We start from the raw sequence: 107,847 nt of genomic DNA, 5'->3' as shown, positions 1-107,847 counted from the left end.
TTCAGTAGGTGCGGGTTGCTTCTGGCGGGTTGTCTTGGTTGATGTCTTGAATATCAGCTTTTCCTCTAGCCTATCCCAGACTGATTTACGCCTTCGTGTCATCTAGTTTTCCTCAGCCGGTTTACCTGTCGAGTAATGCGTATCAGCCTTAGGCTTCTGACTAGCTGCCATTCAAAATAGAGACAAAGCACCCTCATGGCGGTACACATCCACACAAAAGCAAATAGTGCCGATGCAAAGATTCCAAGAACACAAAACACGTTGAACAAATATTCGACTGTCATCACGCCACCTTCCTTTTGTCGCTATATCGATTAGCCCACTCGATAGCGAGTCGGGATTCATCGCTGAACTTGACGCCATGCTCAGCACCAAACGCGTTTATAAGTTCGATGAGGTCGCGCATCTCGCCGACGGTCATCTTGCTTGTTGATTGCCCCAGAACGACGAAGCCGCCGTCTATGCCAGGAACCGTCTCTTGCTTCTTCAGCGCAGCGGTGAAAACACACTTCCAGCTCTCAGAGCCCATCTTTCGCCCATACCAAACGACCTGCTCGCTGATGTCGCGCAAGGTTGCCCATAAACGTGAATTTTGCTCTAGGCTTCTGGTTGGCTCTTGGATGGTTACTGCGAGGGGTTTATCTGGATTGAGTGCGAGGTTGTCGATGAAGTTTTTCAGGTTCTGGCGTATCTGTGGGCTTCTTAGGTAGAAGGCCTGTTTAGCCATTTCGCCCTCCTGCTCTGCTCCTCAACATTCTGTCCTGCTCGATTAATTTTCCAATCATGGCTAAGACAAATGCTATTTTTTGATCGGAACCGGATGTTTCATAGCGCTGCATGAGTGTAAACTCAGGCCTATCTGCTGACCGCAAAGTCTTTTGAATTTCATTTGATAAAAAGGATGTATTCATGGGTATCCTCACGTTAGATATAACATGCCCTCATTGCTTGAGAGATAGAGCCGTATTGACGGCATTCGGGGAGGTGGAAAAGAGCACTAGGGAATATTGTGTTAGTTTTCTATGTCGTAGCTGTGGAAATCCTATTTCTTCTAATGTATATACATCATCTGGAGAAAGCCCAATGGAATATACCCGGCGCAACGCTGACGCAACTCTGCCTAATTATCCAGAAGGTAGATTTAGGCTTCTTTCTTACTTCCCAAAAGCAGTTGCTCATGCAGCACCAAACGGTGCTCCACAAAGGGCTGCCGCGGCATTCGTAGAGTCAAAAGATAATTTACAGCGTGGCAATCATGAAACCTCTGTGATGCTATGTAGAAAAGTTTTAGACATTGCTACTAGGGTGCTTCTTGGTGATGAATCAAATAAAGAACAGTTATCTCAACGCATTTCAATGCTTCATGGAAAGGGAAAAATAACGGAGCAGATGAAAGACTGGGCTCACATCGTCCGCATCGACTCCAACGGTGCGGTGCATTCAGATGAGGAATTTACCCAAGAAGAAGCTGAAGAGATGATCGGCTTCACTGAAGTGTTCTTGATCTACTCATTCACTCTTCCCGAGATGGTGAGGGCTAAGCAACACAAGCCAGAAGAGTGATTAATGGGCTGGCGTGTGCTGGCCTTTTCTTCGTGTAGCTTATCCATGGTCATCTCCTTTTCTTGACAGGTCAGCGCCAGCCAGATGCTTCTTTGGTTTGTTGTTCGTTCTGCGCATAACGCATCGCAGCTTCTTCCTGGTCGATATTGACGAAATGACCATTCTTCCAGCCCATATAAAACGTCTTTGGCTGGCCGGATCGATATTTCCCGATGATGATTTCAGCAATGCCTTTCATATTGCTGTGCTCATCGTAAACTTCGTCGCGATACGGGAAGATAATCACGTCAGCGTCCTGCTCAATGGAGCTTGAGTCCTTCAGGTCTGCCATGCTTGGTCGTTTGTCTGCCCGGTTTTCTGGTCCGCGGTTAAGCTGCGCCAAAAGAATTACGGGAACCTTGCTGCGTAGACAGAACTGTTTCAGCTTGCGCGTCATTTCCCCGATGGCGATGTCGTTGCGCTCTGCTTTTGGCTTTGTGATAAGCCCGAGATAATCGATAGCGAGGAAGCTTAATCCGCCGTCCATGTTCATCCGCTCCGCGTGGGCAATGGCCGCGTCAACGGTGAAAGCTCCGTCGATGACGTAGTTGTTCTCGTCCATTAGCGTGCCGGTGGCGCCGGTTAGCTTCGTGTATTGCTCTTGAATCATATTGAGCGGGTTGCGTAGCGTGCTAATAGATAATCCCGCGCGATCCGCGACATGACGTTCTACCACCTGCATGTCAGACATCTCCATCGACACCAGCAAGCCCTTACCCTTCTGTCTACCAATCGAGTTAGCAATGTTGATTGCCAGCTCCGTCTTGCCCATGCCGGGGCGGCCAGCGATGATGATTAAGTCTGTGCGGTCGAATCCGCCATACTCATCATCCAGCGGGTCGATTCCCGTTTTCAGGTACATCCCGGAATCAGCGCCCTGCATTCGCTTTTCAAGCACGTCCATGTAGTCAGGCAGCAAATCACCGATGCGGCGAGGGAGCTTGTCGTTGGTCTCGAATTGCACCTTTGACAGAACGCTAGCCACTTCTGCAGTTCGCTCGTTGATATCATGAGCACCTACGCTTTGCAGGATTGAGATTGCTTGCTGCAGGTCGCTAATGCCCTTGCGGATCATCCAGCATTGACGGACGCGTTTTGCCCAGGCCCGGATGTTAGCTGCTGACTTACAGCGCGCCGCCACACTCAACACCAAGTCCTTGCTTGAATCGGAAAGGCTATCTTGAACGGTGAACTGGTCGATTGGTTCGGCCTGATTCAGGAGGGTGACGATTACTTGATACATCTGGCGGAGGTGGAAATTTTCAAAGGCTTCTGCAGGTAACTTCCCGGCGACTTCCCGGCAGTCAATATGGTCGCCCTTGATCATCATTGAGCCGACCAACTGCTCTTCAAACTCGTAGCTTTCCATCAGTCCTCCCGGGAAAGAATTTCGTCAATCTTCTCTTGGCGAAGTGCGGTCTCAATGCCGTATCGCTTGCCTTCTGGATTGTCGCCACAAGCCCATTTCGTTGGCGTGTAGCCATGGGCGAGATAGCCATTCAGGAACGTGTTGATCTCTGTTGGCTGGCTGCCAATCTCCTTGCACTGCTTCAGGTAGGACTGCCAGAGACGCTTCAATCCACTCTCGACTGTGGTCGATACATTGCGAATTTTTGGTAGCCCATGTTTATCGGCTTTGCAGTTCCAGGTGTCGCGCAGTCTTTCGCGATCGAAAGCTGGCATTGCAGAGCGAGGATTTGTTCCCCTGGCTCGCGGATTGGTGCCCTTCTGCCGTGGGGTTAATTTTTCTTCCAACGGCAATCCCACTGCGTGGGTTTGGGTAATGTTTCTTTCTTTCTTTTGAATAGTTTCTTTTGTGTTTAGCTGAGTTGGCGAATGCCCATTAGCTGACTTGGCTAAACTTTTGTTAGCCGTTTTAGCTAATGTTTCTCTGGCTTGGCTAATGTCGCAATTCCAGTCAGAAACTACCTTGTTTATCCCGATTTGCGCTCCGCTGGTTACGATGATGTTCATCATGATCATCTCGTTTTTTGCGGTGCAAACATGGGTGTGATGAATGCCGGTCAAACTGGCAATTTGTGTGTTTGTGATCCGGTCTGTTTTCTTTCCGAATCCATAGGTCTTACGGATAATCGCAAACGCAATCTTGAGCTGGCGAGCGGTTAAATTCGCTCTCAGGATGGCCTCTAGCAGCTCGTTAGCTATGCGGGTATACCCATCATCGGTATCGGCCACGCGTTGCTCCATGACCTCTTGATGAGGTTTACGGTAGTCGGATAATTTTCTAACGACGCCCATTCTTCTTCACCCCTGACAGTGCAATCCGATATTCACAAATGAACCGAGCGGCAAAGCTCCGGTTGTTGGCGGCTGCAACAACGATTCCTTCTGGTGAATCAGGATGCCGTCGTTCCTCTTCTGTCTTGTAAATTCGGCGATTTTTTGCCATAATTTCCTCCAGTGATTGGTCGTCAAAATCATCACTTAAGCCGAGAAAGTGTTAGCGCACTGCTCGGCTTTTTCATTTGTCAGAACGGCTGCTACTCGCCGCGCTAACTCAGACATTTCTTCGTCTGCTATCCCATAGTTCAGGACAGCCAGCGCCATGCTCATAGTCTCCAGCAAGCCTGATTTCCACCGGCTAACCTGGGACTCATGAACCCCCATAGCATCAGCAAACTTGCGCTGACCCATTACTGCGATTTTGTTCAGAAGCGACGAGTGAATCTTCATCGCCGTCTTGCGTGTGCTTGCAGTTTCCATGCGTCATACTTCCTTTGTGGTTTAAATAGTTACGTGCGGCATCCGTGGGGATTGCCACTTTGGTTTGTGCCCCACACTGGCGGAGCTTATCCGGGCAACGGCTGTTGCATGTTAAAGAGCGGCAAAACTAGATGCAGAAAATTTCTGGGTACAATTCTTCTTTGCTGAGCCCAGTGATCTGCAGTAAATCTTTCATGCGGCTTTTTGGTAACGTGCCGCCACGCTTTTTAAGCTGGGTTATTGCTTGTGCGGTAATGCCGAGTTTTTCGGCCAAAGTCTTCTGTTTGCCACCAACGGCATACACAGCTTTCTCCAATGGAGTTACCGAAGCATGTTCCTTGTTGATCATGGCCTACTCCAGTTAACAATAATCCACATAATGTTAATCTCTTTAAGAGAGTAAATCAACACAATGAAGATTGAAAAAATAAACAGGATGTTTACTCTGGCTGTATCGGAGGGTTATATGAACGGTATTGCTGAGAGAATTAGATACTTAATGGCATCAGAAGGGCTAAAGCAGAAATCATTGGCCGAAGCGATCAACGCATCACCTCAGACGGTGAATAACTGGTTAAAACGAGATGCCATTAGCCGTGAGGCAGCACAACAGATTTGCGAAAAATACGGGTATTCACTCGACTGGTTACTTAATGGAATTGGTCAGCCAAAGGCTGTCCAGGAAGGTCAAGTATCAACCATTAACCCGGTTCAGGAAGGGGTGGGTGTCGAGGTGTGGGATGATGATACTCCCATGGGTGAGGATGATGTTTATATTCCCTACTTCAAAAGCATAGAACTAGCCGCAGGAGCTGGTAGCGCGAACAATGAAGACTTCAACGATTACAAACTTCGGTTTTCAAAGGCGACCCTAAGGCGCTATGGTGCAGAGCCTTGCAACGTGGTCAGCTTCCCTGTTCATGGACCAAGTATGGATCCAGTAATTCCTCATAAATCTACGGTTACAGTGGATACTGGAAACAAAAAAATAGTCGATGGAGGTATTTATGCCATTGAACAAGATGATCTTTTTCGGGTTAAGCTCCTCTATCGCCTGCCTGGAAGGCGCTTAAGCATCAGGAGCTACAACAAGGAAGAGTTCCCTGACGAAGAAGATAGCTTGGATAACGTAAAAATTATTGGCCGCGTGATTAACTGGTCAGTTATGGCCTGGTAGCCAGTGGGCTGATGAGCTGGGTGAGGTCGCAGAGATGCGGCCTTTTTTACTGAAAGACGACATCAGATGCAAACCGTTAGAAAAGCTAAAAATCAGTGCTAATTTAAGAAATAGCTAAAAACATAAAAATAAATTTCATTTTGAAATCAACGATGTAACTGTGAATGATCACGCCATTAGCTTAATTTAAATTTAGCTAGTATTTACAGCATAAGCATTAATGAGCTACATTCTGTCCGTGCCCTACCAAAAAGGAAAAATGATGGACAGAAAAGAGAGATCCAAAAAAGCCGCTGCAATGTCTGCGGTTGTACGCTCAGCACCAAAGCCAACCCACTCTGGGTTAATGTCGATCGGCGTGTCTTGCGCGGTCTTGCCAGATGGCAGAAGGGTTGTTTCTATGCAGGGTAATAACGGTCTTGCAGAAACCTTCGGCGTGTCAGTTGGCTCAAGGATGCCAAGATGGATACCGGGGGGTGGTAATGGTCAGCTACCCTATGTTCTTCAAGCCGCCGAACTTCAACCATATATTTCTGAAGACCTGAGAATGGCTCTCTCTGAACCAATTGTTTACAAGAACACCTCGGGCGTTGGCGCTGCATATGGTATTGACGCCACACTACTCCCTGAACTCTGCGAGGTGTGGTTGGATGCAGAGAAAGATGGGGCATTACGCCAACGACATCATTTAAATACGGCAAAAAAAGCAGATGCTCTTTATAAGGCCTTGGCGCGTGTTGGCGCTGTAGCGCTTGTTGATGAGGCGACTGGTTATCAAAAAGAACGCCAGAGGGATGAGTTAGCCAAACTTTTAGAGCAATTTATAGCGAAGGAAATGCGCCCCTGGCTGAAAACTTACCCCCCTGAGTTTTTCGAGGAACTATGCAGGTTGAGAGGGGTTCCATTTAAAGCCAACATGCGGATGCCTCAGTATTTTGGTCATCTTGTAAACAACATCACCTACGACAGGATGGCTCCAGATCTAAGGGCAATCCTAAAAGAGGAAAAAGCAAAGGCCAATAAGCAGGGAGCAAAAATGCATCAGTTCCTTTCTGAAGGAACGGGAAATAGCATGCTGCAGAAAAGGTTCTCAGGAATAACAACCCTGATGAAAGCATGTGACGAGTACGATGAGTTTATCGGGTTGCTTGACCGAGTGCATCCATTGCTAAAATCAACTGATCAAGAAGATTAATTAAGGTTAGTTGCATCGCCAGACCAACCCGGCCACCGCGCCGGGTTTTTTGTGCCCTCTCCCTGCTCATTGACCATCCTGACTTACCACTGCCCCGGCACGCCACCCACTTCAGTGCCGCCCGACCACGACTCCGCGTTAACCCAAGAGCAACAATCCCCCAACTACAACCAGATTCCCCAATGGTAGCAATCCGGTTACAAAAATAAATACACAGCAAAATCATCATTATGTTTATTTTTAGGTAAAATAAATCCACATTGAGTTGACATAGAAATCCACATGATGTTTAATTATCCCATCGAAACAAAACATCGATGCGGCAACCGGAACAACCAGCCGCGCCAGACATGAAGTCAGGCTGCTTCTTTAACAATCTAACTTACGCCAGATAGGCAGCTAAGCAAGCTACATCATGCACAGCAAAAACGTTTTGCGTAAGTTAGGCCGGGATTTCTCCTGCCAATGTAGGAGACCAAAGCAAAGTGGCTTTGGGGTGTGGTGAATGCGTAGGCTGATGCGCGCTGAAGTGCACAGGTGTTGCAGGCAGCGATGATGCTGTAACTGTTTCAGGCCGGAGATCAGTGTCGGCCACCACACCACCAAAGCCACTTACGGGAGGTAGTTATGACAACAATCATCGTTAAGCCAGCGAAAGAAAACAGCAAGACACGTCGCTATCGCCAGCGTGGTGAAGTGATGGCAAAACGCCGCGAAGATGCGGAGACAGCGAAGAAGTTAAGCAAAGCCTGGGCGAAGTTAACCCGGGTTGAGTTACCGGCACAGAAGCCTGTTTATAGCGGCTCATGCTGCTTGCCAGAGGTGGCGATGTTCGCAGCTGGGCATCGGAAATCAAACAAAATCACAGCACGTTAACAGCAGAGGGTTACACGATGAACGCAGCACAACGCCGCAAGGCATATCGCAAGCATCCAAAAGCCGGCGAAACCGTAATTCTTCGTGGAGTTCCTCGCCTGGTGCTGGGGCCATGCACATTCAATAGCTACACCGGCGAAGAACGCGCCAAGCCGTCAGTAAGCCGTGTTCGCGTGCAGATGAGCGGCGGTTCAACGGCTGCGCCTCTGATTCGCAACTTAACGTTCTAACACCCACCGCGCCCTACGCGGCTCACCGAACACAGCCGCCTAGCGGCTTTTTTTACGCCTAAAAGTCGAGGTAAGCATGAGCTTCAGAGGAAAGGTTTGGTTTTGGATGTTGGTTTCATGCGCCCTCTTCTGGTGTGGCGTGGTTATTGGATTGATGGAGAGAATGTGATGAGTGGATTTAAAGGAACGCCGGGGCCGTGGGAATGGTTTACAAGCAACAGCCACATGAGACTTTCAAGTTTGACTACTGGTCGTGATGGTGACGTTGTAGGTGCATATAAGGCTGCTGATGGATTGGCTGTAGTTAGCGTTAAAAAATCTGACGCTGATTTAATAGCCGCTGCGCCAGAGCTTCTTGAAGCTCTTCATGAGTTCAGCCGCCTCTATGGAAGGTTGTGGGATACAACAAAGCCTGAAGGCGGTTTCCTCTCGCCTGAAAGCGTGAAGGAATACGACAGGATTCATGTAATGGCAGAGCAAGCAATCAAAAAAGCGCTAGGAAACTGACCATCACAAAGCTCATTTCACAGTGGGCTTGATGATGTTTAGAGAAGCCTCGAAACCCGTTAGGCCGCCATTGTGCGGCAATTTTTTACCCATCGCTAAGCCAATTCGTGGAGTTGGTTCAGCAATGAATACCTATCAATCAGGAGTTACCCATGCAGCAACTTGCTTACGCTGGGTGCCCGCTCATGGGCGCTCAATCTGAAACATTACTCGAAATCATCACCCGCCGTATGCGCTGCATTGGCCGGTGGTTGAAAGACACACTTAATCAACGAGGCGAGCCGTAATGAACAAGCCATTCAACACCGCTCAGTTCACAGCCAGAGCAGCTATACAGCTTCGCAGTCCAGTGTTATGGGCAATGGCTATGGTTCAGCTTAAACAAGCCTGGAGGTCGAAATGAAGATGGCATTCGTATGCACCGAGTATCACGCCAAGGCTGGACAGCGACAAGGTGAGGTTCGCATTGAGGCGGACGGCGTCGCTTTGTTCGGCTATGTCGATGAGAAGCAGATCATGAACCAACTCGACCTCAAACCTGTGTTCGAGTGGCTTGCAGAGAATGGATATACGGTCACAGAAAATAAGGCGGTTGCATGAGCAGCGTAGTGCTTGAGAGTGATGAGAAATTTATCTCTCACATGACGTCAGAACTGGAGAGGCAACTCACTGAATCACAGGCGCAGACAGACACTCGCTGGAATGGTTCGGAACGTCAAAGCCCATCCGTTACTTGGGATGAATTCGCAGGAAACTTTAGCTAAGAGGCGATTATGAAATTTGAAAAAGCCATGAGAAAGAAAGCCAAGCTACGGCTGGCACTTACCGGGCCGAGTGGTTCAGGGAAGACATATAGCGCGCTTCTTGTTGCCAAAGGAATTGGCGGAAAGATTGCCGTGCTCGATACCGAGAAAGGAAGCGCTTCGCTCTACTCTGACGTTGCTGATTTTGACGTGCTTGAGCTGGAGCCGCCTTTTGCGCCGGAGCGCTTCATAGAGGCGATTAACGCAGCTGAGCAATCCGGATATGACACGTTGGTTCTCGACAGTATTACGCATGAATGGAGTGGTGTGGGTGGGTGCCTGGAACTGGTAGACACAATAGCCAAAGCGAAGTTTCGCGGAAACTCCTGGTCAGCATGGAGTGAGATAAACCCACGCCATCGCCTCTTCCTTGATGCAATTCTGCGCTCGCCAATGCACATCATCGCAACTATGCGCAGCAAGACTGAAACGGCTCAGGTAGAAGAGAACGGTCGGAAAAAGGTCGCGAAGCTTGGCATGAAGTCAGAACAGCGAGATGGGGTCGAGTACGAATTCACAACCGTCCTAGATATAGGTCATGAAACGCATCATGCGATCGCCAGTAAGGACAGGACGAAGCTATTCAGCAATTCCGACCCAGTGGTTCTAAGCGAGCAGACAGGAAAGCAGCTTCTTAGCTGGCTTGAGTCAGGCGCGAACCCGGCTGAAGAGTCACTGAAGGCATTCACGCAAGCCGCCGCGAAAGCCGGAAATATTGATGAGCTGAAGTCTTTATTTGAAGAGGCGTGGCGCACGCTACGCGGGACAGAATATCAGGCGAAAGCCAAAGAAATATATGACATCCGCAAGGCGGAAATTGAGCAGAAGAGTGAGGCAGCATAATGGCAAGTCGTGGCGTTAACAAAATGATTTTACTTGGCAACCTTGGGAAAGACCCAGAGGTTCGCTACACGCAAAATGGCGGCGCGATTGCCAATCTAACGATTGCCACCTCTGAATCGTGGCGCGATAAACAATCTGGCGAGCAAAAGGAGAAGACTGAATGGCATCGCGTGGTGCTGTTTGGGAAGCTGGCTGAAGTCGCCGGTGAGTATCTTCGAAAAGGCTCTCAGGTTTATATCGAAGGCAAACTGACAACACGCAAGTGGGTAGATCAGTCTGGAGCCGAGCGCTATACGACAGAGATTCACGTCAACGTCGGCGGTGTGATGCAGATGATTGGTAGCAAGCAAGAAGCATCACAATCTGGCAAGCAGCAGTCACCACCTAAGCAGCAAAATAAGCCTCAAACGTCGAATGAGCCACCTATGGACTTCGACGACGATATTCCATTCTAGGCAACTTCAAAGCCGCAGGTAACCAATCATGAAAGATCAATACGCGGAAATAGTCGCGGGATGCCTTGCGGCTTTTGACGCCCTAAAGCGCGGAGAAACTCACGTGCGCGCCAACAAGATGATGACCAGGACAGCCGCGCGAGACGCGGCTTTTTTATTGCCTGAACTTAGGCCTACCAGGGGGAAAACGAAGATGGATAAAAACACCAAAACCACATCGGTAGTTCGCATCGTCGGAAGCTGCTGGGAGTTTCCAGACGGCCAGAGAATTCCTGACTTTTTGAAGGCTGACAAAAAAGCTAAGTCGCTCGGAATGGTGCTTGAACGTCACCAGAAATGGCGCTTTAGCGAAACAGAATAAGGATTACCTATGAAATTATACGAAATGGAAGGCTTCTTGCGTGGTAAGTGCCTGCCTGGTGACCTTTTGGTTGGCGAAAGCAACGCGGAATATCTGGTAAGAAAGCTAAATGAAGCAGCTAACCTGAAGGCTGAGCGCGATGCGCTGGCAGATCGAGTTAATGCTCTGGCAGAAGAGAACAAGGGACTGAAAATGAAAGCGGCTTTCGTTGAAGCGCGTGGCGTTGACAAGTTCGCCGATAGCCAAATGGCTTACGTACGCAAGCATCGCGCTGAGCTTGACCCGATGACCAGGGCTGCATATTGCGGAAGTGCGACAGATGCTCGCCGTTTCGCCGCCGAGCTGCGGGAGGCCAAATGAACAACGTAACCGTAACTCGTTCGATTATTCACAAATGCTATGCGCTCAAGCTATCCCAATCATTCGGTGAAAAAATGGCTGGGATAGCCCAAATAGTCCCGACATACAGCCTGCCTTTCGATAAGTGCGAGGAATTGGCAAGGCGGATTAATGCCAACGATAAAAGCTCTGGTTATTGGATTGACCGTCTGATCAATTACAAAGAGGCGTGTATTCCTCAGTTGACGCGTGAGCTTGAGGAGGCCAAATGAAAGAGCACCCAGTGATATTCAACGGCGAGATGGTTCGCGCCATTCTAGACGGCCGCAAGACCCAGACGCGGCGGGTTATAAAAAATCAACGCATGGGAGATAGCTGGAGCGTTAAGCCAGCTGAATCACCTCGCTATGAACGACACAGTCATGACTGGTGGCTACCGACAGGAACTAAACCATATTCTGCCCTTCCTGTGTGCCCATTCGGCCAGGTAGGCGATCGGCTGTGGGTCAGAGAGGCATATCAAGGCCCGTTGTTCAACTTCGACCAGATGGAGACTTATCTCGAAGACACCTCCAAATTTGAACGCCCGGAATTCTGCGAGTACCGCGCTGATGGCGGCAGGACGCCGGAATATTACGACGCTGACGATAACCTGCGCCATGGCTGGAAGCCATCAATCCACATGCCGCGCTGGGCCTCCCGCATCCTGCTGGAAATCACCGCCGTGCGTGTTGAACGGCTGAACGATATCAGCGACGGCGATGCGATACGCGAAGGCTGCAGCGCCGCCGACATGAAGAGTGGCGATTGTGTAGCTGACGTATTTGCGCGGCTGTGGTCATCAATCTACGGCGTTGATAGCTGGAACGCTAATCCCTGGGTGTGGGTTATCGAGTTTCGTCGCGTGGAAGGTGGAAAAGTGAACCCATCCGAAATAGACGACCGCCTCTACAGCGAGGCTGTTGAATTTGCTCGCCTGCACGCATCGATCGGCATCGTGGCTATTCAACGACATTTCAGCATCGGCTTCAACCGCGCAGCGTGGCTTATCGAACGCATGCAGGAAGAAGGCGTCGTAACCGCCCCAGCATGGAATGGCATTCGCACAGTGATTCATGGAGGTAGTGATGCCAGCAAATGAACTGAAGCCGTGCCCGTTCTGCGGTGGAGCTGCTCATATCACCAGTGAGGCGGGTGATCCTTGGGATGACATAGGGCGCTTTCATTACGTGCGTTGTGGAACTTGTCGCGCGCGATCTGGCGCGAAGTATGCGAGCAACGGTAACGACTGCCCAATCTTCTATCAGGAAGTGCGTGCAGAGTGGAATCAGCGTGCTGGTGACAGCGCTACGGAGGTGGAGCGTGGGTAAGCTGACCGATGCAGACAGCGATGCGCTGAGGGTTATGCCCGCGGACTGGTTTCGCCCACACAGCCTATACATCAACCGGCCTGAATATCGTTGCGAGCGCCTTCATGCGGCTGGTGTTCTGGATACTCGGGTTATCGGTGAATACCCAGACTTGGTCCGGCAGTACCGAAAGAAGGAGTCCCAGCATGGCTAAGCGTAAAAGCAACAGAGCGGCGCGTTGGCTGCTCGGCATGAAGGCAAAAGCAAGTAATCGACGCAAGGTGTGTAACTACTGCCGATTCGACATGTGGGATGACTCTGGAAGCTGGGTGATAGTTGGAACTGAACCAGTTAAGTCATCTGCACGCCAGAAAAGAAAGGCCAAAGAGATTGCCACATATAGAGCATGGCGCGCCGAGGCCCAGGAGAAAGCATTATGAGCAACCAACTGGTTGGTAAAACTGTTACTGAATTAAAAATAGCCAAAGACCAACAGGCGATACTGTTCGTGACTGACTCTGGCGAAAACCTGATCGCCAGAGTTGATGCTGACTGCTGCTCTAATACATGGATTGAGTCTATCGAGCTTCCGGCTCTGGGCATGCCTTTTTCTATCAGCGCAGTGGAAGACCTGGACATGGGCAAGGATCCAGATGAAACCGGCGGCGGCTATATCCAGTTTTATGGGGCGAAAATTGTCACCGACAAGGGCGACCTGGTGATCGATTACCGTAATAGCTCAAATGGATATTACGGCGGAAGCATGGCATGGCCTGGTGAGCAACATTATGGCGGCGTTTTCGGTCAGGCTGTATCGGATGATGAATGGCAGGACGTGGAGGATGCAGGCTGATGGACAATAAGCTGAGCGAACTGAGCAAGCCGGTGGCGTGGAAACTACATCACCACGATCGTTACTACTTCGAAGAGAACGCGGATGTAGTGGCTATCGCAGAAAGCATGGGGCAGGCAAAGGGCGACGCGGTCTACTCGCAAGAGTACGTCTCCGCCCTGCAACACGAATCCGCGGTTAACTGGGAGGCAGCGGCATCGCTGAATGTTGAAAATCAGGAGCTGAAAAAGCGCATCGCCGAGCTAGATTTCCTCAGGTTATCTGCCTGCGAGGTGTTCAAAGAAATCGGCAACGAGCTGGGCTGCAATCCCGACAACGAGTCGATCATGATGGCTATCGATGAACTGAAAAAGCGGCTGGCTACGCCGGTGCGGTTGCCGAACAAGAACGATGCCGAGTTTTGGTTCGATGGCGTGTTCCAAATTGCGAAGTTCGATCGTGCAGTTGAGCGAGCCATCAGCGCGGCAGGGCTCGAGTTTGTGGGGGATGAGTAGGATGACTATCGACACCCGAACAAATGCCGAAAAATCAGCAGCGGCAAAGGCTTTAAATGACCGTCAGCGCCACTATGACCGTCTTCACCACATGAGCATGCTTCTTTGGCTTGAGCAGGTTCCATGTCTGTATACGGACGGCGAAATAGTGCCTGAGCACTACCGCTTGACGCTATTACGAGTTCATACAGCGAGCTTGAGAAGAATAAATGAGCATGGCAGTAGCACAAACGCGGTTTCTTTGTACGATGCCAACCATCTGGCGGTGCTCGATGAATTTGAAAAGACAGGTGAATTAAGGGGGGATGCATGACACTACCGACTGAACGCATGGCGGAAATTGCAAATCTGGCTATTCGACTGCAACAAATCAGCAGCTGCGCGGCTGTTACCAGTAGCGGCGAAACCTTGCTGCATCATACGCATGTGGATGAGATTCTATCCGCGCTGCACGATGTTACTGCCGAATTGCTGGCTAACCGGGAGGCGCAGCCGGTGGCATGGGAAATGCGCTACTGGAACAGCGGTTACAACATGTGGGGAGAGTGGGAGCGCATCACAGCAGAACAGCACGCAGAGATGAGCGTGAAGCATGCGGCGGACAACGATTACGAGTTTCGTGTGCTGTACGATGCACCGCCAGCGCCAAAATCGAACGCGGCAGATTGGGGAATCAACATGCAAACAGGTACGCCGATCCTCGCCTACAAAAACTGCAGCGTGATTGAGTCCGAGCAGGCGCACTATGTGCTGTCGCTCATTAACTGTGCAGCCCCGCCAGCGCCAGCAGTGCCGGATGAATCTGTGAATAGGGATAATTTCGAAAAATGGGTGGCTGATTATACCGGCCATACGAAAGGGTTCGTCTCGCAATTCCGCAGCGGTGCCAGATACCAAGTCGGCTCTATGTGGAACAAGCACTGGGACACCTGGAGCGCCTGCCGCGCCGCAATGCTGGCTCAACCTGTAAGCCAGGGTTGCAAGTTGCCGGATGGCTGGATAGCGTGCAGCGAACAGGACCCTGTTGCCGACGGCGCTTATTAGTGCTGGTTCGGGAAAGAGAAACCTAGCGTTATTCAGCAGCGAGTTTGCATCTGGAACGATAGAAACCATGAGTGGTGTGACAGCGCTGTTACCCACTGGATGCCATTACCTGCAGCGCCGGAGGGTGGGAATTGACTAACATACAGCCATAATTATACTGTATGCATGAACAGTATTTTTATGGTGTGAGTTATGACTACGAAAAACGACAGCGGCTATCATGTCGTTTACCGCGGCGAGACGCTGGAGTATCCCAAAGAAGGTGGCTGGGTGTTCTTCCAGCGCCTAAAGGAATACGGCGGCGGGTACTGGCTAGGACGCACCTATCACGATCGCTTCGTTCTGGAGTATGATCGGCCCACTTCACTGCATGACGGCATCAAATTTATCCTCGAGATGCGCGCTGCAGAGCTAAACTTTGCAACGTTCGATGATGACTTTGAGCTTGTGTGACAATAGGAATTAAAATGAAAGTAGAGCTGACGGAAGACGGATACACGCTGGACCGCATGTGGAGACTGGTTCCAGTAGAACCTTCATCAGAACAGAGGCTGGCAAGCAAAAGATATCGATCAAAGAACAAGATTCCAACCGGCCCTGGTATATATAAAGCCATGATAGGCGCATCACCTAAGCCTGATTGATTCTAAGGTAATCATTCAGCAAGAAGTAAACCCAACCAACTGACATGAACCCGCTTCGGCGGGTTTTTTATTACCTCATCTCCAAGCGGAGTAACCACTATGGACACTATCAGCGTCAGGATTCCCCGCGCCTATTTCACTGACGGGCGCGTTAGCACGGATGCATTGCAGCAGAAACTTCATCAAGCACTATGGGAGCGCACCGGCGTTATGCCTGCTCCTGTTCGAGTATTCCTGCATGAAGGTCAAGCAATCATGGCATCCGGCTGTGGCGCTGATGATGTCGAGAACATTTTAGGATTAGGAGTTAAACATGGCTGACATCATCGACAACGCACAAGAACAAGAAGAGCTGATTATCCTCGCTGCCTTATCCAACCGGCCTAAACCGTCAATGGTGTTTACTGGCCGCTGTTATTGGTGTGGAGAGACTATCAGCAAAGGTAATTTCTGCCTTGGCGATAGCTGCGCCGAAGACTACGAACGCCGGATAAAAGCAGACAGGCAACGAGGTGTCGCATGAGAACAAAACAAAGCGCCCTACTCATCCTTGGTGGCCGCATGATCACCATCTATCTCGGCGCGGCTGATGATGAAGAGTATGCCGGTAAGATGGCGATTCTCGAGCAGATCGTTAAGCCAGGCGTGAAGCTGATCGCCGAACAGTCATCTCACGAATATAACACCCCTTCAAATATAACCATTCAATAATATTTCAGGAATAACAATGAGCGAAGTAATCAATCTGATGCCAAACAAATGGGTGTCTGAATCAGTTCTTATGGCTGTTACCGGACTGAAACATAACACTATAAAAACAGCAAGAGAAACCTCATGGATGGAGGGCAAGGAGTATCGGCACGTCGCACCAGACAGCCAGCCACGCGACAACAGCCCATGCTTCTATAACCGAGAAGAAGTGGATCGCTGGATAGAGAGGCAGCCTCCGGCGACCAAGAGACGCAAATCTGCTTAAATAGCCATCCGACAACAGAAAGGAGAATTCTATGGCTGCATATCCAACTGGCGTAGAGAACCACGGAGGGTTCTTGCGCATTTGGTTCATGTATAAAGGCGAGCGAGTTAGGGAGGCGCTTGGCGTTCCTGACACGGCAAAAAATAGGAGGATAGCGGGTGATCTAAGAGCGGCGATTTGTTACGACATAAAGACAGGGCGATTTGACTATGCAGATAGGTTTCCTAACTCGCGTAACTTGGCGAAGTTTGGAATAGAAAGGAATGAAATAACCTTAAACCAGCTTGCTGAAAAGTGGCTATCTATTAAGGAAATGGAATTAGCTGCAAGCACAAAGGGTAAGTATGAGTCGAAGATAGCAAATACTCTGCCATTCATCGGTGTCAACAGGCTGGCATCATCAGTCAGGCAAGAAGATATTTTGGTCGCCAGGAAAGAGATGCTTACCGGATTTCAAGCTATTGGGCATGGGCATAAGAGTGCCAAGAGAGGCCGTTCAGTGTCGACAGTTAACGGCTATATCGGTTGCCTTGTATCAATGTTCCGCTTTGCACTTGCCAATGGATATGTTTCTTCTGATCCAACCGCTAACATTTCACCGTTAACAAAGTCGAAGCCGCTACCTGACCCGCTTTCACGCGAAGAGTTTCTGCGCATGATGGATGCGATAAAGATAAGACAAACTCGCAACCTTTGGTCAATAGCTGTATACACAGGACTTCGTCATGGCGAACTATGCGCGCTGAGCTGGGAGGATATAGATCTTCATGTAGGAAGTATCACCGTTCGCAGAAACCTCATAAAGAATGGTCAGTTTAAGCTGCCTAAGACTGCAGCAGGAACCGATCGCGTAGTTCAGCTTGTTCAGCCAGCAATCGATGCCTTGCGTGATCAGGCTGAATTAACCCGGCTTGGTAGAGCGTATGACATCACTGTTTCTCTTCGCGAGTACGGTAAAACGGTTAGCCACAAATGCACGTTTGTTTTTAACCCAAGCATAACAGCTACCAATGGTAGGAGCGGGCATCATTATTCGGAAGGTTCCATCGGGCAGAGCTGGGATGCAGCACTCCGGCGAGCTGGCATCAGGCATAGAAAGGCCTACCAATCACGGCATACTTACGCATGCTGGTCACTGTCCGCTGGCGCAAACCCAAACTTTATTGCTCAGCAAATGGGGCATGCTTCTGCCCAGATGGTTTACCAGGTTTATGGCTCATGGATGGCGGAAAACAACCATGACCAGATAAACCTGTTGAACCAGAAATTAAAGGATTTTGCCCCACCAGTGCCCCATAATGCTATTAACGAGTAATATTTCCTTTTAATATCAGCACCTTTACACCATCACACCGGCATATTCATGATGTCCTGGTAGGCCGCGACCAGCTTGTTGCGCACCTGCACGCCCAACTGCAGCGAGACCGATGATTTCTGCAGATCGACCATCACATCGTTCAGGCTGATGCCCGGCACGCCCAGTTCGAAATCCTGCGCCTGCTTGCGCGCCGTTTGCTGGGTCTCGCTGATCTTGCCGAGCGCCGCAGTCAGTTCGCTGGCGAAGCTGACGCCCTGCGGCGCCGTATTCTGCCCCATCTTGCCGGCCTGAACCGCCATGGTCTGCATCTGCTGCAGCACCCCTTCAATGCCCTGAATCGCCATCTGGTCCTCAATCATCTCGTCTCGCCGGGTGACGTTTCACCCTGCACTTCTCCAATGATGCACACCCTAGCACAGCGTTTTCAGACCTAAAGCGGCTAATTAACTGCAAAAAACCCGGCTTATCGGGCAATCGGAATCGTCTGATAAGGCGAATAATGGCCTGCCCAGAAATGGGAGCGCCGCTATTTAGAAGATATGTGTATCAGGGAGTCTGTTTTGTCACACAACGCTAACCATACCGTTCATCAGCCTGGCAGGGAGCTGCTCAGCGGCCCATACGGGATCGTGAGCGCCATTGAAGGACGAGACCTAAAATGAGTGCTTCGATAACCGCCGGCGAAAGCCGCGACAACGGCCTGCAGGCCATCTGGAATCGTCTGCGCGCCAACCCGAAAATTCCGTTGCTGGTCGCCGCCTCCGCCGCGATCGCCATCGTTGTCGCGCTGCTGTTGTGGGTGAAAAGCCCTGACTACCGCGTGCTGTACAGCAATCTGAACGACCGCGACGGTGGCGCCATCGTCACCCAGCTGACGCAGATGAATATCCCTTACCGCTTCGCCGAGAATGGCGCAGCGCTGCTGATCCCGGCGGAAAAGGTGCATGAAACCCGCCTGCGCCTCGCGCAGCAAGGGCTGCCGAAGGGCGGCGCCGTCGGCTTCGAACTGCTGGATCAGGAAAAATTCGGCATCAGCCAATTCAGCGAACAGATCAACTATCAGCGCGCCCTTGAGGGCGAGCTGTCGCGCACTATCGAATCGCTGGGGCCGGTGCAAAACGCCCGCGTTCACCTGGCGCTGCCTAAACCTTCGCTGTTCGTGCGCGAACAGAAATCCCCTTCCGCGTCGGTGACGCTGACCCTGCAACCCGGCCGTGCGTTGGACGACGGCCAGATCAACGCCATCGTTTATATGGTGTCGAGCAGCGTCGCCGGCCTGCCGCCGGGCAACGTGACCGTAGTCGATCAGGCCGGGCGCCTGCTGACGCAGTCCGACGGCACCGGGCGCGATCTCAACGCCTCGCAGCTGAAATACGCCAACGAAGTGGAAAACGGCTTCCAGCGCCGCATCGAAGCGATCCTCGCCCCGGTGGTCGGCAGCGCCAACGTGCGTGCGCAGGTCACGGCACAGATCGACTTCGCCACTCGCGAACAAACCGATGAACAGTACCAGCCGAACCAGCAGCCGGACAAAGCCGCTATCCGCTCTCAGCAAACCAGCCTGAGCGAGCAGATCGGCGGGCCACAGGTGGGCGGCGTGCCGGGCGCGCTGTCCAATCAGCCGAGCGCGCCGGCCACCGCGCCGATTGAGACCGCCAAGCCGGCCACCGCAGCAGGCAACAATGCCAATGCCAACGCGACCGCGCAAAATGCCGCGACCACCCGCAGCGCGGCGGCCAACGGCGTGCCGCAAAATACCCGTCGCGACGCGACCACCAACTACGAGCTCGACCGCACCATTCGTCACACCCAGCAAAAAGCCGGCACCGTGCAGCGTCTGTCGGTCGCCGTGGTGGTCAACTATCTGGGCACCGATAAAGACGGCAAACCACAGCCGATGAGCAAAGAGCAGCTGGCGCAGATCGAAGCGCTGGTGCGTGAAGCGATGGGCTACTCCAGCAGCCGTGGCGATACCCTGAACGTGGTCAACACGCCGTTTACCGACACTCAGGTGACCGGTGGCGAACTGCCGTTCTGGCAAAGCCAGTCGTTTATCGATCGCCTGATCGACGCGGGCCGCTATCTGCTGGTGCTGCTGGTGGCCTGGCTGCTGTGGCGCAAACTGGTGCGGCCGCAGCTGCAACAGCGCCAGGCGGCGCAACAGGCCGCCGCCGCCGCCGCCAACGCCCCTGCCGCCAAAGCGGTCGACAGCAGCAAACCGAGCAACGAGGAGCTGGCGCAGCGTCGTAAATCGCAGCAGCGCGTCAGCGCAGAAGTCCAGAGCCAGCGGATCCGCGATCTGGCTGACAAAGACCCACGCGTGGTCGCTCTGGTAATCCGCCAATGGATGAGTAACGAGATATGAGCCTGACCGGAACCGACAAAAGCGCCATCCTGCTGATGACGCTGGGTGAAGATCGCGCGGCGGAGGTGTTCAAACACCTCTCCTCGCGCGAAGTACAGCTGCTGAGCGGCACCATGGCCGGCATGAGCCAGGTTTCACACAAACAGCTCGGCGAAATACTGACCGAGTTCGAAGACGACGCCGAGCAATACGCGGCGCTGAGCGTCAACGCCAGCGACTACCTGCGTTCGGTGCTGGTCAAGGCGCTGGGCGAAGAGCGCGCCGCCAGCCTGCTGGAAGACATTCTCGAATCGCGCGAGACCACCACCGGCATGGAAACGCTCAACTTTATGGAGCCGCAGAGCGCCGCCGATCTGATCCGCGACGAACACCCGCAGATCATCGCCACTATCCTGGTGCACCTCAAACGCGGCCAGGCGGCGGATATCCTGGCCCTGTTCGACGAACGCCTGCGCAACGACGTCATGCTGCGTATCGCCACCTTCGGCGGCGTGCAGCCGGCGGCGCTGGCGGAGCTGACCGAAGTGCTGAACAACCTGCTCGACGGCCAGAACCTCAAGCGCAGTAAAATGGGCGGGGTGCGCACCGCCGCCGAGATCATCAACCTGATGAAAACCCAGCAGGAAGAAGCGGTCATCGACGCGATGCGCGAATACGACGGCGAGCTGGCGCAGAAGATCATCGACGAGATGTTCCTGTTCGAAAACCTGGTGGAAGTCGACGATCGCAGTATCCAACGCCTGCTACAGGAAGTGGAAGGCGAGTCGCTGCTGATCGCCTTGAAAGGCGCCGAGCAGCCGCTGCGCGAGAAGTTCCTCAAGAACATGTCGCAACGCGCCGCCGACATCCTGCGCGACGATCTGGCCAACCGTGGGCCGGTGCGCATGTCGCAGGTGGAGAACGAGCAGAAAGCCATCCTGCTGGTGGTGAGACGCTTGGCGGAAAGCGGCGAAATGATCATCGGCGGCGGCGAGGACACCTATGTCTGATCGCATTAACACCCTGCCCTGGCAGCCCTGGTCGCTCAACGATCTGGGCGAACAGAAACCGGCGATCGAACTGCCGCAGTTGCCGGATCTCGAACTTGACGATCCGTCGCCGGACGCACAGGCCGAATTGCAGCAGCAGTTGGCGACGCTGCGCCTGCAGGCGGAGCAACAGGGCCAGCAGGTGGGCTATGCCGACGGCCAGCAAAAAGGCTATGAGGCCGGTTTTCAGTCCGGACTGGAGGAAGGCCGCCAGCAAGGGCTGCTGGAAGTGCAACAGCAGCAACAGCCGCTGACCGCCCACTGGCAGCAGCTGGTCACCGAATTCCAGCACACGCTGGACGCGCTCGACAGCGTGATCGCTTCGCGGCTGATGCAGCTGGCGCTGACCGCCGCCAAGCAGGTGCTGGGCCAGCCGCCGGTGTGCGACGGCACCGCCCTGCTGGCGCAGATCCAACAGCTGATCCAGCAGGAACCGATGTTCAACGGCAAGCCGCAGCTGCGGGTACACCCGGACGACTACTCGCGCGTCGAGCAGCAGCTGGGGGTCACCCTCAGCCTGCACGGCTGGCGCCTGCTGGCGGACGGCGAACTGCATCCGGGCGGCTGCAAGGTCAGCGCCGAAGAAGGCGATCTCGACGCCAGCCTGGCGACGCGCTGGCATGAACTGTGCCGCCTGGCGGCACCGGGAGAAGTCTGATGACCGCGCGTCTCGGCCGCTGGCTGAGCTCTCTGGATACGCTGGAAAAACGCATCGCGCGCGCGCCGATGGTGCGCCGCTACGGTCGCCTGACCCGCGCCACCGGATTGGTGTTGGAAGCCACCGGCCTGCAGCTGCCGCTCGGCGCGACCTGCCTCATCGAACGGCACGACGCCGGTGAGGTGCAGGAAGTGGAAAGCGAAGTGGTCGGCTTCAACGGCCAGCGGCTGTTCCTGATGCCGCTGGAAGAGGTGGAAGGCATCGTGCCGGGCGCGCGGGTTTACGCCCGCATCGCGCCGGAAGGCCAAAGCGCCGGCAAACAGCTGCCGCTCGGCCCGGCCCTGTTGGGGCGGGTGCTGGACGGCAGCGCCAAACCGCTCGACGGCCTGCCTTCACCGGAAACCGGTTACCGCGCGCCGCTGATCACCGCGCCGTTCAACCCCTTGCAGCGCACGCCGATCGAACAGGTGCTGGACGTGGGGGTGCGCACCATCAACGGCCTGCTGACCGTCGGCCGCGGCCAGCGCATGGGCCTGTTCGCCGGCTCCGGCGTCGGCAAGAGCGTGCTGCTTGGCATGATGGCCCGTTATACCCAAGCGGATGTGATCGTCGTTGGCCTGATCGGCGAGCGTGGCCGCGAGGTCAAAGACTTTATCGAGAACATTCTCGGCGCCGAAGGCCGAGCGCGATCGGTGGTGATCGCCGCGCCGGCGGACGTCTCGCCGCTGCTGCGCATGCAGGGGGCGGCCTACGCCACCCGCATCGCCGAAGATTTCCGCGATCGCGGGCAGCATGTGTTGCTGATCATGGATTCCCTCACCCGCTACGCCATGGCGCAGCGTGAGATCGCCCTGGCCATCGGCGAGCCGCCGGCGACCAAAGGCTACCCGCCGTCGGTCTTCGCCAAGCTGCCTGCGCTGGTGGAACGCGCGGGCAACGGCATCAGCGGCGGCGGTTCCATCACCGCCTTCTACACCGTGTTGACCGAAGGGGACGATCAGCAAGACCCGATCGCCGACTCGGCGCGCGCCATCCTCGATGGTCACGTGGTGCTGTCCCGGCGCCTGGCGGAAGCCGGCCACTACCCGGCGATCGACATCGAAGCGTCAATCAGCCGCGCCATGACGTCGCTGATCGACGAAGAGCATTACCGCCGGGTGCGCACCTTCAAACAGATGCTGGCCAGCTATCAGCGCAACCGCGATCTGATCAGCGTCGGCGCCTACGCGGCGGGCAGCGATCCGTTGCTGGACAAAGCGATGACGCTGTATCCGCAAATGGAAGCTTACCTGCAACAGGGCATCTTTGAACGCAGCGGCTACGATGAAGCCTGTCAACAGCTGCAGCAGTTGATTGTTTAACGTCACCAGAGGCGCACAGCGATGAAATCACAGTCACCCCTGATTACCCTGCGCGATCTGGCGCAGGATGCGGTGGAACAGGCCGCGCAACAGCTGGGCCAGGTACGGCAGGCGCAGCAGGCGGCGGAGCAACAGCTGTCGATGCTGCTCAACTATCAGGACGAATACCGCCAGAAGCTGAATCATACGCTCTGCGACGGCATGGACAGCTCACGCTGGCAAAACTACCAGCAGTTTATCGGCACGCTGGAACAGGCCATCGACCAGCACCGCCAGCAGCTGCTGCAGTGGGGGCAGAAAGTGGATCATGCGGTGAAGCAATGGCAAGACAAACAACAGCGGTTGAACGCTTTCGAGACCCTGCATACCCGCGCCATAACGGCGGAGCAGCAGCAGGAGAACAAACGGGATCAAAAACTGATGGATGAGTTCGCTCAACGCAGTGCACAAAGGAATATCAACCCATGAATCTGAACGCCCTGCCCGGCCTGGCCTTACCCGGCGACGCCGGCGGCCTGGCCGAACTGACCTCGGCGCTGGATGAAAGCCAGCTGTCGTCCGCTTTCGCCCAGCTGCTCGGCGCCCGTTTCGCACCCGCCGCCGACGGCAAACAGCCGCCGGTCGCGCTGAGCGCGGACGAAGAACGCGCCCCGGCCCTGAGCCGCAACCAGCTCAATCAGCTGCTGGCCACCTTCGGCGAGCGCGGCGGCCTGCTGCAGAACCCGACAACCGTAGCCAACGCGCTTTCGCCTGAGGGCGCCGAGGGCGAAGCGCCCGCCGCCGGCGACAAACCGGCGCAGCCGCCGATCGCCGCCGCCAAAGAGCTGGATGCCGCTACGCTGCAGGCGCTGTACGCCATGCTGCCGGCCGCGATCGTCGCCCAGACTCAGCCAGCCGAAGGCCAACGCTCGCTGCCGGTGGAAAGCGCTGACGAGGCGACTGCGTTGCAGCCCGGCAACGGCCTGCTGAACATCGCGGCGGCCGGTGATAAAACCGCCACACATTCATCGGCATCCCCTGCTCCGTCGCCGACGGGCGCGAAAACGCCTGCCGCCGACGGCGATAACGCCACGGCGGCGCTCCCGCAACCAGCCAACGGCGAACGCGCAAGCACCGCACAACCGCTACAGGCGGGCGATACGCCACAGCAGCCGCCGCTCAATCACGCCGTCGCCCTGACCGCCGCCAGCCCGACGCAAACCGCCGCCCCGGCCAGCGCACTGGTGACCGCGCCGCCTGCGCCGCAGCTCAACGCGCAGCTGGGCAGCCCGGAGTGGCAGCAGGCGTTGAGCCAACAGGTGCTGATGTTCCACCGCAACGGCCAGCAGAGCGCCGAGCTGCGCCTGCACCCGCAGGAACTGGGCGCCCTGCAGATCACGCTGAAGCTGGACGATCAGCAGGCGCAGCTGCACATCGCCTCCGCTCACGGCCAGGTGCGTGCGGCGGTGGAAGCGGCGATGCCGCAGCTGCGTCACGCGCTGGCGGAGAGCGGCATCAACCTGGGGCAAAGCAGCGTGGGCGGCGAGTCCACGCCGCAATGGCAGCAACAGGCGCACCAGCAGGCTTCCAACGGCCAGGGGCGTGCCAGCTATGCGGAACATCATGGCGGTGACACTGCGGCCGCCGAGGGCGTCAGCGCACCGGTGGCGCTGCAGCGCATGGCCAGTGCGGTCAACGGCGTCGATATTTTCGCCTGAGCCGCCGCAAACGCCCAAGCTGGCACCCATTTCCGCGTCTATTCAGGCTATTGCACGCCGCAATAGACGCGATAATACCTTTACCCGTCATACTTGAAGCTGCATCTTTGTTGGCTGCATTTGCGCGCCCCAGTCACATAGTTACCTATGCTCCTGGGGACTTACAAATTTGCCGCCGCGATGCAGCCCCAATTATTTTGGGTAAATTATGTCGTGCGTGCGGCTTTTATACGCGCTATGTACCCGATATCCGCGAGATACTCGGTTGCAGCTTGAAATATCAAGTATATATGCCCTATGGATTTCAAGTTGCAGCTAGGCGGCCAGCGCATGAGTCCCCAGGAGCTTACTCAAGTAAGTGACTGGGGTAAGTGCGTGCAGCCAACAACGCTGCGGCTTGAAAGACGACGGGTATAACAACAGGAATTAGATTTGGCTATGTCTCAGAACACCCTTCCCGCAGCACCGAAACGCTCCCTTCTGGTCATCCTGCTGGTGTTGATCAGCGTCGTCGCCTGTGGCGCCGCGGGCTACAGCTGGTGGCTGCTGCAACAGCATAAAAACGGCGCCGAACCGGCCGCCGCCAAACAGCAACCGCCGGCCGCGCCGGTGTTCATGCCGCTCGACACCTTTACCGTCAACCTGGTGACGCCGGACAACAACCCGGATCGCGTGCTGTACATCGGCCTCACGCTGCGTCTGCCGGACGAAAGTACCCGCCGTCAGCTGAACGATTTTCTGCCGGAAGTGCGCAGCCGTCTGCTGATGCTGCTCTCCCGCCAGGAAGCGAGCCAGCTGGCCAATGAACAAGGGAAGCAACGGTTGGTGGCGCAGATTAAGGACGTGCTCAGCCCGCCGCTGGTTAAGGGACAACCGAAGCAGGTGGTCAGCGATGTGCTGTTCACCGCCTTCATACTGCGGTAATCACTATGGGCGACAGCATTCTTTCACAGGCAGAGATCGACGCCTTGCTCAACGGCGACAGCGCGGGTGATGAACCCGAAGCGATAGTCGGCAAAGAGAGCGAGGTCAAGCCTTACGATCCGACCACCCAGCGCCGCGTGGTGCGCGAGCGTCTGCACGCGCTGGAAATCATCAACGAACGTTTTGCCCGGCAGTTCCGCATGGGGTTGTTCAACCTGCTGCGCCGCAGCCCGGACATTACCGTCGGCCCGATCAAAATCCAGCCGTATCACGAGTTCGCCCGCAACCTGCCGGTGCCGACCAACCTGAACCTGGTGCATCTGAACCCGCTGCGCGGCACCGCCCTGTTCGTGTTCGCGCCGAGCCTGGTGTTCATCGCCGTCGATAACCTGTTCGGCGGCGACGGCCGCTTCCCGACCAAGGTCGAAGGCCGCGAGTTCACCCCGACCGAACAGCGGGTGATCAAGCGCATGCTGCGCCTGGCGCTGGACGCCTACGGCGACGCCTGGAGCGCCATCTACAAGATCGACGTGGAGTACGTGCGCGCCGAAATGCAGGTGAAGTTCACCAACATCACCACTTCGCCGAACGATATCGTGGTCACCACGCCGTTCCAGGTGGAGATCGGCGCGCTGACCGGCGAGTTCAACATCTGCATTCCGTTCGCCATGATTGAGCCGCTGCGCGAGCTGTTGACCAACCCGCCGCTGGAAAACTCGCGGCAGGAAGACAGCCATTGGCGCGAAACCCTGGTGAAGCAGGTGCAACACTCCGAACTGGAGCTTATCGCCAACTTCGTCGATATCCCGATGCGGCTGTCGAAAGTCCTGAAGCTGCAGCCGGGCGATGTATTACCGATAGACAAGCCGGAACGCCTGATTGCCCATGTGGACGGCGTACCGGTGCTGACCAGCCAATACGGCACGTTGAACGGGCAATATGCCCTGCGTGTTGAACATTTGATTAACCCTATTTTGAATGCTCTGAGTGAGGAACAGCCCAATGAGTGATCCTAAGCAACCGTCTGGCGAAGGAAAGGAATCCGTAGACGATCTGTGGGCTGATGCGTTTAACGAGCAGCAGTCCTCAGAGAAATCCGGCGCGAGCACCGAAGGGGTGTTCAAGTCGCTGGAAGCTCAGGATGCGCTCGGCAGCCTGCAGGATATCGACCTGATCCTGGATATTCCGGTCAAGCTGACCGTGGAACTGGGGCGCACCAAGATGACCATCAAAGAGCTGCTGCGCCTGTCGCAAGGCTCGGTGGTAGCGCTGGACGGCCTGGCCGGCGAGCCGCTGGACATCCTGATCAACGGTTACCTGATCGCACAAGGTGAAGTGGTGGTGGTGGCCGACAAGTTCGGCGTGCGCATCACCGACATCATCACCCCGTCCGAACGCATGCGTCGACTGAGCCGCTGATGACCGTCGCGGCGCCCGTTACCGTCCAAAGCAGCCAACCACCCGCCGCGCCGGCCTTGCCGGCCGGTTCGGTGTTGATGCAGGTCAGCAGCGCGCTCGGCGGCATTCTGCTGCTGATCCTGCTGGCCGGTTGGCTGTTCCGCCGGCTGGGCTTCGCCCCGCAGGCGCGCAACAACAAGCTGCTCAACCTGCGCGCCAGTTGCCAGGTCGGGCAGCGCGAGCGCGTGGTGGTGGTGGAAGTCGACGACACCTTGCTGGTATTGGGCGTCACCGCCCAGCAGATCACCCCGCTGCACACCCTGCCCGCCCCGACGAAAGACGAAGGCGCGGCCGACGCGGCGACGCCGGCGGACTTCCGCCAACTGATGCAAAAAGTTCTGAAACGCCCGGAAAAATCGGCATGACCTCGACTCTTCATACCCTCGTCCGCCGTCCGGCGGTTTGGCTCCCTGCCGCCCTGCTGTTCATCAGCCCGGCAGCTTTGGCGCAACTGCCGGGGCTGATCAGCCAGCCGCTGGCCAACGGCGGCCAAAGCTGGTCGCTGCCGGTGCAGACGCTGGTGCTGTTGACCTCGCTGACCTTCCTGCCCGCCATGCTGCTGATGATGACCAGCTTCACCCGCATCATCATCGTGCTCGGCCTGCTGCGCAACGCGCTGGGCACCCCGTCGGCGCCGCCGAACCAGGTGATGCTGGGGCTGGCGCTGTTCCTGACCTTCTTCATCATGTCGCCGGTGTTCGACAAGGTCTATCAGGACGCCTACCTGCCGTTCAGCCAGGACAAGATCGGGCTGGAGGTCGCGCTGGATAAAGGCGCGCAGCCGCTGCGCGAATTCATGCTGCGCCAAACGCGCGAAACCGATCTCGCGTTGTACGCCAGATTGGCCAATCAGCCGCCGCTGGCCGGCCCGGAGGCGGTGCCGATGCGCATCCTGCTGCCCGCCTACGTCACCAGCGAACTGAAAACCGCCTTCCAGATCGGCTTTACGGTGTTCATTCCGTTCCTGATTATCGACCTGGTGGTCGCCAGCGTGCTAATGGCGCTGGGGATGATGATGGTGCCCCCGGCCACCATCTCGCTGCCGTTCAAGCTGATGCTGTTCGTGCTGGTCGATGGCTGGCAGCTGCTGCTCGGCTCGCTGGCGCAGAGCTTCTATTCGTAACCCCCGATCGGAGAACGCGAGATGACACCTGAATCGGTTATGGCGCTCGGCACCGAGGCGATGAAAGTGGCGCTGGCGCTGGCCGCCCCGCTGCTGCTGGCGGCGCTGATCAGCGGCCTGGTGGTCAGCCTGCTGCAGGCCGCCACCCAGATCAACGAAATGACGCTGTCGTTCATCCCCAAAATTCTGGCGGTGGTGGCCACCATCATCATCGCCGGCCCCTGGATGTTGAACCTGCTGCTGGACTACATGCGCACCCTGTTCAGCAACCTGCCCACCCTGATCGGCTGACCGTGCTCGCCTTCGACAGCGCCCAGCTCACCGTCTGGCTCAGCCACTATTTTTGGCCGCTGCTGCGCATTCTGGCGCTGATAAGCACCGCGCCGATATTCAGCGAAAAGCAAATCGGCAAAAAGGTCAAAATCGGCCTTGGCGGGCTGATCGTCATCCTGATCGCGCCGACGCTGCCCGCCAGCAATATCCCGATCTTCTCCGCCGCCGGCCTGTGGCTCGCAATTCAACAGATTCTGATCGGCGTGGCGCTGGGATTGACCATGCAGTTCGCCTTTGCGGCGGTGCGCCTGGCGGGCGAAGTGATCGGCATGCAGATGGGCCTGTCGTTCGCCACCTTCTTCGATCCCAGCGGCGGCCCGAACATGCCGGTGCTGGCGCGCCTGCTCAACCTGCTGGCGATGCTGCTGTTCCTCAGCTTCGACGGCCATCTGTGGCTGATTTCGCTGCTGGCGGACAGCTTCCACACCCTGCCTGTCCAAACGCAGCCGCTGAACGGCAACGGCTTCCTGGTGCTGACCCAGGTCGGCTCGCTGATCTTCATCAACGGCATGATGCTGGCGCTGCCGCTGATCTGCCTGCTGTTGACGCTGAACATGGCGCTCGGCTTGCTCAACCGCATGACGCCGCAGCTGTCGGTCTTCGTGATCGGCTTCCCGGTCACCATGACCTTCGGCATCATGACGCTGGGCATGATGATGCCGATGCTGGCGCCGTTCTGCGAGCATCTGTTCGGTGAAATCTTCGATCGGCTGGCGGCGGTGATCGGCGGCATGACCTTCTAAGTCCCTGCGCCGCCCCTTCCTTCCCCCGTTTTCGCCTGAGACAAAATGGCAATAAAAACGCTTTCTTGGGACAAAAGCCTGAGAAATGCCTTTTATCCGGATTAAGGTTCAAATGTCTCCGGCGGCTTGAATAAATAAAACCCCGGCCTAGAATAGACCCGGTAACAAAAAATATCGCCTTGCACCCCCTTATTTTTCGCAGCGATAAAGTACGTTTATCTCGAGTAAAAAATAAGAATAATGCAGTCACGTATTGTTAAATGCGCGGCAGATAACTGACACCCAGAATAAATGCGTCCGGCGCCCGCCGGCTGCAGGGCGCAGCATCGACCTTTGCTAACCACAGGAGCGAGATCATGATTAAAGCGAAAAGCAACCGCAAAGCACGCCGGTTATTCGGTTTGACCCACTGGAAAAGCAACAAGTTTAGAGTTTCGTTTTCCGAGACGGCCGACGGCGGCAAATGGAAAGTGGTGAAGAAAAAGAAATAATACCGTACGGTTTTTAGCAAAACACTCCGGGTTGCGCCCGTATCCGGCCTCTGCTGCGCCATTCGACGCTGCACCGGAACGGCAACCCGGCTCCTGCCGTAACCGGCATTGATCACCCGTCGGCAAGCCATGTCGACATCCTGTGCATTTCATTGTCAGGAATGAAATAATGCAGCACGTCGCCCTCGCTGCCACGCTAAATTTAGAGATAATGCATTAATAATTTGATTTACTCACACCTCTTATTTATCCGCTGACAAGAAAAATCGATTTCGCCCCTTATTCCCCCAGCGTTATATTGAGAACGACCTTGCAGACAGCACGCTGCAAACCTCACCAAAATATAATCGGTGTAAATATGAAGATACAATTTCAGCTGAGTGATTTATTTATCTCCGGCATTGCCCTCTTGATCATGAGCACCATTTTAAACACGTTGGGCTTTTCATGGGGTTTGTTTGTTCTGCCGCCTGGCGTCGATAGGTTTGTCATCATCCTGTTTACTTTGTTCGGGTCATTAAAACTGGCCGAGTATATCTGCAAACCCATACGGTGGCTGCTCAATGCAAGCCCCAAGCCTCAAATCAAAAACAACAACCCTAAAAATAGCGCGAAGTCGCGTTAACAGGAGATCGACCTATGTTGAAAGAACTGACCAGAGAAGAAATGCAACGGATGGGCGGCACCGGTGACGGCAATAACGGCGGCGACCGAGATCGCGACTATAGCCGAAGCTCCTACGGTGCGCAGGCGAACGGCTTCCAGCCTAATTGGGCGGCGAAAGGCTATGGGCTATTTCAGGATCCTTGTACCGGCGCTGTGGTTACCGGTGCCATTGCCATGGCCGACGCGCTGGCCAGCCGTAACGGCAGTGCGATTGGCACTGCGGCGGCCTCAGCCTTTGTCAACATAGGCAGTCAATGCACTAAAGGGTCCGGCAACGATCGCGGCGTGCCTTTCCGCTGACGCTTAAGGTGAATGGGAACACGCAGACAAAAAAAGGCGCGTCACTCAGTCAGTAGTGGGAGAACAAGCGACGCGCCAAACGAGTGCGCCCGGTTTCAAGAAGCCTCCCTCCCCGCGGGGCGGAGAGGGTATTTTCTAAGCGCACTAAAGGGAAACCCGTCGCGGTCAGGCAACGGGGTATTGCTCTTAACGATTCATCTGGAACAGCGACATGCCCTGCATATCGCTGAAGGTTTTATACGACGCCTGCAGCGCCGCCTGCTGCATAAAGTAAGACGAAATAGACTCGGCCAGATCGGCATCCGTCAACGCGCTCATCTGGACCTGGTTGGTCATGTCGCGCTCTTTGCCGATGCTGTCCAGCTGATCCATTTCCTGCAGCTGGCTGCCCAGCTCGGCGCGCACGCTCAGCACGTTGTTGTAAGAGTTGTCCAGGCCGCGGTTGGCTTTCGCCAGCGCATCGTTCACCTGCTGCCTGGTGGCCTCATCGGCGCCCTGCAGCGGGGTTTTCAGCGCGTTCAGCGCGGTATCGATGCTCTCGAACACGTTGCTGACCGGCGTGCTGCCGTCCGGCTCAGGCTTGGGATTGCTGGTCAACGACATGAACACCGCGTTGCCGGTATGGCCGATGGTCATGGTGCGGTTGGCGTCCACTTTCTGCTGAACCGTCTTGTCGCCGCCCTGATAGCTGACGGTGCCACCGTTGTCGACGAACGGCGCCTTGTCGTTCACGTATCCGCCGAACATATAGCGGCCGTTGCCGTCGGTGCTATTGGCCTGGTTCAGCAGCTGATCTTTCAGCCCCTGCAGCTGGGTGGCCAGCGACTGACGGTCGTTATCGCTTTCGGTGCCGCCGGCGCTGACGATCAGCGCCTTCATGTCCGCGATGGTGGACGTTGCGCCGGCCAAGACCGTTTCTTCCATCGACACACTTTGGCGAGCGAAAGTGCGCGCCAGCGTGTATTGGCTATTTTCCGCCTGCGACTGCGACAACATCACCGCGCGCGACGCCGCCAGCGGATCGTCGGACGGGTTGATCACCCGCTTGCCCGAGGAAAGCTGCTCGGCGGCCTTCATGAACAGCGACTGGTTGCCCGTGATGCCGTTCATGTTCTGTTGGTACATCATGCTGGTGCTCATGCGCATGCTGTGGGTTCCTTACTCTGAGCGGCCGGCGCCGTTATCGGCGCCGGTTAACAATAAAATCAACGAATATTCAGCAGCGCATCGAACAGCGAGCTGGCGGTCTGGATCACCTGCGCGTTGGCCATGTAGTACTGCTGGAAACGCAGCAGCTCACCGTACTCTTCGTCGAGGTTAACGCCAGACATCGACTGCTGTTGCGCGCCCAGCTGCGTCACGATCTTGGCCTGCGACGTGGCGATGGCCTTGGCGGCAGCGGTCTGGTTGCCGACGCCGCTGACGATGCCGGCGTAAGCGCCACTCAGGGTCGCCTTGCCGTCCACCAGGTTTTTGGTTTGCAGATCCAGCAGCTTCTTGGCGTTTTCGTTATCGCCGCGGCCGCTGTCGTCTTTACCGGCGGCGGCGATCTTGGATGAATCGGTGATGGCCACTTTCAGATTGCCCGCCACGTCGCTGACCGGCTTCACGGTGAAGCTGTCTTTGGCCTGCGCATTGCCGTCGATGCTCACTTCCAGCCCGTCGAAGTTCAGCGTCGGTTTGCCGTCGGCGCTGGTGCCCGGCGTGGCGTTGACTTTCACGTTGTCCGGCAGGCGGCTGACCTGCCAGTTGCTGCCGTCGAACTCGACGCGATAATCGTTGGCCTTCACCTTGCCGGTGTCGGTGTAAGCGACCGACAGCGACGCATCGCCGGTGTTGCGGGTGTTATCCACCACCCGGCCGCCGCTGAAGCTGAAGAAGTCGCCGCCTGCATCGCCGTTCAGGTCGAAACCGGCGCGATGCTGCTGGTTGAAGCTGTCCGCCATCGCCAACGCCAACTGGCCCAGCTGATTGCGCACGCCGTCCAGCGTCTCGCTGCGGAATTTCAGCACGCCGCTCAGCGTGCCGCTGGTGATCTGGCCTTCCGGCACTTCGCTGGCGCCGTTGCCGCGGTTATAACCGATGGTCAGACGGGAAGGATCGCTGCTGGAAGGCACGGCTTCCACCTGATAGGTGTTGCTGCCCTGCACCAGGGTCAAACCGTTGGCGAAGGAGACGGTATAGGCGTCGCCGTCCTGCTGCGTGACCTGTACGCCCACCAGCTGGTTCAACTCGGTAACCAGCTGATCGCGCTGATCCAGCAACGCATTCGGCTCGCCGCCGGCGCTGCCGCGCAAACGGGTGATCTCGTCGTTAAGCTTGGCAATCTGTTGGCTGTAGCTGTTGATCTGCTGCGCCGTATCGCTGATCTGCTGATTGACGCCGCTGTCCATGTCGCGCAGGAATTTGTCGGTGTTGTTGAACTGGTTCACCAGGCCGTTGGCCTTGCCCAGCACCGTCTGGCGCGCGGCGTCGTCACCGGCGTTGCTCACCAGGTTCTGCAGGTTGGTGAAGAAATCCTGCATGTTGGTCGACAGCGGGTTGGTTTTGCTCGCCAACAGGTTGTCGATCTGCGAAATCTTCTCGTAATAGGCGTTTTGCGCCCCGAACGAACTCTGTGCGCCGCGCAGCTGGTTGGTGATGAACTGGTTGTACTCGCGGTTGACGCTGGTGACGGTGACGCCGTTGCCGATAAAGCCGCTCATGGTGGCCATGCCGCCGTTCTGCGCCAGGATCGCGGTCTGGCGGTTATAGCCCGCCACGTTGTAGTTGGAGATGTTGTTGCTGACGGTACTGAGCGCCACCTGAGCCGCATTCAGCCCGCTCATCGCGGTATTGATTAAGCTATTGGACATCGGAATTCCTTATGCTGCGGCGCCGGTGGCCCACAGGGTTCAAATTGAGCTGCTGAGCCTGTTCGCTCAGCCTGTCTCGGTTATCGGCAAAAATGAGAAGAACTTGAGGAAAAAAAGCGGCAATGCGGTCAGCCTCCAGCCAGCCTTCATTACCGCCTATCCCCTCAATAATTGGCGCCGCAGCAAGGCGACAAGCATGACGGGGATTTAGAACAACTCTTTCAGATCGTGGGTATAGGCTTTGACCGCCTGTTCCCCCGCGCTCTTCATCTGCTGGATCACGCTGACCAGTTTGCTGGCGTACTGCGGGTCGGTGGCGTATCCGGCGCGCTGCAACGCATGCGCCGCCTGCTCCGGGCTGCGCGCGGCGGCCACGTCGGCGTAGCGCGGGTTGTTGGTCAGCAGTTTGACGTAATCGGCGATCGCTTCGACATACGAACCGTAAACGCGGAACTTCGCCTTCACCTTCTTCGCCGCACCCTGTTCGAACTCGGTGGTGGTGATCTCCGTCACCGGCCCATTCCAGCTGCCGCCGGCCTTGATGCCGAACAGGTTGTAGCTCGGCGTGCCGTCTGAGGTCGGGATCTCGCGCTGCCCCCAGCCGGACTCCAGCGCCGCCTGCGCGACGATCAGCTGATGCGGAATGCCGCTCTGCTGGCTGGCCACCTTCGCTGGTATCGACAGACGAGCGACGAAGTTGCCGTTGTTGAGCGACAGCGGCGCGGCGGCCGGCGGAGCTTTCGGCATCGCGCGGCGCACCATCTGCTCCAGCGCCTGGTTCGGCAGCGTTTGCAGCACCTCGTTGTCCAACGCCATCGGCGACAGGCCCGCCGTTTCACTCGGCACCGCGTTGGCATTGCTCATCTGCTTGACCATCATGTCCGCCAGCCCCAGCCCTTTTTGCGACATCTGCTGGGCGATTTGCTGGTCGTACATCGAGGTATAGAGCCGCGTTTGATCGCTGCTCAATACCCCGTCCTGCGGCAAGGCGGAACGCATGCTTTTCAGCATCATCTGCACGAACATGCCTTCCACCTGCTGGGCCACCTGCTTGAGGTTGCCCTGCGGGTCGGCCGCCGCGTCGCGCTTGAGGCCGTTCAGCGCCTGGGCGTCATAGGCCGCACCCGACATCGCCATCAGATCGCCGGCCATCAGATGATTTCCAGCTTGGCGCGCAGACAGCCGGCGCTCTGCATCGCCTGCAGGATCGACATCAGGTCGATCGGCGTGGCGCCCAGCGCGTTCAGCGCGCGGATCACGTTGTTCAGGTTGGCGCTGGCGTTCACTTTCTGCAGCGATCCGCCCTGTTGTTGCACCGAGATCTGGGTGTTTGGCGTCACCACCGTCTGGCCGCCGCCGAACGGCGTCGTCGGCTGGCTGACGGTGTTCTGCCGATCGACCACCACCGACAGATTACCCTGAGCGACGGCGCAAGAGTCGAGGATCACATCGCGGTTCATCACCACCGAACCGGTGCGCGAGTTGATGATCACTTTGGCGTCCATCGCGCCGACGTTGACGGTAATGTTTTGAATCTCCGCCAGGAAGCGCACCTGAGAGCTGTTGCCCTGCGGCACCAGCACCTGGATCGTGCGGGCGTCGAGCGGCGTCGCGGTGCCGCCGCCGCGTTGGCGGTTGATGGCGTCGCTGATCTGCTGCGCCAACGTGAAATCCTCGTCGTTCAGCTGCAGGTTGAGAACGCCGCCGCTGCCGAAGGTGGTCGGCAGCTCACGCTCGATGGTGGCGCCGTTGCTGATGCGCCCGCCCGCCAGCTGGTTGACCTGCACGCTGCTGCCGCCGGCCGCCGCGCCCGCGCCACCGACCAGCACGTTGCCCTGCGCCAGCGCATAAACCTGGTTATCCACGCCTTTGAGCGGCGTCATCAGCAGGGTGCCGCCACGCAGGCTCTTGGCGTTGCCCATCGAAGAAACCACTACGTCGATGTTCTGCCCGGCGCGCGAGAACGGCGGCAGTTTGGCGGTCACCATCACCGCCGCCACGTTTTTCAGCTGCATGTTGGTGCCCGGCGGCACGGTGATGCCCAGCTGCGACAGCATGTTGCTCAGGCTTTGGGTGGTGAACGGCGTCTGCATGGTCTGGTCGCCGGAGCCGTCCAGCCCCACCACCAGGCCGTAGCCGATCAGGGCGTTGTCTCGCACGCCCTGCACCGTCACCAGATCGCGGATGCGCTCCGCCGCCGCCGGCAAGCACACCAGCCCGACGCACAGCGCGATAAACCATTTTTTCAGCATCAGTCAATCCTTAGAACGGTGAAACATTTAAGAAGAAGCGCTGCAGCCAGCCCATGGTCTGCGCTTCGTTGATATAGCCATTGCCGACGTATTCGATACGCGCGTCCGCCACCTGCGTCGAGGTCACCGAGTTGTTGCCGCTGATGGTGCGCGGATTGACGACGCCGGAGAAGCGGATGAATTCGGTGCCCTGGTTGATGGCGATCTGCTTTTCCCCCACCACGTGCAGGTTGCCGTTGGCCAGCACCTGGTTGACCGTCACCGTAATGGTGCCGTTGAAGGTGTTGTTGGCGTTGGCACCGCCCTTGCCGCCGAAGGTGCTGTCGCCGGAAATGTCCATATCGGCGCGCGCATTGCCCAACAGGCCGTCGAGGTAACGCGGCGAGGTGGCGACGCCGAACTTGCTGGCGCCGTTGCGGCTGGCGTTGGCGGAGGAGCTTTTGCTGGCGCTGACGTTTTCCTGCAGCACGATGGTCAGGGTGTCGCCGACGTTGCGCGGACGGCGGTCTTCGAACAGCGGCTGGTAGCCGTAGTTCATCGGCTGCACCGTCTGGAAGATCGAGCCGTTCGGCATCGGCGCGCTGGCCGGCGCCGGTTGCGCCGTGGTCGCGCCGTCCACCAGCGGTTTGTGCGGGATATAGGCGCAGCCGCTCAGCGTCAGCATCACCATGCCCGCCAGCCAGCGTTGTCCCTGCCGCGGCAGGATTGCCATCGAATATGTGGTTACCACGGGTATCGCCTTTGTTTCACGAAAGAGAATGACGGGCGCGGCAAGCCGGACCCGTCAATGACAGATTACAGTTGCGTCAGCTTTTGCAGCATCTGATCGGAGGTCGATACCGCTTTGCTGTTGATCTCGTACGCGCGCTGAGTCTGGATCATGTTGACCAGCTCTTCCGCCACGTTGACGTTGGAGGTTTCCACGTAACCCTGATACAGCAAACCGGCGCCGTTCAGCCCCGGGGTGCTCTCGTTCGGCGCACCCGAGCTTTCGGTTTCCTGGTACAGATTCTCGCCCACGCTCTCCAGACCGCTGTCGTTGACGAACGTGGTCAGCGTCAGTTGGCCCACCTGCTGGGCGGCGGTTTGCCCCTGCTGGGTGACGCTGACGATGCCGTCGCGGCCGACGGTGATGGACAGCGCGTTAGCCGGAATGGTGATCGCCGGCTGCACCTGGAAACCGCTGGAGGTCACCAGTTGGCCGTTCTGATCGATCTGGAACGACCCGTCGCGGGTATAGGCCTGGGTGCCGTCCGGCAGCATCACCTGGAAGAAACCCTGCCCCTTGATGGCGACGTCTTTACTGTTGTTGGTCTGCGACAGGTTGCCCTGGCTGTGCAGACGCTCGGTCGCCACCGGGCGCACGCCGGTGCCGATCTGCAGGCCGGAAGGCAGCGTGGTCTGCTCGGAGGACTGCGCCCCCGGCTGACGCATGGTCTGGTACAGCAGATCTTCAAATACCGCACGCTGGCGTTTGAAGCCGTTGGTGCTGACGTTCGCCAGGTTGTTGGCGATCACGTCCATGTTGGTCTGCTGCGCGTCCAGACCGGTTTTGGCAATCCATAAGGATGGAATCATCGGTTATTTCCTTGCTGCTTAACTCAATGAGAGCAGTGAGTTGGCACGCTGTTCGTTTTCATCCACGCTGTGGATGACCTTCATTTGCATTTCAAAACGGCGGGCGTTGGCGATCATGTCGACCATGGTCTCCATCGGCTTGACGTTGCTGCCCTCCAGCACGCCCGGCATCACCCGCACCTGCGGATCGTTTTGCAACTGATTGCCGCGCTGCTGTTGGGTTTCCGGCGTCAGGCGGAACAGCCCGTCGTCACCGCGCATCACTTCGCGCGCATCGGCCTTCACCAGCTTCAGGCGGCCGATCTGCGCGATGGTGTTCGGCGGATCGCCGGCGTTCAGCGCCGAAATGGTGCCGTCGGCCGCAATGGTGATCTCCGCCGACGGCGGCACCTCGATCGGGCCGCCGTCGCCCATCACCGGCAGCCCCTGCACCGTCAACTGCCCGGTGGAGGAGATCTGAATGTTGCCGTTGCGGGTATAGGCCTCACCGCCGCCCGGCAGGCTCACCGCCAGGAAACCGTCCTGCTGCAGCGCCACGTCCAGCGGACGCGCGGTGTAGTTCAGCGCCCCCTGGCTCATGTCGGCGCCCGGCGTCGACGCGGTCACCAACGTGCGCGTCGCCAGGCTCGGCCCGTCGACCGGTACCGCGCGCAATGCGGCGAGCTGGGCGCGAAAGCCCGGCGTCGACGCGTTGGCCAGGTTGTTGGCGGTGATGGACTGCTGCTCCAGCGTTTGGCGCGCCGCGCCCATCGCGGTATAAATCGCGTGATCCATAACTCGGCCCTATTAGCGCAGGCTAACCAGCGTCTGCAGGATGGAGTCCTGCGTCTTGATGGTCTGGGCGTTGGACTGGTAGTTACGCTGCGCGACGATCATGTTCACCAGTTCCTGGCTCAGATCGACGTTGGAAGATTCCAGCGCGCCGCTGGTCAGCTTACCGAAGCCGCCACCGCCCGACAGACCGACGCGCGGCTGACCGGACGCGCCGGTTTCCTGCCAAACGTTATCGCCCTGCGACGCCAGCCCTTCCGGGTTGGAGAAGTTGGCCATGACGATCTGGCCCAGCACCTGGGTCTGCTGGTTGGAGTAGATGCCCACGACGGTGCCGTCGTTGTTGATTTGGAAGTTGGTGTATTCACCGGCGGCATAGCCGTCTTGCGCCACTTTGCTCACCGAGTCGCTGCCCACGTTCTGCTGCATGCTGCCGGCGAAGCTCAGGGTGAAGTTTTGCGCCGGTGCGCCGTCTTTGGCAGTCATCGGGATCACCATGCTGAACTCGCCCGGCGCGCCGTTGGTGCTGGTGGTTTTCACCAGGTTGCCGCTGGTGCTGAACTCCATGGTGCCGGCGTTCACTGGCGCGGCGCTGCCGTCCTGGGTATAGACCTGCCACTTGTTGTCATCGGTCTTGACGAAGTAGGCGTTGATGTTGTGCGCGTTGCCAAGCGAGTCGTAAGCGGTAATGGTGTTGACGTAGTTGTAGCTGTCCTGTTTGGTCGGATCGAAGGTCTTGTTCTCCGGTACCTTATGGGTGGACTTCAGGTTGGTCACCATCTCGCCGGAAGTGGATGCCTTGGCGTTCATCATGCCTTCAGGAATGCTCAGCGGCACTGGGTTGGCGCCCTGCTGGATGGTCGGCGGGGAACCGGCCGCCGGATAACCGGTCAGCTGCAGGCCCTGCATGTTGGTCAGGTTACGGTTCTCGTCCAGCTTGAACTGGCCGTTGCGGGTATAGAAGATGCCGCCGTCTTTATCCTGCATGCGGAAGAAGCCGTTGCCGTTGATGGCGATATCCAGCGCACGGCTGGTGCCGGTGGTGGTGCCGCCCTTGAAGTTCTGGGTGATGCCGGACACCTTGACGCCCAGCCCAACCTGCGAGCCGGCGAACATGTCGGCGAAGGAGACGCTGCCGGATTTGAAGCCCGCGGTCGCGGAGTTGGCGATGTTGTTACCGATCACGTCCAGATTGGTTGCTGCCGCGTTCAAGCCGCTGACTGCCTGAGAAAAGGCCATGTTATTCTCCGAATAGTGGTCAGGCTATCGTCCGATTGAGCCTGATGCTTAGGGTTATAAGATCTGTCGCACGTCTTCCAGGGTGGCGTTGCCCGCCAGGCCGAGATCCAATTTGGCGCCGTTGCCGTCGCGGATCACGCCGTTGACCAGCCCGAAGTGCAGGCTGCGCGCCACCAGCTGCTCGCCGTTGCCTTTGGCGTTAACCGCCACTTTGTAGGCGCCGTCAGGCGCGGTGGTGCCGTCATCCAGCGAACCGTCCCAGGTGAAGGCGTGTACGCCGGCGGTCAGGCCGCCGATTTCGATGGTGCGCACCACCTGCCCGCTGGCGTTGGTGATGGTGGCGGTCACCTGATCGGCGGCGCGCTCCAGTTCCACGCCGAACGGCGTGGTGCTGACCTTGCCGTCCTTGCTGCCGACCAGAATGTTGTTGCCCGGCACCATTACGCCGTGACCGATCAGCGCAGTCGCCTGCAGCGACTGATTGCTGTTGATCTGGCCGGAGATCGACCCCAGCGTGGTGTTGAGCTTTTCGATGCCCTGAACGGTGTTGATCTGCGCCAGCTGCGAAGTCAGTTCGTTGTTCTGCATCGGATTGGTCGGATCCTGGTTTTTCAACTGCGCCACCAGCAGCGTCAGGAAGCTGTTGTGCAGATCCTGGCTGTTGGTATTTTTGCTGTTGTTACCGATGACGGTGTTGTCCAACGACTCGTTGGTGGTTGCGGCGATAGCCATGGGAACCTCCGGTTACTGACCCAGCGTCAGGGTTTTCATCATCATCGACTTGGTGGTGTTGAGCACCTCGACGTTGGCCTGGTAGCTGCGGGAAGCGGAGATGGTGTTGACCATTTCCCCCACCACGTCGACGTTCGGCATGCGCACGTAGCCCTTGGCGTCCGCCAGCGGGTTGCCCGGCTGATACACCAGACGTTCGGGCGCCGGATCGTCCACCACCTGGGCGACGCGCACGCCGCCGGTCGGCTGCCCGGGCGCCGCCGCGACCTGGAACACCACCTGCTTGGCGCGGTAAGGCTCGCCGTCCGGGCCAGTCACGCTGTCGGCGTTGGCCATGTTGCTGGCGCTGACGTTCATGCGCTGGGATTGCGCCGATAGCGCCGAGCCGGAGATATCAAAAATGTTCAGTAAAGACATGCGCCTTATCCTTGTTGCAGCACGGACATCATCCCTTTGATCTGCCCGTTGAGCAGCGTCAGGTCGGTCTGATATTTCAGGCTGTTATCGGCAAAGTTGGTGCGTTCGCGATCCATGTCCACCGTGTTGCCGTCCATCGATGGCTGGTCCGGCACCCGGTACAACAGATCGAGCTGCGGCGGCTGCAGGGTCTGCGCCGGGATGTGGCGCGCCGCCGTCAGGTTCAGCGACATGCCGTTGCCGTTGACTCGCCCTTGTTCCAGCACTTTGTTCAATTGGCTGGCGAAATCGATATCCCGCGCCTGATAACCCGGCGTGTCTGCGTTGGCGATATTGGCGGCCAGAATTTCCTGCCGCTGGGCGCGCAAGTTCAGCGCCTCTTGGCCAAAGCGCAGAGCCGCGTCCAGTTTGTCGAGCATGCTCCCTCCGCGAGGTTAGAATTTGGAGTCGACAGCATAAACGCCCCCTGCGCCACCCTATCGCGGGAATAAACGCAAAATGGGGCGCTATTTATCTGCTTAGCCTGCGCGCGCTGCGGGTACACTTACGCGTATCCCGATGAGGCTTGAGAAGATGACGATGAAAGGTAAAATGCTGCTGCTTATCGGCCTGCTGTGCAGTCTGAACGCGCGCGCCGACGATCTGGCGACGCAAATCGAAAGCTTCATCCAAGGCAAGTTCAGCGGCGAACCGGTGCAGGTGAAAGTGCGGGTGCGCACGCCGCCGGCCCAATGGCCCGCCTGCGAACTGCCGCAGCTGTCGCTGCCGCCCAACGCGCGGATCGGCGGCAACGTCAGTATTTCGGCGCGCTGTGGCCAGGAGCGGCGTTTTATCCAGACGCAGGTGCAGGTGTTCGGCCGCTATCTGGTTTCGGCGCGCGGCATCAGCGCCGGCAGCCGGTTGACCGCGGCGGATCTGACGTTGAAAGAAGGCCGGCTCGATACCCTGCCGCCGCGCGCGCTGACCGAAGCGGGCAAGGCGTTGGGCGCCGTCAGCCTGCGCAACATCAGCCCCGGCCAACCGCTGACCCTCGCCATGCTGCGCCGAGCCTGGATTATCAAGGCCGGGCAATCGGTACAGGTCAACGCGCAGGGCGAAGGATTCAACATCAGCGGTTCGGGTAAGGCGATGAACAACGCCGCCGCCGAAGACAGCGTGCGGGTGCGCATGGCGTCCGGGCAGATCGTCAGCGGCGTGGTCGGGGACGACGGCGCGATCCGCATTACGTTATAAAAAAGTAAAGGTTCCGCAAACCTTGCCGATAAGACAAATCAAGCAGCATTTTATCGGCCACCAGGGCCGCAACACTTTCATTGCAGCGTCGTCGCCCCCGAGCGGTCACGGCGTAAACGGAGATGGACCATGAGTATCGATCGCACCCAGCGGTTACAGCCGGTTTCCACTGTGCAACCGCGTGAAACCCCGGCCGACAACCCGCTCCAACCGCGTAAGGCCGCCGTGGCCGAAACGGCCGTCAGCGGCACGCAGGTCAAGCTGAGCGAGGCGCAGGCGCGCCTGATGCAGCCGGGCACCCAAGATATCGATATGGGCCGGGTCGAGGCCATCAAGCAGGCGATCCGCAGCGGCGAACTGAAGATGGACGCCGGCAAAATCGCCGACGCGCTGCTGCAAGACGCGCAGAGCGACATTCAATGGATCGCCGGGCGCGACTGACGGCGCGGCGGCGAGTAGCGGTAAAGGATAAGTCATCACTATGGAAAACCTGGCACAACTGCTGGATAAACTGTTGGAAACGCTGCAGGCGCTCAATGGCGTGCTGGAGGAAGAGCACGACTTGCTGTGTTCCGGCCAGTTGCCCGGCGTGGCGCTGCAGCGCGTCACCGATGCCAAAAGCCAGCTGCTGGCGACGGTCGCCTACCTCGAGCAACAGCGCCTGGGGCAGGAAAAAGCCTGCGGGCAACGCGCGCCCTACGCCAGCCATGCGCCCTTGGCCGATCGCTGGCAACGCGTTCAACTGCTGAGCCAAACGCTGCGCGAAAAGAATCAGCACAATGGCCTGCTGCTCAATCAGCAGATCGACCATAACGCTCAGGCGCTGGCGATCCTGAGCAAGAACAATAAATCGCTGTATGGCCCGGACGGCCAGTCGCACGCCGGCAGCCTGCTCGGCAGAAAAATCGGCGTCTGACCTGACTCATTTCGCCCGGTGAACGCACCGCCGGGCGCGGGTTCCCCGGTTATGCGCAGCCTCTCGCAATTTCTTCTTACCGCTTTCTGAATTCCCTTAACGCTATGCACCAGGCTGCGCAGAACGGATATTTTCCTGTTCCCCATCACTCCCTATTTCGTCATCTTAGCTCGGTCGTTAAACATCTTGATCTGTACCCATCAAGGGTATATTTTCACACGGAGAGTGAATGACCGACATTTATCTCACAAAAGCCTTCCAGACATTTGCCGGCGACGAACGCATCAGTGACGCCACGATAGTGAAAGCGGCGCGAGAGATGCAAAATCAGTTGTACGACGCCAATCTCGGTGGTTGCGTTTACAAAAAACGCATCGCCCGGATGGGGAGTGGAAAACGGCGCGGGTATCGGGTCTTAATCGCAACGGCAGATGAAGGCAGGATCTTTTTCATGTATGGCTTTGCCAAAAACGAAAGAGACAACATCAATCAGGATGAGTTAATTTCCTGGCGGCATTTGGCGGCGCTGTATCTGGATTATTCACCATTCAGACTGTATCAGCTGGTCAACTGCGGGGAATTAATAAGGTTACAACTATGAGCAAGATGCTGAAATCGATCCACCAGGAAGTTCAGGGCCTGCACCGCGCCGGTTTCGTCGACGACGTGACCATGCGCACCTTCGACATGCTGTGCCTGCGGCCGGTAAAACAGTTCGGGCCGGCCGAGATCCGCGCATTGCGCGAACGCGAAAACGTCAGTCAGCCGGTGTTTGCGCTGTATCTCAACGTCAGCAAAAAGGCGGTGCAGAAATGGGAGCGCGGCGAAGCGCAACCTAACTCCGCCGCGATGAAGCTGTTGACGCTGGTGGAACGCAACGGCCTGGCGATCCTGGCCTGAGGCGCCCCTCCCGCCACTTCGCTCACCGGATGAGGTCGGCAGCCGTCGGCCAGACAATCGAAGTTGAAATCAGAACACATTCAACAGCCCTCGATACAACAAGGAACTATCCGATATATATTATCGATTCTATTAATTGCTTCATATCGAGAGCCAGCGAATCGGCCTATTGAATAAAACGCTTCAGGGTATTTATATTCATGCCATAAATGCCCGTAGCTTACATTTACCTTACCTGTTTTTGTTACTTAAACGGCGTCAATTTAGACGCTCGCAGCTTATAAAGCTCATTGTTTTTCGCTTTAAACTGCCCATCGATAATACCGCCATACCAATCTCCATACATCGGATTCGGGAAGATAATAAAACGCTTGCCAAATTCTTGCTGCACATCCTCCATCATTTTATTCCTTTCAGCCTGGCTTTTACCTTTTGAATCAATAAAGTCAGCCAGATTGTCGCCAAAATACAGCACGACGTCATACTGGCTTTCCAACCTGTCGCGACGACTCTGTTTACCCTGCATCTCCGGTGTTTTTAACAACAGATTTTCTTTTTTCGCCTGAGGCAAATTAATGCGGCGTAAATTTTTTAGCGTCACGTCAATCTGCGACTGCTTTCTGTCACTCAGGTAGAAAATGGTAACGCCGTTTTCATCGGCAAACCTCAGGAAATCGATAGCGCCGGGCACGGCTTCCGCCGCTGCCATGTCGACCCATTCATCCCAACCGTCAAGCAAAAACGACTGGTTCTTTATCAACCAGGCCTGGTGCGGGCTGTCATCCAGCACGGTCTCATCAAGATCCAGCACGACGGCACGCGGCTTCTCCGATTTATTCTTTAATTCCTGCTCAAGTCGGAGCTTGCCCAACTGATACCCTTGATAAAAAGCCGCCCGTGCCTCTGCCGCATTCTGATACCACAATACCGACATGGCGAATTGTTCCGTGAGGCAACTGGCGGGCAGTTCAGTCCGGGAAGGATCGCAGTGATTATTTGACGAAGCGGTGAAAGCCACGCATAAAAGTAATAATGGCATGTATGATTTTAAAATTTTCATAGATACTCCATATAAGTTTAATTTTATGAGAGTACGGCGAGGATTATTTATATAGTTAATACATTGCGCATAATTTACTGAGGGACGGGTAAATTAACGCCCTTCACGCACACTTAATCTTCATAAATTTGAAGATTAAGCGGAAATTACAATAAAACAAAGAGAGAAACAACGTATAAAAATAGGATTATGACTGTTGTCACACAAACAGGCTCCAGATTGTGCCGCGCGACAAAGGCGGCCGTGAGTCTTGAATTTCCAGGCTCATTTTATCGCTTAAGCATAACGCCGGTCGGCGCCAAACTACCCCACCGAACCGGGCGGCGATCTATTCGTAATTGACGATCACCTGATTGCCAATCACCCGCAGCGGCGGATTCAACCCGCCTTGCGACTGCACGTAATAGACAAAGCGCAATTCCGCATTGGCCGGTTCGCCCTGCAGACCGTTGCTGCTGCCGCTGCCGCCGCCGAGCGCAATGCAGCGGTTTACCGTGCAGAGCTGGGCCTGCAGCCCGGCCGGCTCCGGCCCCAGCAAACGGTAGCGCCAGCTGACGCGGGTGATGCGCGCATTGGCGTCCGGCAGCACGTTCGGCGGCCGCAAACCGGCGGACTCATCGCTCATGCCGCCCTGTTCCAACGTCACTCCCGCCCCTTCGGCCACCCAAGAGCCGGACACCGCGCCGGCAGTCAACGGGGCCAGCAAACACAGCACGAACAGACAGCGTTTCATCAAGCGGCTCCGATGGTCGAGGTCATGCGAATCTGGCGATCGTCGTTGATCTCGAGGTTGGACAGCACCACGAGCTGCGGCAGGCTGCGACGCAGGAAGCGCGCCAGTAAAGGCCGCAGCGCATGGTTAACCAACAGCACCGGCGGCGCGCTGAGCATCTCTTGCCGCTGCAGCGCCTGGCGCGCCTGTTCCAGCAGGCGATCGGCCAGCCCCGGCTCCAGCCCGCCGCCGCCCTGCAACGCCTGCAGCAACAGACGCTCCAGTTGGGTATCCAGACCGATGACCTGAATCTCGCCGTTGCCCGGGAACCACTGCTGCGTGATCGCCCGGCCCAGCGCCACTCGCACCACGGTGGTCAGTTCATAAGGATCGCTCTGCGCCGGAGCGTGCTCCGCCAACGTTTCGACAATGGTGCGCATATCGCGGATAGAGACGCGCTCGGCCAGCAGGTTTTGCAGCACCTTGTGCAGCGTGGTCAGTGATACCACGCCCGGTACAAAGTCTTCGGTCAGCTTCGGCATCTCCTGCGACACGCGATCCAACAACTGTTGGGTTTCCTGGCGGCCAAACAGCTCGCTGGCGAACTGACCGATCAGGTGATTAAGGTGCGTCGCCACTACGGTGCTGGCTTCCACCACGGTAAAGCCCTGGATCTGCGCCTGCTCGCGCAAAGCGCTGTCGATCCACACTGCCTCGAGCCCAAAGGCCGGATCGACGGTTTTGTCTCCCGCCAGCTCGCCCACGGCATTGCCGGGGTTGATCGCCAGCCAGCGGCCCGGCTGCGCTTCACCGCTGCCGATTTCGACGCCTTTCATCAGGATGCGGTAGCTGGCAGGCGGCAGTTCCAGGTTGTCGCGAATGTGTACTACCGGCGGCAGATAGCCCATGTCCTGAGCGAATTTCTTGCGGATCCCGCGGATACGCCCCAGCAGCTCGCCGTTTTGTTGAAAATCGACCATCGGAATCAGCCGGTAGCCCACCTCCATCCCCAGCGGATCTTCCAACTGCACGTCGGCCCAGCTGGCTTCGGCGGCCTGCGGGTTCTCCGGCATCACTGGCTCTTCAACCGCTCTCGGCGCCTGTTGTTCGCGGCCGCGCAGCCACCAGGCCAGGCCCAGCAAAGCGGCGGTAAACAGCAGGAACACCAGGTTCGGCATGCCCGGCACCAGGCCCAACAGCCCGAGCACCCCGGCGCTCAACAGCATCACGCGCGGATTGTTGAACAGCTGGCCCACCATCTGCTCGCCGACGTCCTGATCGGTCGCGACGCGGGTGACGATAACGCCGGCGGCGGTGGAGATCACCAGCGCCGGGATCTGCGCCACCAGGCCGTCGCCGATGGTCAGCAGCGTATAGCTTTCCGCCGCCGCTCCCAGCTCCATGCCGTGTTGCACCACGCCGACCAACAGGCCGCCGACCACGTTCAGCACCATGATCATCAGGCCAGCGATGGCGTCGCCACGCACGAATTTACTGGCGCCGTCCATCGAGCCGTAGAAATCGGCCTCCTGGGTGACTTCGGCGCGGCGTTTCTTCGCTTCGTCCTCGCCGATCAACCCGGCGTTCAGGTCTGCGTCGATCGCCATCTGCTTACCCGGCATGCCGTCCAGCACGAAGCGCGCGCCCACTTCGGCGATACGCCCCGCCCCCTTGGTGATCACCATAAAGTTGATCAACACCAGGATGATAAACACCACGATACCGATGGCGAAGTTGCCGCCCACCAGGAAGTGGCCGAAGGCCTCCACCACGCGGCCGGCGGCGGCGGAACCGGTGTGCCCTTCCAGCAAGATGATGCGCGTCGACGCGACGTTGAGCGACAAACGCAGCAACGTTGAGAACAGCAGAATGGTCGGGAAGGCGGCGAATTCGAGCGTGCGCTGGGTGAACATCGCCACCAGCAGCACCATGATCGACAGCGCGATGTTGAAGGTAAACAGCAGGTCGAGGATAAACGCCGGCAACGGCAGCACCATCATCGACAGGATCAGCAGGATCAACACCGGGCCGGCCAACACCTGCCACTGCGTATCTTTAAAATTGCCCGGCAAACGAAGCAGGGAGGCCAAATTAGCCATCAGAGTCACTCTCTTTTGCAAAATCCAGTGCTTCCGGCACCGGTAAACGTTCAGGTTTTTTCGGGATCAGGCCGCCCTCGCGCCGCCAGCGGCGTAGCTGGTACACCCAGGCCAGCACTTCGGCGACCGCGGCATACAGGGTGGCCGGAATATGTTGCCCAATCTCGCTGTGTCGATACAGCGCACGCGCCAGCGGCGGCGCTTCCAGCATCGGGATGCGGTGTTCCGCGCCGAGCTCGCGGATGCGCAAGGCGATTTCACCGGCGCCCTTGGCCAGCACTTTCGGCGCACTCATTTTTTTATCGTTGTACTGCAACGCGACGGCGTAGTGCGTCGGGTTGGTGACGATCACGTCCGCCTTGGGCACATCGGCCATCATGCGGCGCCGGGCGATCGCCCGCTGCTGCTGACGAATGCGCCCCTTGACGTGCGGGTCCCCCTCCTGATCCTTGAATTCGTCGCGAATATCCTGCTTGGTCATCTTCAGCTTTTTGAAGTGGCTCCACAGCTGGTAGAACACGTCGAACGCCACCATCGGCGTCAATCCCAGCACCACCAGAAAACCGCAGAACAGAATCATCTGCAGCGCATTGCCCAACGCGTCGAGCGGCTGCTGGGTCATCAGATGCAACATCGCCGCCCAGTTGTGCCACAGATAGAGGCCGGTCACCCAGCCGACCAGCGTCGCTTTCAGGATCCCTTTCAGCAGCTCGGCCAGCACCTGGCTGGAAAAAATACGCTTCAACCCGGACAACGGGTTCAGCCGTTTCAAGTCGAATTTGATCGACTTGCCGCTGAACAGGATGCCCCCCAACAGCATCGGCGCGGCGAGCGCCACCAGCACCAACCCCGCCATGATTGGCAACAGCGCCAGCACCGCCTGGCGCAGCAACATGCCCAGCTGGCGCAGCATCTGTTTATCGTTGCTGACCATGCCGTGGTCGAAGTTCAAGCCCTGCGTGAGCATCGCCGCCAGCTGTTGCGTCATGTTGCTGCCGGACATCAGGATGATTGCCAGACCCGAGAGCAGCATCAGTACCGAGGTCAGTTCGCGGGAACGTGGGATCTGGCCGTCTTCACGCGCCTTCTCCAGCCTGTGGGGCGTGGGGGCCTCGCTTTTTTCCAGATCGCTGTCTTCAGCCACGAAACGCCGTTCCTGTGTCGGGAGGGTAAAGAATGGCGGTCAGCATGCCAAAAAATTGGCGATGTCATTGACGGAACAACGGGGAAAAAGGCGGGTTATTTAGGGGATGAGACGAAAACTGCGCGGAATGTTGTCGGGGCGCGCCGCTGCGCGCCCCGATAAGCCTCAGAAACCGAGGCTGTCGAGCAGATCGTCGACCTGCGCCTGGTTGGCGATCACGCCGACGCCGTTCTGATCGAGCTGTGGGCCGTTCAGCAGGCTGTCGTTCGGCCGTTTTTCCTTCACCGGCTGCTCCGGCATGTTTTCCATCAGCACCATCAGCAGCTGCTTTTCGATCTCCTGCACCACGTCCATCATGCGCTTGATCACCTGACCGGTCAGATCCTGGAAGTCCTGCGCCATCATGATTTCCAGCAGCTGGGCGTTGGTGAAGGCCGTATGGCCCGGCACCTGATCCAGATACTGGCGCGTGTCGTTGACCAGAGAACGCGCGTCGTCCAGTTCGATAGGATTGGCGAACCACTCGTCCCAGCGCCCCTTCAACGCGTTCGCGCCGGATTCCAGCTCCGCCTGGCGCGGTTGCGCCGCCTCCACGCAGTTCAACGCCCGTTCCGCCGCCTGCGCCGTCATGGTTACGACATAGTCAAGACGGTCGCGCGCATCCGGGATCGCCTCTGCCGCCTGGGCGATCGCCTGATCGAGCCCCAGTTCGCGCATGCTGTCGCGCAGCATTCGGGTCAGTTGGCCGATGCGGGAGATGATCTCTCCCGCGGTCGCTGCATCGCTGGCAGGCATTGGAATGTCTCTCATCGCCCTCTCCTTACATGCCCAATTTTTCAAAAATCTTGTTGAGCTTTTCTTCCAGCGTCGCCGCCGTAAATGGTTTCACTACATAACCGCTGGCGCCGGCCTGCGCCGCCGCGATGATATTTTCTTTCTTGGCTTCCGCCGTCACCATCAGTACCGGCATCGCGGCCAGCGCGCTATCGGCGCGGATGGTTTGCAGCAGCTCCAGCCCGTCCATGTTCGGCATGTTCCAGTCGGACACCACGAAGTCGAAACCGCCGGCGCGCAGCTTGTTCAGCGCATCCGCGCCGTCTTCAGCTTCTTCGACGTTGTTGAAGCCCAGCTCTTTGAGCAGATTTCTGACGATGCGACGCATGGTGGAAAAGTCGTCCACAACCAGAAATCTGAGGTTCTTGTCTGCCATTGTTACTCCTGAAATAGTTAACCGTTTAATGATGCAAAACCGCAGGCCGCCACGCGGCGAACCTGGGTCATATCGCCGCCGGGTGAACCCTGCGGACTAAAATCAAATGCGCAATGCCTGGCCGCCGGCGATCTGCGCCAACATGCGCTGGCTCATCCTGTCCAGCTCGACCACTTCGCTGACGCCGCCGCCGGCGATCGCCTCGCGCGGCATGCCGAACACCACACAGCTCGCCTCGTTTTGCGCCAGGGTATAGGCCCCGGCGCGATGCATCTCCAGCATCCCCGCCGCCCCGTCGTTGCCCATCCCGGTGAGGATCACGCCCACCGCATTGCGGCCGGCATATTGCGCCACCGAGCGGAACAGCACGTCGACCGACGGACGATGGCGGTTGACCGCCGGGCCGTCATGCAGCTTCACCTGATAGTTGGCGCCGCTGCGCGCCAGCTCCAGGTGGCGATCCCCCGGCGCGATGTAGGCATGGCCCGGCAGCACGCGCTCACCGTCCTCCGCTTCTTTCACCGTGATCTGGCACAGCTTGTTCAGCCGCTCGGCGAACGAACGGGTGAAACCCGGCGGCATGTGCTGGGTGATCAGCAGCGCCGGGCTGGTGGCCGGCAGCGGCTGCAATACCTGGCGGATCGCTTCGGTGCCGCCGGTGGAAGCGCCGATGGCGATCAGTTTTTCACTGCTCAGCAGCGGCGCGTGGCTGAGGATCGTCGGCGCCGGGCTGTTGGAGCGCTGCGGCAGGCGCGCCCTGGCGGCGGTGCGGATCTTCTCGGCAATCAGCTCGCTGTAGGCCAACATGCCTTCGCGAATGCCGAGCTGCGGTTTGGTCACGAAGTCCACCGCACCCAGCTCCAGCGCGCGCAGCGTGATTTCCGAGCCTTTGCCGGTCAGCGAAGAGACCATCACCACCGGCATCGGCCGCAGGCGCATCAGCTTCTCGAGGAAATCCAGCCCGTCCATGCGCGGCATCTCGACGTCCAGCGTCAGCACCTGGGGATTAAATTTTTTGATCAGATCGCGTGCCACCAGCGGATCCGGCGCGGTCGCCACCATCTCCATGTCGGCGTGGCCGTTCACGATTTCCGTCATCAGCTGGCGCATCAATGCCGAATCGTCTACGCATAACACTCTGATTTTACTCATTACCTCTCCTTGGTCAGCCCATACACGGTCTGCCCACGCAAGTAGAAATCCCGGCTGATCTGGCTGAAATTCTCGGAGTGGCCGGCAAACATCAGCCCCCCCGGCTTAAGCAAGGGAACGAAGCGGCGCAGGATGCGCTCCTGCGTCGCCTTATCGAAATAGATCATGACGTTGCGGCAAAAAATGGCGTCGAACTGCCCCGGCAGCGCCCACTCCGGCGCCAGCAGGTTCAGCGGCTGAAAGTTCACCCGCGCCGCCAGCTCCGGCCGCACGCGCACCAGCCCCTGATGCGGCCCGGTGCCGCGCAGGAAATAGCGCTGCATTTGGGTCGGCGTCAGGGTGCGCAGATCTTCCTGGCGGTAAACGCCCGCTTCCGCTTTTTCCAGCACCTGCGTATCGATGTCGCTGGCCCAGACCTGGCAACTGCCGGCCCGCTGGCCCAATGCATCGCTCAGCGTGATGGCGATCGAATACGGCTCTTCGCCGGTCGAGGCCGCGGTGCTCCACACGCTGTAGCCGTTCGGCCGCGAGCGCGCGTGTTCCGCCAGGATCGGGAAGTGATGCGCCTCGCGGAAAAAGGCCGTCAGGTTGGTGGTCAGCGCGTTGATAAACGCCTGCCACTCCGCGCTGTTCGGATCGCTTTCCAGCAGCGCCAGGTAGTCGCCGAAATCGTGCAATCCCAACAGCCGCAGCCGGCGCACCAGACGGTTGTAAACCATCTCGCGCTTATGCTCCGCCAGCACGATGCCGGCGCGTTGATAAATCAACTGGCTGATACGGCGAAAATGCACGTCCGACAGCGGCAGGCGCTGCACCATTTGCGTCAACATCGACGCAGTACCCCGGTTAGAAGTTGACGGCGCCTGTTTCATGCCACCTCACCGGGGAAACACGTGCTGCTTATGCGGTTTAACAATCTTGGGCTTCCTTTACCACGGGTGAAACTGCGTTGTTGCTGTTACCTGGCGCGACGAAGTTATCGTCCGCCAGACGGAATACCGCGACCGCGTCAGCCAGGGTAATGGCCTGCTCTTCCAGCGCGGTGGCGGCAGAAGCGGACTCTTCCACCAGCGCGGCGTTCTGCTGGGTGACCTGATCCATCTGGGTCACCGCCTGCGTCACCTGCTCGATGCCGCGGCTCTGTTCATCCGAAGCCGACGCGATCTCGCCCATGATGTCGGTCACGCGGGTCACCGAACGCACGATGTCCTGCATGGTGGCGCCGGAGTTTTCCACCAGCACCGAGCCGTGTTTGACGCGGCTGACCGATTCATCGATCAGCACCTTGATCTCTTTCGCCGCCTGCGCGCTGCGGCTCGCCAGGTTGCGCACTTCGCCGGCGACCACGGCGAAACCGCGCCCCTGTTCACCGGCGCGCGCCGCTTCCACCGCCGCATTGAGCGCCAGAATGTTGGTCTGGAAAGCGATGCCGTCGATCACGCTGGTGATGGCGCCGATTTTCTGCGAACTGTTGGCGATATCGTGCATGGTGGTCACCACGTCGCCGGCCAGTTCGCCGCCCTTGGCCGCGGTGGCCGAGGCATCGCGCGCCAGCTGAGAAGCCTGCCGCGCATTGTCGGCATTCTGTTTCACCGTGGCGGTCAGCTGTTCCATGCTGGCGGCGGTTTCTTCCAGCGAAGCGGCCTGCTGCTCGGTGCGGGAAGAGAGATCGTTATTGCCTTCGGCGATCTCCTGCAGGCCGATCAGAATCGACTCCGCCCCGTCGCGCACCGCGCCGACGGTGCCGATCAGCGACTGCTGCGTGCGTTGCAGGCTGGCGAACAGCATGCTGATTTCATTGCGGCCATACACCTGAATCGGCGTCGCCAAATCGCCGGCGGCGATGCGTTCAAAGTGGCTGCGGATCTGGTTCAGCGGCTGTACCAGCATGGTGCGTAACCACCACATGGCGCTGCCGGTCACCACGATCAGCATCAAGACCGCCCCTGCCAGCATCAGGCCCGCCAGCGTGAAGGAGAACTGGTTGGCGTCTCTGGCTTCGCTGATGTCGCCGTTGACCAACTGCAGGTACTGCACGAAGTCGGCTTCGAACAGGTCCTGGGTTTTCTGCGTCGGCTGATCCATAAACGCCTGCAGCTCCCCTTTCTCCAGGAAGCCAATCAGCTCGCGCAGCGCACCGCGCAGCCGCTCGTAGCTGGCCTTGGTGGTTGCCGTCTGCTGACTCTGTTGCTCACTGCTGCGCTCAACCGCCATGAACTGATTGAAATAAAGATCGGCCTTCTGCAGCGAACTGCGGGCGCTGCTCATCAATTCGTTCACCTGCTCCTGCGGCAGTTTCAGCGCCGCACGGGTGCCGGCGCGGTTCAGCGTATTGCGCGCCTGCAACAGCGATACCCAGCTCAGGCTGAGCGAATCGCGCTGCTGGCTGCCGAGGGTGATGATGTCGAGGTTGTGGTTATCGGAGCGAAACGCGGAATACGACAGGCCGCTGCTGGCCAGCTGCAGAACGCAGAAGGTCATCAACAACAGGAACAAGCTGGTAGAGATACGGATTCGGTTAAACACTGTGAACCTCCTTGCAGCCGGCCGGCGACCGGCCTACGTAGGGAAAAGGGCCTCTGCGAGAGAGGCCCGATACCGGTCAGAACGTTTCCCAGTTATCCTGCAGATCGCTGGCGTTCATTTTCTTATGATTGATTACCGGTGTTACCGTCGCCTTGCTGGTGACAGGCGCTTTAAACTCTTCCTGGCCTTCCGGCCTCAGGCGGAATACCGCCACCGACTGGGTCAGCATGCTGGCCTGTTCTTCCAGCGCCGCCGCCGCCGAGGCGGATTCTTCCACCAACGAGGCGTTCTGCTGGGTCACGCGGTCCATTTCCGCTACCGCCTGGCCAACCTGATCGATACCGCGGCTCTGTTCGTCAGAAGCCGAGGCGATTTCGCCCATGATGTCGGTCACGCGGGTAACGGCATTGACGATGTCGCCCATGGTTTCGCCGGCGCTCTCGACCAATACGGAACCCATATCGACGCGGCTGACCGAGTCTTCGATCAGGCCTTTGATCTCTTTGGCCGCCTGTGCGCTGCGCTGCGCCAGGTTGCGCACTTCACCGGCCACCACCGCGAAGCCGCGGCCCTGCTCGCCGGCACGCGCCGCTTCCACCGCGGCGTTCAACGCCAGGATGTTGGTCTGGAAGGCGATGCCGTCGATCACGCCGGTGATATCGGCGATTTTCTGCGAGCTGCCGGCGATGTCGTGCATGGTCTGCACCACGTTGGCCACGACTTTGCCGCCTTTCTGCGCGGTTTCGGAGGCGCTCAGCGCCAGCTGTGAAGCCTGACGGGCGTTTTCGGCGTTCTGTTTTACCGTGGCGGTCAGTTGCTCCATGCTGGCGGCGGTCTCTTCCAGCGAAGCGGCCTGCTGCTCGGTGCGGGAGGAGAGATCGTTGTTGCCCGCGGCGATTTCCGACGCGCCGCTGTAGATGGCGTCCGCGCCCTGACGCACGCCGCTGACGGTTTCGATCAGTTCGCTTTGCATGTGTTTCAGGCTGGCCGCCAGCACGCCCATTTCGTTGCGGCTGGTGACGACGATCTGCTGAGTCAGGTCGCCGGCGGCGATCTGTTTGATGTGGTCAATCATGCGGTTCAGCGGACGCACCAGGATATGATGGATGCCGGTCCAAACGAGCACGATCACGGCCAACACGACCAGCAACACGATCACCAGCGTCCAAATGGCCGAGGAGAACGACTTGTTGCTGTCTTCTACCGCGCCTTGGTACAGCTTGTCGTTTTGTGCCAGGTAGGTGTTGTAGATCTGCTCGAAGCCGTCCTGATAGCTTTGTGTCGGTTGATCGAAGAAAGCATTGATTTTGCCTTCGCCCAACAGCTGAATCAGTTCGGTCAAAGCACCGTGCAAGATGTCATACTGTTGCTTGAGCTTTTCCGCGGACTGCGCGTCCTGACGCGGATCGAGAGGAATTTTTTCATAGGCGGCGTAATGCTGTTCCGCAACCGTCAGCATGCTCTTCGCCGAAGTCAACAGATCGGTGACGCTGGCACCGCTGCCGATTTTGTTGGTATCCATCATGTAACGAATACCCGCTCGGTTCAGGGTATTACGAGTCTGCAGCAGGTTGACCCAGCTTTCGTTCAGTTCAGACTGCTGCTGACGAATCGTCTGCAGTACGGCAAAGTTCTCTTTATCATTCTTGAGCGAGGAGAAAAAGAGTCCGCCCGAAATCAACTGCAAGGCGCCAAACAACACCAACACCAGCAACAGGCTGGTGACCACCTTCATACGATTTAACATGATTTCCCTTGTTGAAGCCCGCGCAGACAGGCTCTGATGACGTTGAATGTGAGAGTTATCGGCGCCGTGCGGCAAAACTTTATGCGGGAAAGTAACTATTTTTAGTGGGGGTTCCGGGCGCGGCCTGCGGCGTCGCAACAGGTCAGGAAGAGTGATGGATGAAGGGGGCAGCGCCCTGCCCCCTGGGGTCATGAATCAGACGCTTTTCGCCACGCTGTCGACCAGCGACATCTCTTCGCTGCTCAGCAGCTTTTCGATATCCACCAGGATCAGCATGCGCTCGCCCAGCGAACCGAGACCGGTGAGGTATTCGGTCGCCAGCGTCACCGCGAACTCCGGCGCCGGGCGGATCTGCTCGGCGGTCAGCGACAACACGTCCGAAACGCCATCGACCACGATGCCCACCACGCGCTGGCCAAAGTTCAGCACGATCACCACGGTGTTTTCATCGTAAGACACGCTTTGCTGCGAGAATTTCACCCGCAGATCGATGATCGGGACAATCACGCCGCGCAGGTTGGTAACGCCCTTGATGAACGCCGGCGTGTTGGCGATGCGGGTCACCTGATCGTAGCCGCGAATTTCCTGCACCTTGAGGATATCGATGCCGTACTCCTCGTTGCCCAGGGTAAAAATCAGAAACTCTTGCCCTACCGTTTCGCCAGCCAATTTGCTGACGGCTGCCAATCCTGCCATATCATTCACCTTTTAAATCAATAAACTCATTATTATGCGGCGGCGTCCGTCAGACGCTTTTCACGGTTCAAGGTTTGCAACGCCGAGACATCGACGATCAAGGCCACGCTGCCGTCGCCCAAAATGGTCGCGGCGGAGATGCCCGGCACTTTGCGGTAGTTGCTTTCCAGATTCTTCACCACCACCTGATGCTGGCCAATCAGCTGATCCACCAGCAACGCATAGCGGCGGCCGGCGCTTTGCAGGATAACGACGATGCCCTGCGTGGCGTCGGTTTTGGCGCCGTCCACTTCAAATACCCGATACAGCTCCACCAGCGGCAGGTATTCGCCGCGTACCTGCAGCACGCGTTCGCCCCCGGCCAGCGGATGCAGATCTTCCGCCTGCGGCTGCAGCGATTCCATCACCGCGTTCAGCGGCAGGATAAAGACTTCGTCGTTCACCTTGACCGACATGCCGTCGAGGATCGCCAGCGTCAGCGGCAGCAGGATGCGGATGGTGGTGCCTTTACCGGCCTGCGAACGGATCTCGACGTGGCCGCCCATCTCCTGAATATTCCGTTTCACCACGTCCATGCCGACGCCGCGGCCGGAAACGTCGGTCACCTGCTCGGCGGTGGAGAAGCCCGGCGCGAAGATCAGCATGCCGACCTCTTCGTCGCTCATGCTCTCGCTCACCGCCAGCCCTTGCGATGCGGCCTTGGCGAGAATTTTTTCGCGGTTCAGACCGGCGCCGTCGTCGATGACTTCAATACAGATGTTGCCGCCCTGGTGTTCGGCCGACAGCACCAGATTGCCCACCGCCGACTTGCCGGCGGCGATGCGGGTGGCCGGCTCTTCGATACCGTGATCGAGGCTGTTGCGCACCAGGTGCGTCAACGGATCGATGATGCGTTCGATCAGGCTCTTGTCCAGTTCGGTGGAACTGCCCTGCAGCGTCAGCTCCACCTGCTTGTTCAGCTTGCCGGCCAGATCGCGCACCAGGCGCGGGTAGCGGCTGAAGACGTATTCCATCGGCATCATGCGGATCGACATCACCGACTCCTGCAGATCGCGCGCGTTACGCTCCAGCTGGCTCATGCTGTTCAGCAGGTCGCCGTGGTTGACCGGATCGAGCGTGCCGGAGCGCTGCGCCAGCATCGACTGGGTGATCACCAGCTCGCCCACCAGGTTGATCAGCTGATCCACCTTTTCCACCGCCACGCGAATGCTGGTGGACTCGCTCGCCTTGGCGCGCGCTTTCGGCGCTTCCGCCGCTGCGGCGGCCGGTTTGGCGGCAGGCGGCGCGGCGCTGGCGACCGGCGCTGGCGCAGGTTCCGGCACGGCGACCGCTGCCGGTAAGCTAGCTTCTGCGACGGCCGGTTCGCTCGGCGTCGGCGTCGAGAAGCTGATTTGTTCCGGTTCCAGCACGAAGCACAGCACGGCGCTGATGTCGTCTTCGCTGGCGGAGGTGAGCAACGTCACGTCCAGACTGTGTTCCGTCTGATGAGGGTCTTTAACCTCACCGAGGTTGCCCAGCTCTTCCAACATCAAGGGGATTTCACTGGCTTTCAGCCCGTTCAGGCTGATGCGCATGCCGCCTTCGATCGCCGCCGGCGCGGCCGCCGGCTTCACGACAGGCTGCTGAACGGCCGGTTGAGCCGCGGGCGCCGCCTGCTGCTGTTGCGCTTCCAACGCCAGCTGGCGCAGCGCCTGGCAAATGTATTCAAAGCTTTCGGCGTCAGGCTGTTGCGAGGTTTTATAGGCGTCCAGTTGCTCCTGCATAATGTCTTTGGTTTCCAGAAACAGGTTGATAATCTCGGTGCTCAGGCTCATTTCCTGGCGTCTTGCACCGTCCAGCAGGTTCTCCAGCAGGTGGGTGGTTTCCTGCAGCACCGAAAAGCCAAAGGTCGCCGCGCCGCCCTTGATCGAGTGCGCCGCGCGGAAGATGGCGTTCAACGGCTCGATATCGGGGGCCAGCGGATCCAGCTCCAGCAGATGTTGCTCCATGTCGGCCAGCAACTCGTCCGCCTCATCAAAGAAGGTCTGATAAAAATCGCTAATGTCCATGCTCACGGGGTCACCTCTGGCTGTGAGTCGCGGTTAGTCGGTGCGGGTGCGGCCGCCGGTTGTTCCGGCGCCTGATCGGCCGGGGCTATCGCCGGGGATGCCTGCGCTGGGACGCTCGGCGCTGGCGTTGACGCCGCCGGCTCCGGGGCTGCCGCCGAGTGCTCCGGCGTTTGGCTGGCCGGTGCAGTTGCCGACGGCGCCAGCTGTTTCAGGCTGTCCGGCTGGGCGATATCCATCGCGTTGCTTTCGGCATTTTCATGTTCGATGCCTTCTTGCGTTTGCTTATTCAGCACCAGCACGGTGATGCGACGGTTAATCGCGTCATCGGCGCCGTGCTGTTTCAGGCTCATGGTGGCCGCCATGCCCACCACCCGCAGCACCTTGCCTTCCGCCAGGCCGCCGGCGATCAGCTCGCGTCGGGAGGCGTTGGCGCGATCGGCCGACAGTTCCCAGTTGCTGTAGCCGCGCTCGCCGCTGGCGTAAGGGATATCATCGGTGTGGCCGGACAGGCTGATCTTATTCGGCAAATCGTTGAGGATCGGCGCTATCGCCCGCAGAATATCGCGCATGTAGCTCTCGACCTGCGCGCTGCCGGTTTTGAACATCGGCCGGTTTTGGCTATCGATAATCTGGATGCGCAGCCCTTCGTCCATCATGTTGATCAGCAGATGCGGGCGCAGCGCCTTCAGGCGCGGATCGGACTCAATCAACTCATCCAGCTTTTCGCGCAGCTTGTTCAGGCGCAGCTCTTCGGCGCGCTTGTCCGGCGAATCGACCTGCTTTCTCACCAGGCCGTGCTGCTGCGTAGGATCGTCGCCGCCGCCCGGGATCGGGCTGCTTTCGGAGCTGCTCTTGTCACCGCTGGTCAGGGCCACCTTGAGCGGCGTGCGGAAATATTCGGCGATTTGCGTCAGCTCCTGCGGGCTGGCGATCGCCAGCAGCCACATCACCAGGAAGAACGCCATCATCGCCGTCATAAAGTCGGCATAGGCGATCTTCCAGGAGCCGCCGTGATGGGCGGCATGATGCGACTTGCGCTTTCTGACCAGAACGACCGGATGATTCTGTTTCATGCTTCTTCTTCTTCCGTCGCCTGCTGCGCCGGCGCTTTCACGCGGCGCACGTGTTCTTCCAGCTCAACGAAAGAAGGACGTTCGGTGGTATACAGCGTTTTGCGGCCAAACTCGACGGCGATCTGCGGCGCGTAGCCGTTCAGGCTCGACAGCAGCGTGACCTTGATGCACTGCATCATCTTGACGTTTTCGGCGCTCTTCTGGCGCAGCAATGTGGCCAGCGGCGAGATGAAGCCGTAGGCCAGCAGAATGCCGAGGAAAGTACCGACCATGGCGTTGGCGATCAGCGCGCCCAGTTCCGCGGCCGGCCGATCGGCCGAAGCCAGGGCGTGCACCACCCCCATCACCGCCGCGACGATACCGAACGCCGGCAAGGAGTCGCCCACCATCGCCAGGCTGCCGGCGGGCACTTCGCTTTCCTGCTCGTAGGTTTCGATCTCTTCGTCCATCAGCGCTTCGATCTCGAACGCATTCATATTGCCGCTCACCATCAGCCGTAAATAGTCGGTAATGAACTCCACCAGGGTGTTATCGGCAAGGATGCGCGGATAATTAGAAAAAATTTCACTTTCTTGCGGATTATCGATATCGAACTCGAGCGACAGCATGCCCTGCTGGCGCGATTTGGCCAGCAGGCGGAACAGCAGCGCCATCAGATCCATGTACAGATCTTTGTTGTATTTGGAACGGCGCATCAGCCGCGGCAGCGCGCGCAGCGTGGCTTTGATTGCCTTGCCGTTGTTGCCGACGATGAAAGCGCCGACCCCCGCCCCGCCGATAATCAGAAACTCCGCCGGCTGATACAACGCACCGAGATGGCCGCCCACGATCAGGTAGCCGCCAAACACCGCACCCAATACCACCAGATAACCCAAAATAACTAGCACACGCATTCCTTAAATTAACAAAGTGGATGGAAGGTGGGGCAAACGCGCCCTGGCGCGACAGACCAGGCTGCGTGTCTGGGGGCGGCATGCCGCCCCTGCGTATCACACGTCGGTATTCATTGCCGAGAGCCGGCAATGTGGCGGCTCAAATGGCGCGTTTGACCTGCTCGTCCAGCAGTTGAGGAATAATATCGGCCAGTTGCGGCGAAAGTTTACGTCTTTTTACGGCGCGGGATGGGGGTTGGCATAAACTGCAGATGAAACCGTTCAGCGGCTGGTGCGCGTGGGTGATAAATGCGCCGCCGCAGCAGCTGCAGGCAGAGAGCTGCAGCATGCCGCTGTCGACGAAACGCACCAGCGTCCAGGCACGGGTCAGCGCCAGCAACGGCGCCTCGCCGGCCTGCTGAGGACACTGCTCCAGGTAGAGGCGATAGGCTTTGATCACCGCCTCCACTCCGCTGCACTGCCCGCTTTTCATCAGAAACAGGTAGGCGTTGTAAAACATCGACGAGTGAATATTTTGTTCCCAGGTCATAAACCAGTCGGTTGAGAACGGTAACATTCCTTTTGGCGGCGGGCTGCCGCGTAACTCCTTGTAAAGTTTAATCAAGCGCCCGCGGCTAAGCTGGGTTTCGCTCTCCAGCATTTGCAATCGGGCTCCCAGCGAAATCAGCTCCATGGCGAGCTGAATGTCCTTGGCTTCTTGAACGATACTTTTCTCAACCATCATCAGGCTCTTTTCTTCGTCGGGCTAGCGTCTTTACTCGATAGCTCTTGCAGTAAATGGCTTGATAGCAAAATGCCGGTATGGATTTGTTGCAGATCGTCGACGCGCGACTCTTTGGTCAGGCGTTCGATGGTCTGGCTTTCGTTAAAGCGGAAGTGGCAAACCAGCTGGTTGGTCTCGGCCAGTTTAACCATTTGCGGCAAAGTCAGCTGCGCCAGCGCATCGGCCATGGCTTCATCAATACCAAGACGGAACATCGCGGAGGCTTTTTCATCGTTGATCAAACGCTGTGCTAAAAGTAAATATGACAGATTGATGTCATAAATATGCTTAAGTAATTCAGACGTACCCATATTCCCCATCCCGACAGACTATGTTTAAAAACATACGCTGGGTGATAAATTTTATCGCCCGTGACCTGGGTTGTTTCCCAAAGCTGGCAAATTAATCTCTCAAAAACGACTGCTATAATTTTCAACAATCGCTAAATTTGACCACTGTTCAGTATTTGCTACGAGCGTAAACCAACGTGTATGGATGTACAGCATTCTGCTTCGATAGTGTTTAGTCACCATGAAACTATTTTTACAAATTTAATAAGATTATTCCTAAAGCAGCGCAACTCTACCCCCGAACCATTAGCACACACAATGTAAGTGAGAGGCAATTTTAAATACAATGTGACATAGATCACAAAAATAAAAAATAATTAAGCCAAATACACCCAAATACGCTCACTTATTGACCGCCATTTTGTTCACAAAACAGCCATAGGTAAAAAAACGTCTTAAAAACAATGTTTATCCGCCAAAAAATTATCTTTTTTAGATCAATTCGAACAAAAGCATCACCAAACCAAAATAACAGAACAAAAATCTGTATATAGGCGACAAACTCAGTATAAATAACCATTTGAGTTACTAAAAAATATCCAAGCTGAAAAATAACCTGTGTAAACTATAAGGTTATTAGCTATCGGATTTGACTTAAGCCCTCAGCCTGAAGCTGTTCTAATTTTCCACATCAGGTGATTATGGCTTATCAATGATTCGCAGGCGTAGTGAACAAGCTAACAGACGTAACGATATGTTTCCGTATTAGCGCGATGCAAGAATGCTTTTTCTACATTAGAGTTCCCCGAAACGACATATCGGCAGCAATCCATAAAACTTTAATGCCTTTTATTTCTTTTTCTTTCGCCGTGATAATTCCCTCTCCCCAGAGATTATTTACATGGCTTACGTTTTCATCACTTCATTGTCATAAAATAAAACGCAGTTTTGTTTTACTCTTCATATTTCCCCATCGAGAAAAACGGCTTTTCAGCGCAAGCGACGACGACAAACACCGCCCAATGCCGCAGCGGCACCACGGACGGTGAAAAAATCACCGCAAAAGATGGCCTGGCGCGGTGCCGCGAGCTTGTGCACGGCAAGAACGACGACGCGTCGGCCGTCAGCGGCCCTGAGACTTTCCCTATTTATCCGTTTATCAGCAGGATGAGATTGCTGACGGCGCACTGGCATATTATGATTTATCAAAGCGCCGCTACGTGCGGCGTGACATCATTACCCGGTGCAATTTATCTACTTGAAATGATTTTTGTCAGGTCGTACATCGCTGCCTCGACGGCGTCGCCGTGAGCCGCCGATGTGTTATTCACCCGGCTTTAACTATTAACAGGCTATATTTTAATCATGACCGATACGCTCGAATATCTGCTGACATTCCGTAAATGCTCCTCTTTGGACAGCCTGGAGAAGGTGTACGACAAACTGAACTACTCCATTGAAAATGATAAAGAAATTAGCAACATGTACCGCGCCGCCGACCATCGTCGCGCCGAGCTGGTTGCCGGCAAATTGTTCGATCTGGGCAAGGTGCCGAAAACGCTGTGGGCGCAGGTGCTTTAATTCAGTGAAATTACGTGCGGCAACGGTTTTATCTTTTATTGCTATATAACCGGGGTAAATTCGGCTTTTATTGCCGCGCGTGATGCGAAACACATTTATTCCCCCCGCCAGGCTCTACCCTTTATCCGACGCAGTACCTCCGCCAAGGCCGCCGAAGCGGCAGCCTGAAATGCGATGGATACAACAAGGAGTGGGATATGGGGTATCAAAACGTTCTGGTCACCGTCGCCGTTGCCCCTGACAGCCACCGCCTGGTGGAAAAAGCCGTCTCCATCGTCCGCCCTTACGGCGGCAGCATCACCTTGTTAAGCACCCTCGCCAACCCGGAAATGTACAATAATTTCGCCGGGCCGATGCTGGGGGATTTGCGCTCGTTGATGGAGGAGGAAACCCGGCTGTTTATGGAGGAACTGCGTCAACGCGCCGGTTACCCGATCGCCGATGCGCTGATCGTGCACGGCGAGCTGGGTGACAGCCTGGAATACGCCAGCCGCCGTCAGCCGTTCGACCTGCTGATCTGCGGCAATCATCGCGACGGCATGATGAATAAGGTCTCCTGTTCCGCCGCCCGCTTTATCAATATCAGCCATATCGACGTGCTGATCGTTCCGCTCTAAGGCTAAGCACATTCGGTAACGTTGCCTTGCCGCCCCTGGACTAGGCTTAACGCATCTTGTTTGTCGCAACGCAAAGGAGCTTTCGATGTCCCCTTCTTCTCAACAGAACCGCCGCTTCCTGCTGGCCTCGCGTCCGCACGGTGAACCGACGGCGGCCAACTTCCGTCTCGATACCGTCCCCGCACCGCAGCCCGGCACCGGACAGCTGGTGCTGCGCACCGTTTATCTGTCGCTGGATCCTTATATGCGCGGGCGCATGAGCGATGCCCCCTCCTACGCGCCGCCGGTGGAGATCGGTCAGGTGATGGTGGGCGGCACGGTATCGCGCGTAGCGGCTTCACAGCATCCCGATTTCAACGTCGGCGATTGGGTGTTGGGTTATGACGGCTGGCAGGATTACGCCCTGTCTGACGGCAGCGGCCTGCGCAACCTCGGCCCGCACCTGCCGCATCCTTCCCGCCTGCTGGGCGTGCTGGGCATGCCGGGATTTACCGCTTACATGGGGCTGCTCGACATCGGCCAACCGCAGGCGGGAGAAACGCTGGTGGTGGCCGCCGCCAGCGGGGCGGTCGGTTCGGTGGTCGGCCAAATCGGTAAGCTGAAAGGCTGCCGCGTCGTCGGCGTCGCCGGCGGGGCGGAAAAATGCCGCTATGTGGTGGAAGAGTTGGGTTTCGACGCCTGCATCGATCACCGCGCCCCTGACTTTGCCGAACAGCTGGCGGCCGCCTGCCCTAAAGGCATCGACATCTATTACGAAAACGTCGGCGGGGCGGTGTTCGACGCCGTACTGCCGCTGTTGAACACCAAAGCGCGCATTCCGGTGTGCGGCATCATCGCCCATTACAATGCCACCGGGTTGCCTGCGGGGCCGGACCGCTTGCCGCTGCTGGAGGGACTGATCCTGCGCAAACGCATCCGTATGCAGGGCTTTATCATCTTCGACGACTACGGCTCACGCTTTGACGAGTTCTTGCAACAAATGAGCAGTTGGGTCGAACAGGGAAAAATCAAGTTCCGCGAGGACATCGTCGACGGGCTGGAGCAGGCGCCGCAGGCGTTTATCGGTCTGCTGCAGGGCAAGAACTTCGGCAAGTTGGTGATCCGCGTCGCCGACGAGTAACCGGTAACAGGGCGTGGGGTACACCACGCCCTGCTTTTAATGCACGGCACCGTCGCCGAATCGCACATCCTCCTCGACCGTCAGCGTCACCTGCACGATAGTGCGCACCGCTTCCACCCTCGCCGCCAGCGCCCTGCTCGGCTTGCCCGGATGCGCCGCCGCCGGCAAACGCGCAACGCGTACGCATTCTCCCGCTGCCTGACGAATTGGCCATCACGTCTTTCCCCATTGAGCCGATCGCCGGCCGGCAGGCGCAGCGCGACCCGGCCTTAATCTGGCTCTGCGGCCTGATAAGCCAAATCTCCTTCGCTCCCTGTCCACATTAATAATTGCTGCATTATCAACCGTTCAAACCCTCGACCAACGGCCTGCAGAGGGGGCTTTCCACGCCTACCAAATAGGAATCATCCGAATTAACATTCGGAAAATTTATATATTTGATCATCTTTAAGTGGCAAATGGTAAGGATAAAAAACAGTCAGTGACTTTTTTTACGTATAAAAAGAGTTGTTTTATAAGCACGTTGACTTAAGTGTTACAGATTTATTTTTTGGTATTACCAATTACCCAATAATTTGAGATAAAAAATGATCTGCTCGCATGTATATGTTTTAGATGATTAAAACCAAGATCGTGAGCAAGTTAACGAATTGAGCATTGATCCACAAGGCTATTTTGCAAATGCAGAGCTCTATTGTAGACTGCACAAATCGTGCCTTTGTGTAAACTTTGTTAAATCTTTCGTCAGTTCCTGTCTCCATTCGTGACAGATACGCCATCGGGATCGCGCGTCAATTCTCGTGCGGTAGCTATGCCTAAAGCGGGGAATAGTATGGATCGCCTTATCATTGCGCACACGCCTTTGCCCTCCCATCAGCTGTTGTTCCGAAGCCTTTCCGGTGAGGAAAAACTGGCCGGATTGTTCGAGTTCGACGTCGAGCTGCTCAGCCCCGACAATCGGCTCGATCTGAAAGCGCTGCTGGGACAAAAAATCACGTTGGAGCTGCGGGGCAATCCGCTGGCGCCGCGCTATCTCAACGGCAATATCACACGTATGACCCTCTCCGGAAGGGAAGCCGGCGGCAACCGTTACTATATCTACCGCGCCGTGCTGCGCCCCACGCTGTGGTATCTGACGCAAAACCGCGATTTCCGCATCTACCAGGAAAAGACCGTTCCCGACATCCTGACTCAGGTGCTGGGGCAGTATCAGGTGAAAATCGATAATCGCCTGAGTTACGACTACCGCATCTGGGGGTACTGCGTGCAGTACCAGGAGAGCGATTTCGATTTCATCAGTCGCCTGATGGAGCACGAAGGCATCTATTACTATTTCACGCACCAGCAAGACGGCCATACGCTGGTGCTGGCTGACGCGCCGTCGGCGCATCAGGAACTCGCCGGCTACGCCAGCATTCCCTATCAGCTCGCGGAAGGCGGCCTGGTGGAAAACAAAGACAGCATCAACAGCTGGAGCGTTTCGGACGCCATCACGCCCAGCCTGTATAGCCTGGATGACTACGATTTTCGCAAGCCGCGTGCGCGGTTGCTGGAGGCGCGGCAGAATCCCGCCTCGTTCGCACAGGACAAAGCCGAGGTGTTCGACTGGCCCGGGCGTTATACCGATCACGCCCACGGCCAGTTTTACGTCAAGGTTCGCCAGCAGGAGTTCGAAGCGCAGCACGAGCAGATGAGCGGCGAAGGCAGTTCGCAGGGCATTGCGCCCGGCTACCGTTTTCAACTGATCCAGGCGCCGCGTATGGAGGACAACCGCGCCTACCTGGTGGTCAGCGCGCATTACTTCATGCAGGAAAACAGCTACGCCAGCAATGATAACGACGTCGGCGAGCAGCGTACCGAATTTCAGGTCGTTCCGGCGGACATCAATTGGCGCCCGGCGCGCATCACGCCCTGGCCGAAAACCCACGGCCCACAAACTGCCGAAGTGGTGGGGCCGGAAGGCGAAAGCATCTGGACCGATAAATATGGCCGGGTGAAACTCAAATTCCGCTGGGATCGCCACGGCAGCGGCAATGAAACCAGTTCCTGCTGGGTGCGCGTCTCCAGCGCCTGGGCCGGCTGGAAATACGGCGGGATCCAGATCCCGCGCGTGGGCGAAGAAGTGGTGGTCGACTTTATCAACGGCGATCCGGATCGCCCTATCATCACCGGCCGCGTTTACAACGAAGACAGCATGCCGCCGTGGGATCTGCCCGGCGACGCCACCAAAATGGGCTTTATGAGCCGCAGCAAAGGCGGCGGCGCCGACAACGCCAGCTTCCTGTTCCTGGAAGACTCGCCCGGCAACGAATCTTTCGACATGCACGCCGAACGCAACATGAACATGACGGTGGAAAACGACAAGAACGTCAATATTGACGGCAGCCGCACCACCACCATCGGCCGCAAGCAGGACGACACCGTCACCGGCGACGCCACGTTCCTGTACAAAGCGAAACGCACCACCACCGTCGATGGGCTGGAAACCGCCAACCTTAACGCCCATCAGACGGTGAACATCAAAGGCGGCCGCGACCTGACGATTATCGACGGCGGCGATAAAATCGACATCACCGGCAATCAGTCCTTCAAGCTTGACGGCGCGCAGACGCAAAACATTACGCAAACCCAACACGTCACGGTGAAGGGCAATCAGACCCTCGACATTACCGAAGGGCAACAAACCAGCACCATCAAGCAAGGGCAAACGGTCAACATCACCTCCGGCGGGCAGCACACCACCATCACCGCCGGCGGGCAGGAATTGACGGTTAAAGGCGGCGGCCAAACCGCTACCGTCACCGGGAATGTCACCGAGACCTACAAAAACGATCAGAGCACGACGATCACCGGTACGCTGACCATCAAAGCGAAAACGATCAACATCACCAGCGCGGACGGCGTGTCGGTGCAGACACCGAGCTGGAAAGATAACTGCCACGGTTGGAAATGGGTGGCGACCGGGGCCAACTTCGCCTTCTACGGCTCCAATCTTGCGTTGACAGGAGCCAGCCTGAAACACACGATGCTGGATATCTCGCACAATCCGCTGGCGATCAGCAAAACCAATTTCAAGCTCAGTAACGATCCCATGACGTTCACTCAGCTTGGCGCGCTGGTGACCAACGGCGCCTTACGGTTGAGCACCAAGGCGCTGGCGATCTTTTTATAAAGGGACTCCCATGTCGAAGGCCAAAAATGTTCTCACCGTTATCGGGTTGATTTTATTGGCTCCTATCCTCAGCCTGGTGGGTTTTTTCAAATTCATCACGGTCGATATCTGGGGTTATTTCAAACATATCGGTTCTTCCCTCAGCGTGATGGAGAACGGTATTTCCGCCTCCGGGCAAATCGTCAGCATTCGCCAGACCAACCTGTGGGACGGGAATCGGCCGGTCTGCGAAGTCGAAGTCAAATACATCGCCCAAGACGGAAAAAACCATACGGCCGTGGCGAAAGGCCCGATCAGCGTCGTGGATCTGCCGCGTTATCAGCCGGGCCATTTCACCGCGATCAAATACGACCCGAAGAACCCCAAAAAAGCGGTGATCGAAGAACTTTCCCGGCTTTGAGCGAAAAGGCTCCTTTCACTCACGCGATCCGATTGCAACGCTCTGCCAACGGCTTATCGTTCATCGGTTCGCTAACTCACCTTGCATAAGGAAGTGTCACGATGGGCGCGTTCATTGCCTTTTCGACACAGGACAGCCTCTGGGGACAAATCCTGTTTACCTTCTTTGGCATCCTGGTTGGCTGCGTCTTGCTCGCCGCGATCGGCAAAACCTTTTTGTCGGCCAGCCGATCGGCCGCGTTGCCTGCGCGGTTGCTGATCTTTGTCACGCTGATGCTGGCGCTGCTGAAATACAACCAGCAGGTGATGTCTGCGGTGAATGCCCCCGCAGAATTGATCGGGTTCCTGATTTTTCCCGGCTTTTTGATGGGTTACCTGGGTGCGGCGCCCACCGGCAGACTGGCGCTGGCGATAGAGCTGCCCTGTTTTGCGGCGCTCGCCGCGCTGCTGATTCTGGGCACCGCCGACGTCGAGTTTTTTGCCCCCTATCACCTGGAGAGCGCCGGCCAATTTATCGCCAAGGCGATCGCCGCGGTATTGTCCGTCGCCGCCGTGCTGTTGGCTCGCGGAATAAACGGGAAGGACGGCGCACTGTCCTCTTGATCATCCCTTTCGAAGCGGGGCCCTCCCCGCATTAACGATCGGCGCTGAACGCCGCATCGTTTTCTTCATCTGTTGTGACATAGCCTGATATCTATTAAACCGAAAAACGGATTGTTTTTGAGCAGCAGCCTGGCTGCCAGCTGATATCCACAGGAAGCTTTACACACACAATGAAAGTCGTAAAACCTCTGCGCCTCAGCGCGCTTCATCGCCCCTTCTCTTGGCAAGGGCAAAACCATCTGGGCGTTTCCGTTTTGGCCTTGGCCGATATGGGGGCCTCCCCGCGCCTGCGTCCCGAACCGGAGCTGTGGCAGCTGGCCGCCGAAGAACTCACGCTGAGCGGCGGCGTGCTCGATTTGGCTATCCCCAAAGCCTGCGCGGAGTTTCTCGCCACCGGCAACGCCTACACCCACCATCAACAAGACAAAACCGCTTGCGCCGTAAAGATCCAGCTGGATTCGCTGGAAAAAACGCTGGTGGTTTTCGGCGATCGCCATTGGATCAACGATCGTCCCTCCACTCCCCTCCCTTTTGCAGAAATGCGTCTGGACTGGCGCCGGGCTTACGGCGGCACCCAGTTCGCCGATAACCCGCACGGCATCGGCGCCACTCCAGAAACATTTCCGCAGGGCCGCATCCATCGCCTACCCAATGTTGAACCGCTGCAGGGGCGCCTCGCGTCTCCTCGGCAAAGCGCGCAACCGGCAAGCTTTGACGCGTTGGATATCACCTGGCCGCGCCGCTTCTCCCGCATCGGTAAAAACTACGACGCCGACTGGTTGAAAAACGGCTTTCCCGGCTTCGCCAACGATATCGACTGGCGCCTGTTCAACATGGCGGAAGGCGATCAGCAGTTTCCTCAACGCGACAGCTTGCCGCCCCGCGCCGCCTATCGAATTTGGAACATGCACCCTTCAGAACCGGTGCAGCAAGGTCATTTGCCGCCGTGGCGCACACGCTGTTTCATCAACCGGCTGCGCGGCGACGAAACGCATTTCGAAGAAATCGCGATGCGCCACACCACCGTCTGGTTCTTCCCCCATCGGGAACAGATGCTGCTGATTTATCAGGGCAGCACACGCATCAATGAAGACGATGCCGCCGACGTAATGCAGCTGATGCCGGCTTTGGAAATCGAAGGCGAGCCCCGCTCCACCGCGCATTATCGGCAGGTGTTGACCCAGCGGCTGGATAAGGAACGGGGGGCTCTGCACGCGTTTCGTGAGCAAGAGTTGTTGCCGGAAGCGTGCATCGGCGCCTGGCTGGATACGGAAACGCCGACGCAGCAAAGCCCGATGGCGGAAAATATCGCCGCCTACGAGCACCGGCAGCGCGAAGAGCACCGCCAGCGCCTGCTGCGTGAAGGCCAGGACATCGATGAACTGTTCCCGCTGCCGTCGCAAGACGCGCCGCCGAAGCTGGACGAGCTTGCCGAATTCGTCGAGCGTCTCGAAAGCCAGGCCGAGGCGCAGTATCAGGACATGCTCAAGCTGGCGCAAGCCGAGGGTATCGATCCGCGCAATCCCGGTGGGGATCACGTGCCGCCATCCGGTGCGGAAAGCTACCAGCAGCAGCGCGATCTGCTGTTCCAGGAGGCGCGCCGGCATCCCGACGCGTTCAGCGAAAAACAGCTGGGGGAAAGCGAGCGCGCGCTGCACCAAATGTATTTAATGTCGGCACAGGCGCAAAGCCCTGCGCTGCGTTTAAGCGGCGATCTGGCGCAAATCATTCGCCAACGCGTCACCGCCGCCATGCTGCGCGATAAGGATCTCAGCGGTCTTGATCTCACCGGCGCCGATCTGTCCGGCATGGATCTCTGCCAGGCTAACTTGCGCGGCGCTTTGCTGGAAAACGCCAATCTGCGCCAAACCCAACTGGTGGGTTGCGACCTTCGCGAGGCGATGCTGGCGCGCGCCGATCTCAGCGGCGCCGTCTTGCAGCAGGCCGATCTGAGCCACGCCTCTTTGGCCCTGGCGAAATGCGAAGCGACGGATTTCGGCGGCGCACAGCTGCACGAAACCAACATTCAGCAAACGTTGTTTCAACGCTGCGATTTCACGATGGCCTCATTACGCGATTTGCTGGGATACGAAACCTTGCTCGGGCAGTGTGATTTCAGCCGCGCCACGCTGGCCAACATTACGCTGATGGAGCTGCAACTGGAGCAGCTGACATTCAGCCACGCCCGGCTCGACAAAGTCAGCTTCGTCAAATGCCGCTTGCAGGCGGTGAACTTCGATCGGGCACGGCTTGAAAGCTGCGCCTGGGTTGATACCGAGACGCAAAGCCTCAGTTTCCGCGCCGCACGCCTCACGGCCTGCGCCTTCGCGGCAAAGACGCTGCTGCCGCAGGCGGATTTCAGCGACGCGACGCTAAACCAGTGCAATTTACGCCAGATGCCGTTGCAGCGGGCCAATTTCAGCCGTGCGCGTCTCAATAATTGCGACCTGTCGGAAAGCCGGTTGAACGAGGTTGATTTCCGTCAGGCCAACGGCAGCGGCAGCCTGTTCATTCGCAGCGATCTGTCTCGCGCCAACCTGCGCGACGCCAATTTCATTGCGGCGATCCTGCAAAAATGCGTGCTGTCGGGCGCCGACCTGCAGGGCGCCAATCTGTTCCGGGCCGACCTGTCGCAGTCGCAAGTGGATCAGGCGACCCGGCTCGAGGGCGCCTATACCGCCAGGGTGAAAACATTGCCTCGCCACAACGGGAAGGAAGTATGACCTCAAAGCCAGAGCAAATACGCCAGCGCGTGAAACGCGGCGGGCTGATTGCCGGTGAGGATTTGCACGGCCTGTCATTCGCCGGTATGGATTTGGCCGGCGGCATGTTCAACGAACTGAACCTGAACGGCGTGAACTTCTCCGATTGCGATCTGCGCGACAGCGTCTTCAGCAATTGCCGGCTCGAACAGGCGCAATTTGCACGGGCGAACCTGAAGCAAACGGCCTTCAACCAGTGCGCCATGTCGGGCGGCCGCTTCAGCGAGAGCCATATCGAACTGACGATGTTCAACGACTGCCGGCTTGAACAGGGCGACTTCAGCCGGCTGGCGCTCAACCAAAGCCACTGGATGTCATGCCAATTGGCCGGCGCGAATTTTTCCGCCACTCAGCACGATCGCACCACCTTTTACGAAAGCCCGCTCGACGGCGCTGCGTTGAATCAGGCGCGGTTATCTCTTGTCACGTTCTTCCGATTAAACCTCCGTGACACACGGTTTGAAGGGGCAGATTTCGACCGCGTCACGTTTTTCGAATGTGACCACCGCGGCAAAAGTTACGCCGGGCAGCGCCTGATCGCCTGCCAGTTTACCGATAACCAACTGGACGACGTCGATTTCAGCCAGGCGACGCTGCGTCAAAGCAACTTTAAGGGCGCTTCGCTGCGGCGCGCCAACCTGACGAGCGTGCAGGCGCAGCAGTCACTGTGGCTGGAGGCCAATCTGACCCACGCGCAGTGCCGCGGCGGGCAGTTCGATCAGGCGATCTTCAGCGAAGCGACGTTGGACGCCGCCAGCTTCAGCCAGGCGCGCCTGTATCAATGCGTATTCCAGCACAGCCGCGCGGCGCGCTGTGATTTCAGCGACAGCGACCTGACCTACGCCGACTTCTGTTATGCCGACATCGGCGCCGCCGATTTCCGCCGCGCGCGCTTTATGCGCACCCGCATGCACCGCGCCCATCAGCAGCAAACGCGCTGGGGCGATCGCGGCGGAATTCTCGAGCGCGACGAAGAACTGTACGCCGCCGAAACCTGGAGCGCACAGCGCCAGAGCCGAATCTGAATGCATTGACCACTTCACGAGGGGATCACCATGAGCGTTGCCAACACAACCCGCGCCGTCAACATCGCACCGCCCCAGCAGGCCGCCGGCCAGGTCGTCAACCTGTTGCCGGACGGCAGTCTGGTGGTGGAGTGCGAAGGCCGCGGCTGGCATTGCCGCCGGGCGGCGAGCTGCCTGCTGACGCCGGCACTCGGCGATAGCGTGCTGGTCGCCGGCTGCGGCCACCAGCTGTGGGCGATCGCCGTCCTTGAGCGCGCGGAACCGCAAAGCGCGGCGCGGCTCTGCGTTGCAGGCGATCTGCACATTGAAACGCCGAGCGGCTCGCTGTCGCTGCACGGCGCGCAGGCGCTGAAACTGAGCGGCGACGCCATGACGCTGCAGGCCAACAGCGGCGACTGCCAGGTCGACAAGATGAAATACAGCGGCGAAGAGCTGTCGGCCTTCGTCAGCATCAGCCGCCTGGTCGGCAAACGCTGCGAGTCGCTGTGGCATTCGGTCAGCCAGATCAGCCATTCGCTGTTCCGCAAAGTGCGCCAGACCGAGCACGTGCGCGCCGGGCAGCTGGATTACCAGGCTGAAGATTACGCCCGCATTCATGCCCGCAACACGCTAATTACTTCAAAAGACATCACCAAGCTGGATTCGGAACAAATCCACGTCGGATAACCTGCGGAGGCCTTTTATGTTTGCCAACAGCCAAATGATCGGCGTGGATCTGGCGTTTCCCGACGTCTGTCTGACGCCAAGCCCGGCGCCGGTACCCGTGCCCTACCCGGATATCGCCCTGGCGCCGACCGCCATCCCCAACGCGTTCAACATTCTGTTCGTCGGCACCCCGGCGCACAACATGGCGACGGTGACGCCGCTGACCAACGGCGACAACCCCGGCGTGGCCACCGGCGTCGCTTCCGGGACGGTGATGGGGCCGTCCCGCCACCTGACCGGCGCCTTTACCGTGCTGCTCAAAGGCACCCCGGCCACCCGGCTGACCAGCCTCAGCCTGCAGAATTCCACCAACGCGCTCGGCATGCGCATCGTGCCGAGCCAATTAAAAGTGTTGCTGCTTGCGCCCTGATGACGGCGCCCTATTACACAGCCATTAAACAAGAAGAGGACATTGTGAAAACACGGATTACCCTGACGCTGCTGACCGCCCTGACGCTTGCCGGTTGTTCCACGCCGCCGCCACCGCCGCCGGCGCTCAATAACGACGCCATCGTCAGCAGTGAGGTCAACGGCGTCACGCTAAAGCACCGCGCCGCGGTGAGCGCGCCGAAACAGTTCAAGCCGATCGGTGAGGAGTACCGCAGCCTGTACGCCGCCAGCATCATGAGCAGCCCGAATTATACCGGCACCGCCGTCGGCAGCCTGGACAACGCCGCCGCGTTCTACGCGCTGGGCGAAGTGGAAAACAACTGGCTGGCGATCTCCGCCATCCGGGGCGGCGACCTGATGGGTTACATCCAGGCCAACGCCGGCGTACCGGAAGCGCGCTACAAATCGACGCTGCGCAAAGATCTGCCGCGCCGCGCGCGCGCCGCCAAACAGGACTGCGTCAAAGTCGGCGGCGACAGCAAGGCGTGTAAAAACGCCGGCTCAGCCACCTGGATCCTCCAGTAGTCAGCACGCCTGCGGGCGACGAGATTCCCATGATGACGACCCCTATCGCTTCCCGCTGGTGCGGGATGCTTTTTCTACTGCTGGGCGCACTGGCGCTCGGCGGCTGCATGTCTTCCGCCAAAAGCGTGCCGTCGCGATACAGCCTGGTGTTCGATGCCGATCGCCAGGTCAACGCCGCCGCCGGCGCGCAACCGGCGCCGATAAAAATTCGCGTGCTGCTGCTGCGTTCGGATGCGGAATTCATGGATGCCGACTTCTTCAGTCTGCAAAACGACGCCAAAAGCGTGCTCGGCAACAGCCTGCTGGACAGCGATCAGTTCTTCCTGACGCCGGGCCAGACCGGCAAAAAACTCGGTGGGCAAAGCGCGTTGGATGCGCGCTACATCGGCGTGATCGCCGAATATCAAAATCTGGACGGCAAAACCTGGCGCCTTTCACTGCCGCTGCCGGAACCCACCGAAACCAATTTCTATAAGGTATGGCAATTCTCGCCGGATGAGCTGGAAGCGCATATCGTCGCGGGCGTGAGTGGCCTGCGCCCCGTAAAAAAGGTCGACTGACCTACCGCTGCGCTGAAGCGAAGTAACTATAGGTGTGATGATGAAAGATGCTCATAAGGTTGTCTGGACTGAGGGGATGTTTTTGCGCCCCCACCATTTCCAGCAGGCGGAAAACTATCTCGAAGGCTATATGCGCAACTGGGGCCAGGCCCACAGCGGCTGTTTCTGGGGGTTCCTGACCCTGGATCTGGACCAAACGCTGCTGCGCCAGGGCAAGATTGCCCTCAACGCCGCCAGCGGCATCATGCCGGACGGCACGCCGTTTCGCTTCGCCGGCGCCCAGCAGGCGCCCGCGCCGCTGACCATCGCCGAAAACAAGACCGGTGAAAACGTAGTGCTGGCCCTGCCGACCTACCGCGCGGGGCGTGAAGACGTGATCTTTCAGGAAAGCCCGGAGGCGCTGGCGCGCTATCTGGCTTACGAGAACGAAGTCGACGATCTCAACGCCGTTTCGGTGGGCAGCGCGGCGCTGCAGTTCGGCCGCCTGCGCCTGCGGCTGATGCTGGAGAGCGAACTCAACGCCGAATGGACGGCGCTCGGCGTGACCCGCGTGCTGGAAAAACGCGGCGACAACAGCCTGCGCCTCGATACCGCGCAGATCCCACCGATGCTGAATTGCCAGGGCAACCCGGTACTGAAAACCTTCATCAACGATCTGCAGGGCCTGCTGCAACAGCGCAGCCAGCAGATGAGCCAGCGCCTGCTGCAGCCGGGCCGCGGCGGCAGTTCCGAAATGGTCGATTTCATGCTGCTGCAGCTGATCAACCGCCACCTCGGCCAGGTGAGCCACGCCTACCACCTCGACCATCTGCACCCGGAGCGCCTGTTCGCCGATTGGCTGCAGTTCGCCACCGAGCTCGCCAGCTTCTCGGCGCAGCGCACCCCGGAAGGCCGTCTGCCGGTGTATGACCACGACAACCTGGCGCTGTGCTTCGGCAAGCTGATGCTGTTGCTGCGCCAGGGGCTGTCGGTGGTGCTGGAAGACAACGCCATTCAGCTGACGCTGGTCGAACGCTCCCACGGGCTGAACGTCGCCACCGTGCAGGACGCCAAAATGATGCGCGACTTCGGCTTCGTGCTGGCGGTGCGCGCCGACGTGGCCGCCGAGGTGTTGCTGACCCATTTCCCGGCGCAGATGAAGATCGCCCCGGTCACGCGCATCCGCGATTTGGTGCAGCTGCAGCTGCCGGGCATCGGTTTGCGCACCATGCCCGCCGCGCCGCGCCAGATCCCCTATCACGCCGGCTACACCTACTTCGAGCTGGAAAAAGGCGGCGACCTGTGGAAACAGATGGAAAAATCCAGCGCCTTCGCTCTGCACCTGGCGGGCGAATTCCCGGGGCTGGACATGGAATTTTGGGCGATTCGCAGCCATACGGACCGGTAACCTATGACTCAGGAAAATAGCATGGCGCCGGCGGCCAACCCGCTGGTGGACGCCGCCAACCCGCTGCTGAACGCCATTTCGCAGATCCGCCAGTCGGCCACGCACGCCAACCCGGCGCAGCTGCGCCAACAGCTGATCGACGAAATGCGCCGCTTCGAGATCCGCGGCCAACGCGCCAACCTGCCGTACGAGGTGATCATCGGCGCGCGTTATTGCCTGTGCACCGCGCTGGATGAAGCGGCGGCGCTGACCCCGTGGGGCAGCAACAGTGTGTGGTCCGGCAGCGGGCTGCTGGTGACCTTCCATAACGAAACCTGGGGCGGCGAGAAATTCTTCCAGCTGCTGGCCAAGCTGTCGCAAAGCCCGCGCGAGCACATCAACCTGCTGGAGCTGATCAATTATTGCCTGCTGCTGGGCTTTGAAGGCCGCTATCGGGTGATGGAAAACGGCCGCTCGCAGCTGGAAACCATGAAGCAGCGCCTGCTGCAGCTGATCCGGTCGGTGCGCGGCGGCTATGCCCCGCCGCTGTCGCCCCATGCGCTGGATCTGCCGGTACAGCAGAAACTGTGGCGCCCGCTGGTGCCGCTGTGGGCCTGCGTGGCGCTGACCGGCTTCCTGGCTTCGCTGCTGTTCATCGCCCTCAACTGGCGGCTGGGCGACAACACCAGCCCGGTGCTGGCGGCGATTTACCAAACCAATCTGCCGCAGGTGGCGATCGGTAACCCGGCGCCGGCCGCACCGCCGACGCTGAGCCTGAAAAGCTTCCTGCGCAAAGAGATCGCCGAAGGGCTGGTGGTGGTGCGCGACGAAGCGCAGCAAAGCGTGGTGATCCTCAAAGGCGACGGGCTGTTCGACTCCGCCGCCACCACGGTGCGCGCCAACTATATTCCGGTTATCGACCGCATCGCCGCCGCCATGAACGGCGTCAGCGGCAAAATCCTGGTCACCGGCTACAGCGACAACGTGCCGATCCGCAGCGCCCGTTTCGCCTCCAACTGGGAGCTGTCGCTGGCGCGCGCCGAAGCGGTCAGCGCCCGGTTGCAAAAGCACCTCGCCAACCCGCAGCGTGTCAAGGCCGAGGGCCGCGGCGAGAGCAATCCCGTCGCGCCGAACGATAACAAAGTGAACCGCGCGTTGAACCGCCGGGTAGAAATTACGCTGTTGGTCGCCCCGGAAAATACCCAGGCGGAAATCAACGGCTTGCCGCAAGGAACCGGAAAGTAATGCTCAGTACGTTATTCTCCATCATCACCAGCCGCCTGCTGTGGGGCTTTGTCGGCATTACCGCGCTGGCGTTCATCATCTGGATGATCGGCCCGCTGGTGGCCATCGGCGACTATCGCCCGCTGGAGCCGGAACTCAACCGCCAGATCGCCATCGGCGTTATCTACCTGATCTGGTTCCTGTGCCGCCTGATCCCGCGCCTCTACAGCGCCTGGTTCAACAGCCGCCTGCTGAGCAACCTGCGCGCCGCCGAAGCGGTGCCGGCGGAAGACGGCAAGCCCGAGGTCAAACAAGACGATCAGTTGGCGCAGCGCTTCGACGAAGCGGCGCAGCTGCTGAAAAAGGCGCGCTTCACACCGGGCCAGGGCGACGGCAAACACCGCTGGATGACCCGCTTTAGCCGCCAGTACCTGTACCAGCTGCCGTGGTATGTGATCATCGGCGCGCCCGGCGCCGGCAAGACCACCGCGCTGGTCAACTCCGGCCTGCACTTCCCGCTGGCGGATCGCTTCGGCAAATCCGCGCTGCGCGGCGTGGGCGGCACCCGCAACTGCGACTGGTGGTTTACCAACGACGCCGTGCTGCTCGACACCGCCGGCCGCTACACCACGCAGGAAAGCCAGCGCGAAGAAGACGCCGGCGAGTGGCAAAGCTTCGTCGCGCTGCTGAAAAAATACCGCACCCGTCAGCCGATCAACGGCGTGATGGTGACCATCAGCGTCGCCGATCTGCTGAGCGACAGCGCCGAAGCGCGCGCCGCCCAGGCCAGCGCGCTGCGCAAACGCCTGATCGAACTGCACGAACAGCTGGGCATTCACTTCCCGGTCTATGTGCTGGTCACCAAAACCGACCTGCTCAACGGCTTTATGGCCTACTTCGGCAGCTTCGACAAAGCACAGCGCGACCAGATCTGGGGGTTCACCTTCCCTTACGAGCGCTCGCGGCAGCCGGACTTCAACCTGAACGCCGCTTTCGAACAGCAATACGCCCTGCTGCAACAGCGGCTGGACGCGGCGCTGCCTGATACGCTGCTGATGGAGCACGACGCGCGCCAGCGCGCCGAAAGCTACCTGTTCCCGCAGGAGTTCGCCGCGCTGCGCCCGCTGCTCGGCCAATACCTGGAGCAGGTGTTCGCCACCTCCAGTTTTGAAACCCGCTTTACCCCGCGCGGCATCTATTTCACCAGCGGCACGCAGGAAGGCCTGCCGTTCGACCGGGTGATGGGCGAGCTGAACCGCTATCTGCAGCTGCCGACGGCAAACTCAGGGGCGCAGGCCAACGCGGCCTGGGACAGCGTGGGCCAGGAAGCGCCAATCCCGGCGGCCAAGGGCCAAAGCTTCTTCCTGAAAGAGACGTTGGAATCGGTGGTCTTCCAGGAATCCGGGCTGGCGGGCAGCAACCGCTGGTGGGAATACCGCAACCGCGCCCTGCACTGGGCGGGTTACATCGCGCTGGCGGTGATCCTGGCGGTGCTGGCGATGCTCTGGTTCACCAGCTACGGCAACAACAAGGCCTATCTGGCGGAAGTGGCCGCCAAGGTGCCCGGCGTCGAGCGCCAGGGGCAAAACCTGACGCAGTTGGGCAACGGCGACATGTTCTCGCTGCTGCCGTTCCTCAACAGCCTGCTGCACCTGCCGGACAGCCAAAACTTTTCGCTGGACGATCCGCCGTTCACCTACCGCATGGGGCTGTTCCGCGGCGATCAGGTGAGCGACGCCGGCAATGCGCTGTACCAAAAAGCGCTGAAAGAGCTGCTGCTGCCGCAGGTGGCGCAACAGATCGCCGCCACGCTGCGCAACGACAACCACGGCGATGCGGACTTCAGCTACGAAGCGCTGAAGGCCTACCAGATGCTGTATCTGCCAAAGCAGTACGACGGCAAATTCCTGCGCGCCTGGGTGATGCTCAACCTGCAGCGCAACCTGCCGCAGGGCAGCACCCAGAAACAGCTGCAGCAGATCGAATGGCATTTGGGCCAGCTGCTGGATGCGCAGATCCAGGCCTCGCCTTACGCCAAAGACGACCCGCTGGTGGCGCAGGCGCAGGCCGCCATCAACCGGGCGCCGCTGTCGCAGCGCGTCTACGGCCGCCTCAAGCGCCTGCTGCTGAAGCAGACCGACATCAAGCCGGTCAGCCTGGTCGATTTGGCCGGCCCGCAGACCGAGCTGGCGTTCAGCCGCAAAAGCGGCAAACCGGTGACCGACGGCGTGCCGGGCCTGTTTACCTCGCAGGGGTATTGGAAAGCGTTCAACGACAACATCGATCCGGTGACCGACACCCTGCGCAAGGAAGACGTCTGGGTGTTGAACAGCCAGACGCCGGAGCAGAAGAGCGCTGATTTGACCAAAACCATCCGCCAGCTGTACATGCAGGACTTCATCAGCGCCTGGGATGAGCTGCTGGGGGATATCCAGCTGGCCAACATCGGCAACCTGACCCAGCGCATCAGCAGCGCGCGCCTGTTGTCCGGCAACCCGTCGCCGATGCGTAACCTGCTGGTCAACGTCAGCAAAAACGTCACCCTGCGCGACGAGAAAAGCGACGCCGACTCCCGCTCGCTGCTGGCCAAAACCGAAGACAGACTGAATCAAAACGCCAACCGCACGCTGGAAGCGCTGTTCACCAACCGGCCGGCCAACGCCGACGGCGACGTATCCGCCCAGCCGGAACAGCTGGTGATGGCGCACTTCGCGCCGCTGCTGGAGCTGGCGCAAAGCCAGGGCGAAGGCAATAAGGCGATCCCTTTCGACAGCGTGCTCAAGCAGGTCGATGAGCTGTACAGCTATCTGACGGCGGTTCAGGGCGCGGCCAACAGCGGCATGTCGGCGCCACCGAGCGACATCATCCCGCGTCTGCAGGCCGAATCCGGCCGCTTGCCGGTGCCGTTCAAACAGATGCTGCTGTCGCTGGCGATCGGCGCCAGCAGCGACACCCAGCGCAAAGAGATGGAGAACGTGAAAAAGCGCATCAGCTTCGAGGTCGGCAGTTTCTGCCGCCAGGCGATCGCTGGCCGTTATCCGCTGGTGGCCCGGGCGCGCCAGGAAGTGACGCCGGACGATCTGGCGCGCATGTTCGCGCCGAACAGCGGGCTGATGGACAGCTTCTTCCGCGACAACCTGCAGGGCAAGGTCGACACCACCCGCGCCAACTGGCGCTTTACCCCCGGCGTGGACGGCAAGACGCTGCCCGGCGGCGAGGGCATCCTGCGGTCGTTCCAACAGGCGCAGCGCATCCGCGACGCCTTTTTCGCCAACGGCACCGCGACGCCCTCTTACCGCATGACCGTGCGGCCGGTGCGGATGGATAACGACATTCTCAACCTGACGCTGGATATCGACGGGCAGCTGTTCAAATACAGCCACGGCCCGCAGGTGCCGCTGGTGGTCAGCTGGCCGGGCACCCGCAATACCAACCAGGTGCATCTGCAGCTGGCGCTGGCCAACGGCACCACCGCCAGCCTGGTGACCAGCGGGCCGTGGGCGCTGAACCGCCTGGTGGATATGGCGCAGTCTTCGGGCACCGGCGGCCTCGGCCGCCAGGCGACCTTCAATCTTGACGGCCACCGCGTCACGCTGGAGTTCACGCCCAACAGCATTCGCAATCCGTTCCAACTGCCGGCCTTCTCGTGCCCGTAGCCCCGAAAGGACATGACCATGAGCACTGATTCAAGCGCCCCGACGAGCATCGGCTGGTACGGCAAACTCCCTTCCGCCGGCGACTTCCTGCAACGCCGCCTGCCCGATCCGGTGGTCAACAACTGGGCCCACTGGTTCCATAACGGGCTGGTGAATTTGCAGCGCGATGCGCAGGGGCCGAACGGCCACCCGTTCAGCAACGCACCGGTGTGGAACTTCGTGATCCCCGCCACGCTCGGCAGCCCGTACGTGCAGATGGGTTGCCTGTTGCCGGCGCGCGATCGCGTCGGGCGACGCTACCCGATCTGCGCGCTGCGCCTGTTCAGCCAACAGGATTGGCGGCCGCAACAGCTGAACATGGCGGCGAGCTGGTACCAACAGCTCGGTTATACCCTGCTGAACGGCGTGCGCAACGGTTTCTCCGCCGAGCAGATCGACCGCACGTTGCAGGCGATCCCGGCGCTGCCCAGCCCGCCGGCGGAAGCGGATTCCGAGATATTGTCGATTATCGGTTTCCAGCATCCGGACGTACCGGGCCTCGGCTGGCAACAGGCCGCCGACTGTTTCGACCCGGCGCAGTACACCAGTTTCTGGTGGACCAATCAGGCCGACGGACACCCGCTCTATACCCACGTGCACAGCGGCAACCTCACCGTGCAGCTGTTTTCACTGCTGTTCGAGCCCAACGGCTGGGCGCGCCCCGGCCGCGGCGGCCAGTACCCGCAAATGTTTGATTAACATCGCTCGTTGAAGGAAATTTTATGGCTATCGACACCGATACCCTGCTGGCCCCGGTCGACGCGGACAACCCCTGCGGCGACAACCTGGAATACGACACCGACTTTCTGGCGATGGAACAAGCCGCCACCGGCAAGGCCGAACAACAGTTCGGCAGCACCATCATCCCGGAAGAAGCGCCGGATTGGGTGCAGGTCGAACGCCTCGCGACCTCGCTGCTGGCGCGCACCAAAGACCTGCGCGTCATGCTGTATCTCACCCGCGCCTGGACCCAGCTGCGCGGGTTGCCGGGCTACGCCGACGGGCTGACGCTGATCCACCAGTCGATGGCCCGTTACTGGGATGCCCTGCAGCCGCCGCTGGAGTTCGACGGCGAGGCCGACCCGCTGTTTCGCATCAACGCGCTGGCCGATCTTGGCGATAAAGCCGCGCTGGCCGCCAGCGTGCGCGCCGCGCCGCTGCTGAAAAGCGCCGCCGGTGAAATCTCGCTGCGCGATGCCGGCGCCCTGCTCGACGGCAGCAAGCAGGAGTGCCCCAATTTTCCCGGCGGCCGCGCACGGCTGCAGGATGAACTGGCGCAACAGGATCGCCCCGAAGGCGCCCTGGTGGCGCGCATCGCCAACACCCTGAGCGCCATTCGCGGCGAAGTGACCCGTCATCTGGGGGAAAGCGCGCTGCCGGAAATGAGCGCGCTCACCAAGGTCTTTTCGCTGGTGGCGCTCGCCGGCCAGAGCGAGGCCCCGGCCGCCGCCGAACCCGACGCCCCGCCGGAAGCCGCCGCCGTGCAGCCACCCGCCGCCGTGCAGAGCGCCACCGCCCCGCTCAACTGGCGCAGCGCGCAGATCCAGTCGCGCGACGACGCCCAGCTGATGCTGGACAAGGTGAAAAACTATTTTCGTCTTCATGAGCCGAGCCACCCGGCGCCGCTGATGATCGATCGGGTCCAGCGGTTGATTACGCTGGACTTTATGCAAATCGTCCGCGATTTGGCGCCCGATGGGCTTAACCAACTGGAGACCATTCTCGGTCGCCCCGACAACGAGGAGAACAGCTAGCCGCCGACCTTTGTTCTCTTGACGCATCCGATACCGTCTGCCCCTGCGCAGACCCGAATCAGAACCTGACTCTCCCAGCCGGACGAGGCGCGTTCCCAATCGCCATTAGATGGAGTAAATCATGTCAAACTCGAAATCCCGCAGCGGGCAGAAATTCATCGCCCGCAACCGCGCGCCGCGCGTACAGATTGAATACGATGTCGAAATTTATGGCGCAGAGCGCAAAATCCAGCTGCCGTTCGTGATGGGCGTGATGGCGGATCTGGTGGGGAAAGCGGTCGATCCGCAAGCCAGCGTGGAAGAGCGCAAGTTCATGGAGATCGACGTCGACAACTTCGACGAGCGCATGAAATCGCTGAAGCCGCGCGTCGCTTATCAGGTCGACAACACCCTGACCGGCGAAGGCAAGCTGAACATCGATCTGACCTTCGAAAGCATGGAAGACTTCTCCCCCGCCGCCATCGCCCGCAAGGTCGACGCGCTGGACAATCTGCTGGACGCCCGCACCCAGCTTTCCAACCTGCTGTCCTACATGGACGGCAAGAACGGCGCCGAAGAGCTGATCTCCAAGATCCTGCAAAATCCGGCGCTGCTGCAATCCCTGACCGACGCGCCGAAGCCGGCGGTTAACGACGAAAACAACGAGCGTGAGGATTAATCGATGAGCAACTCGCCTCAGCAACAAAATGCGTTGCAGACCACCGAGACTTTTTCCAGCGATGAATTCAGCGCGCTGCTGAACAAAGAGTTCCGGCCGAAGACCGATCAGGCCAAAGAAGCGGTCGAGAACGCGGTGAAAACCCTGGCGCAGCAGGCGCTGGAAAACACCGTCACCGTTTCTTCCGACGCCTACCGCACCATCCAGGCGCTGATCGCGGAAATCGACGAAAAGCTGTCGCAGCAGATCAACCAGATCATTCACCACGACGACTTCCAGAAGCTGGAAGGCGCCTGGCACGGCCTGCATTATCTGGTCAACAACTCCGAAACCGACGAGATGCTGAAGATCCGCTTCATGAGCATTTCCAAGCAGGAGCTGGGCCGCACGCTGAAGCGTTATAAAGGCGTGGGCTGGGACCAGAGCCCGATCTTCAAGAAAGTCTACGAAGAAGAGTATGGCCAGTTCGGCGGCGAACCGTTCGGCTGCCTGGTGGGCGACTACTACTTCGATCACAGCCCGCAGGACGTGGAGCTGCTGGGCGAAATGGCCAAGATCGGCGCCGCCTCACACTGCCCGTTCATCGCCGGCACCGCGCCAAGCGTAATGCAGATGGAGTCCTGGCAGGAGCTGTCCAACCCGCGCGATCTGACCAAGATTTTCCAGAACACCGAGTACGCCGCCTGGCGCAGCCTGCGCGAGTCGGAAGACGCGCGCTACCTGGGCCTGGTGATGCCGCGCTTCCTGGCGCGCCTGCCGTACGGCATCCGCACCAACCCGGTGGACGAGTTTGACTTCGAAGAAGACACCGACGGCGCGACCCACGGCAACTACACCTGGACCAACGCCGCCTACGCCATGGCCGCCAACATCAACCGTTCGTTCAAAGAGTTCGGCTGGTGCACCGCCATTCGCGGGGTGGAATCCGGCGGCGCGGTGGAAAACCTGCCGTGCCACACCTTCCCGAGCGACGACGGCGGCGTGGACATGAAGTGCCCGACCGAGATCGCCATCAGCGATCGCCGCGAAGCCGAGCTGGCCAAAAACGGCTTTATGCCGCTGGTGCACCGCAAAAACTCCGACTTCGCCGCCTTTATCGGCGCGCAGTCGCTGCAGAAGCCGGCGGAATACTACGATGCCGACGCCTCCGCCAACGCCCAGCTTTCCGCGCGCCTGCCGTACCTGTTCGCCTGCTGCCGCTTCGCGCATTACCTGAAGTGCATCGTGCGCGACAAAATTGGCTCCTTCCGCGAGCGCGACGACATGGAACGCTGGCTGAACGACTGGATCATGAACTACGTGGACGGCGATCCGGCCAACTCCTCGCAGGAAACCAAATCGCGCAAACCGCTGGCCGCGGCGGAAGTGCAGGTGGAAGAGATCGAAGACAACCCGGGCTATTACAGCGCCAAGTTCTTCCTGCGCCCGCACTACCAGCTGGAAGGCCTGACCGTCTCCCTGCGCCTGGTGTCGAAACTGCCTTCGTTGAAGCAAAACGACGCGTCCTGATGGGCTGAAGTCAGGCCGCGATAGTGCGGCCTGGCTGATACATTAACCTCATCACAGGGAAAGAAAGATGAAGACAAAACGGTTTTATCTGGCATCGCTGTTGGCAGTCGTCTGTTCGCTCTCCGCCGCGCCGCCAGCTTTCGCAGAGCAGACAACGAGACAGCATTTGACGTCCGATGATGTCAATCTGCCAGGCAGCGACTTTTTCCGTTTCTATCGCAGTGCAGATAAACAGGAAAAAGAGAAAGCGCGGATTTATTTGCTGGGCGTGCTGGACGCGACGGAAGGAAAAAGCTGGTGCCAATACAGCCAGCTACAAACCGTCACTCTGCAGGAGTTTGTGTTCGAATTCTTTAATAAACTTCCCGCTGCGCGCCTGCACGAAAGGGCAGCCTCCCTGATTGAAGAGGCTCTGGCGACTCGCTTCCCCTGCAAAGGAGGCAAAGCATGAAACCATTATATCGTCAGCTAAAAAGCAGCCATTACTCCTCTGATTACTCTAGCCCGGGATATTTGGCAGCAGAAGCCGTTTACGCCGAGATTGGTTATGAGCTTGATACGCTTCTAAAGCAAAACCCTGGTTATGCCAATACCTGTGCCGTCCGCATGAGCCTGGCGCTGTTGAAAGCTGGCATCAGCTTCAAAGGCCGCCTGCCAATCAAAAAAGGCGCCTATAAGGGTAAAACGATTGAACCTGGAGCCAAACTGCTGGCCGATCAGTTACATCGCTCCAGTAGTTTTGGCAAAGCCAACATTTTCTTTAATGCTCCAGATGCAGAGAAGGGTATCGGCAATAAAAAAGGCGTCGTGTTCTTCAATAAAATAACCAACTATGATGGCGGACACATTGATCTTATCGAACCAGAAAACTCGCTATTGACCTGCCATTCCCATTGCTATTTTAACTGCAAAGAAGTCTGGTTTTGGGAATTAAGCTAGTGTTCCATCGGCTGACCAGTAAAAGCATGAGGTTTGGTTTAACTGCATGCTTGCTTATCGCCTCATTAAGGCTGCAAGCAGCGCCGATTCAAGATCCGGTGGCATTTATCAAACAGATGCCTTATCACCAGGTCGTAAAAGAACTGGCATTGTCACGCTGCCTGGCACAGGTCTCCGATTCGGATAAAGCATTCTCTCTTGATGCAGCCAGAACAGCGAATGCGATGAGAGAATGGATGCCATTCGATATCGAATCAGGTGATGAGAGAATCAATGTTCTCATCGACAAATATAAATCCAGAATCAATGAGTTTCACAGTGAAACTAAAGACAAGAGTCAAGGCGTCACCTTGAACTGTCTGCGGTTGTACCATAGCCCTGAATTGGACAAGCTTTCCCGACAGCTCATAGCAGGCAATCCAGATCGCACGTGGAATCAAGATAACGCGAAATAATTAAGCATTGAGCCATTAGCACTTAATAGTGGCTCGGTAACCCGTACCGATAGTTTTCGGTATTTAATAAGGTGCATGGCACAAGGATATAAATTGGTAATGCATTACCACACTTGCAATTCCTGCTGCTATTACCTGAGTTTTTCAACGTAACGTTAATACTACTGTTAACCCTTAATAAAGAGTGAAGAAACTATGGCTATTGATATGTTCCTGAAAGTTGAAGGTGCCAGCGGCGAATCTAAAGATTCGAATCACAAAGGCTGGACCGACATTACTTCTTTCTCCTGGGGCGCTTCTCAACCGGGCAATATGGGCGTTGGCGGCGGCGGTGGCGCCGGTAAAGTGTGCTTCAACGATCTGCACGTTAACGCGCTGGTCGACAAGTCAACCCCGGCGCTGCTGAAGCACTGCTCCAGCGGTAAGCACCTGACTAAGGTTGAGTTGTCTGTCTGCAAGGCGGGCGGTACTCAGGTTGAGTACGTTAAAATCACCCTGGACGACGTGCTGGTCACCGCCGTGCAGTACACCGGCGCAGGCGGCGAAGACACCGTGGGCGTCACCTACTCGTTCCAGGCGGCCAAAGTGAAACAGCAATACTGGGAGCAGAGCGACAAAGGCGGCAAAGGCGCCGAAAGCAGCGCAGGTTGGAACATCAAGGAAAACCGCGAAGCTTAATTTGTATGCCCCCCGGTTACGGCCGGGGGTCTAATATAGGGAAATAACAATGAATAATAACCGCCCCATTTTTTCAGCCGCATGGGCTGCAAGCACTAAAATATATAACGCGCAATATTCAGCTCAGAATGTTGCCGAGATTATCGGTGGGCGTGTAGCCATGAATATTGCGCCTAATGGAAAGTGGGAAAACACCTGCGCTGTACGCATGAGCTACATCTTGAATAAATCTGGCTTTCCCATTCCTTATGTAAAAGATCAGACCGTATCAGGTGCCGATCGTCAATGGTATTTTTTTAGAGTTAAAGATCTTATCGCTTATTTGACAAAGATCTGGGGCAAACCCGACCTTCGAGTCAAGTTCCCTCCTCCAGGTGGTGGTGAATTAGCAGGAAAGAAGGGGATCATATTGTTTGAAATTGCAGGTTGAAGCGATGCCGGAGGACATGCTACGCTCTGGAATGGGAACGGCGATTGTTATGATCATTGTTATTTCAATGAACCAGAAGCTCGCTATACAACAAATTACGCTAACTTTTGGGTATTGAGATGAAAAAAATCCTTATCTCCTTTTTTTGTCTATATGCCACTTGTGCTATAGCACAGAAAAATCAAGAAGAACCTATTGAAAAGTGGCCACCGCAGGCAGCATACAGAAACTATTTGCAAAACTATAAAGATATCGCTCTAACCTACTGCATTTCAGTCGCTTATAAGACATCACCAGAAGCCAGCAAAGATGCAATTGCCTCATCGAATGGAATCGATGCGTGGTCATACTATGCAATTCGTGATGAAGAATCCCCTATCATTGCGCTGACAAAGCAGTACTTGCAAAAGAATTACAATGCTAAGGATGGGAAAAGCCGCTTAGACTTAATGAAGTGCATGGATATGTACCATAGTAAAGATCTTGACAAACTTGCGAAAGACTATGTACAGCGCCCTAATGATAATTGGGTGAAAGACAATCCGGATAGAATAAATGAAAATCCTCCTCGGATATAATCAGTGAAAAGAATCTTACTGACTGTGGCCATCGCCGCAACGTTGAACGCTAATGCAGCGACAAAAATTGACTACTCCCCTGCCGAGCACCTCAAAAACTACGCGCTTAGCGTTTGTATCGCCGAGGGGTACTCAGCAAAAGAAGTCAAAAACGATGCCGCCGCTGCCGCCAAGGGTTACATGGAGTTCGGCGATTATTCTCTGGAAGCGCATACCGCTGTCAGGGCGCTGGCAAAAGAATTTCTGGCAAAGCCCTATGACAGCATGTCTGGGGAGACGATGACGATGGCAAAGTGCATCGATCTTGTACATAGCCAAGCGTTGCAAGCCATCATCAAGAAGTACCAAGGGAAAGACGACAACTGATATCAGAGTTGCTCAAACGACGGCTCATATCAAAGGTTATCTCGGATGAGAAGATACACGTACTTTTTAATGTCTCTGCTGCTCGGAAGCCATGTAGTCCTTGCTGAAAACTCGCTTAATGCTTTATCGCAAGAGGCACTATATAAAAATTGGTTAACCAGCCGCTGCATTGTGAAATCCACTGACTCAGAAAGAACCAAACAAGACGCCTTCCGTTCCGCTTCCGCCTATTTAGAATTGAGTAAACTGCCGATGGATGCATTTGAACAAGGTGAAAAACTGGCTGAACAGTACGCAAATAAAAATAGCCAAGGCTCAGTTCAAGGGACTTACCATACTTTAGATTGTCTTTCACTGCAGAGCGCCAGTGAAGCTAACGTCATCTTTTCTCGCTACTCTAATCAGTAAATTAGTTATAAGAGGGTAGTTACCTTGAGATAATCAAGAAATCTAATTTCAATTCTCTAATCAACAAGCCTTCAATTAATAACAAAAGCATTTCGTAAAATTAAGACCACAACAAGCCTTAGTGAACGAGTTAAGAAACAACTTAACGGCTTGCCAAAATACCCGCCAATTTTGGCAAGCCACAGATCGAATCATTAATTATTGCACTACCTCCTAATCAGCAGGAATGCCTTATGCGATTTTCCATTGTAAAAAATAAAAGCGGCCAGGTTCCGCCGCAGAGCAGTTGCGATTTTCTGCCGCCGGGCGGCACCATCGGCCGCAGCGTGGACAACAACCTGGTGCTGCCGGACGAAGAGCGCGCTATTTCCCGTCTGCAGGCGATCGTGCATATTTCCGCTGACGGCGAATGCCGCATCACCAACCGCGGCAACGTTACCCGCGTGCTGCTGAACGACATTCCGCTGGAACGTGGCCGCCAGGTTGAACTGCAGGACGGCGACGTGCTCGGCATCGACGATTACCAGATTGAAGTCAGCGCGCTGCAACAGCACGCCGCGCCACAGGCTCAACCGGTGGCCAAGGCCGCCGCCGTTGCCGCTGCTGCGGCCCCTGCAGCCGCCGCCAAAGAAAAATCCGCCGCGCCAATCCCCAACGAAATCTGGGACAGCCTGGTGGAAGAATTCACGCCGAATGCGCCGGCCGCCGCCACAGTCACACCGCCGCCGGTCGCCAATCCAGGCAACCACCCGCTGCTGGATACCCCCGCTCGCGAGCTGAACCCAGCCGATCCGCTGGCTCAGCTGGCGGGCGATGTCGATCTGCGCCAGCTGCAGCAGCAGCAAACCGATCCGGCGGCGCTGTTCAACACCGACACCACCTTTGAGCGCGAACACATCCTGGCCGATACCACCCCCAGCGCGCTGCTGGCGGAGCAGGCTGCGCCGCCGCGCCCGGCGGCTCCCACCCAAAAAACGCAGCAACCGGAGCAAGAGCTGGATCCGCTGGCGCTGTTCGGCGGTTCATCCGCGCCCGCTTCGCCAGAAGCGTTGAACAGCAACGATCCGCTGGGGCTGCTAATGGGCGGCGCCGTGCCGCTGGCCCAGCCGGAAGAACCGGTACAGCCGCCCGCGCCGCCGATCGCCGCACAACCGCAAGCGCCGCGCCCACAGCCGACGCCACCGCCCGTGCAAATCCCCGAGCCGCAGCCCCAACCCGCGCCGCAGTTCAGCCAGCAGGAACCACCCGTGCAGCCGCCGCGCCCGCGCCAGGGCAACCGCCTGGGCATCGATCCGGTCGCCTACCAGTCCGCCCAGCGGCAACATGCCGCCGCGCCGAATGGCGACACATTGGAAGGGCCGTTGCTGGCGGCGCTGTTGCAAGGCATCGGCCTCGACGATCTGCAGCCGCAGCCGCACTTCGACGAACAACAGATCCGCCAGGCCGGCCGCCTGCTGAGCCTGTTCTCGCAAGGCACCGTCGCCCTGCTGTCATCCCGCTCTATCCTCAAGCGCGGCGTGAAGGCCGAAATGACCATGATCCTCGACGAAGCCAACAACCCGTTCAAGCTGCTGCCTTCGGGCAAAACGGTGCTGATGCAGATGTTCGGTAGCCAGATGCCGGGCTTTATGCCGCCGGAACAGGCGGTGCGCGACGCGCTGATCGACCTGCAGGCGCACCAGCTGGGGATGATCGCCGGTATTCGCGCCATCATCGCCGCCATGCTGCAGTCGTTCAACCCGGAGCGTCTCGAAGAGGAAGCGCGCAAGGAAGGCGTGGCGCCGCGCCTGTCGCTGCCCGCCAACCGCAAGGCTGCGCTGTGGGACTACTTCGTGAAGAACTATCAGCAAACCTCCGGCGAGATCGAGGACGATTTCCACACCCTGTTCGGCGAAGCCTTCCTGCACGCCTATGACGTTGAAGTGAATCAATACAAAGACTCACAGACCAAACCGGACGCGTAATGAATATCACCATAGCCTCTACTTCCAACCAGGGCGGCCGCGCCTCCAACCAGGATCAGACCGGCGAGGTGCTCGGCAACCGCGCCGCCTGCTTCGTGGTGTGCGACGGCATCGCCGGCTTTCCGGGCGGCGATATCGCCGCCAAACTGGCGCGCGACACCATTTTGCAAAACTTCGACGGCGAAAAGCACCTGAACGCCCAGAGCATTCGCCAGCACATTACGCGCGCCAACGCCGCCATCCACCAGCAGCAGCGGCAGTCGGACGAATACAGCAAGATGGGCACCACGCTGGTCAGCCTGTTTATCGATCGCGATTATCAGCTGGCCTACTGGGCGCACGCCGGCGACAGCCGCCTGTATCTCTTCCGCCGCGGCTACCTGCATGCCGTCACCACCGACCACAGCCTGATCCAACAGATGCAGGACGCCGGCTATCAGACCAACGGCATCAACAGCAACCTGCTGTATTTCGCGCTGGGGCTCAATGAAGAGCGCGACGCCACCTACAGCGACGTGCTGCAGCTGGAAGACGGCGACGTTTTCCTGCTGTGCACCGACGGCTTCTGGCACAGCTTCAGCCAGGCCGAACTGGAACAGTCGCTGCACATGGTCAACTCCCCCAGCGAGTGGATCGCCCTGATGCAGCAGGCATGGAAGAAAAACAATAACAGCGATAACTACAGCGCTATCGCCGTCTGGATTGGCTCACCGCAGGAAACCACCCTGCTGCATTCGCTGGCGGATGCGGAGCGGTTTCTGAGCCGCGACTGAGCAGCGCACATTCACAGCAAGGTTCACTATGAAATATTGGATGCCGGGGCTCGTCGCCCTGATGGCGGTGCCGACCGCGCAGGCGATGAACTATCGCCTGGTTTACTCCCCCAGCCAGAAGCTGGAAGTGTTTATCGATGACGTCAAAAACAGCAACCCGGCAAGCTGGTGCGGCAAAAGCATCCCGCTGCGCATCGTCTCGGCGCAAAGCCAGGATCCGGCGGTGCTGAACGACTTCCTGCCGCGCGTCGGCAATCTGCTGGAAAAGCAGTGCCCGAAAACCGGCCACCTGCCCTGGACACTGACCGACAAGCGCGGTGAGAAGCTGGCCAGCGGCGAGGCCGCCAAAGCGCGCGGCTGGAAACCGGTGGTCAAACAGGAGGCCGTCGAGCAGCCGCAGACCCCGCCGCAGCCGGCGATCCCTGCGGCGGTAGCCGTGACCTCTCCGCAAGCGGACACCGCGCCGGCTCAGCGTTTCAGCCTGCCGCAGGGCTGCCACTTCCGCACCTTCTGGCGTGACGAAGCCAACGGCGGCGCGCTGTTCATTCCCGCCGGCGACGCGCTGCGCTGCGGCGAGGACGGCTGGCTGCAGGGCAGCGGCGCGGTCACGCTGCAACAGGGCGGGCAAACCCTCTCGCCGACGCTGTGGTTCCTGCAAGGCTATCCGCTGGCGCAGATCAACGGCGGCGATCGCGCGCTGACCGTCGTCAGCGCCAACGCCCAGCGGCTGGTTCTGGGCGGCAACCCGCAGGCGCCGGGCAGCTTCCTGCTACTGAGCTTCGAACCGAAGCTGCACGCGTGGGCGTTCAACGGCGAAGCGATCGTTGAAATGCCGCGCGTCGACGCCGCAGACGAGAACAAGATCAAACAGCGCCTGCAGCAGGCGCAAACCGCCTGGCAACCGCTGCTGAGCGCCCCCGCTCCGCTGACCTTCAAGCTGGTGGAAAAGCTGGCCGCAGACCGGGTCGATCCCGCCAGCGGCAGCTACCTGTCGGTTAACGGCGCCACTCACTGATTATAAGGAAAGCCTGTGAAATCATTAGCAAGCATGCTGCAAGGCCAGTCGATCGGCGCGGCCATCACCGCCGTCGAAAACGATATCAAGGCGAAACCGGCGGATGCCGACCTGCGCGCCGCGCTGGTGCAACTGCTGTGCCTGAGCGGCAACTGGACGCGCGCCAACGCGCAGCTGAAATCCTGGCAGGCGCTGAAACCGATAGCTCAACCGACCACGCTGCTGCTGATGCAGTCGGTCAACGCCGAGCTGCAACGCCAGGCGGTGTTCGCCGGCACGGCCGCGCCGGCGCTGCTGCGACAGGATCAGCCCTGGCTGAAACTGATGGTGCAGGCGCTGCATCAGGATGCTCAAGGGGCGGCCGAACAGGCCCAGGCGCTGCGCGATGAAGCGCTGGAGGCCGCCCCGGCCGGCGCCGGGCGGTTAACGTTGGCCGAAGGCGACCAAGAACGGCAGCTGCGTTTCGACTGGCTGACCGACGGTGACGGCCGCCTCGGCCCGGTGTGCGAGCTGGCGCTGAACGGCGTTTACTACTGGCTGCCGTTCGCCGACATCGCCGCGATCCAGTTCCAGGCGCCGCAGAGCGCCATCGATCTGGTGTGGAGCCATGCGCTGGTGCGCCTGACCGACGGCCGCGAACAGGTGTGCCAACTGCCCGCCCGCTACCCGCTGGCCGAAGACAGCGACGACGCGCTGCTGCTGGGCAAACGCACCGAATGGCAACCGCTGGGCGACGGCACCCACTATGCGGGGCTGGGCTTGAAGACCTGGCTCAGCGAAAGCGACGAATTCCCGCTGCACAGCCTGCGGCAGCTGAGCTTCGACGCGAGCGCCTGACCATGAACGACAAGCGCCCACCCCACTACGACGGCGGCGATCTGCACCGCCAGGGCTATCGCTATCGTCAGGACAGCGAGCGCCTGACGTCGCGCGACAAAATGCAGCCGGTGCTGCTCGACATGCTGACCGACGACGAACCGCAGAAAAAACAGGAGACGCAGGTGCGCAACCTGGTGTCGCACAGCGAACTGCGCCGCCGGGTGCTGCGCGATCTGCAGTGGCTGTTCAACTGCGTCAACAGCGAATCCAATCTGGATCTCGGCGATTTTCCGCAGGTGCGGCGCTCCACCCTGAATTACGGCATCGCCTCGCTGGCGGGCAAGCGCATGTCAGACATCGAATGGCTCGACATTCAGCGCGCGCTGACCGAGTCCATTCTCCATTTCGAGCCGCGCATTTTGCCCGAGGGGCTGCAGGTGCGCTGCATCTCGGACACCGGCTCGTTGGAGCTGCACAACGTGTTGTCGATCGAAATCAAGGGCCGCCTGTGGTGCGTGCCCTATCCGCTGGAGTTTCTGTTCCGTACCGACGTGGATCTGGAAAACGGCCACTTCGATCTGAAAGACATAGGGTAAGGCGATGGACAGTAAACTTTTAGACTATTACAACCGCGAGCTGGCCTATCTGCGCGAGATGGGCGCCGAGTTCGCCGAACAGTACCCGAAGGTCGCGGGCCGTCTCGGCATGCGCGGCATCGACGTGGCGGATCCTTATATCGAGCGCCTGATGGAGGGCTTCGCCTTCCTCACCTCGCGCGTGCAGCTGAAAATGGACGCCGAGTTCCCGCGCTTTTCTCAGCGCTTGCTAGAGATCATCTACCCCAACTACCTGTCGCCGACGCCGTCGATGGCGATCGCCGAACTGCAGCCGGACAGCAGCAAAGGTGACATCAGCAACGGTTTCGTGGTGCCGCGCGGCACCATGATGGACAGCCAGACGCTGAAGAAAAGTGGCATCACCTGCAGCTACGCCACCGCCCATGACGTCACGCTGCAGCCGGTGCGCATCGCCGCCGTCGAGCTGGGCGGCATTCCGGCCGATATCCCGTTGGCCTCGCTGGGGCTGCAGCACAGCGGCTGCGTCAGCGCGCTGCGCATTCGTCTCGAGTGCTACGAAAGCGTGACGCTCAACAACCTGCAGCTGGATCAGCTGATGTTTTACCTGGCCGGGCCGGACATGCAGGCGCAGCAGCTGCTGGAACTGCTGATGCAGCACAGCGTCGGGCTTGTCTGCCAAACGGTGGAGCCGCAGCCGCAGCGGCGGGCGCTGGCGCTGGACGGGCTGCGGCAGGAGGGCTTCGCCGCCGATCAGGCGCTGCTGCCCAACGACCTGCGCAACTTCGAAGGCTACCGGCTGCTGCAGGAGTACTTCGCCTTCCCGGCGCGCTTCCAGTTCTTCAGCGTCAACGGCCTGCGCCCGCTGCTGCAGAGCGTGCGCGAAGGGAAAAAGGCGCTGCGCCAGTTCGAAATCGTGGTGCTGCTGGATCGGCACGACGCCGCGCTGGAGCGGGTGGTCGACGCCGCCCATTTGGCGCTGCACTGCACGCCGGTGATCAACCTGTTTCCGAAGGTCGCCGAACGCATCGCGATCAACGAAAAAAACCACGAATACCATCTGGTGGTCGACAATATCCGGCCGCTGGATTACGAAGTGTTCTCGGTGCAGCGGCTCGGCGGCAGCGCCAGCGAAAAACGCTACGAGCAAGAGTTTCGGCCGTTTTACAGCACCCTGAGCGCGGACGACGGCAACTATGGCGCCTACTTCTCGCTGCGGCGCGAACAGCGCACGCTGTCGGAGCACGCCCGCCGCTACGGCACCCGCACCGGCTATGCCGGTTCGGAAGTGTTCGTGTCGCTGGTGGACGAGCGGCAATCGCCGTGGCACAGCGATCTGAAATACCTCACCGCCGACGTGCTGTGCACCAGCCGCGACCTGCCGTTGATGTTGCTGCAACAGGATCAGGGCAACTTCGTGATGCCCGATTCGATCCCGATCAAGCAGGTCTCGCTGCGCAAAGGCCCCACCCCGCCGCGCCCGGCGCTGGCCGAAGACATGATCACCTGGCGGCTGATCAGCCAGCTGCAGCTGAACTACCTCAGCATGATGGACGGCGATCCGGAACAGGGCGCCGCCAGCCTGCGCCAGCTGCTGGGGCTGTACGGCAACCTGAGCGAGCCGGCGATCGCCAAACAGATCCAGGGCGTGCGCCATTGCAACCTGCGGCCGGTTTATCGGCGAGTGCCGGAGCCGGGCCCCATCGTGTTCGCGCGCGGCATCGCCATCGATCTGACGGTCGATGAGCAGGCGTTCTCCGGCAACAGCCCTTATCTGCTCGGCAGCGTGCTGGAGCGCCTGTTCTCACGCCTGGTGGCGATGAACACCTTCACCGAGATGACGCTCTCCAGCCAGCAGCGCGGCGAAATCGCCCACTGGCAGGCGCGCATGGGCAAAAGGACGCTGATATGAGCGCGGAGATGATTGACACCGAACTGGCGCCGCCGCAGATCAACGCGCTGTATCGCCTGCCGGACGACTTCTGGCCGCGGCTGCGCAGCGCGCCTTACAAGCACGATCTGTTTCAGCTGCTGCGCCGCATCGATGCCCAGGGCGGCCAGCCTTACCTGCTGGGGCGCGCGCCGCTGCCGCGCCACGAGATGCTGCGCCTGGGCCAGGAGCCGTCGCTGTCGTTCGCGCCCTCCACGCTGGCGCAGGTGGCGCCGCGCGCCAACAGCCCGCTGCACGATGTCTCGATCTTCAGCTTCGGCCTGTTCGGCCCCAACGGGCCGCTGCCGCTGCACCTGACCGAATACGTGCGCGAACGGGTGTACCACCACCAGGACACCAGCCTGCTGGCGTTCACCAACCTGTTCCATCACCGGCTGACGCTGCTGTTTTACCGCGCCTGGGCCGACGCGCAGCCGACGGTGTCGCTGGATCGCCCGGACAACCGGCGCTTCGACGAGTACCTGTCGAGCCTAATCGGCATCGGCCAGCCGGCGCAGCAGGAACGCGACAGCATCAACGCCCACGCCAAACATTTTATGGCCGGTCATCTGATTCGCCACAGCCGCGATCCGGAAGGCCTGAGCAAGATTTTGCAGCAGTATTTCAAGGTGCCGGTGCGCATCGTCGAAAACGTGCCGCACTGGCTGCGGGTGGAACCGCGCGAGCAAGCTCGGCTCAAGGCTGGGCGCGGCGCGCCGCGGCTCGGCGAGTCGGCCTTTCTCGGCATCGCGGTGCGCGATATTCAGCACAAATTCCGCATCGAGCTGGGGCCGATGCCGCAGCAAGACTATGACCGCTTCCTGCCCGGCGCCGACCTGTGCCGGCAGCTGCGCGACTGGGTGCGCCAATATCTGGGCATCGAGTTCGTTTGGGAAGTGCGCCTGATCCTGGCGAAGGAACAGGCGCACGGCATCCAGCTCGGCGGCGCGCAGCGACTGGGCCTGAGCAGCTGGCTGGCCGACGATCGGCGGCAACGCGATCTCGACGATCTGATCTTCAGCCCTGAACCGCTGGAAAATCCGTTCTGACCCTATTTCGGCCGGCGCCCTGCGGCGCCAGGCCACTCTGAGACCTGAGGAAAACCATGTCTGAAATCAGCCGCTCGGTATTATTTGGCAAACTGGATAGCCTGTTATTCACCTCTCTGGAAAGTGCGACGGCGTTTTGCAAGCTGCGCGGTAACCCCTACGTCGAACTGGCGCACTGGCTGCATCAGCTGATGCAATCGCCGGACGGCGATCTGCAGCAGATCGTCCGCCACTTCGCGCTGGACGAGGCGCAGCTGGCGCGCGATATCGTCGAGGCGCTCGATCGCCTGCCCCGCGGCGCCAGCGCCATTTCCGATCTGTCCGAGCACATCGACAGCGCGGTAGAACGCGCCTGGGTCTATGGCTCATTGAAATTCGGCGCGGCGCGCATCCGCGGCGGCCACCTGCTGCTCGGCATCCTGAAAACCTACAGCCTGCGCCATCTGCTGAAGGCCATTTCCCCGCAGTTCGAGCGCATCAACGCCGATCTGTTGATGGAGCAGTTCGCCGCCATCACCGCTCACTCGGCGGAAAACGCCCAAGATGCGGCGGCGGAAAGCGGCGCCGAGAACGTATCCGGCGCGGCGCGCAGCGGTGAAAGCGTGCTGGCGCAGTATGCCCAGGATCTGACCGCCAGAGCGCGCAACGGCGAGATCGATCCGGTGGCCGGGCGCGATGAGGAGATCCGGCAAATCATCGATATCCTGATGCGCCGCCGCCAGAACAACCCGCTGCTGACCGGCGAGGCCGGCGTCGGGAAAACCGCGGTGGTGGAAGGCCTGGCGCTGCGCATCGTGGCCGGCGACGTGCCGCCGCAGCTGCGCGACGTGAAACTGTGCCTGCTGGACATCGGCATGCTGCAGGCCGGCGCCGGTGTCAAAGGCGAGTTTGAAAAACGGCTGCAGGCGGTGATCGACGAAGTGCAGTCCAGCCCGACGCCGATCATCCTGTTTATCGACGAAATTCACACCCTGATCGGCGCCGGCGGCGCCCAGGGCACCGGCGACGCCGCAAACCTGCTGAAACCGGCGCTGGCGCGCGGCCAGCTGCGCACCCTCGGCGCCACCACCTGGTCAGAATACAAGAAATACATCGAGAAGGATCCGGCGCTCACCCGCCGTTTCCAGGTGGTGCAGGTGCATGAACCGAGCGAAGACAAAGCGCTGCTGATGCTGCGCAGCACCGTCAGCCCGCTGGAGCAACACCACCGCGTGCTGCTGCTGGATGAAGCGGTGGACGCCGCGGTGCGGCTTTCGCATCGCTATATTCCTGCCCGCCAGTTGCCGGACAAGGCGGTGGCGCTGCTGGATACCGCCTGCGCGCGCGTGGCGGTCAGCCAGCACGCCGAGCCTGCTCAGGTCGAAGACTGCCGCCACCGCATCGATGCGCTGCAGATAGAGTTGGATATCGCCCGCCGCGAGGCCAAGGTCGGCATCGGCGATCCCCTGCGCCCGCAGGAGATTGAAGCCCAGCTGACCGCGCTGCGCCAGGAATTGGAACAGCTGACCGACCGCTGGCAGCAGGAGCTGGCGCTGATCCAAGAGATCATCACACTGCGCGCACAGCTACACCAACAGGAAGCGGAGCCTGCCGACGAAGAGACGCAGGCTGGCCCTGACGCCGACGCGCTGCGAGCCCAGTTGGGCGAACTGCAGCAGCAGTTGAGCGCGCTGCAGGGCGAAGCGCCGCTGATCTTCGCCGCCGTCGACGCCAACATCGTGGCGGCGGTAGTGGCCGACTGGACCGGCATCCCGCTGGGCCGCATGGTGAAAAACGAGATTGAGGCGGTGCTGCAACTCTCCGACACCCTGAACCAGCGCGTGATCGGCCAACGCCATGCGCTGGATCTGATCGCCCGCCGGGTGCGCACTTCGCGGGCGCGGCTGGACGATCCGAACAAGCCGGTCGGGGTGTTCCTGCTGGCCGGGCCGTCCGGCGTCGGCAAGACCGAAACCGCACTAGCGCTGGCGGAAACCCTGTACGGCGGCGAGCAGAACGTCATCACCATCAACATGAGCGAATTCCAGGAGTCGCACACCGTTTCGACGCTGAAAGGCGCGCCCCCGGGCTATGTCGGCTACGGCGAAGGCGGCGTGCTGACCGAGGCGGTGCGCCGCCGCCCTTACAGCGTGGTGCTGCTGGACGAAATCGAGAAGGCGCACCCGGACGTGCATGAAATCTTCTTCCAGGTGTTCGACAAGGGCTGGATGGAGGACGGCGAAGGCCGCCATATCGATTTCCGCAACACCATCATCATCCTGACCTCCAACGTCGGCACCGATCTGATCGCCGGACTGTGCAGCGATCCGGAGCTGCTGCCGGAGCCAGAGGCGCTGAGCGGCGCGCTGCGCCAGCCGCTGCTGTCGGTGTTCCCGGCCGCCTTGCTCGGCCGCCTGCTGGTGGTGCCGTATTACCCGCTGACCGACGCTACGCTGGGCAACATCGTGCGCCTGCAGCTGGGCCGCATCCAGCGTCGCCTGGCGGAGAATCACGGCATCGTCTGCACCTTCGACGACGCGGTCATCGAGCAGATCGTCAGCCGCTGCACCGAGGTGGAGTCCGGCGGCCGCATGGTCGACGCCATCCTGACCAACACCCTACTGCCGCAGATCAGCCACACCCTGCTGACCGGCAGCGCCAACGACCAGCGCTATCGCCAGCTGCATATCGCGCTGCAGAACAACGAATTCATTTGTCAATTTCAGGCATAACGCCGCGGCCGCCGAGGCGGCGGCCCTTTGAACACAGAGAGTCATCACTATGTCGGGAACCGGGATAACCAAACCGAATTCGAACAGCCTGCCGAGCGGCTATCGATTCAACGAATTCGAGATCCAGGAAGCGATCGGCGAAGGCGGCTTCGGCATCGTCTACCGCGCCTACGATCACCAACTGGAACGCACCATCGCCATCAAGGAATACATGCCGACCTCGCTGGCGAAACGCAACGACGATCTCAGCATCGGGCTGCGCGGCGAGCGCTTCGGCAAAACCTTCCAGGCCGGGCTGAACAGCTTTATTCAGGAGGCGCGCCTGCTGGCGCGCTTCTCGCACCCCGGCCTGCTGCACGTGCTGCGCTTCTGGGAAGAGAACGGCACCGCCTACATGGGCACCCAGTTTTACAGCGGTACCACGCTGAAGAACCTGCAGGCGCAGCAGCCGGAGAAAATCGACGAGGCGTGGATCCGGCGGCTGCTGCCGCCACTGTTCAGCGCCATCAACACCATCCATCAGGAAGGCTACCTGCACCGCGACATCTCACTGGATAACATCCAAATCCAGGAGAGCCAGCTGCCGGTACTGCTGGACTTCGGGTCGGCGCGCAAAGAGATCGGCAACCTGTCGGACGAAACGGAAATCATGCTGAAACCGGGTTTCGCGCCGATCGAGCAGTACACCGAGAACAGCGACGGCGAACAGGGGCCCTGGACCGATATTTATGCACTGGGCGCCGTGCTGCACACGCTGATCGTCGGTTCGCCGCCGCCGGTCAGCGTGGTGCGCAGCATCGAAGACAGCTACCAGCCGCTGACCGAGCGCCGCCCCGCCGGCTACTCGCCGGAGCTGCTGCGCACCGTCGATCGCGCGCTGGCGCTGAAGCCGGAAGACCGCCCGCAGACCATCGACGAAATGGCCGAGCTGTTGCACCTGCCGATCGCCGATGAAAACGAAATCATCAGCACCCCGGCCGCCGCGCCAGAGAACTTGTTGGTCGCCGCCAACCCGGCCGCCGCTGCGGCCGCCGCCGGCGCCGTTACCGCGCGCGGCACCCAATTCTCGCGCCCGATAATGGCCGGCGCCGGCGTCGCGGCGCTGCTGGTGATCGGCGCCGTCGCCTGGCTGAGCGGCGGCAAGGACGACGCCCAGGCCGTCGCCCAAAACACCGTAGCGTCACCGGCGCAGAAAACCCTGACGGAGCAGCCGAGCGCGCCGCAAACCGCGCAGCCTGCAGCGACAGAACCTGAAAAAGCGGCGCCGCCACCGCAGCCGGTGGCGCTGGTGTACTTCAAACTGCAGCCGGGTGAGCAGGTCAGCCTCGACGGCAAGCCGCAGCAGGTCACTGCGGGCGAAAACGGCTTCGCCAGCCTGAACCTGGCGCCGGGCCGTTATCAGTTGGAGATCCGCCACAACGATCGGCTGCGCCGCCAACAGCTCAGCATCGACACCGCCGGTACCTGGCTGGTCAATCCGGCCACCGCCGGTTAATCCCGTTCTGAAACTCCGCCGCGGCGGGGTTTTCCCTATTTCATGAGACTGACGAGCAACTGCCCCCTCATTGGCCGCGCGGCAAGGCCGCTGCAACGCCGGAGTATGCAGGGCATGACGTCAATCACAGAGGACGTTCTCATGTTGGATCGCATTATTGCGCACACGCCGCTGGGCCAGGAGCAACTGCTGTTCCGCTCGCTAGACGGCATCGAAGCGCTTTCCACTCCTTTCGACTTCTCTATTGAATTGCTGAGCACCGACGCGCGGCTCGATCGCAAAGCGCTGCTCGGCCAACCGCTGACGCTGGAGATCCCGACCCAGGGCTTTCTCAGCGCCCCGCGCTACCTGAACGGCAAGATCACCGCCATCGCCGTCAGCAGCGAAGAGATCGGCGGCACGCGCTACGCGGTGTATAACCTGCACGTGCAGCCGGATCTGTGGCCGATGACCAAAGACCGCAACTTCCGCATCTTCCAGGAACAGACGGTTCCGCAGATCGTCAAGACCCTGCTGGCGGAGCACAACGTGCAGTTGGAAGATCAGCTGACCGGCGACTATCGCCTGTGGGGCTACTGCGTGCAGTACAACGAAAGCAGCTTCAACTTCATCAGCCGCCTGATGGAGCTGGAGGGCATCTATTACTATTTCAAACACGAGATGGGCAAACACACGCTGGTGCTCGGGGATGCGCCCCACCACCACCAGCCCTATCCCGGCTACGAGATGATCCCCTACCACCTGACGCCGTCCGGCGGCAGCACCAGCGAGGAAGGCATCAGCCAGTGGACGTTGTCCGATCGCGTCACGCCGGGCATCTACAGCCTGGACGACTACGATTTTCGCAAACCGAACGCCTGGCTGTTCCAGGCGCGGCAAAACCCGGTCTCACCCACGCCGGGGCAGATCGACGTTTACGACTGGCCGGGCCGCTACACCGAGCATCAGCAGGGCGAGTTCTACGCCCGCGTGCGCCAGGAGGCCTGGCAGGCCGAACATCAGCAGATCCGAGGCACCGCCACCGCCATGGGCATCGCCCCCGGCAGTACTTTCACGCTGTATAACGCCCCGCATGCCGACGACAATCGCGAATATCTGACGCTGCAGGCCAGCTACCATCTGAAAGAGAATCGCTACGCCAGCGGCGACGATCAGAGCAGCGAACACCGCATCGACTTCATCGTCCTGCCGGCGGACGTGCCCTGGCACCCGCCGCAGCAGGCCAGCTGGCCGAAAACCCACGGACCGCAGACCGCCCGGGTGGTCGGCCCGGCCGGCGAATCGATTTGGACCGACAAATACGGCCGCATCAAGGTGAAGTTCCACTGGGATCGCTTCGGGCCGAAAGACGACGGTAGCTCCTGCTGGGTGCGCGTCTCCAGCGCCTGGGCCGGCCAGGGCTACGGCGGCGTGCAGATCCCGCGCGTGAACGACGAAGTGGTGGTGGACTTTATCAACGGCGATCCGGATCGGCCGATCGTCACCGGGCGCGTCTATAACGAAGCCAGCATGCCGCCGTGGGCGCTGCCGGCCGCCGCCACCCAGATGGGCTTTATGAGCCGCACCAAGGACGGCACCGCCGACAACGCCAACGCCCTGCGTTTCGAAGACAAGGCCGGCGCCGAGCAGGTGTGGATCCAGGCGGAGCGCAACATGGACACCCAGGTGAAAAACGATGAGAGCCACACCATCGCTAACGACCACACCCACCTGGTGGGCGGCAACCAGATCAAACGGGTGGTGCTCAATCAGGCCAGCGGCGTCAAAGGCGAGGCCTCGGCGCTGACCGGCAAAACGCGCAGCGACGCCGTGGTCAACGCCTTTACCCTCGGCTCCGGCGAATCGCTGCGGCTGGAGTGCGGCGAAAGCGTGATCGAGCTGCTGGCGAACGGCCAAATCAACATCACCGGCACCAGCTTCAATATCACGGTGAAAGAGGACGGGGAGATCAATACCGGCGGCCAGCTGGATCTCAACCAGCCCGGCGGCGCCGCGCGCACCGCCGCGCCGGGCGGCGGCCATCAGGCGGCGATCCAGAGCGCCGTCGATCAGCTGTTCCCTAAAGAGTAGCCAAGTGGCACGCAGGGAAAGCCGGTTAACGCCGGCTTTCGGGCGGCGGCGCCGGCAAAACCGGCTGCCGCTGTAACCCCTTTTGGCAAGGAGATGAATGCGCTGGCGGCAAGGTCACCGACGTTTAGCCAAAACAACGGGCTGAAGCTGTCCCGTTCATCGCTTCAGCCTTCCTTATCATCAACGCCCCCTCACCACTTCTTCACCGTCTGGTAAATATCGAGGTCGAAATAGCCGTCGGCTTCGCAGTCGTTGAGATAGTGCTCATAGCTTACCCCCTCAACCGGCTGATAGCCGCTGGCCGGCAACAGCTTCTGGTAGAACTCGCCCCACACCCGCTCGAAGTCGCCATCGCTGATGCGCACGTGGTAGACCGCGTACTGCCCGGCGGGCAGCGTCTGCACGGTAACGCCCTCGCTCTCCGCCGGCAGCGCGAAATCGTCCGCCACGCTCATCACCACGTCGGCACGCAGCTTTTCCGGCGCCACTTCCGCCGGATCGTCCCAATACAGCACCAGCCATTTGCCGAACGGCACGCCGTGGCGCTGCCGCCATGCCAGCAGTTGCTGCGAGCCCTGTGGAATCGTCTGCGGATACGGCCCCACGACTCTCACCCCCACCACCTTCTCCGCCGCCTTATCGATAATCCTCACGCTCATCGCCCTTCCCCCCCACATTGTCTCAGGCGCCGATTTCGGTACGTACGTCCAGCAGCTCGGGGAAAAAGGTCAGATCCAACGCCTTTTTCAGGAAGCTGACGCCGCTGGAACCGCCGGTGCCCGACTTAAAGCCGATAATCCGCTCCACCGTTTTCATATGACGGAAGCGCCACAGATGGAAGCTCTCTTCGATATCCACCAGCTTCTCCGCCATTTCATAAGCTTCCCAGTAGGTTTGCGGGTTGTCGTAGATCACTTTGAACGCCGGCAGCAGATCCGGGTTGCGCTGGTAGGGCTGCGTCCAGTCGCGCTCGAGGCACTCCTGCGGGATCGGCAAGCCGTGGCGCGCCAGGTACAGCAAGTATTCGTCGTACAGGCTTGGTGCTTCGAGGATCGCCTTCAACGCGGCGTGTTTTTCCGCGTCGCTGCTGAACACCGCCAGCATCGCCGCATTCTTGTTGCCGAGCAGGAACTCGATCGAGCGATATTGGTGCGACTGGAAGCCCGACGAGCTGCCCAGCACGTCGCGAAACTCGACGTACTCCGACGGCGTCAGCGTTTCCAACACCGCCCACTGTTCGAACAACAGCCGCTGGATCTGTTTGACGCGCGCCAGGATTTTGAAACAGTGGCTGAGTTTGTCCTGCTGCACCAGCCGCAGCGCCGCCTGCAGCTCGTGCAGCATCAACTTCATCCACAGCTCGGAGGTTTGGTGCTGTATCACGAACAGCATTTCATCATGATGCGGCGGGTTGGAGAGCGGGTGCTGGCAGTCCAGCAGTTGGTCCAGGCACAGGTAGTCGCCATAGCTCATGCGTTTGGAAAAATCGGTGACAATCGCGCTTTCTAATTCCCGTTTGTTCATCTGTGATCTCCGTTGCGCCCAGCGCCCCATCGGCCTGGAACGTGCCGCAAAGAGAAAACAATAGTACAGAACCCGCCGCCCCGAAGGGCGATAAACGAGAGGTGCTTCGCAGATCTCACTCATCTGCGCCGCCCCTCTCGCCCCGCTTTACCCTATCAGCCCAAACAGGTCGTTGAGCGACTCGCTCATGGTCGGATGGGTGAACAGCTGATCGCGCAGCCGGGTATAGGGCAGCCCGGCGTCCATCGCCGTTTTGACGATGTTGATCATCTCATGAGCATCGCGGCACAGCAGCGCCACGCCGAGGATCTGGCCGGTCTGCGCATCGACCACCGCCTTCAGCAGGCCGCGCGTGTCGCCCAGCACGCGGGCGCGCGGGATCGCCGCCGCCGGCAGCGTGGCGACCTTAATGTCGCGCCCCTGCTGCCGGGCCTGATCTTCGCTGAGGCCGATACGCGAGAAGCTGGGGGTGATGAACACCGAGTAAGGCACCGCGCCGCGATCGGCCGTGCTGCGTTTACCCGCGCCGAACAGGCTGTCGCGCACAATGCGGAAATCGTCCAACGAGATATAGGTAAACTGCGGCCCGCCGTTGACGTCCCCCAGCGCCCAAATATGCGGCACGCTGCTGCGCAGCTGCGCGTCCACCCGTACGGCGCCGCGCTCATCCGTCTCAACGCCGGCGCGCGCCAGCTGCAAACCTGCGGTGTTCGGCGCGCGCCCGGCCACCACCAGCAGCGCATCGAACGACTGCACGCCGCCCTGATGCACTACCTCAACGCCCCCTTCCACATCGCGCACCTGCTTCACGCCGGCGTTAAACGTGAAGCTGACCCCGGCGTCGCTCAGGATTTGCTGTATCGCCTGCGCCATATCGCGGTCTTCCCGGCCGAGCAACGCATCCGCCTCTTCGAATACCGTCACAGCGCTGCCGAACTGCGCGAACATCGAAGCGAACTCCAGCCCGATATAACCGCCGCCAATAATGCCCAACCGCGCGGGCCGCTGCGTCAACTGCAGCAGGCCGGTGCTGTCGTAACTCCGCTGCGAGCGATCCAACCCGTCGATCGCCGGCCAGCGGCTGACGGCCCCGGTGTTGATGAAGATGCGCTCGCCGCTCAGCACCTGCGTTCCCGCCACGCCCTGCACGCTGATGCGATGCGGATCGATAAACTCCGCTCGTCCGTCGATCACCGAGACCTGTTCAAGCCCCGCCAGGTTTTGATAGTTTTTCTCCCGCAGCAGGCCGGTCACCTGCCGCTTGCGCGTCATCGCCTGGCTGAACGCCTGTTCGCCCGGCCCATGAAGCTCGGCATCGTGCACCAGCGTTTTGGTCGGGATGCAGCCGATGTTGATGCAGGTGCCGCCATACATCTGCGCCGACGCCTCCACCATCGCCACGCGCCATCCCTGCCCGGCCAGAAAGGCCGCCAGCGTTTTGCCGGCCTTGCCAAAACCGATGATAATCGCCTGATAATCGTACATTGTGTCGCCTCGTCTCGTGATGTTCATCGCCGGTCAATCAGCGTATTGCGGCCTCAACTAGCCGCTCCAGCGGCCTCAGCGCCGCGATCTGTCGTTCGTCGGCCCCGGCGCTCCGCTTCAGACTTTCCGCCGGGTGGTAGCTGACCTGCGTTTTGCCCCGTTCGTCTTGCGCAATCAGCACCCTGAACGGCAGATCCAGCGCCAACGCCGGCCGCGCCAGCATCAGCGGCGTGCCCGCCAGCGGGTTGCCCAGCACCAGCACCGTGGTGGGCGGCATCGTCAGATGATGCTCACGCGCCGCTTTCGCGTGATCGAACTCGGCGAACAGCGTCACGCCCTTCTGCTCGGCCGTGCTGATAATGCGCTGACGCGTTTGCTGATAAGCGTAGGCGCTCTCTACCGTTCGGGTTTCTTGCCCCATCGTCCCCTCCGCCACGGCAGAACAGGCCAGCATCATCAGGCTGCCGGCCACGGCCCGGTTCATGACGCTCATGCGACCTTCCCCCGCCACTGTTTCTCGAGCAAACTGCGCGCCGAATCCGCCATGATCATCACCGCGCCCGCCAACATCAGGGTGTCCTTCAGCACCAGACGCCCGGCGCCGGAGAGATAAGGGAAACCGTGATGCGCATCGCCCAGCGCGGGCACCCAGGCCTCCGGGGTGGTGATCAAAAAGGTCAGCGTCACCAGCGGCGTGCAAAAGGAGAGTATGCCGCCCAATAGCCCCAGCCATTTGGAGAACGGGTTGGCCAGCACCAGCAGCGCGATCGCCACCTCCACCACGCCCAGGCCGTTGGAGAAGCCATAGGTATTGTTGGCCTGCTGCCAGGCGCGGGCGGCGAGGTTCAGTTCGCCTTCGTGCGTCAGGTGAGCCTGATAGTCCTGCGGCATGTCATAGAAAAACGACATCAGCGGGCTGTTGGCGACGAACGGCGTGATGCTGTCCGCTTCGTAAGGGATGAATTTGAGCAGGCCAATCCATAAGAAAACGATGGCGATGCTGAGGCGAATCAGCGTTAATCCCAGCTTGTCGCCCTTGCTCAGAAAGAATAGTATTTTCATTACCGGCTCCATGTCATTGATAACTCATGCATCGCAGCGGCGCCCTCCGCATCGCTGCACTATCGAACCGATCTTAGTGCTTCGCATTACGCCGGCCCATTGCCGAAACAATCAGCTTCTTAGCCAGGAGTCTCAAAATGGATCCGCTCAGCCAACTGTTGATGCTTAACGACATGCGCGGTTATGTGGCGCGCGATTGCCATTTCAGCGGCGAGTGGCGCTCGCCGCATGCCGCCGGGGAGTGGAGCCAGATCCGCTGGCACATGGTGCTGGCGGGCAGCTGTCGGCTGGAGATCCCCGGCGGCCGGCCGGTGCCGCTGGAGCAAGGCAGCCTGTTGTTCTTGCCGCACAACTCCGCCCACCGCCTGCTGCCGGAGAGGGCCGACAGCGCCACGCACCTGCTGTGCGGCGTGCAAATCTTGCCGCACAGCGCGTCGCCGCTGCTGGCGAGCCTGCCGGAATGTTTGCTGTTCAACAGCCGCCAACAGGGGCGGCTGGCGCTGCTGCAGGCGACCGGCCAGCTGCTGAGCGATGAGTTCAGCCAACAGGGCCAGGGGCACAACGCCATTGTCAGCCAGACCATGGCGCTGCTGTTCGCGCTGGCGATCCGCGC

General features: G+C 59.0%; 130 protein-coding genes and 1 pseudogene (2 of these 131 cut by a window edge). 90 read left to right on the top strand and 41 right to left on the bottom strand.

Translation table 11 applies throughout. The features are described from left to right. From ACJ8HN_RS03305 to ACJ8HN_RS03295, 3 genes are all read right to left on the bottom strand, one after another. On the bottom strand, positions 1-102 hold the 5' portion of the coding sequence (locus tag ACJ8HN_RS03305) for a NinE family protein (protein ID WP_442523061.1). 75 nt of this gene lie to the left of the window's left edge; the window shows 102 of its 177 coding nt (coding positions 1-102); its start codon is at positions 100-102; the stop codon falls past the left edge of the window. Positions 103-283: 181 nt separating this feature from the next. Continuing rightward, positions 284-727 (bottom strand): recombination protein NinB, encoded by a 444-nt coding sequence (locus ACJ8HN_RS03300; RefSeq protein WP_442523060.1) that lies wholly within the window; start codon positions 725-727, stop codon positions 284-286. Further along, complete coding sequence (locus ACJ8HN_RS03295; protein ID WP_442523059.1) at positions 720-911, bottom strand: hypothetical protein; 192 nt, start codon at positions 909-911, stop codon at positions 720-722. The genes ACJ8HN_RS03300 and ACJ8HN_RS03295 overlap by 8 nt, the downstream gene beginning before the upstream one ends. A gap of 172 nt (positions 912-1,083) precedes the next feature. On the opposite strand from ACJ8HN_RS03295, the gene ACJ8HN_RS03290 reads away from it, so the two are divergent. Next, the gene (locus tag ACJ8HN_RS03290) at positions 1,084-1,563 is read left to right on the top strand and encodes a DUF4145 domain-containing protein (RefSeq protein ID WP_442523058.1); all 480 of its coding nucleotides are present in this window, start codon (positions 1,084-1,086) and stop codon (positions 1,561-1,563) included. Between the two features lie 70 nt (positions 1,564-1,633). Here the strand turns inward: ACJ8HN_RS03290 and ACJ8HN_RS03285 are convergent, their stop codons facing one another. The 5 genes from ACJ8HN_RS03285 to ACJ8HN_RS03265 all read right to left on the bottom strand — a co-directional run bounded on the left by ACJ8HN_RS03285 (position 1,634) and on the right by ACJ8HN_RS03265 (position 4,675). Next, on the bottom strand, positions 1,634-2,971 hold the full coding sequence (locus ACJ8HN_RS03285) for a replicative DNA helicase (RefSeq protein WP_060441899.1): 1,338 nt from the start codon (positions 2,969-2,971) through the stop codon (positions 1,634-1,636). Next, complete coding sequence (locus ACJ8HN_RS03280; protein WP_442523057.1) at positions 2,971-3,861, bottom strand: replication protein; 891 nt, start codon at positions 3,859-3,861, stop codon at positions 2,971-2,973. Before ACJ8HN_RS03280 ends, ACJ8HN_RS03285 begins: the two co-directional genes overlap by 1 nt. Beyond that, entirely contained in the window at positions 3,848-4,012 is a 165-nt protein-coding gene (locus ACJ8HN_RS03275; protein ID WP_442523056.1) for a hypothetical protein, read from the bottom strand. The genes ACJ8HN_RS03280 and ACJ8HN_RS03275 overlap by 14 nt, the downstream gene beginning before the upstream one ends. A 35-nt stretch (positions 4,013-4,047) precedes the next feature. Next, positions 4,048-4,326 carry a CII family transcriptional regulator gene (locus ACJ8HN_RS03270; protein ID WP_060441897.1) on the bottom strand — a complete coding sequence of 93 codons (279 nt, stop codon included), beginning with the start codon at positions 4,324-4,326 and terminating at the stop codon, positions 4,048-4,050. Between the two features lie 127 nt (positions 4,327-4,453). After that, a complete protein-coding gene (locus tag ACJ8HN_RS03265; protein WP_261412072.1) occupies positions 4,454-4,675 on the bottom strand; it encodes a helix-turn-helix domain-containing protein in 222 nt (73 codons plus the stop codon). A gap of 63 nt (positions 4,676-4,738) precedes the next feature. Here ACJ8HN_RS03265 and ACJ8HN_RS03260 point away from each other — a divergent pair, with 63 nt between their 5' ends. From ACJ8HN_RS03260 to ACJ8HN_RS03125, 28 genes and pseudogenes are all read left to right on the top strand, one after another. After that, positions 4,739-5,503, top strand: a complete 765-nt coding sequence (locus tag ACJ8HN_RS03260) for a LexA family transcriptional regulator (protein ID WP_442523055.1) — start codon at positions 4,739-4,741, stop codon at positions 5,501-5,503. Between the two features lie 220 nt (positions 5,504-5,723). After that, on the top strand, positions 5,724-6,698 hold the full coding sequence (locus tag ACJ8HN_RS03255) for a P63C domain-containing protein (RefSeq protein WP_151888255.1): 975 nt from the start codon (positions 5,724-5,726) through the stop codon (positions 6,696-6,698). 627 nt (positions 6,699-7,325) lie between these two features. After that, entirely contained in the window at positions 7,326-7,574 is a 249-nt protein-coding gene (locus ACJ8HN_RS03250; protein ID WP_442523054.1) for a transcriptional antitermination N peptide, read from the top strand. 17 nt (positions 7,575-7,591) lie between these two features. Further along, positions 7,592-7,804: a hypothetical protein gene (locus tag ACJ8HN_RS03245; protein ID WP_157783371.1), complete on the top strand. Its 213-nt coding sequence runs from the start codon at positions 7,592-7,594 to the stop codon at positions 7,802-7,804. 168 nt (positions 7,805-7,972) lie between these two features. Continuing rightward, a complete protein-coding gene (locus ACJ8HN_RS03240) occupies positions 7,973-8,311 on the top strand; it encodes a hypothetical protein (protein ID WP_442523053.1) in 339 nt (112 codons plus the stop codon). Positions 8,312-8,463: 152 nt separating this feature from the next. Next, a complete protein-coding gene (locus tag ACJ8HN_RS03235) occupies positions 8,464-8,598 on the top strand; it encodes a protease FtsH-inhibitory lysogeny factor CIII (RefSeq protein ID WP_020827381.1) in 135 nt (44 codons plus the stop codon). Positions 8,599-8,710: 112 nt separating this feature from the next. Next, positions 8,711-8,911 (top strand): hypothetical protein, encoded by a 201-nt coding sequence (locus tag ACJ8HN_RS03230; protein ID WP_442523052.1) that lies wholly within the window; start codon positions 8,711-8,713, stop codon positions 8,909-8,911. Then, the gene (locus ACJ8HN_RS03225; protein WP_442523051.1) at positions 8,908-9,075 is read left to right on the top strand and encodes a hypothetical protein; all 168 of its coding nucleotides are present in this window, start codon (positions 8,908-8,910) and stop codon (positions 9,073-9,075) included. Before ACJ8HN_RS03230 ends, ACJ8HN_RS03225 begins: the two co-directional genes overlap by 4 nt. Positions 9,076-9,084: 9 nt before the next feature. Further along, a complete protein-coding gene (locus ACJ8HN_RS03220; RefSeq protein WP_442523050.1) occupies positions 9,085-9,957 on the top strand; it encodes an ATP-binding protein in 873 nt (290 codons plus the stop codon). Next, positions 9,957-10,412, top strand: a complete 456-nt coding sequence (locus tag ACJ8HN_RS03215) for a single-stranded DNA-binding protein (RefSeq protein ID WP_442523049.1) — start codon at positions 9,957-9,959, stop codon at positions 10,410-10,412. Before ACJ8HN_RS03220 ends, ACJ8HN_RS03215 begins: the two co-directional genes overlap by 1 nt. Positions 10,413-10,440: 28 nt before the next feature. Further along, positions 10,441-10,773, top strand: coding sequence for a hypothetical protein (locus tag ACJ8HN_RS03210; RefSeq protein WP_442523048.1), 333 nt, complete (start codon positions 10,441-10,443; stop codon positions 10,771-10,773). 9 nt (positions 10,774-10,782) lie between these two features. Beyond that, positions 10,783-11,133, top strand: coding sequence for a hypothetical protein (locus ACJ8HN_RS03205; protein WP_442523047.1), 351 nt, complete (start codon positions 10,783-10,785; stop codon positions 11,131-11,133). After that, positions 11,130-11,384 carry a hypothetical protein gene (locus ACJ8HN_RS03200; RefSeq protein ID WP_442523046.1) on the top strand — a complete coding sequence of 85 codons (255 nt, stop codon included), beginning with the start codon at positions 11,130-11,132 and terminating at the stop codon, positions 11,382-11,384. The genes ACJ8HN_RS03205 and ACJ8HN_RS03200 overlap by 4 nt, the downstream gene beginning before the upstream one ends. Beyond that, positions 11,381-12,022: pseudogene (locus ACJ8HN_RS03195) on the top strand (hypothetical protein); the annotation flags it as partial. The gene ACJ8HN_RS03200 and the pseudogene ACJ8HN_RS03195, both read left to right, overlap by 4 nt. Beyond that, on the top strand, positions 12,017-12,253 hold the full coding sequence (locus ACJ8HN_RS03190; protein WP_442523544.1) for a DNA translocase FtsK: 237 nt from the start codon (positions 12,017-12,019) through the stop codon (positions 12,251-12,253). The pseudogene ACJ8HN_RS03195 and the gene ACJ8HN_RS03190, both read left to right, overlap by 6 nt. Next, on the top strand, positions 12,228-12,482 hold the full coding sequence (locus tag ACJ8HN_RS03185; RefSeq protein ID WP_442523045.1) for a Lar family restriction alleviation protein: 255 nt from the start codon (positions 12,228-12,230) through the stop codon (positions 12,480-12,482). The genes ACJ8HN_RS03190 and ACJ8HN_RS03185 overlap by 26 nt, the downstream gene beginning before the upstream one ends. 185 nt (positions 12,483-12,667) lie before the next feature. Then, positions 12,668-12,901: a hypothetical protein gene (locus ACJ8HN_RS03180; RefSeq protein WP_442523044.1), complete on the top strand. Its 234-nt coding sequence runs from the start codon at positions 12,668-12,670 to the stop codon at positions 12,899-12,901. Then, complete coding sequence (locus ACJ8HN_RS03175) at positions 12,898-13,314, top strand: DUF7448 domain-containing protein (protein WP_442523043.1); 417 nt, start codon at positions 12,898-12,900, stop codon at positions 13,312-13,314. Before ACJ8HN_RS03180 ends, ACJ8HN_RS03175 begins: the two co-directional genes overlap by 4 nt. Beyond that, positions 13,314-13,808, top strand: a complete 495-nt coding sequence (locus ACJ8HN_RS03170; RefSeq protein WP_442523042.1) for a hypothetical protein — start codon at positions 13,314-13,316, stop codon at positions 13,806-13,808. The genes ACJ8HN_RS03175 and ACJ8HN_RS03170 overlap by 1 nt, the downstream gene beginning before the upstream one ends. Position 13,809: 1 nt before the next feature. Further along, complete coding sequence (locus tag ACJ8HN_RS03165) at positions 13,810-14,121, top strand: hypothetical protein (protein WP_442523041.1); 312 nt, start codon at positions 13,810-13,812, stop codon at positions 14,119-14,121. After that, on the top strand, positions 14,118-14,852 hold the full coding sequence (locus ACJ8HN_RS03160) for a hypothetical protein (RefSeq protein ID WP_442523040.1): 735 nt from the start codon (positions 14,118-14,120) through the stop codon (positions 14,850-14,852). The genes ACJ8HN_RS03165 and ACJ8HN_RS03160 overlap by 4 nt, the downstream gene beginning before the upstream one ends. Positions 14,853-14,882: 30 nt before the next feature. Beyond that, complete coding sequence (locus ACJ8HN_RS03155) at positions 14,883-14,987, top strand: DUF551 domain-containing protein (RefSeq protein ID WP_442523543.1); 105 nt, start codon at positions 14,883-14,885, stop codon at positions 14,985-14,987. A 57-nt stretch (positions 14,988-15,044) separates the two neighbouring features. Then, positions 15,045-15,305 (top strand): hypothetical protein, encoded by a 261-nt coding sequence (locus tag ACJ8HN_RS03150; protein ID WP_442523039.1) that lies wholly within the window; start codon positions 15,045-15,047, stop codon positions 15,303-15,305. A gap of 290 nt (positions 15,306-15,595) precedes the next feature. Beyond that, complete coding sequence (locus ACJ8HN_RS03145) at positions 15,596-15,817, top strand: hypothetical protein (RefSeq protein ID WP_060437150.1); 222 nt, start codon at positions 15,596-15,598, stop codon at positions 15,815-15,817. Further along, positions 15,810-16,019 (top strand): hypothetical protein, encoded by a 210-nt coding sequence (locus ACJ8HN_RS03140; RefSeq protein ID WP_060429112.1) that lies wholly within the window; start codon positions 15,810-15,812, stop codon positions 16,017-16,019. The genes ACJ8HN_RS03145 and ACJ8HN_RS03140 overlap by 8 nt, the downstream gene beginning before the upstream one ends. Next, positions 16,016-16,207: a hypothetical protein gene (locus ACJ8HN_RS03135; RefSeq protein WP_442523038.1), complete on the top strand. Its 192-nt coding sequence runs from the start codon at positions 16,016-16,018 to the stop codon at positions 16,205-16,207. The genes ACJ8HN_RS03140 and ACJ8HN_RS03135 overlap by 4 nt, the downstream gene beginning before the upstream one ends. A 16-nt stretch (positions 16,208-16,223) precedes the next feature. Beyond that, on the top strand, positions 16,224-16,472 hold the full coding sequence (locus ACJ8HN_RS03130) for an excisionase family protein (RefSeq protein ID WP_071883560.1): 249 nt from the start codon (positions 16,224-16,226) through the stop codon (positions 16,470-16,472). Between the two features lie 31 nt (positions 16,473-16,503). Continuing rightward, the gene (locus tag ACJ8HN_RS03125; protein WP_442523037.1) at positions 16,504-17,787 is read left to right on the top strand and encodes a tyrosine-type recombinase/integrase; all 1,284 of its coding nucleotides are present in this window, start codon (positions 16,504-16,506) and stop codon (positions 17,785-17,787) included. Positions 17,788-17,819: 32 nt separating this feature from the next. Here ACJ8HN_RS03125 and fliE read toward each other — a convergent pair whose 3' ends face one another. Then, positions 17,820-18,134, bottom strand: coding sequence for a flagellar hook-basal body complex protein FliE (gene fliE, locus ACJ8HN_RS03120; RefSeq protein ID WP_033638515.1), 315 nt, complete (start codon positions 18,132-18,134; stop codon positions 17,820-17,822). 314 nt (positions 18,135-18,448) lie between these two features. Between fliE and fliF the strand changes: the two genes are divergently transcribed. The 16 genes from fliF to ACJ8HN_RS03040 all read left to right on the top strand — a co-directional run bounded on the left by fliF (position 18,449) and on the right by ACJ8HN_RS03040 (position 30,937). Next, complete coding sequence (fliF, locus tag ACJ8HN_RS03115; RefSeq protein ID WP_442523036.1) at positions 18,449-20,155, top strand: flagellar basal-body MS-ring/collar protein FliF; 1,707 nt, start codon at positions 18,449-18,451, stop codon at positions 20,153-20,155. Continuing rightward, positions 20,152-21,144: a flagellar motor switch protein FliG gene (gene fliG, locus ACJ8HN_RS03110; protein ID WP_033634975.1), complete on the top strand. Its 993-nt coding sequence runs from the start codon at positions 20,152-20,154 to the stop codon at positions 21,142-21,144. Before fliF ends, fliG begins: the two co-directional genes overlap by 4 nt. After that, positions 21,137-21,841 (top strand): flagellar assembly protein FliH, encoded by a 705-nt coding sequence (fliH, locus tag ACJ8HN_RS03105; protein WP_442523035.1) that lies wholly within the window; start codon positions 21,137-21,139, stop codon positions 21,839-21,841. Before fliG ends, fliH begins: the two co-directional genes overlap by 8 nt. Next, entirely contained in the window at positions 21,841-23,202 is a 1,362-nt protein-coding gene (gene fliI / locus ACJ8HN_RS03100; protein WP_033634977.1) for a flagellar protein export ATPase FliI, read from the top strand. Before fliH ends, fliI begins: the two co-directional genes overlap by 1 nt. A 21-nt stretch (positions 23,203-23,223) precedes the next feature. Continuing rightward, on the top strand, positions 23,224-23,670 hold the full coding sequence (gene fliJ, locus ACJ8HN_RS03095) for a flagellar export protein FliJ (protein ID WP_047571550.1): 447 nt from the start codon (positions 23,224-23,226) through the stop codon (positions 23,668-23,670). After that, positions 23,667-24,899 (top strand): flagellar hook-length control protein FliK, encoded by a 1,233-nt coding sequence (locus ACJ8HN_RS03090; RefSeq protein ID WP_442523034.1) that lies wholly within the window; start codon positions 23,667-23,669, stop codon positions 24,897-24,899. Before fliJ ends, ACJ8HN_RS03090 begins: the two co-directional genes overlap by 4 nt. Before the next feature lie 438 nt (positions 24,900-25,337). Continuing rightward, positions 25,338-25,823 carry a flagellar basal body-associated protein FliL gene (fliL, locus tag ACJ8HN_RS03085; protein ID WP_033634980.1) on the top strand — a complete coding sequence of 162 codons (486 nt, stop codon included), beginning with the start codon at positions 25,338-25,340 and terminating at the stop codon, positions 25,821-25,823. Between the two features lie 5 nt (positions 25,824-25,828). Then, positions 25,829-26,833, top strand: a complete 1,005-nt coding sequence (fliM, locus tag ACJ8HN_RS03080; RefSeq protein ID WP_033634981.1) for a flagellar motor switch protein FliM — start codon at positions 25,829-25,831, stop codon at positions 26,831-26,833. Further along, positions 26,826-27,242, top strand: coding sequence for a flagellar motor switch protein FliN (fliN, locus tag ACJ8HN_RS03075; RefSeq protein WP_004934799.1), 417 nt, complete (start codon positions 26,826-26,828; stop codon positions 27,240-27,242). Before fliM ends, fliN begins: the two co-directional genes overlap by 8 nt. Continuing rightward, positions 27,242-27,646 carry a flagellar biosynthetic protein FliO gene (gene fliO / locus ACJ8HN_RS03070; RefSeq protein ID WP_442523033.1) on the top strand — a complete coding sequence of 135 codons (405 nt, stop codon included), beginning with the start codon at positions 27,242-27,244 and terminating at the stop codon, positions 27,644-27,646. The genes fliN and fliO overlap by 1 nt, the downstream gene beginning before the upstream one ends. Beyond that, entirely contained in the window at positions 27,643-28,404 is a 762-nt protein-coding gene (gene fliP, locus ACJ8HN_RS03065) for a flagellar type III secretion system pore protein FliP (protein ID WP_025303257.1), read from the top strand. The genes fliO and fliP overlap by 4 nt, the downstream gene beginning before the upstream one ends. A gap of 21 nt (positions 28,405-28,425) precedes the next feature. Continuing rightward, a complete protein-coding gene (gene fliQ, locus ACJ8HN_RS03060) occupies positions 28,426-28,695 on the top strand; it encodes a flagellar biosynthesis protein FliQ (protein WP_004934803.1) in 270 nt (89 codons plus the stop codon). 2 nt (positions 28,696-28,697) lie between these two features. Continuing rightward, the gene (gene fliR, locus ACJ8HN_RS03055) at positions 28,698-29,480 is read left to right on the top strand and encodes a flagellar biosynthetic protein FliR (protein WP_442523032.1); all 783 of its coding nucleotides are present in this window, start codon (positions 28,698-28,700) and stop codon (positions 29,478-29,480) included. A 356-nt stretch (positions 29,481-29,836) separates the two neighbouring features. Beyond that, positions 29,837-29,971, top strand: coding sequence for a stationary-phase-induced ribosome-associated protein (sra, locus tag ACJ8HN_RS03050; RefSeq protein ID WP_442523031.1), 135 nt, complete (start codon positions 29,837-29,839; stop codon positions 29,969-29,971). Positions 29,972-30,329: 358 nt separating this feature from the next. Continuing rightward, the gene (locus ACJ8HN_RS03045; protein ID WP_039565514.1) at positions 30,330-30,596 is read left to right on the top strand and encodes a hypothetical protein; all 267 of its coding nucleotides are present in this window, start codon (positions 30,330-30,332) and stop codon (positions 30,594-30,596) included. A 14-nt stretch (positions 30,597-30,610) separates the two neighbouring features. Further along, the gene (locus tag ACJ8HN_RS03040) at positions 30,611-30,937 is read left to right on the top strand and encodes a hypothetical protein (protein WP_442523030.1); all 327 of its coding nucleotides are present in this window, start codon (positions 30,611-30,613) and stop codon (positions 30,935-30,937) included. Between the two features lie 186 nt (positions 30,938-31,123). Here ACJ8HN_RS03040 and flgL read toward each other — a convergent pair whose 3' ends face one another. Both flgL and flgK read right to left on the bottom strand, forming a co-directional pair. Beyond that, entirely contained in the window at positions 31,124-32,083 is a 960-nt protein-coding gene (gene flgL, locus ACJ8HN_RS03035) for a flagellar hook-associated protein FlgL (RefSeq protein WP_442523029.1), read from the bottom strand. Positions 32,084-32,142: 59 nt separating this feature from the next. Then, positions 32,143-33,792: a flagellar hook-associated protein FlgK gene (gene flgK, locus ACJ8HN_RS03030; protein WP_033634988.1), complete on the bottom strand. Its 1,650-nt coding sequence runs from the start codon at positions 33,790-33,792 to the stop codon at positions 32,143-32,145. Here flgK and ACJ8HN_RS03025 point away from each other — a divergent pair. Further along, positions 33,785-34,003, top strand: coding sequence for a hypothetical protein (locus ACJ8HN_RS03025; protein ID WP_039565507.1), 219 nt, complete (start codon positions 33,785-33,787; stop codon positions 34,001-34,003). The two genes, flgK and ACJ8HN_RS03025, sit on opposite strands and share 8 nt — an antisense overlap. On the opposite strand, the gene flgJ is transcribed toward ACJ8HN_RS03025, so the two are convergent. The 9 genes from flgJ to flgB all read right to left on the bottom strand — a co-directional run bounded on the left by flgJ (position 34,000) and on the right by flgB (position 41,200). Then, complete coding sequence (gene flgJ / locus ACJ8HN_RS03020; RefSeq protein ID WP_033634991.1) at positions 34,000-34,944, bottom strand: flagellar assembly peptidoglycan hydrolase FlgJ; 945 nt, start codon at positions 34,942-34,944, stop codon at positions 34,000-34,002. The genes ACJ8HN_RS03025 and flgJ overlap by 4 nt on opposite strands. Further along, positions 34,944-36,044, bottom strand: a complete 1,101-nt coding sequence (locus ACJ8HN_RS03015) for a flagellar basal body P-ring protein FlgI (RefSeq protein WP_004934816.1) — start codon at positions 36,042-36,044, stop codon at positions 34,944-34,946. Before ACJ8HN_RS03015 ends, flgJ begins: the two co-directional genes overlap by 1 nt. Before the next feature lie 10 nt (positions 36,045-36,054). Next, a complete protein-coding gene (gene flgH, locus ACJ8HN_RS03010) occupies positions 36,055-36,756 on the bottom strand; it encodes a flagellar basal body L-ring protein FlgH (protein WP_004934817.1) in 702 nt (233 codons plus the stop codon). Positions 36,757-36,839: 83 nt separating this feature from the next. Further along, positions 36,840-37,622 carry a flagellar basal-body rod protein FlgG gene (gene flgG, locus ACJ8HN_RS03005; RefSeq protein ID WP_004934819.1) on the bottom strand — a complete coding sequence of 261 codons (783 nt, stop codon included), beginning with the start codon at positions 37,620-37,622 and terminating at the stop codon, positions 36,840-36,842. 18 nt (positions 37,623-37,640) lie between these two features. Next, entirely contained in the window at positions 37,641-38,396 is a 756-nt protein-coding gene (locus tag ACJ8HN_RS03000; RefSeq protein ID WP_033647783.1) for a flagellar basal body rod protein FlgF, read from the bottom strand. Between the two features lie 12 nt (positions 38,397-38,408). Beyond that, positions 38,409-39,632, bottom strand: a complete 1,224-nt coding sequence (gene flgE, locus ACJ8HN_RS02995; RefSeq protein WP_033634993.1) for a flagellar hook protein FlgE — start codon at positions 39,630-39,632, stop codon at positions 38,409-38,411. A gap of 54 nt (positions 39,633-39,686) precedes the next feature. Beyond that, positions 39,687-40,364, bottom strand: coding sequence for a flagellar hook assembly protein FlgD (gene flgD / locus ACJ8HN_RS02990; RefSeq protein WP_033634994.1), 678 nt, complete (start codon positions 40,362-40,364; stop codon positions 39,687-39,689). 12 nt (positions 40,365-40,376) lie between these two features. Next, positions 40,377-40,781 (bottom strand): flagellar basal body rod protein FlgC, encoded by a 405-nt coding sequence (flgC, locus tag ACJ8HN_RS02985; protein ID WP_004934826.1) that lies wholly within the window; start codon positions 40,779-40,781, stop codon positions 40,377-40,379. A gap of 5 nt (positions 40,782-40,786) precedes the next feature. Continuing rightward, positions 40,787-41,200, bottom strand: coding sequence for a flagellar basal body rod protein FlgB (flgB, locus tag ACJ8HN_RS02980; RefSeq protein ID WP_033634995.1), 414 nt, complete (start codon positions 41,198-41,200; stop codon positions 40,787-40,789). Positions 41,201-41,360: 160 nt separating this feature from the next. On the opposite strand from flgB, the gene flgA reads away from it, so the two are divergent. The 5 genes from flgA (at position 41,361) to ACJ8HN_RS02955 (ending at position 43,830) form a co-directional block, all read left to right on the top strand. Then, positions 41,361-42,014 carry a flagellar basal body P-ring formation chaperone FlgA gene (gene flgA, locus ACJ8HN_RS02975; protein ID WP_033634996.1) on the top strand — a complete coding sequence of 218 codons (654 nt, stop codon included), beginning with the start codon at positions 41,361-41,363 and terminating at the stop codon, positions 42,012-42,014. A gap of 129 nt (positions 42,015-42,143) precedes the next feature. Beyond that, the gene (gene flgM, locus ACJ8HN_RS02970; RefSeq protein ID WP_033653635.1) at positions 42,144-42,455 is read left to right on the top strand and encodes a flagellar biosynthesis anti-sigma factor FlgM; all 312 of its coding nucleotides are present in this window, start codon (positions 42,144-42,146) and stop codon (positions 42,453-42,455) included. 40 nt (positions 42,456-42,495) lie between these two features. Further along, the gene (locus tag ACJ8HN_RS02965) at positions 42,496-42,930 is read left to right on the top strand and encodes a flagella synthesis protein FlgN (protein WP_033634998.1); all 435 of its coding nucleotides are present in this window, start codon (positions 42,496-42,498) and stop codon (positions 42,928-42,930) included. A 229-nt stretch (positions 42,931-43,159) separates the two neighbouring features. Beyond that, on the top strand, positions 43,160-43,531 hold the full coding sequence (locus ACJ8HN_RS02960; protein ID WP_033647787.1) for a type II toxin-antitoxin system RelE/ParE family toxin: 372 nt from the start codon (positions 43,160-43,162) through the stop codon (positions 43,529-43,531). Next, a complete protein-coding gene (locus ACJ8HN_RS02955; protein ID WP_033653634.1) occupies positions 43,528-43,830 on the top strand; it encodes a helix-turn-helix domain-containing protein in 303 nt (100 codons plus the stop codon). Before ACJ8HN_RS02960 ends, ACJ8HN_RS02955 begins: the two co-directional genes overlap by 4 nt. A 244-nt stretch (positions 43,831-44,074) precedes the next feature. Here ACJ8HN_RS02955 and ACJ8HN_RS02950 read toward each other — a convergent pair whose 3' ends face one another. From ACJ8HN_RS02950 to flhD, 16 genes are all read right to left on the bottom strand, one after another. Beyond that, positions 44,075-44,890 carry a 5'-nucleotidase, lipoprotein e(P4) family gene (locus ACJ8HN_RS02950; RefSeq protein ID WP_442523028.1) on the bottom strand — a complete coding sequence of 272 codons (816 nt, stop codon included), beginning with the start codon at positions 44,888-44,890 and terminating at the stop codon, positions 44,075-44,077. Between the two features lie 328 nt (positions 44,891-45,218). Next, entirely contained in the window at positions 45,219-45,623 is a 405-nt protein-coding gene (locus ACJ8HN_RS02945; RefSeq protein WP_442523027.1) for a flagellar protein FlhE, read from the bottom strand. After that, positions 45,623-47,701 (bottom strand): flagellar biosynthesis protein FlhA, encoded by a 2,079-nt coding sequence (flhA, locus tag ACJ8HN_RS02940; protein WP_442523026.1) that lies wholly within the window; start codon positions 47,699-47,701, stop codon positions 45,623-45,625. The genes ACJ8HN_RS02945 and flhA overlap by 1 nt, the downstream gene beginning before the upstream one ends. Continuing rightward, a complete protein-coding gene (flhB, locus tag ACJ8HN_RS02935) occupies positions 47,694-48,845 on the bottom strand; it encodes a flagellar biosynthesis protein FlhB (protein ID WP_060430457.1) in 1,152 nt (383 codons plus the stop codon). The genes flhA and flhB overlap by 8 nt, the downstream gene beginning before the upstream one ends. A gap of 165 nt (positions 48,846-49,010) precedes the next feature. Beyond that, on the bottom strand, positions 49,011-49,655 hold the full coding sequence (gene cheZ, locus ACJ8HN_RS02930) for a protein phosphatase CheZ (protein ID WP_004934858.1): 645 nt from the start codon (positions 49,653-49,655) through the stop codon (positions 49,011-49,013). A 10-nt stretch (positions 49,656-49,665) separates the two neighbouring features. Then, positions 49,666-50,055, bottom strand: a complete 390-nt coding sequence (gene cheY, locus ACJ8HN_RS02925; RefSeq protein WP_004934862.1) for a chemotaxis response regulator CheY — start codon at positions 50,053-50,055, stop codon at positions 49,666-49,668. A 102-nt stretch (positions 50,056-50,157) separates the two neighbouring features. After that, positions 50,158-51,207, bottom strand: coding sequence for a protein-glutamate methylesterase/protein-glutamine glutaminase (locus ACJ8HN_RS02920; RefSeq protein ID WP_346424670.1), 1,050 nt, complete (start codon positions 51,205-51,207; stop codon positions 50,158-50,160). Further along, positions 51,207-52,079: a protein-glutamate O-methyltransferase CheR gene (cheR, locus tag ACJ8HN_RS02915; protein WP_197805680.1), complete on the bottom strand. Its 873-nt coding sequence runs from the start codon at positions 52,077-52,079 to the stop codon at positions 51,207-51,209. The genes ACJ8HN_RS02920 and cheR overlap by 1 nt, the downstream gene beginning before the upstream one ends. A 37-nt stretch (positions 52,080-52,116) precedes the next feature. Continuing rightward, the gene (locus ACJ8HN_RS02910; protein ID WP_033653630.1) at positions 52,117-53,733 is read right to left on the bottom strand and encodes a methyl-accepting chemotaxis protein; all 1,617 of its coding nucleotides are present in this window, start codon (positions 53,731-53,733) and stop codon (positions 52,117-52,119) included. A gap of 76 nt (positions 53,734-53,809) precedes the next feature. Then, positions 53,810-55,480 carry a methyl-accepting chemotaxis protein gene (gene tsr, locus ACJ8HN_RS02905; protein ID WP_063990271.1) on the bottom strand — a complete coding sequence of 557 codons (1,671 nt, stop codon included), beginning with the start codon at positions 55,478-55,480 and terminating at the stop codon, positions 53,810-53,812. 195 nt (positions 55,481-55,675) lie between these two features. Beyond that, positions 55,676-56,176, bottom strand: a complete 501-nt coding sequence (gene cheW / locus ACJ8HN_RS02900) for a chemotaxis protein CheW (RefSeq protein ID WP_025303271.1) — start codon at positions 56,174-56,176, stop codon at positions 55,676-55,678. Positions 56,177-56,208: 32 nt separating this feature from the next. After that, complete coding sequence (gene cheA, locus ACJ8HN_RS02895) at positions 56,209-58,230, bottom strand: chemotaxis protein CheA (protein WP_033653628.1); 2,022 nt, start codon at positions 58,228-58,230, stop codon at positions 56,209-56,211. Next, positions 58,227-59,297, bottom strand: a complete 1,071-nt coding sequence (gene motB / locus ACJ8HN_RS02890) for a flagellar motor protein MotB (RefSeq protein WP_047571541.1) — start codon at positions 59,295-59,297, stop codon at positions 58,227-58,229. Before motB ends, cheA begins: the two co-directional genes overlap by 4 nt. Beyond that, entirely contained in the window at positions 59,294-60,184 is an 891-nt protein-coding gene (gene motA, locus ACJ8HN_RS02885) for a flagellar motor stator protein MotA (RefSeq protein ID WP_015378266.1), read from the bottom strand. The genes motB and motA overlap by 4 nt, the downstream gene beginning before the upstream one ends. A 145-nt stretch (positions 60,185-60,329) precedes the next feature. Beyond that, positions 60,330-60,914, bottom strand: coding sequence for a flagellar transcriptional regulator FlhC (flhC, locus tag ACJ8HN_RS02880; protein ID WP_016927281.1), 585 nt, complete (start codon positions 60,912-60,914; stop codon positions 60,330-60,332). Next, the gene (gene flhD / locus ACJ8HN_RS02875) at positions 60,914-61,264 is read right to left on the bottom strand and encodes a flagellar transcriptional regulator FlhD (protein ID WP_033647796.1); all 351 of its coding nucleotides are present in this window, start codon (positions 61,262-61,264) and stop codon (positions 60,914-60,916) included. Before flhD ends, flhC begins: the two co-directional genes overlap by 1 nt. A 927-nt stretch (positions 61,265-62,191) precedes the next feature. Between flhD and ACJ8HN_RS02870 the strand changes: the two genes are divergently transcribed. The 38 genes from ACJ8HN_RS02870 (at position 62,192) to ACJ8HN_RS02685 (ending at position 103,163) form a co-directional block, all read left to right on the top strand. Further along, entirely contained in the window at positions 62,192-62,554 is a 363-nt protein-coding gene (locus tag ACJ8HN_RS02870) for a hypothetical protein (RefSeq protein WP_049194652.1), read from the top strand. 54 nt (positions 62,555-62,608) lie between these two features. Continuing rightward, a complete protein-coding gene (ydgT, locus tag ACJ8HN_RS02865) occupies positions 62,609-62,824 on the top strand; it encodes a transcription modulator YdgT (protein ID WP_039565480.1) in 216 nt (71 codons plus the stop codon). A gap of 197 nt (positions 62,825-63,021) precedes the next feature. Next, complete coding sequence (gene uspC, locus ACJ8HN_RS02860) at positions 63,022-63,441, top strand: universal stress protein UspC (RefSeq protein WP_033635011.1); 420 nt, start codon at positions 63,022-63,024, stop codon at positions 63,439-63,441. A gap of 85 nt (positions 63,442-63,526) precedes the next feature. After that, on the top strand, positions 63,527-64,561 hold the full coding sequence (locus ACJ8HN_RS02855; RefSeq protein ID WP_442523025.1) for an NADP-dependent oxidoreductase: 1,035 nt from the start codon (positions 63,527-63,529) through the stop codon (positions 64,559-64,561). A gap of 832 nt (positions 64,562-65,393) precedes the next feature. Further along, a complete protein-coding gene (locus ACJ8HN_RS02850; protein WP_033647800.1) occupies positions 65,394-67,733 on the top strand; it encodes a type VI secretion system Vgr family protein in 2,340 nt (779 codons plus the stop codon). Between the two features lie 10 nt (positions 67,734-67,743). Next, positions 67,744-68,133, top strand: a complete 390-nt coding sequence (locus ACJ8HN_RS02845; RefSeq protein WP_033647801.1) for a DUF3592 domain-containing protein — start codon at positions 67,744-67,746, stop codon at positions 68,131-68,133. A gap of 101 nt (positions 68,134-68,234) precedes the next feature. Next, a complete protein-coding gene (locus tag ACJ8HN_RS02840; protein WP_334282602.1) occupies positions 68,235-68,735 on the top strand; it encodes a hypothetical protein in 501 nt (166 codons plus the stop codon). A gap of 170 nt (positions 68,736-68,905) precedes the next feature. Next, positions 68,906-71,458: a DUF2169 domain-containing protein gene (locus ACJ8HN_RS02835; protein ID WP_442523024.1), complete on the top strand. Its 2,553-nt coding sequence runs from the start codon at positions 68,906-68,908 to the stop codon at positions 71,456-71,458. Next, positions 71,455-72,522, top strand: coding sequence for a pentapeptide repeat-containing protein (locus ACJ8HN_RS02830; RefSeq protein WP_442523023.1), 1,068 nt, complete (start codon positions 71,455-71,457; stop codon positions 72,520-72,522). The genes ACJ8HN_RS02835 and ACJ8HN_RS02830 overlap by 4 nt, the downstream gene beginning before the upstream one ends. A gap of 30 nt (positions 72,523-72,552) precedes the next feature. Then, positions 72,553-73,188, top strand: a complete 636-nt coding sequence (locus ACJ8HN_RS02825; RefSeq protein ID WP_442523022.1) for a DUF3540 domain-containing protein — start codon at positions 72,553-72,555, stop codon at positions 73,186-73,188. A 16-nt stretch (positions 73,189-73,204) separates the two neighbouring features. Beyond that, entirely contained in the window at positions 73,205-73,597 is a 393-nt protein-coding gene (locus tag ACJ8HN_RS02820) for a DUF4150 domain-containing protein (RefSeq protein WP_004934933.1), read from the top strand. A gap of 44 nt (positions 73,598-73,641) precedes the next feature. Beyond that, positions 73,642-74,142, top strand: a complete 501-nt coding sequence (tagV, locus tag ACJ8HN_RS02815; protein ID WP_442523021.1) for a type VI secretion system accessory protein TagV — start codon at positions 73,642-73,644, stop codon at positions 74,140-74,142. 29 nt (positions 74,143-74,171) lie between these two features. Then, the gene (gene tssJ, locus ACJ8HN_RS02810) at positions 74,172-74,702 is read left to right on the top strand and encodes a type VI secretion system lipoprotein TssJ (protein WP_048321733.1); all 531 of its coding nucleotides are present in this window, start codon (positions 74,172-74,174) and stop codon (positions 74,700-74,702) included. A 40-nt stretch (positions 74,703-74,742) separates the two neighbouring features. Next, a complete protein-coding gene (tssK, locus tag ACJ8HN_RS02805) occupies positions 74,743-76,089 on the top strand; it encodes a type VI secretion system baseplate subunit TssK (protein WP_033638522.1) in 1,347 nt (448 codons plus the stop codon). Positions 76,090-76,110: 21 nt separating this feature from the next. Next, complete coding sequence (locus tag ACJ8HN_RS02800; RefSeq protein WP_049272050.1) at positions 76,111-77,313, top strand: DotU family type VI secretion system protein; 1,203 nt, start codon at positions 76,111-76,113, stop codon at positions 77,311-77,313. Beyond that, positions 77,313-80,948 carry a type VI secretion system membrane subunit TssM gene (gene tssM, locus ACJ8HN_RS02795; protein ID WP_442523020.1) on the top strand — a complete coding sequence of 1,212 codons (3,636 nt, stop codon included), beginning with the start codon at positions 77,313-77,315 and terminating at the stop codon, positions 80,946-80,948. The genes ACJ8HN_RS02800 and tssM overlap by 1 nt, the downstream gene beginning before the upstream one ends. Before the next feature lie 18 nt (positions 80,949-80,966). Beyond that, the gene (gene tagF / locus ACJ8HN_RS02790) at positions 80,967-81,686 is read left to right on the top strand and encodes a type VI secretion system-associated protein TagF (protein WP_033647808.1); all 720 of its coding nucleotides are present in this window, start codon (positions 80,967-80,969) and stop codon (positions 81,684-81,686) included. 23 nt (positions 81,687-81,709) lie between these two features. Further along, positions 81,710-82,741, top strand: coding sequence for a type VI secretion system protein TssA (gene tssA, locus ACJ8HN_RS02785; protein WP_442523019.1), 1,032 nt, complete (start codon positions 81,710-81,712; stop codon positions 82,739-82,741). A 121-nt stretch (positions 82,742-82,862) separates the two neighbouring features. Further along, entirely contained in the window at positions 82,863-83,399 is a 537-nt protein-coding gene (gene tssB / locus ACJ8HN_RS02780; protein WP_033635026.1) for a type VI secretion system contractile sheath small subunit, read from the top strand. 3 nt (positions 83,400-83,402) lie between these two features. After that, a complete protein-coding gene (gene tssC, locus ACJ8HN_RS02775) occupies positions 83,403-84,908 on the top strand; it encodes a type VI secretion system contractile sheath large subunit (protein ID WP_016927259.1) in 1,506 nt (501 codons plus the stop codon). Positions 84,909-84,975: 67 nt separating this feature from the next. Beyond that, the gene (locus ACJ8HN_RS02770) at positions 84,976-85,359 is read left to right on the top strand and encodes a Rap1a/Tai family immunity protein (protein ID WP_049194641.1); all 384 of its coding nucleotides are present in this window, start codon (positions 84,976-84,978) and stop codon (positions 85,357-85,359) included. Further along, positions 85,356-85,847 carry a T6SS effector amidase Tae4 family protein gene (locus tag ACJ8HN_RS02765; RefSeq protein WP_033653618.1) on the top strand — a complete coding sequence of 164 codons (492 nt, stop codon included), beginning with the start codon at positions 85,356-85,358 and terminating at the stop codon, positions 85,845-85,847. The genes ACJ8HN_RS02770 and ACJ8HN_RS02765 overlap by 4 nt, the downstream gene beginning before the upstream one ends. A 26-nt stretch (positions 85,848-85,873) precedes the next feature. Then, on the top strand, positions 85,874-86,302 hold the full coding sequence (locus tag ACJ8HN_RS02760) for a T6SS amidase immunity protein Tai4 family protein (RefSeq protein WP_442523542.1): 429 nt from the start codon (positions 85,874-85,876) through the stop codon (positions 86,300-86,302). A gap of 195 nt (positions 86,303-86,497) precedes the next feature. Further along, positions 86,498-86,980 (top strand): Hcp family type VI secretion system effector, encoded by a 483-nt coding sequence (locus ACJ8HN_RS02755; RefSeq protein ID WP_004961372.1) that lies wholly within the window; start codon positions 86,498-86,500, stop codon positions 86,978-86,980. A gap of 49 nt (positions 86,981-87,029) precedes the next feature. Continuing rightward, complete coding sequence (locus ACJ8HN_RS02750; RefSeq protein WP_442523018.1) at positions 87,030-87,410, top strand: T6SS effector amidase Tae4 family protein; 381 nt, start codon at positions 87,030-87,032, stop codon at positions 87,408-87,410. Between the two features lie 119 nt (positions 87,411-87,529). After that, entirely contained in the window at positions 87,530-87,988 is a 459-nt protein-coding gene (locus ACJ8HN_RS02745; protein ID WP_442523017.1) for a T6SS amidase immunity protein Tai4 family protein, read from the top strand. 12 nt (positions 87,989-88,000) lie between these two features. Next, positions 88,001-88,354: a T6SS amidase immunity protein Tai4 family protein gene (locus ACJ8HN_RS02740; protein ID WP_442523541.1), complete on the top strand. Its 354-nt coding sequence runs from the start codon at positions 88,001-88,003 to the stop codon at positions 88,352-88,354. 69 nt (positions 88,355-88,423) lie between these two features. Then, a complete protein-coding gene (locus ACJ8HN_RS02735; RefSeq protein ID WP_442523016.1) occupies positions 88,424-88,762 on the top strand; it encodes a T6SS amidase immunity protein Tai4 family protein in 339 nt (112 codons plus the stop codon). A gap of 233 nt (positions 88,763-88,995) precedes the next feature. Further along, a complete protein-coding gene (gene tagH, locus ACJ8HN_RS02730) occupies positions 88,996-90,726 on the top strand; it encodes a type VI secretion system-associated FHA domain protein TagH (RefSeq protein WP_033653615.1) in 1,731 nt (576 codons plus the stop codon). Next, complete coding sequence (locus tag ACJ8HN_RS02725) at positions 90,726-91,499, top strand: PP2C family protein-serine/threonine phosphatase (RefSeq protein WP_015378289.1); 774 nt, start codon at positions 90,726-90,728, stop codon at positions 91,497-91,499. Before tagH ends, ACJ8HN_RS02725 begins: the two co-directional genes overlap by 1 nt. A 28-nt stretch (positions 91,500-91,527) precedes the next feature. Continuing rightward, positions 91,528-92,514: a hypothetical protein gene (locus tag ACJ8HN_RS02720; RefSeq protein ID WP_039565453.1), complete on the top strand. Its 987-nt coding sequence runs from the start codon at positions 91,528-91,530 to the stop codon at positions 92,512-92,514. Positions 92,515-92,529: 15 nt separating this feature from the next. Continuing rightward, the gene (locus ACJ8HN_RS02715; RefSeq protein WP_265093611.1) at positions 92,530-93,351 is read left to right on the top strand and encodes a type VI secretion system accessory protein TagJ; all 822 of its coding nucleotides are present in this window, start codon (positions 92,530-92,532) and stop codon (positions 93,349-93,351) included. A gap of 2 nt (positions 93,352-93,353) precedes the next feature. Beyond that, the gene (locus ACJ8HN_RS02710) at positions 93,354-93,929 is read left to right on the top strand and encodes a type VI secretion system baseplate subunit TssE (RefSeq protein ID WP_033635032.1); all 576 of its coding nucleotides are present in this window, start codon (positions 93,354-93,356) and stop codon (positions 93,927-93,929) included. Positions 93,930-93,933: 4 nt separating this feature from the next. Next, complete coding sequence (gene tssF, locus ACJ8HN_RS02705; protein WP_442523015.1) at positions 93,934-95,820, top strand: type VI secretion system baseplate subunit TssF; 1,887 nt, start codon at positions 93,934-93,936, stop codon at positions 95,818-95,820. Further along, the gene (tssG, locus tag ACJ8HN_RS02700; RefSeq protein WP_193146365.1) at positions 95,817-96,887 is read left to right on the top strand and encodes a type VI secretion system baseplate subunit TssG; all 1,071 of its coding nucleotides are present in this window, start codon (positions 95,817-95,819) and stop codon (positions 96,885-96,887) included. Before tssF ends, tssG begins: the two co-directional genes overlap by 4 nt. Before the next feature lie 56 nt (positions 96,888-96,943). Further along, positions 96,944-99,598: a type VI secretion system ATPase TssH gene (gene tssH / locus ACJ8HN_RS02695; protein ID WP_442523014.1), complete on the top strand. Its 2,655-nt coding sequence runs from the start codon at positions 96,944-96,946 to the stop codon at positions 99,596-99,598. A 49-nt stretch (positions 99,599-99,647) separates the two neighbouring features. Then, complete coding sequence (locus ACJ8HN_RS02690) at positions 99,648-101,093, top strand: serine/threonine protein kinase (protein WP_442523013.1); 1,446 nt, start codon at positions 99,648-99,650, stop codon at positions 101,091-101,093. A gap of 141 nt (positions 101,094-101,234) precedes the next feature. Beyond that, positions 101,235-103,163: a type VI secretion system Vgr family protein gene (locus tag ACJ8HN_RS02685; RefSeq protein ID WP_442523012.1), complete on the top strand. Its 1,929-nt coding sequence runs from the start codon at positions 101,235-101,237 to the stop codon at positions 103,161-103,163. Positions 103,164-103,354: 191 nt separating this feature from the next. Here ACJ8HN_RS02685 and sbmC read toward each other — a convergent pair whose 3' ends face one another. From sbmC to rclC, 5 genes are all read right to left on the bottom strand, one after another. Then, positions 103,355-103,822: a DNA gyrase inhibitor SbmC gene (sbmC, locus tag ACJ8HN_RS02680; RefSeq protein ID WP_033647817.1), complete on the bottom strand. Its 468-nt coding sequence runs from the start codon at positions 103,820-103,822 to the stop codon at positions 103,355-103,357. 22 nt (positions 103,823-103,844) lie between these two features. Next, on the bottom strand, positions 103,845-104,687 hold the full coding sequence (kynA, locus tag ACJ8HN_RS02675; protein WP_033635042.1) for a tryptophan 2,3-dioxygenase: 843 nt from the start codon (positions 104,685-104,687) through the stop codon (positions 103,845-103,847). A gap of 147 nt (positions 104,688-104,834) precedes the next feature. After that, the gene (gene rclA / locus ACJ8HN_RS02670; RefSeq protein ID WP_442523011.1) at positions 104,835-106,172 is read right to left on the bottom strand and encodes a reactive chlorine resistance oxidoreductase RclA; all 1,338 of its coding nucleotides are present in this window, start codon (positions 106,170-106,172) and stop codon (positions 104,835-104,837) included. Positions 106,173-106,209: 37 nt separating this feature from the next. After that, on the bottom strand, positions 106,210-106,626 hold the full coding sequence (locus ACJ8HN_RS02665) for a DUF302 domain-containing protein (RefSeq protein WP_049211955.1): 417 nt from the start codon (positions 106,624-106,626) through the stop codon (positions 106,210-106,212). Between the two features lie 35 nt (positions 106,627-106,661). Then, positions 106,662-107,234 (bottom strand): reactive chlorine resistance membrane protein RclC, encoded by a 573-nt coding sequence (rclC, locus tag ACJ8HN_RS02660; protein WP_086556934.1) that lies wholly within the window; start codon positions 107,232-107,234, stop codon positions 106,662-106,664. 137 nt (positions 107,235-107,371) lie between these two features. On the opposite strand from rclC, the gene ACJ8HN_RS02655 reads away from it, so the two are divergent. Continuing rightward, positions 107,372-107,847: the 5' portion of a cupin domain-containing protein gene (locus tag ACJ8HN_RS02655; RefSeq protein WP_128884796.1), read on the top strand. Its footprint extends 400 nt past the window's final position; 476 of the gene's 876 nt are visible here — the first part of the coding sequence; its start codon is at positions 107,372-107,374; its stop codon lies beyond the right edge, outside the window.

This window comes from Serratia sp. CY29653 (genome assembly GCF_052169255.1).
GTDB classification, from domain to species: Bacteria; Pseudomonadota; Gammaproteobacteria; order Enterobacterales; family Enterobacteriaceae; genus Serratia; species Serratia sarumanii.
Note: the sequence above shows the minus strand (reverse complement) of the source record. Positions and strands in the feature narration are given on the sequence as shown.

Excerpts from the sequence above, each read along its gene's own strand:
- ACJ8HN_RS03300 (WP_442523060.1), bottom strand. The coding sequence starts at position 727 with ATGGCTAAACAGGCCTTCTACCTAAGAAGCCCACAGATACGCCAGAAC.
- ACJ8HN_RS03295 (WP_442523059.1), bottom strand. The coding sequence starts at position 911 with ATGAATACATCCTTTTTATCAAATGAAATTCAAAAGACTTTGCGGTCA.
- ACJ8HN_RS03290 (WP_442523058.1), top strand. The coding sequence starts at position 1,084 with ATGGAATATACCCGGCGCAACGCTGACGCAACTCTGCCTAATTATCCA.
- ACJ8HN_RS03285 (WP_060441899.1), bottom strand. The coding sequence starts at position 2,971 with ATGGAAAGCTACGAGTTTGAAGAGCAGTTGGTCGGCTCAATGATGATC.
- ACJ8HN_RS03280 (WP_442523057.1), bottom strand. The coding sequence starts at position 3,861 with ATGGGCGTCGTTAGAAAATTATCCGACTACCGTAAACCTCATCAAGAG.
- ACJ8HN_RS03275 (WP_442523056.1), bottom strand. The coding sequence starts at position 4,012 with ATGGCAAAAAATCGCCGAATTTACAAGACAGAAGAGGAACGACGGCAT.
- ACJ8HN_RS03270 (WP_060441897.1), bottom strand. The coding sequence starts at position 4,326 with ATGGAAACTGCAAGCACACGCAAGACGGCGATGAAGATTCACTCGTCG.
- ACJ8HN_RS03265 (WP_261412072.1), bottom strand. The coding sequence starts at position 4,675 with ATGATCAACAAGGAACATGCTTCGGTAACTCCATTGGAGAAAGCTGTG.
- ACJ8HN_RS03260 (WP_442523055.1), top strand. The coding sequence starts at position 4,739 with ATGAAGATTGAAAAAATAAACAGGATGTTTACTCTGGCTGTATCGGAG.
- ACJ8HN_RS03255 (WP_151888255.1), top strand. The coding sequence starts at position 5,724 with ATGAGCTACATTCTGTCCGTGCCCTACCAAAAAGGAAAAATGATGGAC.
- ACJ8HN_RS03250 (WP_442523054.1), top strand. The coding sequence starts at position 7,326 with ATGACAACAATCATCGTTAAGCCAGCGAAAGAAAACAGCAAGACACGT.
- ACJ8HN_RS03245 (WP_157783371.1), top strand. The coding sequence starts at position 7,592 with ATGAACGCAGCACAACGCCGCAAGGCATATCGCAAGCATCCAAAAGCC.
- ACJ8HN_RS03240 (WP_442523053.1), top strand. The coding sequence starts at position 7,973 with ATGAGTGGATTTAAAGGAACGCCGGGGCCGTGGGAATGGTTTACAAGC.
- ACJ8HN_RS03235 (WP_020827381.1), top strand. The coding sequence starts at position 8,464 with ATGCAGCAACTTGCTTACGCTGGGTGCCCGCTCATGGGCGCTCAATCT.
- ACJ8HN_RS03230 (WP_442523052.1), top strand. The coding sequence starts at position 8,711 with ATGAAGATGGCATTCGTATGCACCGAGTATCACGCCAAGGCTGGACAG.
- ACJ8HN_RS03225 (WP_442523051.1), top strand. The coding sequence starts at position 8,908 with ATGAGCAGCGTAGTGCTTGAGAGTGATGAGAAATTTATCTCTCACATG.
- ACJ8HN_RS03220 (WP_442523050.1), top strand. The coding sequence starts at position 9,085 with ATGAAATTTGAAAAAGCCATGAGAAAGAAAGCCAAGCTACGGCTGGCA.
- ACJ8HN_RS03215 (WP_442523049.1), top strand. The coding sequence starts at position 9,957 with ATGGCAAGTCGTGGCGTTAACAAAATGATTTTACTTGGCAACCTTGGG.
- ACJ8HN_RS03210 (WP_442523048.1), top strand. The coding sequence starts at position 10,441 with ATGAAAGATCAATACGCGGAAATAGTCGCGGGATGCCTTGCGGCTTTT.
- ACJ8HN_RS03205 (WP_442523047.1), top strand. The coding sequence starts at position 10,783 with ATGAAATTATACGAAATGGAAGGCTTCTTGCGTGGTAAGTGCCTGCCT.
- ACJ8HN_RS03200 (WP_442523046.1), top strand. The coding sequence starts at position 11,130 with ATGAACAACGTAACCGTAACTCGTTCGATTATTCACAAATGCTATGCG.
- ACJ8HN_RS03185 (WP_442523045.1), top strand. The coding sequence starts at position 12,228 with ATGGAGGTAGTGATGCCAGCAAATGAACTGAAGCCGTGCCCGTTCTGC.
- ACJ8HN_RS03180 (WP_442523044.1), top strand. The coding sequence starts at position 12,668 with ATGGCTAAGCGTAAAAGCAACAGAGCGGCGCGTTGGCTGCTCGGCATG.
- ACJ8HN_RS03175 (WP_442523043.1), top strand. The coding sequence starts at position 12,898 with ATGAGCAACCAACTGGTTGGTAAAACTGTTACTGAATTAAAAATAGCC.
- ACJ8HN_RS03170 (WP_442523042.1), top strand. The coding sequence starts at position 13,314 with ATGGACAATAAGCTGAGCGAACTGAGCAAGCCGGTGGCGTGGAAACTA.
- ACJ8HN_RS03165 (WP_442523041.1), top strand. The coding sequence starts at position 13,810 with ATGACTATCGACACCCGAACAAATGCCGAAAAATCAGCAGCGGCAAAG.
- ACJ8HN_RS03160 (WP_442523040.1), top strand. The coding sequence starts at position 14,118 with ATGACACTACCGACTGAACGCATGGCGGAAATTGCAAATCTGGCTATT.
- ACJ8HN_RS03150 (WP_442523039.1), top strand. The coding sequence starts at position 15,045 with ATGACTACGAAAAACGACAGCGGCTATCATGTCGTTTACCGCGGCGAG.
- ACJ8HN_RS03145 (WP_060437150.1), top strand. The coding sequence starts at position 15,596 with ATGGACACTATCAGCGTCAGGATTCCCCGCGCCTATTTCACTGACGGG.
- ACJ8HN_RS03140 (WP_060429112.1), top strand. The coding sequence starts at position 15,810 with ATGGCTGACATCATCGACAACGCACAAGAACAAGAAGAGCTGATTATC.
- ACJ8HN_RS03135 (WP_442523038.1), top strand. The coding sequence starts at position 16,016 with ATGAGAACAAAACAAAGCGCCCTACTCATCCTTGGTGGCCGCATGATC.
- ACJ8HN_RS03130 (WP_071883560.1), top strand. The coding sequence starts at position 16,224 with ATGAGCGAAGTAATCAATCTGATGCCAAACAAATGGGTGTCTGAATCA.
- ACJ8HN_RS03125 (WP_442523037.1), top strand. The coding sequence starts at position 16,504 with ATGGCTGCATATCCAACTGGCGTAGAGAACCACGGAGGGTTCTTGCGC.
- fliE (WP_033638515.1), bottom strand. The coding sequence starts at position 18,134 with ATGGCGATTCAGGGCATTGAAGGGGTGCTGCAGCAGATGCAGACCATG.
- fliF (WP_442523036.1), top strand. The coding sequence starts at position 18,449 with ATGAGTGCTTCGATAACCGCCGGCGAAAGCCGCGACAACGGCCTGCAG.
- fliG (WP_033634975.1), top strand. The coding sequence starts at position 20,152 with ATGAGCCTGACCGGAACCGACAAAAGCGCCATCCTGCTGATGACGCTG.
- fliH (WP_442523035.1), top strand. The coding sequence starts at position 21,137 with ATGTCTGATCGCATTAACACCCTGCCCTGGCAGCCCTGGTCGCTCAAC.
- fliI (WP_033634977.1), top strand. The coding sequence starts at position 21,841 with ATGACCGCGCGTCTCGGCCGCTGGCTGAGCTCTCTGGATACGCTGGAA.
- fliJ (WP_047571550.1), top strand. The coding sequence starts at position 23,224 with ATGAAATCACAGTCACCCCTGATTACCCTGCGCGATCTGGCGCAGGAT.
- ACJ8HN_RS03090 (WP_442523034.1), top strand. The coding sequence starts at position 23,667 with ATGAATCTGAACGCCCTGCCCGGCCTGGCCTTACCCGGCGACGCCGGC.
- fliL (WP_033634980.1), top strand. The coding sequence starts at position 25,338 with ATGTCTCAGAACACCCTTCCCGCAGCACCGAAACGCTCCCTTCTGGTC.
- fliM (WP_033634981.1), top strand. The coding sequence starts at position 25,829 with ATGGGCGACAGCATTCTTTCACAGGCAGAGATCGACGCCTTGCTCAAC.
- fliN (WP_004934799.1), top strand. The coding sequence starts at position 26,826 with ATGAGTGATCCTAAGCAACCGTCTGGCGAAGGAAAGGAATCCGTAGAC.
- fliO (WP_442523033.1), top strand. The coding sequence starts at position 27,242 with ATGACCGTCGCGGCGCCCGTTACCGTCCAAAGCAGCCAACCACCCGCC.
- fliP (WP_025303257.1), top strand. The coding sequence starts at position 27,643 with ATGACCTCGACTCTTCATACCCTCGTCCGCCGTCCGGCGGTTTGGCTC.
- fliQ (WP_004934803.1), top strand. The coding sequence starts at position 28,426 with ATGACACCTGAATCGGTTATGGCGCTCGGCACCGAGGCGATGAAAGTG.
- sra (WP_442523031.1), top strand. The coding sequence starts at position 29,837 with ATGATTAAAGCGAAAAGCAACCGCAAAGCACGCCGGTTATTCGGTTTG.
- ACJ8HN_RS03045 (WP_039565514.1), top strand. The coding sequence starts at position 30,330 with ATGAAGATACAATTTCAGCTGAGTGATTTATTTATCTCCGGCATTGCC.
- ACJ8HN_RS03040 (WP_442523030.1), top strand. The coding sequence starts at position 30,611 with ATGTTGAAAGAACTGACCAGAGAAGAAATGCAACGGATGGGCGGCACC.
- flgL (WP_442523029.1), bottom strand. The coding sequence starts at position 32,083 with ATGCGCATGAGCACCAGCATGATGTACCAACAGAACATGAACGGCATC.
- flgK (WP_033634988.1), bottom strand. The coding sequence starts at position 33,792 with ATGTCCAATAGCTTAATCAATACCGCGATGAGCGGGCTGAATGCGGCT.
- flgJ (WP_033634991.1), bottom strand. The coding sequence starts at position 34,944 with ATGGCCGGCGATCTGATGGCGATGTCGGGTGCGGCCTATGACGCCCAG.
- ACJ8HN_RS03015 (WP_004934816.1), bottom strand. The coding sequence starts at position 36,044 with ATGCTGAAAAAATGGTTTATCGCGCTGTGCGTCGGGCTGGTGTGCTTG.
- flgH (WP_004934817.1), bottom strand. The coding sequence starts at position 36,756 with ATGGCAATCCTGCCGCGGCAGGGACAACGCTGGCTGGCGGGCATGGTG.
- flgG (WP_004934819.1), bottom strand. The coding sequence starts at position 37,622 with ATGATTCCATCCTTATGGATTGCCAAAACCGGTCTGGACGCGCAGCAG.
- ACJ8HN_RS03000 (WP_033647783.1), bottom strand. The coding sequence starts at position 38,396 with ATGGATCACGCGATTTATACCGCGATGGGCGCGGCGCGCCAAACGCTG.
- flgE (WP_033634993.1), bottom strand. The coding sequence starts at position 39,632 with ATGGCCTTTTCTCAGGCAGTCAGCGGCTTGAACGCGGCAGCAACCAAT.
- flgD (WP_033634994.1), bottom strand. The coding sequence starts at position 40,364 with ATGGCTATCGCCGCAACCACCAACGAGTCGTTGGACAACACCGTCATC.
- flgC (WP_004934826.1), bottom strand. The coding sequence starts at position 40,781 with ATGTCTTTACTGAACATTTTTGATATCTCCGGCTCGGCGCTATCGGCG.
- flgB (WP_033634995.1), bottom strand. The coding sequence starts at position 41,200 with ATGCTCGACAAACTGGACGCGGCTCTGCGCTTTGGCCAAGAGGCGCTG.
- flgA (WP_033634996.1), top strand. The coding sequence starts at position 41,361 with ATGAAAGGTAAAATGCTGCTGCTTATCGGCCTGCTGTGCAGTCTGAAC.
- flgM (WP_033653635.1), top strand. The coding sequence starts at position 42,144 with ATGAGTATCGATCGCACCCAGCGGTTACAGCCGGTTTCCACTGTGCAA.
- ACJ8HN_RS02965 (WP_033634998.1), top strand. The coding sequence starts at position 42,496 with ATGGAAAACCTGGCACAACTGCTGGATAAACTGTTGGAAACGCTGCAG.
- ACJ8HN_RS02960 (WP_033647787.1), top strand. The coding sequence starts at position 43,160 with ATGACCGACATTTATCTCACAAAAGCCTTCCAGACATTTGCCGGCGAC.
- ACJ8HN_RS02955 (WP_033653634.1), top strand. The coding sequence starts at position 43,528 with ATGAGCAAGATGCTGAAATCGATCCACCAGGAAGTTCAGGGCCTGCAC.
- ACJ8HN_RS02950 (WP_442523028.1), bottom strand. The coding sequence starts at position 44,890 with ATGAAAATTTTAAAATCATACATGCCATTATTACTTTTATGCGTGGCT.
- ACJ8HN_RS02945 (WP_442523027.1), bottom strand. The coding sequence starts at position 45,623 with ATGAAACGCTGTCTGTTCGTGCTGTGTTTGCTGGCCCCGTTGACTGCC.
- flhA (WP_442523026.1), bottom strand. The coding sequence starts at position 47,701 with ATGGCTAATTTGGCCTCCCTGCTTCGTTTGCCGGGCAATTTTAAAGAT.
- cheZ (WP_004934858.1), bottom strand. The coding sequence starts at position 49,655 with ATGAGAGACATTCCAATGCCTGCCAGCGATGCAGCGACCGCGGGAGAG.
- cheY (WP_004934862.1), bottom strand. The coding sequence starts at position 50,055 with ATGGCAGACAAGAACCTCAGATTTCTGGTTGTGGACGACTTTTCCACC.
- ACJ8HN_RS02920 (WP_346424670.1), bottom strand. The coding sequence starts at position 51,207 with ATGAGTAAAATCAGAGTGTTATGCGTAGACGATTCGGCATTGATGCGC.
- cheR (WP_197805680.1), bottom strand. The coding sequence starts at position 52,079 with ATGAAACAGGCGCCGTCAACTTCTAACCGGGGTACTGCGTCGATGTTG.
- tsr (WP_063990271.1), bottom strand. The coding sequence starts at position 55,480 with ATGTTAAATCGTATGAAGGTGGTCACCAGCCTGTTGCTGGTGTTGGTG.
- cheW (WP_025303271.1), bottom strand. The coding sequence starts at position 56,176 with ATGGCAGGATTGGCAGCCGTCAGCAAATTGGCTGGCGAAACGGTAGGG.
- motB (WP_047571541.1), bottom strand. The coding sequence starts at position 59,297 with ATGAAACAGAATCATCCGGTCGTTCTGGTCAGAAAGCGCAAGTCGCAT.
- flhC (WP_016927281.1), bottom strand. The coding sequence starts at position 60,914 with ATGATGGTTGAGAAAAGTATCGTTCAAGAAGCCAAGGACATTCAGCTC.
- flhD (WP_033647796.1), bottom strand. The coding sequence starts at position 61,264 with ATGGGTACGTCTGAATTACTTAAGCATATTTATGACATCAATCTGTCA.
- ydgT (WP_039565480.1), top strand. The coding sequence starts at position 62,609 with ATGACCGATACGCTCGAATATCTGCTGACATTCCGTAAATGCTCCTCT.
- uspC (WP_033635011.1), top strand. The coding sequence starts at position 63,022 with ATGGGGTATCAAAACGTTCTGGTCACCGTCGCCGTTGCCCCTGACAGC.
- ACJ8HN_RS02855 (WP_442523025.1), top strand. The coding sequence starts at position 63,527 with ATGTCCCCTTCTTCTCAACAGAACCGCCGCTTCCTGCTGGCCTCGCGT.
- ACJ8HN_RS02850 (WP_033647800.1), top strand. The coding sequence starts at position 65,394 with ATGGATCGCCTTATCATTGCGCACACGCCTTTGCCCTCCCATCAGCTG.
- ACJ8HN_RS02845 (WP_033647801.1), top strand. The coding sequence starts at position 67,744 with ATGTCGAAGGCCAAAAATGTTCTCACCGTTATCGGGTTGATTTTATTG.
- ACJ8HN_RS02840 (WP_334282602.1), top strand. The coding sequence starts at position 68,235 with ATGGGCGCGTTCATTGCCTTTTCGACACAGGACAGCCTCTGGGGACAA.
- ACJ8HN_RS02835 (WP_442523024.1), top strand. The coding sequence starts at position 68,906 with ATGAAAGTCGTAAAACCTCTGCGCCTCAGCGCGCTTCATCGCCCCTTC.
- ACJ8HN_RS02830 (WP_442523023.1), top strand. The coding sequence starts at position 71,455 with ATGACCTCAAAGCCAGAGCAAATACGCCAGCGCGTGAAACGCGGCGGG.
- ACJ8HN_RS02825 (WP_442523022.1), top strand. The coding sequence starts at position 72,553 with ATGAGCGTTGCCAACACAACCCGCGCCGTCAACATCGCACCGCCCCAG.
- ACJ8HN_RS02820 (WP_004934933.1), top strand. The coding sequence starts at position 73,205 with ATGTTTGCCAACAGCCAAATGATCGGCGTGGATCTGGCGTTTCCCGAC.
- tssJ (WP_048321733.1), top strand. The coding sequence starts at position 74,172 with ATGATGACGACCCCTATCGCTTCCCGCTGGTGCGGGATGCTTTTTCTA.
- tssK (WP_033638522.1), top strand. The coding sequence starts at position 74,743 with ATGAAAGATGCTCATAAGGTTGTCTGGACTGAGGGGATGTTTTTGCGC.
- ACJ8HN_RS02800 (WP_049272050.1), top strand. The coding sequence starts at position 76,111 with ATGGCGCCGGCGGCCAACCCGCTGGTGGACGCCGCCAACCCGCTGCTG.
- tssM (WP_442523020.1), top strand. The coding sequence starts at position 77,313 with ATGCTCAGTACGTTATTCTCCATCATCACCAGCCGCCTGCTGTGGGGC.
- tagF (WP_033647808.1), top strand. The coding sequence starts at position 80,967 with ATGAGCACTGATTCAAGCGCCCCGACGAGCATCGGCTGGTACGGCAAA.
- tssA (WP_442523019.1), top strand. The coding sequence starts at position 81,710 with ATGGCTATCGACACCGATACCCTGCTGGCCCCGGTCGACGCGGACAAC.
- tssB (WP_033635026.1), top strand. The coding sequence starts at position 82,863 with ATGTCAAACTCGAAATCCCGCAGCGGGCAGAAATTCATCGCCCGCAAC.
- tssC (WP_016927259.1), top strand. The coding sequence starts at position 83,403 with ATGAGCAACTCGCCTCAGCAACAAAATGCGTTGCAGACCACCGAGACT.
- ACJ8HN_RS02770 (WP_049194641.1), top strand. The coding sequence starts at position 84,976 with ATGAAGACAAAACGGTTTTATCTGGCATCGCTGTTGGCAGTCGTCTGT.
- ACJ8HN_RS02765 (WP_033653618.1), top strand. The coding sequence starts at position 85,356 with ATGAAACCATTATATCGTCAGCTAAAAAGCAGCCATTACTCCTCTGAT.
- ACJ8HN_RS02760 (WP_442523542.1), top strand. The coding sequence starts at position 85,874 with ATGAGGTTTGGTTTAACTGCATGCTTGCTTATCGCCTCATTAAGGCTG.
- ACJ8HN_RS02755 (WP_004961372.1), top strand. The coding sequence starts at position 86,498 with ATGGCTATTGATATGTTCCTGAAAGTTGAAGGTGCCAGCGGCGAATCT.
- ACJ8HN_RS02750 (WP_442523018.1), top strand. The coding sequence starts at position 87,030 with ATGAATAATAACCGCCCCATTTTTTCAGCCGCATGGGCTGCAAGCACT.
- ACJ8HN_RS02745 (WP_442523017.1), top strand. The coding sequence starts at position 87,530 with ATGAAAAAAATCCTTATCTCCTTTTTTTGTCTATATGCCACTTGTGCT.
- ACJ8HN_RS02735 (WP_442523016.1), top strand. The coding sequence starts at position 88,424 with ATGTCTCTGCTGCTCGGAAGCCATGTAGTCCTTGCTGAAAACTCGCTT.
- tagH (WP_033653615.1), top strand. The coding sequence starts at position 88,996 with ATGCGATTTTCCATTGTAAAAAATAAAAGCGGCCAGGTTCCGCCGCAG.
- ACJ8HN_RS02725 (WP_015378289.1), top strand. The coding sequence starts at position 90,726 with ATGAATATCACCATAGCCTCTACTTCCAACCAGGGCGGCCGCGCCTCC.
- ACJ8HN_RS02720 (WP_039565453.1), top strand. The coding sequence starts at position 91,528 with ATGAAATATTGGATGCCGGGGCTCGTCGCCCTGATGGCGGTGCCGACC.
- ACJ8HN_RS02710 (WP_033635032.1), top strand. The coding sequence starts at position 93,354 with ATGAACGACAAGCGCCCACCCCACTACGACGGCGGCGATCTGCACCGC.
- tssF (WP_442523015.1), top strand. The coding sequence starts at position 93,934 with ATGGACAGTAAACTTTTAGACTATTACAACCGCGAGCTGGCCTATCTG.
- tssG (WP_193146365.1), top strand. The coding sequence starts at position 95,817 with ATGAGCGCGGAGATGATTGACACCGAACTGGCGCCGCCGCAGATCAAC.
- tssH (WP_442523014.1), top strand. The coding sequence starts at position 96,944 with ATGTCTGAAATCAGCCGCTCGGTATTATTTGGCAAACTGGATAGCCTG.
- ACJ8HN_RS02690 (WP_442523013.1), top strand. The coding sequence starts at position 99,648 with ATGTCGGGAACCGGGATAACCAAACCGAATTCGAACAGCCTGCCGAGC.
- ACJ8HN_RS02685 (WP_442523012.1), top strand. The coding sequence starts at position 101,235 with ATGTTGGATCGCATTATTGCGCACACGCCGCTGGGCCAGGAGCAACTG.
- sbmC (WP_033647817.1), bottom strand. The coding sequence starts at position 103,822 with ATGAGCGTGAGGATTATCGATAAGGCGGCGGAGAAGGTGGTGGGGGTG.
- kynA (WP_033635042.1), bottom strand. The coding sequence starts at position 104,687 with ATGAACAAACGGGAATTAGAAAGCGCGATTGTCACCGATTTTTCCAAA.
- rclA (WP_442523011.1), bottom strand. The coding sequence starts at position 106,172 with ATGTACGATTATCAGGCGATTATCATCGGTTTTGGCAAGGCCGGCAAA.
- ACJ8HN_RS02665 (WP_049211955.1), bottom strand. The coding sequence starts at position 106,626 with ATGCTGGCCTGTTCTGCCGTGGCGGAGGGGACGATGGGGCAAGAAACC.
- rclC (WP_086556934.1), bottom strand. The coding sequence starts at position 107,234 with ATGAAAATACTATTCTTTCTGAGCAAGGGCGACAAGCTGGGATTAACG.